The 112030-nt window shown below is 70.4% G+C and carries 109 protein-coding genes, 1 tRNA gene, 4 pseudogenes and 1 riboswitch (2 of these 115 cut by a window edge); of the genes and pseudogenes, 62 read left to right on the forward strand and 52 right to left on the reverse strand.

Annotated features, from left to right (window positions below; all coding sequences use genetic code 11):
• Both ACFV7R_RS21220 and ACFV7R_RS21225 read right to left on the reverse strand, forming a co-directional pair.
• Positions 1-265, reverse strand: the 5' end (the start) of a protein-coding gene (locus ACFV7R_RS21220; protein ID WP_385265551.1) for a copper homeostasis protein CutC. 428 nt of this gene lie to the left of the window's left edge; 265 of the gene's 693 nt are visible here — the first part of the coding sequence; the start codon lies at positions 263-265; its stop codon lies beyond the left edge, outside the window.
• 113 nt (positions 266-378) lie between these two features.
• Positions 379-1059 carry a maleylpyruvate isomerase family mycothiol-dependent enzyme gene (locus tag ACFV7R_RS21225; protein ID WP_385265553.1) on the reverse strand — a complete coding sequence of 227 codons (681 nt, stop codon included), beginning with the start codon at positions 1057-1059 and terminating at the stop codon, positions 379-381.
• A gap of 66 nt (positions 1060-1125) precedes the next feature.
• Between ACFV7R_RS21225 and ACFV7R_RS21230 the strand changes: the two genes are divergently transcribed.
• Entirely contained in the window at positions 1126-1770 is a 645-nt protein-coding gene (locus ACFV7R_RS21230; protein ID WP_385265555.1) for a hypothetical protein, read from the forward strand.
• Positions 1771-1798: 28 nt separating this feature from the next.
• A complete protein-coding gene (locus ACFV7R_RS21235; RefSeq protein WP_385265557.1) occupies positions 1799-2866 on the forward strand; it encodes a GNAT family N-acetyltransferase in 1068 nt (355 codons plus the stop codon).
• On the opposite strand, the gene ACFV7R_RS21240 is transcribed toward ACFV7R_RS21235, so the two are convergent.
• On the reverse strand, positions 2848-3126 hold the full coding sequence (locus tag ACFV7R_RS21240; RefSeq protein ID WP_385265560.1) for a DUF4031 domain-containing protein: 279 nt from the start codon (positions 3124-3126) through the stop codon (positions 2848-2850). The genes ACFV7R_RS21235 and ACFV7R_RS21240 overlap by 19 nt on opposite strands.
• Positions 3123-3506: a hypothetical protein gene (locus ACFV7R_RS21245; protein ID WP_385265562.1), complete on the reverse strand. Its 384-nt coding sequence runs from the start codon at positions 3504-3506 to the stop codon at positions 3123-3125. Before ACFV7R_RS21245 ends, ACFV7R_RS21240 begins: the two co-directional genes overlap by 4 nt.
• A 55-nt stretch (positions 3507-3561) precedes the next feature.
• Between ACFV7R_RS21245 and ACFV7R_RS21250 the strand changes: the two genes are divergently transcribed.
• The 8 genes from ACFV7R_RS21250 to ACFV7R_RS21285 all read left to right on the forward strand — a co-directional run bounded on the left by ACFV7R_RS21250 (position 3562) and on the right by ACFV7R_RS21285 (position 12738).
• Positions 3562-4473: a MurR/RpiR family transcriptional regulator gene (locus tag ACFV7R_RS21250; RefSeq protein WP_385265564.1), complete on the forward strand. Its 912-nt coding sequence runs from the start codon at positions 3562-3564 to the stop codon at positions 4471-4473.
• Between the two features lie 139 nt (positions 4474-4612).
• Positions 4613-5548 (forward strand): N-acetylmuramic acid 6-phosphate etherase, encoded by a 936-nt coding sequence (murQ, locus tag ACFV7R_RS21255; RefSeq protein WP_385265567.1) that lies wholly within the window; start codon positions 4613-4615, stop codon positions 5546-5548.
• A gap of 16 nt (positions 5549-5564) precedes the next feature.
• The gene (locus ACFV7R_RS21260; RefSeq protein ID WP_385265569.1) at positions 5565-6962 is read left to right on the forward strand and encodes a PTS transporter subunit EIIC; all 1398 of its coding nucleotides are present in this window, start codon (positions 5565-5567) and stop codon (positions 6960-6962) included.
• Positions 6963-7120: 158 nt separating this feature from the next.
• Complete coding sequence (locus ACFV7R_RS21265; protein WP_385265572.1) at positions 7121-9331, forward strand: MMPL family transporter; 2211 nt, start codon at positions 7121-7123, stop codon at positions 9329-9331.
• Positions 9332-9441: 110 nt separating this feature from the next.
• On the forward strand, positions 9442-10680 hold the full coding sequence (locus ACFV7R_RS21270) for a sensor histidine kinase (protein WP_385265574.1): 1239 nt from the start codon (positions 9442-9444) through the stop codon (positions 10678-10680).
• Positions 10677-11357, forward strand: a complete 681-nt coding sequence (locus ACFV7R_RS21275; RefSeq protein ID WP_385265575.1) for a response regulator — start codon at positions 10677-10679, stop codon at positions 11355-11357. Before ACFV7R_RS21270 ends, ACFV7R_RS21275 begins: the two co-directional genes overlap by 4 nt.
• A gap of 73 nt (positions 11358-11430) precedes the next feature.
• A complete protein-coding gene (locus ACFV7R_RS21280) occupies positions 11431-11964 on the forward strand; it encodes a DinB family protein (RefSeq protein ID WP_385265577.1) in 534 nt (177 codons plus the stop codon).
• A gap of 204 nt (positions 11965-12168) precedes the next feature.
• Entirely contained in the window at positions 12169-12738 is a 570-nt protein-coding gene (locus ACFV7R_RS21285; protein ID WP_385265579.1) for a hypothetical protein, read from the forward strand.
• Positions 12739-12760: 22 nt separating this feature from the next.
• On the opposite strand, the gene ACFV7R_RS21290 is transcribed toward ACFV7R_RS21285, so the two are convergent.
• From ACFV7R_RS21290 to thrC, 6 genes are all read right to left on the reverse strand, one after another.
• Positions 12761-14239, reverse strand: a complete 1479-nt coding sequence (locus tag ACFV7R_RS21290) for an MFS transporter (RefSeq protein ID WP_385265580.1) — start codon at positions 14237-14239, stop codon at positions 12761-12763.
• Positions 14240-14391: 152 nt separating this feature from the next.
• Positions 14392-15519: an NADH:flavin oxidoreductase gene (locus ACFV7R_RS21295; protein ID WP_385265583.1), complete on the reverse strand. Its 1128-nt coding sequence runs from the start codon at positions 15517-15519 to the stop codon at positions 14392-14394.
• A 191-nt stretch (positions 15520-15710) separates the two neighbouring features.
• The gene (gene groL / locus ACFV7R_RS21300; protein ID WP_129798482.1) at positions 15711-17333 is read right to left on the reverse strand and encodes a chaperonin GroEL; all 1623 of its coding nucleotides are present in this window, start codon (positions 17331-17333) and stop codon (positions 15711-15713) included.
• Between the two features lie 351 nt (positions 17334-17684).
• Positions 17685-17891 (reverse strand): cold-shock protein, encoded by a 207-nt coding sequence (locus tag ACFV7R_RS21305; RefSeq protein WP_019057200.1) that lies wholly within the window; start codon positions 17889-17891, stop codon positions 17685-17687.
• A 439-nt stretch (positions 17892-18330) separates the two neighbouring features.
• Positions 18331-18606 (reverse strand): MoaD/ThiS family protein, encoded by a 276-nt coding sequence (locus ACFV7R_RS21310; RefSeq protein WP_385265587.1) that lies wholly within the window; start codon positions 18604-18606, stop codon positions 18331-18333.
• A 123-nt stretch (positions 18607-18729) separates the two neighbouring features.
• Positions 18730-20013, reverse strand: coding sequence for a threonine synthase (thrC, locus tag ACFV7R_RS21315; RefSeq protein WP_385265589.1), 1284 nt, complete (start codon positions 20011-20013; stop codon positions 18730-18732).
• An 18-nt stretch (positions 20014-20031) separates the two neighbouring features.
• A riboswitch (SAM riboswitch) is annotated at positions 20032-20179 on the reverse strand.
• Positions 20180-20333: 154 nt separating this feature from the next.
• On the opposite strand from thrC, the gene ACFV7R_RS21320 reads away from it, so the two are divergent.
• On the forward strand, positions 20334-21305 hold the full coding sequence (locus ACFV7R_RS21320; protein WP_385265591.1) for a glucosyl-3-phosphoglycerate synthase: 972 nt from the start codon (positions 20334-20336) through the stop codon (positions 21303-21305).
• Between the two features lie 82 nt (positions 21306-21387).
• The gene (locus tag ACFV7R_RS21325) at positions 21388-22776 is read left to right on the forward strand and encodes a trehalose-6-phosphate synthase (RefSeq protein ID WP_385265594.1); all 1389 of its coding nucleotides are present in this window, start codon (positions 21388-21390) and stop codon (positions 22774-22776) included.
• A 112-nt stretch (positions 22777-22888) separates the two neighbouring features.
• Here the strand turns inward: ACFV7R_RS21325 and otsB are convergent, their stop codons facing one another.
• From otsB to ACFV7R_RS21340, 3 genes are all read right to left on the reverse strand, one after another.
• Complete coding sequence (gene otsB / locus ACFV7R_RS21330; RefSeq protein ID WP_385265597.1) at positions 22889-23746, reverse strand: trehalose-phosphatase; 858 nt, start codon at positions 23744-23746, stop codon at positions 22889-22891.
• Positions 23747-23829: 83 nt separating this feature from the next.
• The gene (locus tag ACFV7R_RS21335; protein ID WP_385265599.1) at positions 23830-24063 is read right to left on the reverse strand and encodes a DUF3263 domain-containing protein; all 234 of its coding nucleotides are present in this window, start codon (positions 24061-24063) and stop codon (positions 23830-23832) included.
• A 36-nt stretch (positions 24064-24099) separates the two neighbouring features.
• Positions 24100-25323 (reverse strand): extracellular solute-binding protein, encoded by a 1224-nt coding sequence (locus ACFV7R_RS21340; RefSeq protein ID WP_385265854.1) that lies wholly within the window; start codon positions 25321-25323, stop codon positions 24100-24102.
• Positions 25324-25485: 162 nt separating this feature from the next.
• On the opposite strand from ACFV7R_RS21340, the gene ACFV7R_RS21345 reads away from it, so the two are divergent.
• The 3 genes from ACFV7R_RS21345 to ACFV7R_RS21355 all read left to right on the forward strand — a co-directional run bounded on the left by ACFV7R_RS21345 (position 25486) and on the right by ACFV7R_RS21355 (position 28700).
• Positions 25486-26430, forward strand: a complete 945-nt coding sequence (locus ACFV7R_RS21345; RefSeq protein ID WP_385265602.1) for an ROK family protein — start codon at positions 25486-25488, stop codon at positions 26428-26430.
• Complete coding sequence (gene nagA, locus ACFV7R_RS21350) at positions 26430-27656, forward strand: N-acetylglucosamine-6-phosphate deacetylase (protein WP_385265604.1); 1227 nt, start codon at positions 26430-26432, stop codon at positions 27654-27656. The genes ACFV7R_RS21345 and nagA overlap by 1 nt, the downstream gene beginning before the upstream one ends.
• Before the next feature lie 114 nt (positions 27657-27770).
• On the forward strand, positions 27771-28700 hold the full coding sequence (locus ACFV7R_RS21355; RefSeq protein WP_385265606.1) for a 1-phosphofructokinase family hexose kinase: 930 nt from the start codon (positions 27771-27773) through the stop codon (positions 28698-28700).
• A gap of 3 nt (positions 28701-28703) precedes the next feature.
• On the opposite strand, the gene ACFV7R_RS21360 is transcribed toward ACFV7R_RS21355, so the two are convergent.
• Both ACFV7R_RS21360 and cdgB read right to left on the reverse strand, forming a co-directional pair.
• A complete protein-coding gene (locus ACFV7R_RS21360; RefSeq protein WP_385265609.1) occupies positions 28704-29627 on the reverse strand; it encodes a CBM35 domain-containing protein in 924 nt (307 codons plus the stop codon).
• A 121-nt stretch (positions 29628-29748) separates the two neighbouring features.
• Entirely contained in the window at positions 29749-31401 is a 1653-nt protein-coding gene (gene cdgB / locus ACFV7R_RS21365; RefSeq protein WP_385265611.1) for a diguanylate cyclase CdgB, read from the reverse strand.
• Positions 31402-31780: 379 nt separating this feature from the next.
• Here cdgB and ACFV7R_RS21370 point away from each other — a divergent pair, with 379 nt between their 5' ends.
• A complete protein-coding gene (locus ACFV7R_RS21370) occupies positions 31781-32299 on the forward strand; it encodes a flavin reductase family protein (protein WP_165396450.1) in 519 nt (172 codons plus the stop codon).
• 1 nt (position 32300) lies between these two features.
• On the opposite strand, the gene ACFV7R_RS21375 is transcribed toward ACFV7R_RS21370, so the two are convergent.
• Together ACFV7R_RS21375 and arfB are read right to left on the reverse strand one after the other, a co-directional pair.
• On the reverse strand, positions 32301-33158 hold the full coding sequence (locus ACFV7R_RS21375; RefSeq protein ID WP_385265614.1) for a sigma-70 family RNA polymerase sigma factor: 858 nt from the start codon (positions 33156-33158) through the stop codon (positions 32301-32303).
• A gap of 89 nt (positions 33159-33247) precedes the next feature.
• Entirely contained in the window at positions 33248-33685 is a 438-nt protein-coding gene (gene arfB / locus ACFV7R_RS21380) for an alternative ribosome rescue aminoacyl-tRNA hydrolase ArfB (protein ID WP_129802062.1), read from the reverse strand.
• 160 nt (positions 33686-33845) lie between these two features.
• Between arfB and ACFV7R_RS21385 the strand changes: the two genes are divergently transcribed.
• Complete coding sequence (locus ACFV7R_RS21385) at positions 33846-34421, forward strand: TerD family protein (RefSeq protein ID WP_129802063.1); 576 nt, start codon at positions 33846-33848, stop codon at positions 34419-34421.
• A gap of 88 nt (positions 34422-34509) precedes the next feature.
• Here the strand turns inward: ACFV7R_RS21385 and ACFV7R_RS21390 are convergent, their stop codons facing one another.
• The 5 genes from ACFV7R_RS21390 to ACFV7R_RS21410 all read right to left on the reverse strand — a co-directional run bounded on the left by ACFV7R_RS21390 (position 34510) and on the right by ACFV7R_RS21410 (position 39461).
• Entirely contained in the window at positions 34510-34635 is a 126-nt protein-coding gene (locus ACFV7R_RS21390; protein ID WP_385265617.1) for a hypothetical protein, read from the reverse strand.
• The gene (locus tag ACFV7R_RS21395; RefSeq protein WP_385265620.1) at positions 34632-35324 is read right to left on the reverse strand and encodes an ABC transporter ATP-binding protein; all 693 of its coding nucleotides are present in this window, start codon (positions 35322-35324) and stop codon (positions 34632-34634) included. Before ACFV7R_RS21395 ends, ACFV7R_RS21390 begins: the two co-directional genes overlap by 4 nt.
• A 28-nt stretch (positions 35325-35352) precedes the next feature.
• The gene (locus ACFV7R_RS21400) at positions 35353-37443 is read right to left on the reverse strand and encodes a bacteriocin-associated integral membrane family protein (protein WP_385265622.1); all 2091 of its coding nucleotides are present in this window, start codon (positions 37441-37443) and stop codon (positions 35353-35355) included.
• Positions 37444-37562: 119 nt separating this feature from the next.
• Positions 37563-37853 carry a lactococcin 972 family bacteriocin gene (locus tag ACFV7R_RS21405; protein WP_165396443.1) on the reverse strand — a complete coding sequence of 97 codons (291 nt, stop codon included), beginning with the start codon at positions 37851-37853 and terminating at the stop codon, positions 37563-37565.
• A 213-nt stretch (positions 37854-38066) separates the two neighbouring features.
• Positions 38067-39461, reverse strand: a complete 1395-nt coding sequence (locus ACFV7R_RS21410; protein WP_385265625.1) for a M1 family metallopeptidase — start codon at positions 39459-39461, stop codon at positions 38067-38069.
• 37 nt (positions 39462-39498) lie between these two features.
• On the opposite strand from ACFV7R_RS21410, the gene ACFV7R_RS21415 reads away from it, so the two are divergent.
• Positions 39499-39999 (forward strand): hypothetical protein, encoded by a 501-nt coding sequence (locus tag ACFV7R_RS21415; RefSeq protein ID WP_385265627.1) that lies wholly within the window; start codon positions 39499-39501, stop codon positions 39997-39999.
• Positions 40000-40008: 9 nt separating this feature from the next.
• Here ACFV7R_RS21415 and ACFV7R_RS21420 read toward each other — a convergent pair whose 3' ends face one another.
• On the reverse strand, positions 40009-40716 hold the full coding sequence (locus tag ACFV7R_RS21420) for a pentapeptide repeat-containing protein (protein WP_385265629.1): 708 nt from the start codon (positions 40714-40716) through the stop codon (positions 40009-40011).
• Positions 40717-40867: 151 nt separating this feature from the next.
• Between ACFV7R_RS21420 and ACFV7R_RS21425 the strand changes: the two genes are divergently transcribed.
• The 4 genes from ACFV7R_RS21425 (at position 40868) to ACFV7R_RS21440 (ending at position 45543) form a co-directional block, all read left to right on the forward strand.
• Positions 40868-42037, forward strand: coding sequence for an FAD-dependent oxidoreductase (locus ACFV7R_RS21425; protein WP_385265631.1), 1170 nt, complete (start codon positions 40868-40870; stop codon positions 42035-42037).
• Between the two features lie 53 nt (positions 42038-42090).
• Positions 42091-43062, forward strand: coding sequence for a zinc-binding dehydrogenase (locus tag ACFV7R_RS21430; RefSeq protein WP_385265634.1), 972 nt, complete (start codon positions 42091-42093; stop codon positions 43060-43062).
• 65 nt (positions 43063-43127) lie between these two features.
• Complete coding sequence (locus tag ACFV7R_RS21435) at positions 43128-44630, forward strand: MFS transporter (protein WP_385265636.1); 1503 nt, start codon at positions 43128-43130, stop codon at positions 44628-44630.
• A 34-nt stretch (positions 44631-44664) separates the two neighbouring features.
• The gene (locus ACFV7R_RS21440; RefSeq protein WP_385265638.1) at positions 44665-45543 is read left to right on the forward strand and encodes an aminoglycoside phosphotransferase family protein; all 879 of its coding nucleotides are present in this window, start codon (positions 44665-44667) and stop codon (positions 45541-45543) included.
• Here the strand turns inward: ACFV7R_RS21440 and ACFV7R_RS21445 are convergent.
• Entirely contained in the window at positions 45540-47264 is a 1725-nt protein-coding gene (locus ACFV7R_RS21445) for an HEXXH motif domain-containing protein (RefSeq protein ID WP_385265641.1), read from the reverse strand. The two genes, ACFV7R_RS21440 and ACFV7R_RS21445, sit on opposite strands and share 4 nt — an antisense overlap.
• 9 nt (positions 47265-47273) lie before the next feature.
• Entirely contained in the window at positions 47274-47444 is a 171-nt protein-coding gene (locus tag ACFV7R_RS21450; RefSeq protein WP_165396445.1) for a hypothetical protein, read from the reverse strand.
• A 186-nt stretch (positions 47445-47630) separates the two neighbouring features.
• Here ACFV7R_RS21450 and ACFV7R_RS21455 point away from each other — a divergent pair, with 186 nt between their 5' ends.
• From ACFV7R_RS21455 to ACFV7R_RS21470, 4 genes are all read left to right on the forward strand, one after another.
• Positions 47631-47933 carry a trypco2 family protein gene (locus ACFV7R_RS21455; RefSeq protein WP_385265643.1) on the forward strand — a complete coding sequence of 101 codons (303 nt, stop codon included), beginning with the start codon at positions 47631-47633 and terminating at the stop codon, positions 47931-47933.
• A 5-nt stretch (positions 47934-47938) separates the two neighbouring features.
• Positions 47939-49045, forward strand: coding sequence for a trypsin-like peptidase domain-containing protein (locus ACFV7R_RS21460; protein ID WP_385265645.1), 1107 nt, complete (start codon positions 47939-47941; stop codon positions 49043-49045).
• A gap of 131 nt (positions 49046-49176) precedes the next feature.
• On the forward strand, positions 49177-49353 hold the full coding sequence (locus ACFV7R_RS21465; protein ID WP_385265648.1) for a hypothetical protein: 177 nt from the start codon (positions 49177-49179) through the stop codon (positions 49351-49353).
• Positions 49354-49367: 14 nt separating this feature from the next.
• The gene (locus ACFV7R_RS21470) at positions 49368-51191 is read left to right on the forward strand and encodes an HEXXH motif domain-containing protein (RefSeq protein WP_385265650.1); all 1824 of its coding nucleotides are present in this window, start codon (positions 49368-49370) and stop codon (positions 51189-51191) included.
• 64 nt (positions 51192-51255) lie between these two features.
• On the opposite strand, the gene fxsT is transcribed toward ACFV7R_RS21470, so the two are convergent.
• From fxsT to ACFV7R_RS21485, 3 genes and pseudogenes are all read right to left on the reverse strand, one after another.
• Positions 51256-55092, reverse strand: a complete 3837-nt coding sequence (gene fxsT / locus ACFV7R_RS21475) for an FxSxx-COOH system tetratricopeptide repeat protein (RefSeq protein WP_385265652.1) — start codon at positions 55090-55092, stop codon at positions 51256-51258.
• A gap of 401 nt (positions 55093-55493) precedes the next feature.
• Complete coding sequence (locus tag ACFV7R_RS21480; protein WP_385265655.1) at positions 55494-56975, reverse strand: hypothetical protein; 1482 nt, start codon at positions 56973-56975, stop codon at positions 55494-55496.
• A gap of 345 nt (positions 56976-57320) precedes the next feature.
• Positions 57321-57779 (reverse strand): annotated as a pseudogene (locus ACFV7R_RS21485) (transposase family protein); the annotation flags it as partial.
• An 846-nt stretch (positions 57780-58625) separates the two neighbouring features.
• Between ACFV7R_RS21485 and ACFV7R_RS21490 the strand changes: the two are divergent.
• Positions 58626-59162: a hypothetical protein gene (locus ACFV7R_RS21490; protein ID WP_385265658.1), complete on the forward strand. Its 537-nt coding sequence runs from the start codon at positions 58626-58628 to the stop codon at positions 59160-59162.
• Between the two features lie 1393 nt (positions 59163-60555).
• On the opposite strand, the gene ACFV7R_RS21495 is transcribed toward ACFV7R_RS21490, so the two are convergent.
• Entirely contained in the window at positions 60556-61230 is a 675-nt protein-coding gene (locus ACFV7R_RS21495; RefSeq protein WP_385265660.1) for a histone deacetylase, read from the reverse strand.
• Between the two features lie 25 nt (positions 61231-61255).
• Entirely contained in the window at positions 61256-62017 is a 762-nt protein-coding gene (locus ACFV7R_RS21500; protein WP_385265662.1) for a GntR family transcriptional regulator, read from the reverse strand.
• Between the two features lie 453 nt (positions 62018-62470).
• Between ACFV7R_RS21500 and ACFV7R_RS21505 the strand changes: the two genes are divergently transcribed.
• The 8 genes from ACFV7R_RS21505 to ACFV7R_RS21540 all read left to right on the forward strand — a co-directional run bounded on the left by ACFV7R_RS21505 (position 62471) and on the right by ACFV7R_RS21540 (position 67724).
• Entirely contained in the window at positions 62471-62740 is a 270-nt protein-coding gene (locus ACFV7R_RS21505) for a DUF6284 family protein (RefSeq protein WP_385265665.1), read from the forward strand.
• Positions 62737-62931, forward strand: coding sequence for a hypothetical protein (locus tag ACFV7R_RS21510; RefSeq protein WP_385265668.1), 195 nt, complete (start codon positions 62737-62739; stop codon positions 62929-62931). Before ACFV7R_RS21505 ends, ACFV7R_RS21510 begins: the two co-directional genes overlap by 4 nt.
• Entirely contained in the window at positions 62928-63824 is an 897-nt protein-coding gene (locus ACFV7R_RS21515) for a DUF2637 domain-containing protein (protein ID WP_385265671.1), read from the forward strand. The genes ACFV7R_RS21510 and ACFV7R_RS21515 overlap by 4 nt, the downstream gene beginning before the upstream one ends.
• The gene (locus tag ACFV7R_RS21520) at positions 63824-64213 is read left to right on the forward strand and encodes an RRQRL motif-containing zinc-binding protein (RefSeq protein WP_385265673.1); all 390 of its coding nucleotides are present in this window, start codon (positions 63824-63826) and stop codon (positions 64211-64213) included. Before ACFV7R_RS21515 ends, ACFV7R_RS21520 begins: the two co-directional genes overlap by 1 nt.
• Before the next feature lie 2 nt (positions 64214-64215).
• On the forward strand, positions 64216-64533 hold the full coding sequence (locus tag ACFV7R_RS21525) for a hypothetical protein (protein ID WP_385265676.1): 318 nt from the start codon (positions 64216-64218) through the stop codon (positions 64531-64533).
• Positions 64524-64835: a hypothetical protein gene (locus ACFV7R_RS21530; protein ID WP_385265678.1), complete on the forward strand. Its 312-nt coding sequence runs from the start codon at positions 64524-64526 to the stop codon at positions 64833-64835. Before ACFV7R_RS21525 ends, ACFV7R_RS21530 begins: the two co-directional genes overlap by 10 nt.
• Before the next feature lie 96 nt (positions 64836-64931).
• Positions 64932-67058 carry an FtsK/SpoIIIE domain-containing protein gene (locus ACFV7R_RS21535; RefSeq protein ID WP_385265679.1) on the forward strand — a complete coding sequence of 709 codons (2127 nt, stop codon included), beginning with the start codon at positions 64932-64934 and terminating at the stop codon, positions 67056-67058.
• Positions 67059-67262: 204 nt separating this feature from the next.
• Complete coding sequence (locus ACFV7R_RS21540; RefSeq protein ID WP_385265682.1) at positions 67263-67724, forward strand: hypothetical protein; 462 nt, start codon at positions 67263-67265, stop codon at positions 67722-67724.
• 1 nt (position 67725) lies between these two features.
• Here ACFV7R_RS21540 and ACFV7R_RS21545 read toward each other — a convergent pair whose 3' ends face one another.
• A complete protein-coding gene (locus ACFV7R_RS21545) occupies positions 67726-68187 on the reverse strand; it encodes a hypothetical protein (protein WP_385265683.1) in 462 nt (153 codons plus the stop codon).
• 203 nt (positions 68188-68390) lie between these two features.
• On the opposite strand from ACFV7R_RS21545, the pseudogene ACFV7R_RS21550 reads away from it, so the two are divergent.
• The 6 genes and pseudogenes from ACFV7R_RS21550 (at position 68391) to ACFV7R_RS21575 (ending at position 73084) form a co-directional block, all read left to right on the forward strand.
• Positions 68391-69121: pseudogene (locus ACFV7R_RS21550) on the forward strand (DNA methylase).
• Entirely contained in the window at positions 69118-70020 is a 903-nt protein-coding gene (locus ACFV7R_RS21555; RefSeq protein WP_385265685.1) for a bifunctional DNA primase/polymerase, read from the forward strand. The pseudogene ACFV7R_RS21550 and the gene ACFV7R_RS21555 overlap by 4 nt, the downstream one beginning before the upstream one ends.
• Positions 70017-70427: a hypothetical protein gene (locus tag ACFV7R_RS21560; RefSeq protein WP_385265687.1), complete on the forward strand. Its 411-nt coding sequence runs from the start codon at positions 70017-70019 to the stop codon at positions 70425-70427. The genes ACFV7R_RS21555 and ACFV7R_RS21560 overlap by 4 nt, the downstream gene beginning before the upstream one ends.
• Positions 70424-71569 (forward strand): DUF3631 domain-containing protein, encoded by a 1146-nt coding sequence (locus ACFV7R_RS21565; RefSeq protein ID WP_385265689.1) that lies wholly within the window; start codon positions 70424-70426, stop codon positions 71567-71569. The genes ACFV7R_RS21560 and ACFV7R_RS21565 overlap by 4 nt, the downstream gene beginning before the upstream one ends.
• Positions 71570-71743: 174 nt before the next feature.
• The gene (locus ACFV7R_RS21570) at positions 71744-71944 is read left to right on the forward strand and encodes a helix-turn-helix domain-containing protein (protein WP_385265691.1); all 201 of its coding nucleotides are present in this window, start codon (positions 71744-71746) and stop codon (positions 71942-71944) included.
• A pseudogene (locus ACFV7R_RS21575) lies at positions 71944-73084 on the forward strand (tyrosine-type recombinase/integrase). Before ACFV7R_RS21570 ends, ACFV7R_RS21575 begins: the two are co-directional and overlap by 1 nt.
• 78 nt (positions 73085-73162) lie before the next feature.
• Here ACFV7R_RS21575 and ACFV7R_RS21580 read toward each other — a convergent pair.
• A tRNA-Thr gene (locus tag ACFV7R_RS21580) sits at positions 73163-73236 on the reverse strand.
• Positions 73237-73453: 217 nt separating this feature from the next.
• Here ACFV7R_RS21580 and ACFV7R_RS21585 point away from each other — a divergent pair.
• From ACFV7R_RS21585 to ACFV7R_RS21595, 3 genes are all read left to right on the forward strand, one after another.
• Positions 73454-74590 (forward strand): ABC transporter ATP-binding protein, encoded by a 1137-nt coding sequence (locus tag ACFV7R_RS21585; RefSeq protein ID WP_385265693.1) that lies wholly within the window; start codon positions 73454-73456, stop codon positions 74588-74590.
• 216 nt (positions 74591-74806) lie between these two features.
• Positions 74807-75262, forward strand: coding sequence for a hypothetical protein (locus ACFV7R_RS21590; RefSeq protein ID WP_385265695.1), 456 nt, complete (start codon positions 74807-74809; stop codon positions 75260-75262).
• Positions 75263-75468: 206 nt separating this feature from the next.
• Positions 75469-76200 (forward strand): NDP-sugar synthase, encoded by a 732-nt coding sequence (locus ACFV7R_RS21595; protein ID WP_385265698.1) that lies wholly within the window; start codon positions 75469-75471, stop codon positions 76198-76200.
• A gap of 89 nt (positions 76201-76289) precedes the next feature.
• Here the strand turns inward: ACFV7R_RS21595 and ACFV7R_RS21600 are convergent, their stop codons facing one another.
• From ACFV7R_RS21600 to ACFV7R_RS21625, 6 genes are all read right to left on the reverse strand, one after another.
• Positions 76290-78047 (reverse strand): DoxX family protein, encoded by a 1758-nt coding sequence (locus ACFV7R_RS21600; RefSeq protein WP_385265700.1) that lies wholly within the window; start codon positions 78045-78047, stop codon positions 76290-76292.
• 118 nt (positions 78048-78165) lie between these two features.
• Positions 78166-79104, reverse strand: coding sequence for a 23S rRNA (guanosine(2251)-2'-O)-methyltransferase RlmB (gene rlmB, locus ACFV7R_RS21605; RefSeq protein ID WP_385265703.1), 939 nt, complete (start codon positions 79102-79104; stop codon positions 78166-78168).
• A gap of 85 nt (positions 79105-79189) precedes the next feature.
• Complete coding sequence (gene cysS, locus ACFV7R_RS21610; protein ID WP_385265706.1) at positions 79190-80590, reverse strand: cysteine--tRNA ligase; 1401 nt, start codon at positions 80588-80590, stop codon at positions 79190-79192.
• A gap of 85 nt (positions 80591-80675) precedes the next feature.
• On the reverse strand, positions 80676-81170 hold the full coding sequence (gene ispF / locus ACFV7R_RS21615) for a 2-C-methyl-D-erythritol 2,4-cyclodiphosphate synthase (RefSeq protein WP_385265708.1): 495 nt from the start codon (positions 81168-81170) through the stop codon (positions 80676-80678).
• Positions 81160-81900, reverse strand: coding sequence for a 2-C-methyl-D-erythritol 4-phosphate cytidylyltransferase (gene ispD, locus ACFV7R_RS21620; RefSeq protein ID WP_385265711.1), 741 nt, complete (start codon positions 81898-81900; stop codon positions 81160-81162). The genes ispF and ispD overlap by 11 nt, the downstream gene beginning before the upstream one ends.
• Before the next feature lie 300 nt (positions 81901-82200).
• Positions 82201-82683 (reverse strand): CarD family transcriptional regulator, encoded by a 483-nt coding sequence (locus ACFV7R_RS21625; protein WP_385265713.1) that lies wholly within the window; start codon positions 82681-82683, stop codon positions 82201-82203.
• Positions 82684-83266: 583 nt separating this feature from the next.
• On the opposite strand from ACFV7R_RS21625, the gene ACFV7R_RS21630 reads away from it, so the two are divergent.
• The gene (locus ACFV7R_RS21630; RefSeq protein ID WP_385265715.1) at positions 83267-83950 is read left to right on the forward strand and encodes a DUF461 domain-containing protein; all 684 of its coding nucleotides are present in this window, start codon (positions 83267-83269) and stop codon (positions 83948-83950) included.
• 73 nt (positions 83951-84023) lie between these two features.
• Here the strand turns inward: ACFV7R_RS21630 and ACFV7R_RS21635 are convergent, their stop codons facing one another.
• Positions 84024-84704 carry a response regulator transcription factor gene (locus tag ACFV7R_RS21635; RefSeq protein WP_129798507.1) on the reverse strand — a complete coding sequence of 227 codons (681 nt, stop codon included), beginning with the start codon at positions 84702-84704 and terminating at the stop codon, positions 84024-84026.
• Entirely contained in the window at positions 84701-85966 is a 1266-nt protein-coding gene (locus ACFV7R_RS21640) for a sensor histidine kinase (protein WP_385265718.1), read from the reverse strand. Before ACFV7R_RS21640 ends, ACFV7R_RS21635 begins: the two co-directional genes overlap by 4 nt.
• Before the next feature lie 234 nt (positions 85967-86200).
• Here ACFV7R_RS21640 and phoU point away from each other — a divergent pair, with 234 nt between their 5' ends.
• From phoU to ACFV7R_RS21665, 5 genes are all read left to right on the forward strand, one after another.
• The gene (gene phoU / locus ACFV7R_RS21645) at positions 86201-86878 is read left to right on the forward strand and encodes a phosphate signaling complex protein PhoU (RefSeq protein WP_385265721.1); all 678 of its coding nucleotides are present in this window, start codon (positions 86201-86203) and stop codon (positions 86876-86878) included.
• A gap of 125 nt (positions 86879-87003) precedes the next feature.
• Positions 87004-87165 carry a hypothetical protein gene (locus tag ACFV7R_RS21650; RefSeq protein ID WP_385265723.1) on the forward strand — a complete coding sequence of 54 codons (162 nt, stop codon included), beginning with the start codon at positions 87004-87006 and terminating at the stop codon, positions 87163-87165.
• 114 nt (positions 87166-87279) lie between these two features.
• Positions 87280-87528 carry an SCO4226 family nickel-binding protein gene (locus ACFV7R_RS21655; protein ID WP_129798510.1) on the forward strand — a complete coding sequence of 83 codons (249 nt, stop codon included), beginning with the start codon at positions 87280-87282 and terminating at the stop codon, positions 87526-87528.
• 141 nt (positions 87529-87669) lie between these two features.
• The gene (locus tag ACFV7R_RS21660) at positions 87670-88068 is read left to right on the forward strand and encodes a hypothetical protein (RefSeq protein WP_385265726.1); all 399 of its coding nucleotides are present in this window, start codon (positions 87670-87672) and stop codon (positions 88066-88068) included.
• Positions 88069-89014: 946 nt separating this feature from the next.
• Positions 89015-92074 carry an FG-GAP-like repeat-containing protein gene (locus ACFV7R_RS21665; protein WP_385265729.1) on the forward strand — a complete coding sequence of 1020 codons (3060 nt, stop codon included), beginning with the start codon at positions 89015-89017 and terminating at the stop codon, positions 92072-92074.
• Between the two features lie 476 nt (positions 92075-92550).
• Here ACFV7R_RS21665 and ACFV7R_RS21670 read toward each other — a convergent pair whose 3' ends face one another.
• The 4 genes from ACFV7R_RS21670 to ACFV7R_RS21685 form a co-directional block, all read right to left on the reverse strand.
• Entirely contained in the window at positions 92551-93048 is a 498-nt protein-coding gene (locus ACFV7R_RS21670; RefSeq protein WP_385265731.1) for a hypothetical protein, read from the reverse strand.
• A 616-nt stretch (positions 93049-93664) separates the two neighbouring features.
• A complete protein-coding gene (locus tag ACFV7R_RS21675; protein ID WP_385265855.1) occupies positions 93665-94057 on the reverse strand; it encodes a hypothetical protein in 393 nt (130 codons plus the stop codon).
• On the reverse strand, positions 94057-94485 hold the full coding sequence (locus ACFV7R_RS21680; RefSeq protein WP_385265734.1) for an ATP-binding protein: 429 nt from the start codon (positions 94483-94485) through the stop codon (positions 94057-94059). Before ACFV7R_RS21680 ends, ACFV7R_RS21675 begins: the two co-directional genes overlap by 1 nt.
• Positions 94486-94531: 46 nt before the next feature.
• Positions 94532-94939 carry an NUDIX hydrolase gene (locus ACFV7R_RS21685; protein WP_385265737.1) on the reverse strand — a complete coding sequence of 136 codons (408 nt, stop codon included), beginning with the start codon at positions 94937-94939 and terminating at the stop codon, positions 94532-94534.
• 107 nt (positions 94940-95046) lie between these two features.
• Between ACFV7R_RS21685 and ACFV7R_RS21690 the strand changes: the two genes are divergently transcribed.
• The 3 genes and pseudogenes from ACFV7R_RS21690 to ACFV7R_RS21700 all read left to right on the forward strand — a co-directional run bounded on the left by ACFV7R_RS21690 (position 95047) and on the right by ACFV7R_RS21700 (position 97208).
• The gene (locus tag ACFV7R_RS21690) at positions 95047-95832 is read left to right on the forward strand and encodes a GntR family transcriptional regulator (RefSeq protein WP_385265740.1); all 786 of its coding nucleotides are present in this window, start codon (positions 95047-95049) and stop codon (positions 95830-95832) included.
• A gap of 244 nt (positions 95833-96076) precedes the next feature.
• Positions 96077-96349, forward strand: a pseudogene (locus ACFV7R_RS21695) (FtsK/SpoIIIE domain-containing protein); the annotation flags it as partial.
• A 619-nt stretch (positions 96350-96968) separates the two neighbouring features.
• Complete coding sequence (locus ACFV7R_RS21700) at positions 96969-97208, forward strand: hypothetical protein (protein WP_385265743.1); 240 nt, start codon at positions 96969-96971, stop codon at positions 97206-97208.
• Positions 97209-97294: 86 nt separating this feature from the next.
• On the opposite strand, the gene ACFV7R_RS21705 is transcribed toward ACFV7R_RS21700, so the two are convergent.
• On the reverse strand, positions 97295-98056 hold the full coding sequence (locus ACFV7R_RS21705) for a phosphoglyceromutase (protein ID WP_385265745.1): 762 nt from the start codon (positions 98054-98056) through the stop codon (positions 97295-97297).
• 167 nt (positions 98057-98223) lie between these two features.
• Between ACFV7R_RS21705 and ACFV7R_RS21710 the strand changes: the two genes are divergently transcribed.
• Positions 98224-99480 (forward strand): MDR family MFS transporter, encoded by a 1257-nt coding sequence (locus tag ACFV7R_RS21710; protein WP_385265747.1) that lies wholly within the window; start codon positions 98224-98226, stop codon positions 99478-99480.
• 6 nt (positions 99481-99486) lie between these two features.
• Here the strand turns inward: ACFV7R_RS21710 and ACFV7R_RS21715 are convergent, their stop codons facing one another.
• The gene (locus ACFV7R_RS21715; protein WP_385265749.1) at positions 99487-99912 is read right to left on the reverse strand and encodes a DUF2000 family protein; all 426 of its coding nucleotides are present in this window, start codon (positions 99910-99912) and stop codon (positions 99487-99489) included.
• Between the two features lie 49 nt (positions 99913-99961).
• Between ACFV7R_RS21715 and ACFV7R_RS21720 the strand changes: the two genes are divergently transcribed.
• Both ACFV7R_RS21720 and ACFV7R_RS21725 read left to right on the forward strand, forming a co-directional pair.
• Positions 99962-100795: a helix-turn-helix domain-containing protein gene (locus ACFV7R_RS21720; RefSeq protein WP_385265752.1), complete on the forward strand. Its 834-nt coding sequence runs from the start codon at positions 99962-99964 to the stop codon at positions 100793-100795.
• A 54-nt stretch (positions 100796-100849) separates the two neighbouring features.
• Positions 100850-101527, forward strand: a complete 678-nt coding sequence (locus ACFV7R_RS21725) for a class I SAM-dependent methyltransferase family protein (RefSeq protein ID WP_385265754.1) — start codon at positions 100850-100852, stop codon at positions 101525-101527.
• On the opposite strand, the gene ACFV7R_RS21730 is transcribed toward ACFV7R_RS21725, so the two are convergent.
• The 3 genes from ACFV7R_RS21730 to mshA all read right to left on the reverse strand — a co-directional run bounded on the left by ACFV7R_RS21730 (position 101509) and on the right by mshA (position 104270).
• Positions 101509-102315, reverse strand: coding sequence for a hypothetical protein (locus tag ACFV7R_RS21730; RefSeq protein ID WP_385265756.1), 807 nt, complete (start codon positions 102313-102315; stop codon positions 101509-101511). The genes ACFV7R_RS21725 and ACFV7R_RS21730 overlap by 19 nt on opposite strands.
• A 96-nt stretch (positions 102316-102411) precedes the next feature.
• Positions 102412-102915: a YbjN domain-containing protein gene (locus ACFV7R_RS21735; protein WP_385265759.1), complete on the reverse strand. Its 504-nt coding sequence runs from the start codon at positions 102913-102915 to the stop codon at positions 102412-102414.
• Positions 102916-102929: 14 nt separating this feature from the next.
• The gene (gene mshA / locus ACFV7R_RS21740) at positions 102930-104270 is read right to left on the reverse strand and encodes a D-inositol-3-phosphate glycosyltransferase (RefSeq protein ID WP_385265761.1); all 1341 of its coding nucleotides are present in this window, start codon (positions 104268-104270) and stop codon (positions 102930-102932) included.
• A gap of 263 nt (positions 104271-104533) precedes the next feature.
• Between mshA and ACFV7R_RS21745 the strand changes: the two genes are divergently transcribed.
• The 3 genes from ACFV7R_RS21745 to ACFV7R_RS21755 all read left to right on the forward strand — a co-directional run bounded on the left by ACFV7R_RS21745 (position 104534) and on the right by ACFV7R_RS21755 (position 108274).
• Entirely contained in the window at positions 104534-105325 is a 792-nt protein-coding gene (locus ACFV7R_RS21745; RefSeq protein WP_385265763.1) for a class I SAM-dependent methyltransferase, read from the forward strand.
• Between the two features lie 193 nt (positions 105326-105518).
• Positions 105519-106598, forward strand: coding sequence for an NlpC/P60 family protein (locus tag ACFV7R_RS21750; protein ID WP_385265766.1), 1080 nt, complete (start codon positions 105519-105521; stop codon positions 106596-106598).
• A gap of 323 nt (positions 106599-106921) precedes the next feature.
• Positions 106922-108274 (forward strand): PP2C family protein-serine/threonine phosphatase, encoded by a 1353-nt coding sequence (locus ACFV7R_RS21755; protein ID WP_385265768.1) that lies wholly within the window; start codon positions 106922-106924, stop codon positions 108272-108274.
• Between the two features lie 111 nt (positions 108275-108385).
• Here the strand turns inward: ACFV7R_RS21755 and ACFV7R_RS21760 are convergent, their stop codons facing one another.
• The 3 genes from ACFV7R_RS21760 to ACFV7R_RS21770 all read right to left on the reverse strand — a co-directional run bounded on the left by ACFV7R_RS21760 (position 108386) and on the right by ACFV7R_RS21770 (position 110119).
• A complete protein-coding gene (locus ACFV7R_RS21760) occupies positions 108386-108718 on the reverse strand; it encodes a DUF2516 family protein (RefSeq protein WP_385265771.1) in 333 nt (110 codons plus the stop codon).
• Positions 108719-108873: 155 nt separating this feature from the next.
• Complete coding sequence (locus ACFV7R_RS21765; protein ID WP_385265773.1) at positions 108874-109527, reverse strand: hypothetical protein; 654 nt, start codon at positions 109525-109527, stop codon at positions 108874-108876.
• An 82-nt stretch (positions 109528-109609) separates the two neighbouring features.
• Complete coding sequence (locus ACFV7R_RS21770) at positions 109610-110119, reverse strand: helix-turn-helix domain-containing protein (protein WP_129798526.1); 510 nt, start codon at positions 110117-110119, stop codon at positions 109610-109612.
• A 262-nt stretch (positions 110120-110381) separates the two neighbouring features.
• On the opposite strand from ACFV7R_RS21770, the gene ACFV7R_RS21775 reads away from it, so the two are divergent.
• The 3 genes from ACFV7R_RS21775 to ACFV7R_RS21785 all read left to right on the forward strand — a co-directional run.
• Positions 110382-111047 carry a TnsA-like heteromeric transposase endonuclease subunit gene (locus ACFV7R_RS21775; protein WP_385265776.1) on the forward strand — a complete coding sequence of 222 codons (666 nt, stop codon included), beginning with the start codon at positions 110382-110384 and terminating at the stop codon, positions 111045-111047.
• Entirely contained in the window at positions 111044-111364 is a 321-nt protein-coding gene (locus tag ACFV7R_RS21780) for a hypothetical protein (RefSeq protein ID WP_385265779.1), read from the forward strand. Before ACFV7R_RS21775 ends, ACFV7R_RS21780 begins: the two co-directional genes overlap by 4 nt.
• Positions 111365-111478: 114 nt before the next feature.
• Positions 111479-112030 carry the 5' portion of a hypothetical protein gene (locus tag ACFV7R_RS21785; protein ID WP_385265782.1) on the forward strand. It continues 270 nt past the right edge of the window, so the window shows 552 of its 822 coding nt (coding positions 1-552); it begins with the start codon at positions 111479-111481; its stop codon lies off the right edge, out of view.

Raw genomic sequence — 112030 nt, forward strand, 5'->3', positions numbered from 1 at the left:
GATCCGCCCCGGCCTCCCGCATCTCCCCCGCAACCCGCACCAGCCGCTCGACGTCCCCGGCGGCGAATCCGTCCGCGAGCCGGAGCATCACGCGTACGTCGATGTCGACGGCGGCCCGGATCGCGGCGACGGTCCCGACCGGCGGGGTGAGCCCGTCGGCTGCCATGTCGGTGACCAGTTCGAGGCGATCCGCACCTCCGGCCTGGGCGGCGACCGCGTCCTCGGCGTCGAGGGCGATCACCTCCAGGACTGCACGCGTGCTCATAGGACCCCTTCCTTGGGCGTTCCCCGAAGCGGCTACAGGTCTAGTCCAATATCAGGGTACGCCCGGAGGGATCGAGGTCGCGAGACGACCACCGCCGGCCCTCAGCCGAGCCGTCAGCCGAAAATGTTCAGCTCCGCCGCCCCCACCCCCGCCAGCTCGTATCCCGCCGCTCCGTCCACCGGCCGCCCCGCATACAGCCGTACGAGCGTCGCCGCGTCCCCGATGTACCGCGCCGGCGTCCGCTCCCCGCTCGCCTCACCGAACCGCAGCGGCTCGTCCACGTCGTCGAGGTCGGCGTGCAGCGGCACATGCCCCCGCTCACGGGTGATCCGGACCAACAGCTCCAGCGCGTACGGCAGCCCTTCCCCCTCGTACGCCCCCGGCTCCCCGAGCGCCTCGCGCACGTCACCGGCGTGCACCCACTCCCCCAGCGCGACCCCGTCCAGCGCCCCACCCGCCTTGGCGATGGCCGGCCCCGCGTCGGTCATCCCGCGTTCCAGTTCGTCGACGACCTGCTCGTTCGTCCAGTCGGCGCGCTCGGCGATGTCCCGGTCGTTCGCCTCGGGGGAGAACACGCCCTGCTCGAACCGGCTCTCCACCACCCTCATCAGAGCGGCCGAACAGTGCGCCAGCACATCCCGCACCGTCCACCCCGGACACGCGGTCGTGGGAGTCGCGAAGTCCCCGTCCGTCCTCCCCCGCAACAGCGGGATCAGCGCGTCCCGCTCCACCACCAGCAGCCGACCCGGCAGCTCCGGATCCCGTACGTCGCCGTGCATGTCAGCAGTAGTCATGGCCCCACGCTAAGGGTCGGGCCTCCGACAGGGGAGAACCACGCAGCCGCGCGCGACAATGCCCCCATGACCGACCCCGACACCCTGCGCATCCGCTTCACCCGCGCGCTCGAAGCCGCCCGAGCCCCCGCGGGCGGCCCCGATCCGGCCCCGTACGCCGACAACCTGATCGCCCGCTGGCAGGAGCCGCAGCGCCGGTACCACACGCTCGCGCATCTCACCGCCGTGCTGGATCACATCGACGTGCTGGAGAAGTACGCGGACGATCCGGACGTCGTCCGGCTGGCCGCCTGGTTCCATGACGCGGTCTATTTCCCCGACCGCTCCGAGAACGAGGAGCGGTCGGCCCGTCTTGCCGAGCGGGCGCTGCCCGAGGCCGGGGTGTCCGAGGCGAAGGCGGCCGAGGTCGCCCGGCTGGTCCGGCTCACCGCGGGCCACGCCCCGGCCGACGACGACCGGGACGGCCAGGTCCTGTGCGACGCCGACCTGGCGATCCTCGCCTCGCCCCCGTCGTCGTACGCCGTCTACACCGCCGCCGTCCGCGAGGAGTACGGCTTCGTCCCCTCCGACGCCTTCCGGGCCGGCCGCGCCGCCGTCCTGCGCGAACTCCTCGCCCTGCCCCGGCTGTTCCGCACCCCGTACGGCGCGGAGCACTGGGAGGCGACGGCCCGCTACAACATCACCTCGGAGCTGGAAATCCTGTCGTCCTGAGCGGGTGCCGGCCTCTAGCCTGCGGTGCATGACAGACATGGGTGGGGAACGGGTGCGGGAGGCCGTCGCGGGTGCCGTCGCGGTGCTGCGGACGGCGACCGAGCGGGACTGGGAGAGCGTCGACGCGGGCTCGCTGACGTGGAGTTGTCGCAGGACGGCCGAGCATGTCGCAAGCTGTCTGCTCGCGTACGCGGGCCAACTGGCGGGGCGGGTGCAGGGGGCTTACTCCCCGTTCAGGATCAGCATCGTGGACGGCACGAGCAACGAGGAGCTGCTCCAGGTCGTCGAGACAACCGGCGCGCTGCTCACCGCGGCCGTCCGCACCGCGCCCCGCGAGGCGCGCGCCTTCCATCCGTACCCCTTCCGCAGCGCGGGCCGCGACGGCTTCGCCGCGATGGGTGTCACCGAGGTGGTGCTGCACACATACGACATCGCCGAGGGGCTCGGCCTCACCTACGAACCGCCCACCGAACTCTGCACGTTCGCGCTCGGCACGATCTTCCCGCACATCCAGCCCGGCCCCGACGCCTGGCGCACCCTGCTGTGGGCCACCGGCCGCGGCGAACTGCCTGGCCACGCCCCGGTCACCGAGTGGCGCTGGAACAACAACCTGGTCATCCCTGCCGAGCGCCTCACGCTGGAAGGCGTCACGCCGCTCGCCGCCGCCGACCTCGCCGGGGGCGGCGACGGCGGTTTCGAGTGGGTCGAGGGCGGCCCGTTCGAGGGCACGCGGGAGGCCGCCGGGATGACCGCGAAGGCGTACGAGGCGGGGGTGCACCGCCCGGAGTTCGGACTGTTCGTGCTCGTACGGCAGGAGGACGGCCGGGCGGTCGGCGGCATGGGCTTCCACGGCGCCCCCGACGAGGACGGCCGCACCGAGATCGGCTACGACCTCGCCGAGTCCGCCCGCGGCCACGGCTACGCCACCGACGCGCTGCGGGCGCTGGCCGCGTGGGCGCTGGCGCGGGAGGACGTACGGTCGCTGTTCGCGACGGTCGACCGGGACAACCTGCCGTCGCAGCGGGTCGTCGAGCGGGCCGGGTTCCTGCGGGTCAGCGAGGACGGGGAGCAGTTCGCCTACGAACTGCGGCCCTGATCCGGCCGCTTCCGCCTGCGCAGCCCGGCGCCGTGCAGCAGCCGCACCACCTCGCGGCTGCTGACCTCCACCGCCCCGGCGCGCACCGCATCGGCGTACCGATGGGAGGGGATGTCGTAGTGGTCCCGCTCGAAGGCCCGCCGGGGCGCCCCCAACTCCTCGGCGAACTTGTGGAGTTCGTCGTACGAGACATCGCTGATCAGATGCGACCACATGCGCCCGTGGCCCGGCCAGGTCGGCGGATCTATGTAGACCGTCACGAGGACGGCGCCCCGCCCCCGCAGGATCCCAGCAGGCCGACCGCGGCGACCTTCACGCCTGCCTTGTGGCACACCCAGTGCGGGTCGGGCCCGAGCTCCGGTTCGACGTCCAGCGCATGAGGATCCCCGGAGCCGCACACCGGGCACAGCGGCCAGCGCCCGTACCGCTCCAGCAGCGCATCCTGAACGTCCTGGGCGACCAGCCCGGCCACGTACGAGGCGCCCTCCGGCCACTGTTCCACCCACCAGCGCCGCTGCGCGACGGACTCCTCGACCAGCGACACGACGTCCGCCTCGGCGACCTGGTTCGCGACGAGGTCGGCGAGCACCAGGGCGCGGGCCGCGTGCAACGCCTGCTCAAGGGGGCTGATGGGGTCCATGTCCCCATTGTGCGCACTCTTGACCGCAACACCGAGCCGAAAATATCTTTCATCTGTGACCCGTAACGTGAAGGAAACTTTCGGGACGCCTCCCGCGCCCGCCGCCCTCGCCGCCAAGGTGCGCACGCTCGCCCCGTCGATGACGCGTTCCATGCAGCGGGTCGCCGAGGCTGTCGCGAGCGACCCGGCCGGCTGCGCGGCCCTCACCGTCACCGGTCTCGCCGAACTCACCGGCACGAGCGAGGCGACCGTCGTCCGCACCGCCCGCCTGCTCGGCTATCCCGGCTACCGTGACCTGCGCCTCGCCCTCGCCGGTCTCGCCGCCCAGCAGCAGTCCGGCCGGGCGCCCGCCATAACGACCGACATCGCGGTCGACGATCCCATCGCCGATGTCGTGGCGAAACTGGCGTACGACGAGCAGCAGACCCTGGCCGACACCGCGGCCGGACTCGACACCGTCCAGCTCGGCGCGGCGGTCACCGCGGCCGCGGCCGCCCGTCGTATCGACGTGTACGGCGTCGGGGCGTCGGGGCTGGTCGCGCAGGACCTCACCCAGAAGCTGCTGCGAATAGGGCTGATAGCCCACGCGCACTCCGATCCACACCTCGCCGTGACCAACGCCGTTCAGCTGCGCGCGGGGGACGTCGCCATCGCCATCACCCACTCGGGCTCGACGGGTGACGTCATCGAGCCGTTGCGCGTCGCCTTCGAGCACGGCGCGACCACCGTCGCGATAACCGGGCGCCCGGACTCGTCGGTCACGCAGTACGCCGACCACGTCCTGACCACGTCCACGGCCCGGGAGAGCGAGCTGCGGCCGGCCGCCATGTCGTCGCGGACGAGTCAGTTGCTGGTGGTGGACTGTCTGTTCGTGGGGGTGGCGCAGCGGACGTACGAATCGGCGGGGCCGGCGCTTTCTGCTTCCTACGAGGCGTTGGCGCATCGGCACCGGAGTGGGCCGCGGTAGGGCCGTAGGGCTCCATGCCGTGGTCTGTCTGCAGGCCGTCTGTGGCTGGTCGCGCCCACGCGGCGGAGCCGCAAGATGTCACAGCCCCGCGCCCCTTCTCGGCGTGATCCGACCCCGTACTGAAAAGAGCCGCTTCCTCATGACCTCCATGTCCGATCCCCGTGATCTGCAAGCGCAGTTGGAGACGCTGACCACCGAAGCCTTTCGCCCCGAGCTCGCCGAGATCGACCGGCTGCCCACCCTGGAGATCGCGGCGCTGATGAACGGCGAGGACGCCGGCGTACCCGCGGCCGTCGCCGAGCGTTTGCCGCAGATCGCCGCCGCGATCGACGACATCGCCGCCCGCATGTCCCGCGGCGGCCGCCTCGTCTACGCCGGCGCCGGTACGGCCGGCCGGCTCGGTGTGCTCGACGCCTCCGAGTGCCCGCCCACCTTCAACACGGCCCCGGAGCAGGTCGTGGGCCTGATCGCGGGCGGCCCGGCGGCCATGGTCACCTCCGTCGAGGGCGCCGAGGACTCCGCCGAGCTGGCCCGGCAGGACCTGGACGCCCTGCACCTCACGCCGGACGACACGGTGGTCGGCATCTCCGCCTCCGGCCGCACCCCGTACGCGATCGGTGCCGTCGAGCACGCCTGTGCACGCGGTGCCCTCACCGTCGGCCTGGCCTGCAACGCGCACAGCGCCCTCGCGGCCGCAGCGGACCACGGCATCGAGGTCGTCGTGGGCCCCGAACTGCTCACCGGATCCACCCGGCTGAAGGCGGGCACGGCACAGAAGCTGGTGCTCAACATGCTCTCGACGATCACGATGATCCGCCTGGGCAAGACGTACGGGAACCTCATGGTCGACGTCCGCGCCTCGAACGAGAAGCTGCGCGCCCGCTCCCGCCGGATCGTCGCCCTGGCCACCGGCGCGCCCGACGAGGAGATCGAACGCGCCCTCGCCGCGACCGACGGCGAGGTGAAGGCGGCCGTCCTGACGATCGTCGGCGGGGTCGACGGGGGGACGGCCGCCCGCCTTCTGGAGGAGTCCGGCGGCCATCTGCGCGCGGCGCTCGAGGCATCGGCCCGCTGAGCCGCACCCTCGGGGCATGCGCAAAGACCCAGCCGACGTCGCCGCCGCGCTCCTGCCCCTGGTCGGCGGCCCTGCGAACATCACGTCCGTCGCCCACTGCATGACCCGGCTCCGCCTGGGGCTGGCCGACCCGTCCCGGGTGGAGGAGGAGCGACTGAGGGCGCTGCCGGGGGTGCTCGGTGTCGTCGTGGACGGCGACTCGTACCAGATCGTGCTCGGGCCGGGTGCGGTGGCGCGGGTGACGGCGGAGTTCGAGGCGCTTCTCGGGCGGACGACGGCCGACGAACTGGCGGCGCGGGGCGCGGAGTTGAAGGAGGACCGGCGTCGGCGCAACGCGACCCCGGCGAAGCTGGCCCTGCGCCGCGTCGCGAACATCTTCGTCCCGCTCATCCCCGCGCTGATCGGCTGCGGAGTGCTGGCGGGCTTGAACGGGCTGCTGATCAACGCGGGTTGGCTGCCGGCCGTGACGCCCGCCCTGTCCGCGATCGCCTCGGCCTTCATGGCCCTGATCGCGGTGTTCGTCGGCCACAACACGGCGAAGGAGTTCGGCGGCACACCCGTGCTGGGCGGCGCGGTGGCGGCGATCGTCGTGTATCCCGGCGTGGCGAAGGTGACGGCCTTCGGCCTGCCCCTGTCCCCCGGTCAGGGCGGGGTGCTGGGCGCGCTGGCGGCGGCGCTGCTCGGGACGTACGTGGAGAAGTGGTGCCGCAGACGGGTCCCGCCGACCCTGGACGTCCTGCTGACCCCGACACTGACGGTCCTGGTCGCCGGCCTGGCCACCCTCTACGGCCTGATGTACGCGGCCGGCGAGATCTCCACCGCCATCGGCACCGCCGCGAACTGGCTCCTCACCACGACCGGCGCCCTCGCGGGCCTGATCCTCGGCGGACTGTTCCTCCCCCTGGTGATGCTGGGCCTCCACCAGGCCCTGATCCCCATCCACACCACCCTCATCGAACAGCAGGGCCACACGGTCCTGCTGCCCATCCTGGCCATGGCGGGCGCGGGCCAGGTGGGCGCGGCGATGGCGGTGTACGTCCGCCTGCGCCACGACACCTCCATCCGTACGACGATCAGGTCGGCGCTTCCGGCGGGCCTGCTGGGTGTGGGAGAGCCGTTGATCTACGGCGTCTCCCTCCCGCTGGGCCGCCCGTTCCTGACCGCCTGCGTGGGCGGAGCGGCGGGCGGGGGGTTCGTCGGCCTGTTCGCGATGCTCGGCGACCAGGTCGGCGCGACGGCGATCGGACCGTCGGGCTGGGCGCTGTTCCCGCTGCTGGCGGGCGACAAAGGGCTGGCCCTGACAGCGGCCATCTACGCGGGAGGGCTCCTGACCGGCTACGCGGTGGGCTTTCTGACGACGTACGCGGTCGGCCTCCGCGGGGCCGATACCGACCCGCCTCTCACCTCAGGCTGACACGGGGCCGCCGCCCGTCGTCCCCGCGGCGGACCCCTCGGCCCCTCCGTACTGCGATTTCAGTAGCGCCGATTGTCGGCAGCCACACGACGACAGCGCGGCCCTCTCCCGGACAACCTGGGGCACACGATCGCCCTCAGATGTGGAGACCTCCTGTCGTGGCTACTTTCCTGTATCGAGTGGGCCGTCTGGCCTTCCGGCGACGCTGGTACGTCGCCCTGGTCTGGGCGGCCGTCCTGGCTGCCGTCGGCCTGGGCGCCCTCAAGGCCCCGGGAGCCTCCGACGAGGAGTTCTCCATGCCGGGCATCGAGTCCCAGAAGGCGTTCGACCTGATGGAAGAGCGCTTCCCCGGGGCGACGGCCGACGGCGCGACCGCGCGGGTCGTCTTCGTCGCGCCGGGCGGTGAGAAGGTGACCGCGACCGAGCACAAGAAGGCCGTCGAGGAGGCCATGGCCGAGCTGGGCGACGGCTCGCAGGTCGCGTCCGTCGTCGACCCGTTCCAGGCGAAGGCGGTCAGCGCGGACGGGACGACGGCGTACGCGACCGTCACCTACAAGGTCGGCGCGGGCGACCTCACCGACGCCGGCAGGACACAGCTGGTGAAGACCCTCGACCAGGCCCGGGACGCCGGGCTGACCGTCGAGGCCGGCGGCAGCGCGATGGACGACGGCGGCGGTGCGGGCGGCATGGCCGAGGTCATCGGCGTCGCGATCGCAGCCGTCGTCCTCCTCGTCACCTTCGGCTCCCTGGCCGCCGCCGGACTGCCGCTGCTGACCGCGATCATCGGCGTCGGCGTCAGCATGGCCACGATCCTGGCCCTCTCCAGCGCCCTCGGCCTGTCCACCACGACCGGCACGCTCGCCATGATGCTGGGCCTCGCCGTCGGTATCGACTACGCCCTGTTCGTCGTCTCCCGCTACCGCGAGGAACGCGCCAAGGGCCGTGCACCGCAGGAGGCGACCGCACTGGCGGCCGGCACGGCCGGGTCCGCGGTCGTGTTCGCCGGGCTGACCGTCGTCATCGCGCTCGCCGGGCTCGCGGTCGTCGGCATCCCGATGCTCACCAAGATGGGCCTGGCCGCCGCCGGCGCGGTCGTCGTCGCCGTACTGATCGCGCTGACGCTGGTCCCGGCGTTCCTCGGTTTCTGGCCGAACGCCGTGCTCCCGCGGCGGGCCCGCAAGAGCGGCCGGGTCGAGCAGAACACCGAGAACAACGGCGGCACCCGCTGGGCGCGCTTCGTGCTGCGCCGCCCGCTGCCCGTGCTGCTGCTCGGCGTCGTCGGGCTCGGTGCGCTCGCGTTGCCGGTGACCGACCTGCAGCTGGGCATGCCCGGCGACGAGGCCAAGCCCACCTCCACCACCGAACGCCGGGCCTACGACGCGCTCGCCGAGGGATTCGGGCCGGGCTTCAACGGGCCGTTGACCGTCGTCGTGGACGCCAAGGGCGACGACGACCCGAAGGCCGCCGCGGAGACGATCGCGAAGGAGATCGGCGCCACCGAGGGCGTGGTTTCCGTCTCCCCGGCCCGTTTCAACGACGCCGGTGACACCGCCGTCTTCCAGGTCGTGCCGTCCACCGCGCCGACCGACGAGAGGACCAAGGACCTGGTGACGGCCATCCGCGGTGAGCGGCCCGGGGTCGAGTCCGAGACCGGGGCGACCTTCGAGGTCACCGGCACCACCGCGCTGAACATCGACATCTCCGACAAGGTGCAGGCCGCGCTGGTCCCGTATCTCGTGGTCGTGGTCGGCCTGGCGATCGTTCTGCTGCTGGTGGTCTTCCGCTCCCTGCTCGTCCCGCTGAAGGCGGCCCTCGGCTTCCTGCTGTCGGTGCTGGCGTCCCTCGGCGCGGTCGTCGTGGTCTTCCAGCAGGGGCACGGCGCCGAAATCCTGGGCGTGGAGCAGACCGGGCCGATCATGAGCCTGATGCCGATCTTCCTGGTGGGCATCGTCTTCGGCCTCGCCATGGACTACGAGGTGTTCCTGGTCTCGCGGATGCGGGAGGCGTATGTCCACGGCGAGTCGCCCCGCCAGGCGGTCACGTCCGGCTTCCGGCACAGCGCCCGCGTGGTCGTGGCCGCCGCGCTGATCATGATCGCGGTGTTCGCCGGGTTCGTCGGCGAGAGCGACTCCATGATCAAGATGATCGGGTTCGGACTGGCCTCCGCCGTCCTGTTCGACGCCTTCGTCGTCCGGATGGCGATCGTGCCCGCCGTACTCGCTCTGCTCGGCGACAAGGCCTGGTGGCTGCCGAAGTGGCTGGACCGGCTGCTGCCCCGCGTCGACGTGGAGGGCGAGGCGCTCAGCCACCGCTCGGAGAAGGAGCCGGCTCCGGACACCACAGCCGACCTGGAACCGGTACGCATCTGATCCAACCGCCCCCCACCGGGGCCGCCCGTGGCGAAGGACACGGGCGGCCCCTCGGGCGTTCCCACCCGGAGTCGCCCACCATGGACCCAGTCCACCGACCGGAGAGCCCGATGACCACCAGCCCGGAGCGGCGGTACGCGGACCGCCTGGAGAGTTTCTCGGAGCGCAACCCCGTCGTCGTCGACGTGGTCCTGGCCGCGGCGCTGATGGGCTCGGCGACCCTCGGCAGCATGCTCACCCTGCCCGGCGTCGAGCCGCCGGACCAGGACAGGACCGCCACCGTCCTCCTGGGCGTGGCCTGCCTCGCCCTGCTCAAGCACCGCAGCCACCCGCGCATCGCACTCGCCGTGACCGCCGTGTGCACGGTGGCCGTGATCGCGCTGGGCTACCTGCTCACCCCCCTGCTGCTGGCACCCGTCATGGCGGCGCTCTACTGGCTGGCGACCCACACCGACCGCGGGACCACCCGCGTCTACGGCATCACCACCATGGTGGCGGTGACGGTCGCGGCAGGGGCCTCCGACTCCATGGACCACGTGTCGCTGCTGCTCAGGACCCTCGGCCCGTTCTTCTGGCTGCTGCTGCCCCTCGTCGCCGGCAACATGACCCGGCTGCGGCGCGCCTACCTCATGGCGGTGCAGGCCCGTGCCGAGCACGCGGAGCGCACCCGCGAGGAGGAGGCGCGGCTGCGGGTCACCGAGGAGCGCATGCGCATCGCCCGTGAGCTACACGACGTCGTCGCCCACCACATGGCCCTCGCCAACGCCCAAGCGGGCACGGCTGCCCACCTCGCGCTCACCAATCCGCAGCAGACGCAGAAGATCCTCACCGATCTGACCGGCACCACGTCCTCCGCGCTGCGCGAGCTGAAGGCCACGCTGGGCCTGCTGCGGCAGAACGACGACCCGGACTCCGCACCGCTGGAGCCGTCCCCCGGCCTCACCCGCCTGCCCGAGCTGATCTCGGCATGCGCATCGGCAGGGCTCACCGTCACGGTCACCACGGAAGGGGAGCCCCAGTCGCTCTCACCCGGCGTGGACCTGACCGCGTTCCGGATCGTGCAGGAGGCGCTCACCAACGTCACCAAGCACGCCGCCGCGGAAGCCGCCCACGTACGGCTCGCGTACTCCGGCTCCCGTCTGCTGATCACGGTCAGCAACGACGGCCCGGCCACCGCTCCCCTTCCCGAAGCCGCGCAGAGCCGGGGCTTCGGCATGATGGGGATGCGCGAGCGCGCCCACTCCATCGGCGGCGAACTGTGTGCGGGCCCCCGCCCCGAGGGCGGCTTCGAAGTCACCACCGCACTGCCGCTGCGCCCTCTCGCCCCGCAGGAAGAACACACGCCATGACGATCCGCGTACTGCTCGCCGACGACCAGGCCCTGCTGCGGGCCACCTTCCGCATCCTGATCGACTCCTGCGACGACATGACGGTGGTCGGCGAGGCCTCCGACGGCGCGGAGGCAGTGGACCTGACCCGCGCCCACCACCCCGACGTCGTCCTCATGGACATCCGCATGCCCGGCACGGACGGCCTGGCCGCCACGTCCGCCATCTGCGCCGACCCGGACCTGTCCACCACCCGCGTCCTCATCCTCACCACCTTCGAGACCGAGGACTACGTCGCCCAGGGGCTGCGCGCCGGTGCCAGCGGCTTCCTCGGCAAGGACGTCACCGCCGACACCCTCCTGGCCGGCCTGCGCACCGTGGCCTCCGGCGAGGCTCTCCTCTCGCCCGGCGCCACCCGCACCCTCATCACCCGTTTCCTCACGACCCCCGCCCCCGGCACCCAACTCGCCTCCCCGGAACGCCTGACCGACCTCACGGACCGCGAACGCGAGGTGATGGCCCTGGCCGCGGAAGGCAAGTCCAACACCGAGATCGCCGAGGACCTCACGCTGAGCCCGCTGACCATCCGCACCCACATCCACCGGGCCATGACCAAACTCGGCGCCCGCGACCGCGCCCAACTGGTCGTCATCGCCTACCAGACAGGGCTGGTCCAGGCGGCTCCGCCTGCCCCGTGAGCGGATTCGATCGCAGCCAGGGCGGAGGCCAAGAGGTCAGGATCTGACCTCATTGGCTCCTAGCGTGGCTGTCATGAATGAGACCACGCATCCCACCGTCACCGACGAGCGCACCGACCTGCTGGAAGCGCTGGCCCACCAGCGGCGCTTCCTGCGCCTCACCACCCGCGACCTCACCGACGAGCAGGCCGGGCAGCGAACCACCGTCAGCGAGTTGTGCCTGGGCGGCCTGATCAAACACGTCACGTCGACGGAGCGTCACTGGGCGGACTTCATCCTGAACGGCCCGTCGCCGAAGGACGACTTCACCGCCATGACCGAGGCCGACTGGGCCCGGCGGGCCGACGAGTTCCGGATGCTGCCCGGCGAGACGCTGGCCGGCGTGCTGGCCGAGTACACCGAAGTCGCCCGCCGAACCGACGAGTTGGTCACCGCCCTGCCCGACCTGAACGCCGACCATCCGCTGCCCGAAGCCCCGTGGAACGAGCCCGGGGCTCGATGGTCGGCCCGCAGGGTGCTGCTGCACATCATCGCCGAGACCGCCCAGCACGCCGGCCACGCCGACATCATCCGCGAGTCCCTGGACGGCGCGAAGAGCATGGGCTGACGCACCGACCGCCCGTCCCGAACCCGGCCGGCCGGAGGCCCTGCCGGCCGGGTTCTGCGGCGCGTGCCGAGGCGAGCGCGCCCCCAACCACAACAACGTGCCCCGGCCCGCCTCCGCAGTCCACGCCCCCGCGGCCGAGATCCGTGCCGCAATGTCCCGGCCCCCAGGACACCGAAGAACTCAAGGACCACGCAGACTGACACCATGAACCACGCCCAGCTCACCGCCCTCGGCCGTGCCCTCCGTCTCCTCGGTGAGCACGGCGAAGCCCTCACCCCCGACACCCCGGACGCCAAGCTGCACGAGGTCAAGGCGGATCTGCAACGCGCCCTGGATCTGCTGGAGGAGAGCGTCAGCACGGCCGCGCCCACCACCCGCTGCCCGGAGCATCCCACCGGCCCCGTCGACGAGAGCGCCCCCGACCTCTGTCTGCTGTGCGAGACCCGGCGCCGGGCGGCCCGCCGCGCCGAGTTCAACGGGCCCTCCGCGCCACCCCGCCCCACCGGAAACGCCCCCTCCCGGTACGGCGTGCGCGCCGACCGCCCCCAGCCCCAGCAGCGCTGGCTGCCGGAGCTGTGGAACGGTCAGGAGTGGCAGTTGTGCGGCACCCCGCGCCGCGACCGCCGTGAGGCCGAGCTGTACATCGCAGCCCAGCGGCGCGGCTCCCGGCCCGCCATGGCGTACCGCCTGGTGCACGAGTTCACCGACTACGAGGTGCTGCGCGTGTGGGGCACACCGGTGCGGGTCGACATCGAGCCGATGGGCAACCTGTAGGCCGTACGACGAGCTCGAACGCCTACGCCTTCACTGCGGAGACCTGCGCCGGTTCCGCCTCAGCGGCCACCGCCGCGCCGACCGCCGGACGCCCGCGCGGGATGAACGACGCGACGGCGAAGGCGAGCAGTGCCGCTCCCGCGCCGATCGCGAGAACCGTGCGGAAACCCTCCTGGGAGGGCAGCGCGACGGGGCCGAGGTTGATGGTCATCTGGGCCAGGATGACGCCCGCCACCGCGCTCGCCGTGGACGTACCGATGGACCGCATCAGGGTGTTGAGGCTGTTGGCCGCGGCCGTCTCGGAGGGGTCCACCGCGCCCATGATGAGCGCGGGCATCGAGCCGTAGGTGAAGCCGATGCCGGCGCCGATGACGCAGGAGACCAGGACGAAGTGCCAGACGGCGTCCATCAGCACGATGTTCAGGCCGTAGCCTCCGGCCACGATCAGGGCGCCGATCATCAGAGTGACCTTCGGGCCCTTGGCCTTGGACACGGCGGCGGAGACCGGTGCCGTCAGCATCATCACCAGACCGGACGGCGCCATGACCAGACCGGCGGCGAGCATCGACTGGCCCAGGCCGTAGCCGGTGGCCTCGGGCGCCTGCAGCATCTGCGGAATGACCAGGGACATCGCGAACATCGCGAAGCCGACGGCCACCGAGGCGAGGTTCGTCACCAGCACCTGACGGCGGGCCGTGGACCGCAGGTCCACCAGCGGCTGGGTGACACGCAGCTCCCACCGGCCCCACACCAGCAGGACGACGACGGCCGCGACGAACAGGCCGAGCGTGGTGCCGCTGGTCCAGCCCCAGTCCGCCCCCTTGGAGATGCCCAGGAGCAGGCAGACCAGGCCGACTGCCAGGCCGAGTGCGCCGATCAGGTCGAACCGTCCGCCGGTGCGGACCTTCGACTCGGGTACGAGGGTCAGGACGAGGACACCGGCCACGACACCGAGGGCGGCCGAGGTCCAGAAGAGGACGTGCCAGTCGAAGTTGTCGGCGATGAGCGCGGCGGCGGGCAGACCGAGGGCGCCGCCGACGCCGAGGGAGGCGCTCATCAGCGCGGTGGCGGAGCCGAGCCGTTCGGCGGGCAGTTCGTCGCGCATGATGCTGATACCGAGCGGGATGACACCGGAGGCCAGACCCTGCAGCACCCGTCCGACGATCATCGGGACCAGGGAGTCGCTCAGCGCGGCCGTGACCGAGCCGGCCACCAGCAGGACCACGCTGACCAGCAGCATGTGGCGCTTGCCGTACATGTCACCGAGCCGGCCCATCACCGGCGTGGCGACGGCGGCGGCGAGCAGCGTGGCGGTGACGGCCCAGGCGGTGTCCGAGGAGGGGGCGTCCAGGAGCTGCGGCAGCTCCGGGACGATCGGGATCACCAGGGTCTGCATCAGGGAGACGACGATTCCGGCGAAGGCCAGCACCGCCACCACGGCGTTCGACCTCGGCGGGGCTGTTCCCCCGGCGTCGGCGGGTCGGGCAGGGGCGTGGGACATGACTGGCCTCCGGTCGCGATGAGTGATGCTTGACTCAGGCAACCTTAAGTCAATTGCTTGACTTACTCAAGAAATACCGGTCACGGCTGGACCAGAAGAGCGACGGCCCCGGCGTTCACTGCATCGCCAGGGCCGCCCACTGCCACCGACCGTCAGCTCAGCAATCCCAGCGACGCCGCGTCGTACGGGGCCAGCTCCTCGAACCGGCCCGCCAGCACCTTCGCCGCCCACTGCGGGTCCTGGAGCAGCGCGCGACCGATGGCCACGAGGTCGAACTCGTCGCGCTCCAGGCGGTCCAGGAGGTTGTCGAGGCTGCCCACGCCGGCGCCCTCCCCCTGGAAGGCCTTGAGGAACTCACCGTCCAGGCCGACCGAACCGACGGTGATGGCGGACTTACCGGTCAGCTTCTTCGTCCAGCCCGCGAGATTGAGGTCCGAGCCCTCGAACTCCGGGAGCCAGTAGCGGCGCGTGGAGGCGTGGAAGGCGTCGACGCCGGCCGACGCCAGCGGGGTCAGGATCGCCTCCAGCTCCTGAGGCGTCTCGGCGAGCCGCGCGTCGTAGGCCTCCTGCTTCCACTGCGAGTAGCGGAAGATGACCGGGAAGTCCGGCGAGACCGTCTCGCGCACGGCGGCCACGATCTCCGCCGCGAACTTCGTACGGGCCACCGGGTCGCCGCCGTAGGCGTCCGTACGGCGGTTGGTGCCCGCCCACAGGAACTGGTCGATGAGGTAGCCGTGGGCGCCGTGCAGTTCCACGCCGTCGAAGCCGATCCGCTCCGCCGCGGCGGCGGCCTCGGCGAAGGCCGCGATGACGTCGTCCAGGTCACGCTGGGTCATGGCCCTGCCGGTGCCGTCCGTGCCGTCCAGGCGCAGCCCGGACGGGCCGACCGCCGGGGCCTCGGGGAACGGCGGCTTGCCCGCGCTGCGCACCATGCCGATGTGCCACAGCTGCGGCACGATCCGGCCGCCGGCCGCGTGCACCTCCTCGGCGACCTTCGCCCAGCCGGCCAGCTGCTCCTCGCCGTGGAAGCGCGGGATGTTGCCGCTCTCCCCGGCGGACTCGTGGCCGACATAGGTGCCCTCGGTGACGATCAGGCCGACGCCCGCGGCCGCGCGGCGGGAGTAGTACGACGCCACATCCGCGCCGGGGATGCCGCCCGGGGAGAAGGAGCGGGTCATCGGAGCCATCACGATGCGGTTGGGGACGGTCAGGCCGCCGACGGTGAACGGGCGGGCGAGGACCTGGGCCGCTCGGGAGACGGAGGACGCGGTGACGGTCATGTGGGGGTTCCTCGGAGCAGCTCGACGATAGATGCGTGTGCATACTTGCACAGCATTAACTTCCTCGCCGGACCCCGCATTCCGCCCCCTCTCCGACTCCGGTGTGATCCCGGGCACGCCCGAGGGCGGCACCCCCTGCTGCCAGGGAGTGCCGCCCTCGGTCCAACGGACGGTCGATCAACCGGAGTTGATCAGAAGTCCATGTCACCGCCCGGCATGCCGCCGCCGGCGGGCGCGGCGGCCTTCTCCGGCTTGTCGGCGATGACGGCCTCGGTGGTGAGGAACAGCGCGGCGATGGAGGCGGCGTTCTGCAGAGCAGAGCGGGTCACCTTCGCCGGGTCGATGATGCCTTCCTTGACCAGGTCGACGTACTCACCGGTCGCGGCGTTCAGGCCGTGGCCCGGGGTCAGGTTGCGCACCTTCTCCACCACGACACCGCCCTCGAGGCCGGCGTTGACGGCGATCTGCTTCAGCGGGGCCTCGAGCGCGAGCTTCACGGCCTGGGCGCCGGTCGCCTCGTCACCCTCGAGCTCCAGCTTCTCGAACACCTGGGAAGCCTGGAGCAGGGCCACGCCACCACCGGCGACGATGCCCTCCTCGACGGCCGCCTTCGCGTTGCGGACGGCGTCCTCGATGCGGTGCTTGCGCTCCTTGAGCTCGACCTCGGTGGCGGCACCGGCCTTGATGACGGCCACGCCGCCGGCCAGCTTCGCCAGGCGCTCCTGGAGCTTCTCGCGGTCGTAGTCCGAGTCGCTGTTCTCGATCTCGGCGCGGATCTGGTTGACCCGGCCGGCGACCTGGTCGGCGGAGCCGGCGCCGTCGACGATGGTGGTCTCGTCCTTGGTGATGACGACCTTGCGGGCGCGGCCCAGGAGGTCCAGGGTCGCGTTCTCCAGCTTGAGGCCGACCTCCTCGGAGATGACCTCGCCGCCCGTGAGGATGGCGATGTCGCCGAGCATGGCCTTGCGGCGGTCACCGAAGCCCGGGGCCTTGACGGCGACGGACTTGAAGGTGCCGCGAATCTTGTTGACGACCAGGGTCGACAGGGCCTCGCCCTCGACGTCCTCGGCGATGATCAGCAGCGGCTTGCCCGACTGCATGACCTTCTCCAGGAGCGGGAGCAGGTCCTTGACGTTGGAGATCTTGGAGTTGGCGATGAGGATGTAGGGGTCCTCGAGCGACGCCTCCATGCGCTCCATGTCGGTGGCGAAGTACGCCGAGATGTAGCCCTTGTCGAAGCGCATGCCCTCGGTGAGCTCGAGCTCGAGACCGAAGGTCTGCGACTCCTCGACGGTGATGACGCCTTCCTTGCCGACCTTGTCCATCGCCTCGGCGATGAGCTCGCCGATCTGGGTGTCGGCGGCGGAGATGGAGGCCGTGGAGGCGATCTGCTCCTTGGTCTCGACCTCCTTGGCCTGGTCGAGCAGCGCACCGGAGACGGCCTCGACGGCCTTCTCGATACCGCGCTTCAGGGCCATCGGGTTGGCGCCGGCGGCGACGTTGCGCAGGCCCTCCTTGACCAGGGCCTGGGCGAGAACGGTCGCCGTGGTCGTACCGTCACCGGCGACGTCGTCCGTCTTCTTGGCGACTTCCTTGACCAGCTCGGCGCCGATCTTCTCGTACGGGTCCTCGAGCTCGATCTCCTTGGCGATGGAGACACCGTCGTTGGTGATCGTGGGGGCGCCCCACTTCTTCTCGAGGACGACGTTGCGGCCCTTGGGGCCGAGGGTGACCTTGACGGCGTCCGCGAGCTGGTTCATGCCGCGCTCGAGGCCGCGCCGCGCCTCCTCGTCGAACGCGATGATCTTGGCCATGTGAAGTGGTCCTCCCAGGACTGGGGGTGATTACTTCGGACCGCGCCCGCGCCCGCGACGGACGGCTCGCCTGCCTCGTGGTTCCTTGCCCCACCCGGCCTGCGGCCTCACCGACCCGGTCCTTCTTTGTCACTCTCACCTTCAGAGTGCTAACGCCAATGATTAGCACTCGGGCATGGAGAGTGCAAGCGCCTGCGGGCGGGCTCCGTGCGGGGCGGGGGTCGGATGACGGGTGGGAGGAGGCGCCTTCCACGGACCGAGGCCGGCCTCCGGGCAGGCCGAAGGGCTCGCACCCCAGGGGGTGCGAGCCCTTCGAAGAACAGAAGAACGTCGCTGCAGTCGGCGCGTGCTTCAGCTGGTCGCGAGCCGGACCATGTCCGCCTGCGGCCCCTTCTGGCCCTGCGAGATCTCGAAATCGACCCGCTGACCCTCTTCCAGGGTGCGGTATCCGTCCATCTGGATCGCGCTGTAGTGGACGAAAACATCCGCACCACCGTCGACCGCGATGAAGCCGTACCCCTTCTCCGCGTTGAACCACTTGACGGTGCCCTGAGCCATGCCTAACTCCCCTATTACTGGCCCTTGCACAGATCCACACTTCGCGGATCCGGGTCAGACCTCACCCCCCATTGGTCGGGGGCGTGCGCCGGAACGCGTCGACCGCGGCTGAATGTATCTGTCCAACTGCCGTCTGCAACAGGTCAATCGGACGAGAATTCTGGGCACCAAGGGTCGGGAATTTGCGGAGGATTCGCCCGAATTCAGGGCAAGTCGGGCCCCGTAAAGGGAATGAAAGACGCAAAAGAGCCACACACTTTGGCTGCTTCTTATCGCACGCGGAGCCGGAACTCATATGCGTCCGGCATGCGGGTCGCAGCGCGTTCCCCAACTGTACCGCGCTCAATCACACTGAATTGCCCCCTCCGCTTCTCTCACGGAGGGGGCAATTCGATGAACATTGCGTAACCGGCGTTACTCACGGTAACGCAGGAGTGGGTCAGCCGCCCGCGACCGCCGGGATGATGGAGACGCCCGCACCGTCCGGGGTCGCCGTCTGAAGGCCCTGCTCGAAACGGACGTCGTCGTCGTTGACGTACACGTTGACGAAGCGGCGCAGCTTGCCCTGGTCGTCCAGGACGCGGGCCGAGATGCCCGTGTGGTTCTTCTCCAGATCGGCGATGACGTCGGCGAGGGTCGCACCCTCGGCGGCGACCTCTGCCTGACCACCGGTGTAGGTGCGCAGGATGGTGGGGATGCGGACGGTGACGCTCATGAATTTGACCTCCGGTCGGGGTTACGGGCCTAGGGGCGCGGGGCAGTGTCGATATGCGGCTCCGCCGCGCGGGCGCGACCAGCCCCCACCGGCCCGCAGACGAAAACGACAAGCCCGAAGCCGCTACACGAGACCGGCCTCGCGGAACGACTCCAGGTTGGGACGAATGGTCGCGGTCAGTCCCGTACCGGCCACCGCATCCAGCGTCTTGAGACCGTCACCGGTGTTGAGGACGACGGTGGTGAGGGTCGGGTCGAGAAGACCGTTCTCGATCAGCTTGCGCGTCACACCCACCGTCACACCACCGGCGGTCTCCGCGAAGATGCCCTCGGTCCGGGCGAGCAGCTTGATCGCGTCCACGATCTGCTCGTCCGTCACGTCCTCCACCGCACCGCCCGTACGGCGCGCGATGTCCAGAACGTACGGCCCGTCCGCCGGGTTGCCGATGGCCAGCGACTTGGCGATGGTGTCCGGCTTCTGCGGCCGGACGACGTCATGGCCCCCCTTGAAGGCCACCGACACCGGCGAGCAGCCCTCGGCCTGCGCGCCGAAGATCTTGTACGGCTTGTCCTCGACCAGCCCGAGCTTGATCAGCTCCTGAAGACCCTTGTCGATCTTCGTGAGCTGGGAGCCGGAGGCGATCGGGACGACGATCTGGTCGGGCAGCTGCCAGCCGAGCTGCTCGCAGATCTCGTACGCCAGGGTCTTGGAGCCCTCCGCGTAGTACGGCCGCAGGTTGACGTTGACGAAGCCCCAGCCCTCGCCGGCCGGGTCGCCGATCAGCTCGGAGCAGAAGCGGTTCACATCGTCGTAGTTGCCCTCGATGCCGATGAGTTCGCCACCGTAGACCGCGGCCATGACGACCTTGCCCTGCTCCAGGTCGTGCGGGATGAACACGCAGGAGCGGAAGCCGGCGCGGGCCGCCGCGGCGCCCACCGCACCGGCCAGGTTGCCGGTGGAGGAGCAGGACAGGGTGGTGAAGCCGAAGGCGCGGGCGGCCTCCAGGGCCTGGGCGACCACACGGTCCTTGAAGGAGTGGGTCGGGTTGCCGGAGTCGTCCTTCACGTACAGCCCGCCGGTGACGCCGAGTTCGCGCGCGAGGTTGTCGGCCTTGACGAGCTTGGTCCAGCCCGGGTTCAGGTTCGGCTTGCCGGCCACGTCCGCGGGGACGGGCAGCAGGGGCGCGTAACGCCAGATGTTCGACGGTCCCGCCTCGATGCGCTTACGGAGCTCCTCGGCGTCGTACGCGGAGAAGTCGTACGCGATCTCGAGCGGGCCGAAACACTCCTCGCACGCGAAGACCGGGCCGAGCGGTACGCGGTGGCCGCACTCGCGACAGGACAGCGCGGCGGCGGGACCGAGGTCGACGGTGGGAGTGCTGGTGCTTGCGACAGTCTGCACAGCCATGTGAGGCGAGGCCCTTTCTCCTCATCTTCCTCACGACGCATCTCGCCGTGAGACGGAATTGGCACCTTCCCTAGCCGGGAGCCTCACCACGTCTGCGTGACAAGAACCGGCTGGAGGGTTGCCGGGGCTTCATCGGGCCGTTTCCCTCTGCCCCTCTGGATGAGCTGTATGTGGTTGTAGACGCAAACAACCCCCGACATGCGATGGTCATCAGCGTTGTTCAAGACTGTAACCGAAGGCCAGGACAGTTGAGATAGTCGTCCGAACCGCGAGATGGATCACAACCCCCTCGCCCGGAGAACGCAGAGGAGCCGCAAGCTGTGCTGGAAGAAGTCGAGCGCTGGCTGAGCACCCGCTCCTGGTCTCTGACCGATCGCCCGCTCCACAGGATCCTGGCCGCCAAACGCGCGACGGGCCAGTCGGTCAGTGTCGTGCTGCCCGCACTCAACGAGGAGGAGACCGTCGGCGACATCGTCGCCGTGATCCGTCACGACCTCATGCAGCAGGCCCCGCTCGTCGACGAGCTCGTCGTCGTCGACTCGGGCTCCACCGACCGCACCTCCGAGGTGGCCGCCGCCGCGGGCGCCCGGGTCGTCCACCGCGACGACATCCTGCCGCGCATACCGGCCGTCCCCGGCAAGGGCGAGGTCCTGTGGCGCTCCCTCCTCGTCACCGGCGGGGACATCGTCTGCTTCATCGACGCCGACCTGAAGGAGTTCTCCTCGGACTTCGTGACGGGCATCGTCGGCCCGCTGCTCACCGACCCGGAGATCGACCTCGTCAAGGGGATGTACGACCGTCCCCTCGGCACTGAGCCGGATTCGCTCGCCTCCGGCAGGACAGCGGGGCAGGGCGGCCGGGTGACCGAACTGATGGCCCGTCCGCTGCTGAACATGCACTGGCCGCAGCTGGCCGGTTTCGTCCAGCCGCTGGGCGGCGAGTACGCGGCCCGCCGCTCCCTCCTCGAACAGCTCCCGTTCCCCGTCGGCTACGGCGTGGAGCTCGGCATGCTGGTCGACTCCCTCCACCTGGTCGGACTCGACGCGCTCGCGCAGGTCGACGTCGGGGTGCGCAAGCACCGTCACCAGGACGGGCAGGCGCTCGGCCGGATGGCGGCGGCGATCTACCGCACGGCCCAGCTGCGGCTGGCCCGCGGCCATCTGATCCGGCCCTCCCTCACCCAGTTCGAACGGGTGGAGGACGGCTTCGAACCGCGTACGTTCTCCGTGGACACGGAGGAGCGGCCACCGATGGTGGAGATCGCCGAGTACGCCGCCCGGAAAGTGGCGTGACCGTTTTATGGGCGTTGTATACGGCCCCCCGGGCGGCCTTCCGTACGTTTGAGCGGATCCGGCTCGGGCTAGGTTGAGGCGTATGGCTTCAACGTACGGTGCTGCGCAGGTACTGGTGGCCTCCAACCGTGGCCCGGTCTCGTACGAGGTGCGCGAGGACGGCTCGCTGGCCGCCAGACGCGGCGGCGGCGGGCTCGTCTCCGGGCTGTCGGCCATCGGGCCGGACGCCGGCGCACTGTGGGTGTGCTCGGCCCTCGGCGACGGCGACCGCGAGGCGGTGCGGCGCGGGGTCGGGGAGTCCGGCGTACGCATGCTGGACATCCCGGCCGACGTGCACGCGGACGCGTACAACGGCATCGCCAACTCCGTGCTCTGGTTCGTCCACCACATGCTGTACCAGACGCCGCTGGAGCCGGTCTTCGACGCGGAGTTCCGGCGACAGTGGGCGTCGTACGAGGCGTACAACCGCGCCTTCGCCGAGGCGCTGGCGCAGGAGGCGGCGCAGGGTGCCGCGGTGATGGTGCAGGACTACCACCTCAGCCTGGTCCCGGGCCTGCTGCGCGAGCTGCGCCCGGATGTACGGATCGGCCACTTCTCGCACACGCCGTGGGCGCCGCCGGAGTACTTCCGGGTGCTTCCGGATGACATCGCCGGGCAGCTGCTGCGCGGGATGCTGGGCGCGGACCGGCTCGGCTTCCTCACCCATCGCTGGGCGGACGCGTTCACCGCGTGCTGCGAGGCGTTCGCCGGGGGCCTCGGGGACACCCGCGTCGGCGTGCACGGGCTCGGTGCGGACGCGGACTTCCTGCGGAAGCGGTCGCACGAGGCCGATGTGAACGAGCGGATGGCGAGGCTGCGGGCGGAGATCGGCGAGGGCCGCAGGGCGATCGTCCGGGTGGACCGGACCGAGCTGTCGAAGAACATCGTGCGGGGCCTGCTGGCGTACCGGCAGCTGCTGGACGACCACCCGGAGTGGCGTGAGCGGGTGGTGCACGTCGCGTTCGCGTACCCGTCGCGGCAGGATCTCGCCGTGTACCGGGAGTACACGGCCGAGGTGCAGCGGCTGGCCGAGGAGATCAACGGGCGGTACGGGACGCCGGGCTGGACGCCGGTGGTGCTGCACGTCAAGGACGACTTCGCGCGGTCACTGGCGGCGTACCGGCTGGCGGACGTGGCGCTGGTCAACCCCATCCGGGACGGGATGAACCTCGTCGCCAAGGAGGTGCCGGTCGTCTCCGACGAGGGGTGCGTGCTGGTGCTGTCGCGGGAGGCGGGGGCGTACGAGGAGCTGGGGGAGGATGCGATCGGGGTGAATCCGTACGACGTGGTGGGGACGGCCGGGGCGCTGCATGAGGCGTTGACCCTGCCGCTCGGGGAGCGGATGGAGCGGACGAAGCGGTTGGCTGCGGCGGCTACCGCGTTGCCGCCGGCTCAGTGGTTCCTGGATCAGCTGGGTGCGCTGAACGCCTGATCGGGCGGCGCGCGGCGCTGGTGGGGGTGGGTCGCGCGGCCCGGCGCTGACGGGGTGCCGCCCGCGCCCACCCGTGCCGCCCTGGGCGGCACGGCTGCCCGCAGCCAGGCTGTCAGCCGATACATGCCGCCAGCCCGGCCAGCAGGCCCACGACGCCCTTCGGGCCGTTCACCACCAGGTCGGCTCGTTTGCTCAGTTCGGGGACCTCGTCGCTGCCGCTGCACACCAGCAGCCCCGGCGTGCCGTCGGAGCGGAGTTCGTCCACGGCGGCGTAGGCGGGAAGGTCGCCGAGGTCGTCGCCGGCGTAGAGGATGGAAGCGGCGGAGAGCTCGCGGGCGTGTTCGAGGAGGGCGACGCCTTTGTCCATGCCGGGTGGGCGGAGTTCCAGGACCATGCGGCCGGGTTCGACGATCAGGCCGTGCCGGGTGGCGAGATCGGAGAGGGGTTCGCGCAGGGCCTCGAACGCGGCCTGGGGGTCGGCGGCGCGGCGGGTGTGGACGGCGACCGCGTGGCCCTTGTCCTCCACCCAGGTGCCCTGCCCGGCGCCCACCCGTTCGAGCAGCCCCGGCAGTTCCTCGCGGACGGCGGCGACACCGGGGTGCGGGGCGGGGGCGCTGACCTCGCCGCTCACGGCGTCCCAGCGTTCGGCGCCGTAGTGGCCGAGGACGACGAGATGCTCGAGGCCGGGTACGCCCGCGAAGCCGCCGTACCGCACGGCCACGTCCGCCGGGCGGCCGGTGATCACGGCGACGGAGGCGACCTTCGGGGCGAGGGCGGCGAGCGCGGGCACCGCGTCGGGGTGGGCCCGCGCCTGCTCGGGGTCGGGCACGATCGGGGCGAGCGTCCCGTCGAAGTCGAGGGCGATCACCGCCTTGCCGGGCCGGGCGAGAATCGCGTCGAGCCCGTCACGCCCGGCAGGGGTCGAGGGCGTCGGGAGAGTCGTACTGGGTTCGGTCTCGTGGCTGCCCATAGGGCGACCATATCCGTGGGCGGGCTCTTACACGCCGGTCGGCATCATCCAGTCCCACGCCGGGTGCCCAGCGAACCCCCGGTTCACCGCTCCGCCCGCCTCCGCTCCCGTACCCTCCGCAACCGGTTCACTGTGACCGGATCGTGCGCCAACGCCCGCGGATCGTCGAGCAGGGCGTTGAGCAGCTGGTAGTAGCGCACCGGGGCCAGCCCCAGCTCCTCCCGTATCGCCCGCTCCTTCGCACCGGGCCCGGCGAACACCCGGCGCTCCAGCGCGAGGATGTCCTGTTCCCGCCGTCCGAGCCGCTCCTGCTCCATGCCCGAAACCGTAACCTCCGGCACCGACAGCGCGACCTATCCCGCCGCCGAGCTCTCCGCCGTGGTCGCCGTCGACTGCAGCTGACCGAGGATCGCCGACGGGCTGCCACCGGGCTCCACGGTGGAGCCGATCCGCTTCTTGACCTCCGCGCTGACCGCCGCCCAGGACGTCTTGCCGACGGGGTAGAGCTCGGCGAGCGGCAGTTCGTCCAGGAACGGCTTGAGGTCCCGGTCCTCGGCCGCGCCGCTCATGGCCTCGGACGCGGCGTTGGTGACCGGCAGCAGGTCGTACTCGCGGGAGAAGGCGAGGACGTTCTCCTCGCTGTAGACGAAGTCGAGGAAGTCGCCGACCTGCTCCTTGTGGCCGTTCTGCTTGAACGCCAGCATCCAGTCGGCGACGCCCATCGTGGCCCTGCTCTCACCGTTCACGCCGGGCATCGGCACCATGCCGAACTTCACGCCCTTCTTCTCGGCCATCTTCATCAGGGACGGATGGCCGTTCAGCATGCCGACCTCGCCCCGGGCGAAGGCGGCGAACGCGTCGGCGCGGTTGAGCTTGCCGGGGGCGACCGGTCCGGTGAGGTCCTCGCCGACCAGCTCGTCGCGCAGCCAGGTGAAGGTCTCGACGTTCTCCGTGGAGTCGATGCCGTAGGTGCCGACGGTGTCGGTGTAGCCGCCGCCCCCGCTGAGCAGCCACTGCATGGTCTCGGCCTGCGCCTCCTCGGAGCCGAGCGGCAGGGCGTAGGGGTACTTCACGCCCTCGGCCTTCAGGGCCGCGGCGTCGGCGGCCAGTTCCGCCCAGGTGGTGGGCGGGGTGAGGCCGGCCTCCTCGAAGTGGGCCTTGTTGTAGAAGAGCAGGCGCGTGGAGGCGGCGAACGGCAGGCCGTACTGCACCCCGTTGACCTGCCCCGCGCTGGCGAGCGCGGAGGAGAAACCGGCCTGGACCGGTATGGAGAGCAGGTCGTCGGCGGTGTAGAGCAGGTCGTCGGCCGCGTAGTCGGCGTACGCGCCGATCTGGGCCATGTCGGGCGCCTTCCCGGCCTCGACCATCTCCTTCACCTTGGCGTCGACGTCGTTCCAGGAGTAGACGCTGACCTCGACGTTCACATCCGGGTGGTCGGCCTCGTACTCCTCGACCAGCTTCGCCCAGTACTTCTTCGAGCTGTTGGCCGCGCTGTCGCCGTAGTCGGCGGCGACCAGCCGCAGCGTCACGTCGGCCGTGTCCCCACCGAGGCCGCAGCCGCCGAGGACCGCCGTCATGCCCAGTGCGGACACCACCGCGATCATTCCTGTCCTGCGCCGCTGCACGTGCTCTCGCCCATCCTTGCCGAAAGATACATCTGACTTTTAAGACCGGGATTAAGGTCTACACCACGTAAGTGGACTAGACCTCTTCCGGGTCCTCGGGCCACACTGTCCCCCGTGAGACACGTCATCGCCCTCGATGTGGGCGGCACCGGGATGAAGGCCGCCCTGGTCGGGGCGGACGGCGCCCTGATCCACCAGGCGCGCCGGCCGACCGGGCGGGAACGCGGGCCCGGCGCGGTCGTCGACGGCATCCTCGACTTCGCCGCCGAGCTCCGCGCGTACGGCGAACAGCGCCTCGGCACCCCCGCGGCCGCCGCCGGCGTCGCCGTCCCCGGCATCGTCGACGAGCAGCACGGCATCGCCGCCTACGCGGCCAACCTCGGCTGGCATGACGTCCCCCTGCGCGACCTCCTCGCCGACCGGCTCGGCGGCATCCCGGTCGCCCTCGGCCACGATGTGCGCACCGGCGGGCTCGCCGAGGGCCGGATCGGTGCCGGGCGAGGCGCGGACCGGTTCCTGTTCGTGCCGCTGGGCACCGGTATCGCGGGTGCCATCGGTATCGACGGCCGGGTGGAGGCGGGTGCGCACGGCTTCGCGGGCGAGATCGGCCATGTCGTCGTACGGCCCGGCGGGACGCCCTGTCCGTGCGGACAGCGCGGCTGCCTGGAGCGGTTCGCGTCCGCGGCGGCGGTGAGCGAGGCGTGGGCCGCCGCCTGCGGGGACCCGGAGGCGGACGCGGCGGACTGCGCGAAAGCCGTCGCGTCCGGTGATCCGAACGCCGTACGAGTGTGGCAGGAGGCCGTGGACGCACTCGCCGACGGCCTGGTCACCGCCCTCACCCTGCTGGACCCGCGCACGCTCATCATCGGTGGCGGGCTGGCCGAAGCAGGGGAAACGTTGTTCACACCACTGCGGGACGCGGTGAGAGAACGCATCACCTTCCAGAAGCTGCCGACGATCGTCCCGGCTGCCTTGGGCGACACGGCCGGCTGCCTGGGTGCGGGACTCCTGGCCTGGGATCTCCTCGACCACACCGACCGCAAGGAGGAAACGCCCTGATGGCAACCCCCCCAGGGGCGCGGGGAACTGCGCGACAAGCCACGACGAACCCGCAGCCCGCGACGGACGGAACACCCCTGATCCTCTCCGGCGCCAACGTGGTCATGCCCACGGGAACCGTCAAAGACGCCCAAGTAATCGTCGACGGCACCCGCATCGCCGGCACAGCCCCGGAAAACGCTCACCGCATCGACCTGTCCGGCCACTGGCTGGTACCAGGTTTCGTGGACCTCCACAACCACGGCGGCGGCGGAGCCTCCTTCACCTCCGGCACCGTCGACGAGGTCCTCAAGGGCATCCACACCCACCGGCTGCACGGCACGACCACCCTGGTCGCCTCCACGGTCACCGGCGACATGGACTTCCTCACGCGTCGGGCGGGCCTGCTCTCCGAGCTGGCCGAGCAGGGCGAGATCGCCGGGATCCACTTCGAGGGGCCGTTCATCTCCCCGTGCCGCAAGGGTGCGCACTCCGAAGAGCTGCTGCGCGACCCGGAGCCTTCCGAGGTCCGCAAGCTGATCGACGCGGCGCGCGGCAGGGCGAAGATGCTCACGCTCGCCACCGAACTGCCGGGCGGCATCGACTCCGTGCGGCTGCTCGCCGAGCACGGGGTGATCGCGGCGGTCGGCCACACGGACGCGACGTACGAGCAGACGGTCGAGGCGATCGACGCGGGCGCGACGGTCGCCACGCACCTGTTCAACGCCATGCCCGCGCTCGGCCATCGCGCCCCCGGCCCGATCGCCGCCCTGTTGGAGGACGAGCGGGTGACCGTCGAGCTCATCAACGACGGCACGCACCTGCACCCGGCCGCCCTGGAGCTGGCGTTCCGTCATGCGGGCCCGGAACGGGTCGCGTTCGTCACGGACGCGATGGACGCGGCCGGCTTCGGCGACGGCCGCTATCTGCTCGGCCCGCTGGAGGTCGAGGTCAGCGACGGCGTGGCCCGCCTGGTGGAGGGCGGCTCGATCGCCGGCTCCACGCTCACCCTGGACCGCGCCTTCAAGCGGGCGGTGACCGTCGACCGGCTGCCGGTGGAGCACGTGGTGGCGGCCCTGTCGGCGGGCCCGGCACGGCTGCTGGGCCTGGACGACCGGATCGGCTCCCTCGAACCCGGCAAGGACGCCGACCTGGTGCTGCTGGACGCCGACTTCGAGCTCAAGGGCGTGATGCGGCAGGGAGAATGGGTGGTTGAGCCCCAACTGCCCGGATACATCCGCCAGTAGAGAGCGCGCCGAAGAGACGGTGGCCGACCGGACGACTGTGCCGACCGCCGTCTCTTTGGCATGATCGACCTCCGGAGAACGACAAGCACATTCACTCGGGGGAGGTCGGCCCAGGTGATCCTCACGGTCACGCTGAACACCGCTCTCGACATCACCTATCGCGTACGGTCCCTGCGGCCGCACACCACCCACCGGGTCTCCGAGGTGACCGAACGCCCCGGCGGCAAGGGCGTCAACGTCGCCCGCGTCCTGGCCTCGCTCGGTCACGAGGTGACGGTCACCGGCTTCGTCGGCGGCAGCACCGGACGGATCGTGCAGGACGCGCTCACCGCCACGCCGGGTGTGGTCGACGCGCTCGTCCCGATCGGTGGCGTGACCCGGCGCACCATCGCCGTCGTGGACGAGCGGACCGGCGACACGACCCAGCTCAACGAGCCCGGCCCGGCCATCGCACCGGCCGAGTGGTCCGCGTTCCTGGAGGCCTACGAGGACCTGCTGGCGCCGGCGAGCGCGGTGGCCCTGTGCGGCAGCCTGCCGCCGGGTGTGCCGGTGGGCGCGTATGCGGGCCTGATACGCACCGCGCGTGCGGCGGGCGTGCCCGTGCTGCTGGACACCAGCGGGGAGCCGCTGCGCCGCGGGGTGGCCGCCCGCCCGGACGTCATCAAGCCCAACGCCGACGAACTGGCCGAACTCACCGGCTCCCACGAGCCGTTGCGCGCCACCCAGGACGCCCGCCGACGCGGCGCCCACGCGGTGGTCGCCTCCCTCGGCCCGGAGGGCCTGCTGGCCCTGACCCCCGAGGGCCGCTGGCGCGCCACCCCACCGACCCGCGTACACGGCAACCCGACCGGCGCCGGCGACTCCGCAGCCGCGGGCCTGCTGTCGGGCCTGGTCGACCACCTCCCCTGGCCGGACTGCCTGACCCGCGCCACCGCCCTCGCCGCCGCGACGGTCCGCACGACGGCGGCGGGCGAGTTCGACCGGGGTGCCTACGAGGAGCTGCTGGGGCGGGTGACGGTGATCGGGGAGGTCAGCGCGGCGTGAGGGTCAGGACTCGACCCAGCCCTTGACCAGCCACACCTGGTCGAGGTTGGCGTCGCACTGGTTGCCCTGCTCGCACGAGATCTTGATGGTGTTCGTGCCCTTGTTGAGCTGGACGTAGTTGTAGGTCCGTGTCCAGCCCTTCTCGTAGTCGCCTTCGGGGGCCTTCGCGTAGTTCTCCATGTCGACCGGCGTGCTGGCGGCCGTGCCGTTGACCGTGAGGGTCGCGTTGGCGTCCTTGCCGGGCACGCCGTAGCCGACGTACAGCGTGTACTTGCCGGACTCGGGGATGCCGTTGACGGTCCAGGTGACCGAGGCGCCGACGGCGTTGAAGCCGGTCACGTAGACACCGCCGTCCGCCTTGGCGCCCTTGATGTCGGAGGCGGTGGTGGCGCCGCCGCCGAGCTGCAGGGCCTTGGCGTCGACGGCGGGCAGCTCCTTCTCGCTGCCCGCGCTGCTCTCGCTCGAGGGGCTCGACTCCGCGCTCTGGGAGGCCGACGGGGCGGTGGAGGGCTGGTCGCCGCCCGCCGCGTTGTCGTCGTCGCCGCCGAGCATCGCGACGCCGATGCCGATCACGACGGCGGCGACCACCGCGATCGCGCCGATCAGCAGGCCCTTGGTGTTGGGGCCGCGGCCCCGGCCACCACCGCCGCCCGGGGCGGACTGCGTCTGGACCGTGGGGGCGCCGCCGGGGAACGACTCGGGCGCGGCGTAGTGCGGGTTCGGCTGGCCGTACGCGCCCTGCTGCTGCGGCGGCACGGTCTGCTGGCCGTAGGGCCGCTCGCCGACCGTCCGCACCCTGCTGACCGAATTCGGGTAGCCGTAGCCGCCGGACGGCGGCTGGGCGCCGTTGGCCTGACCGTCGGCGTACAGATAGCCGAACGGGTCCTCGTCCTCGGGCGTGCTCGCGCCGTTGTTGCCGGGCGTCATCCCTAGGTACTCCTCAACAGGTGCGGAACGGATGCGGTACGTGTGGTGAGAATGGCGAGCCTACCCGCTCGCCGTGGCCCAAACGGGTGACCAGGATCGCATCATTCCGCGGACCTGCGGTTCATCCCGCACGTCGATGCTGTTTGGGACGAGACCGTTTCTCGACGTACATCCGTTCGTCAGCGGATTTCAACACTTCGTCCGCCGTCATACCGCAGTGCGCCCATCCGATACCGAAACTCGCCCCGACCCGGACGGCCCGCCCCTCGGCCCGGATCGGCTGGATGATCTCGTTCCGCAGCCGTACGGCGAGGTCCTGGGCGTCGGCCCGGCCGAGGCCGTCGGCGAGGATCACGAACTCGTCGCCGCCGAGCCGGGCGACGGTGTCGCCGTCGCGGACGCCGTTGCTGAGGCGGCGCGCGACCTCGATGAGTACCGCGTCGCCCGCGTTGTGCCCGAACCGGTCGTTGATCGACTTGAAGCCGTCGAGGTCGCAGAAGAGGACCGCGAGCCCCTTGGTGCCGTCGTCGTGTTCCCCCTCGGGGGCGATGGTGTGGACGTGGTGGTCGTAGACGTCGTACGCGTCACGGCGCGCCGGGAAGTCGAAGCCGGCGTCGTAGGCGGGGTGGCCGTAGGCCGCGTCCTGGGAGTCGTGGACGGCGGGAAGGCCGGACTGCGGGCGCTGGCAGAGGCGGGCGGAGAGGCGGGAGCGCAGCTCGGCGGAGTTCGGCAGGCCGGTGAGGGAGTCGTGGGAGGCGCGGTGGGCGAGCTGGAGCTCGCGGCGCTTGCGCTCCTCGATGTCCTCGACGTGGGTGAGCAGGAAGCGGGGGCCGTCGGCGGCGTCGGCGACCACGGAGTTGCGCAGGGACACCCAGACGTAGGTGCCGTCGCGGCGGCCCAGGCGCAGCTCGGCGCGGCCGCCCTCGGCAGAGGTGCGCAGCAGCGTGCCTATGTCCTCGGGGTGGACGAGGTCGGAGAAGGAGTAGCGGCGCATCGCGGAGGCGGGGCGGCCCAGCAGGCGGCACAGGGCGTCGTTGGTGCGCAGGATCCGGCCGTGCTGGTCGCCGCCCATCTCGGCGATGGCCATGCCGGAGGGGGCGTACTCGAAGGCCTGCCGGAAGCTCTCCTCGCTGGCCCGCAGGGCCTGCTGTTCGCGTTCCAGGCGGACCAGGGCGCGCTGCATATTCGCGCGTAGACGAGCGTTGCTGATGGCGATGGCGGCTTGGAAGGCGTACATCTGGAGCGCCTCGCGCCCCCACGCGCCGGGGCGGCGGCCGTTGCGCGGCCGGTCCACGGACAGGACGCCGATCAGTTCGCCGGAGGACGGGCCGCCCTGGGCGCCCGGCGCGTACATCGGGGCGAACAGCCGGTCGGAGGGGTGCCACTCGTCCTCGAAGCGGGGGGCGGGGCCCTCGGTGTACCACTGCGGGACGTCGTCGTCGTCGAGGATCCAGCCCTCGGTGTGCGGGATGAAGATCAGGTCGCCCCAGGTCTCGCCCATGCCCAGCCGGCGCTCCCACGACTCGCGGGAGCCGACCCGGCCGGTGATCAGGGCCTCGGCGGCGGGGTTGCCGGAGAAGGCGGCGACGACGAGATCGCCGTCCGGGCGGACGAGGTTGACGCAGGCCAGCTCGTAGCCCAGGGCGGTGACGACGCCGTCCGCGACGGTCTGCAGCGTGTCGGCCAGGCTGCGTGCGGTGTTCATGTCCGCCATGACCTGGTGCAGCTGCCGCAGGGACGCAAGGCGGACATACGGCTCCGACTCGGTCTCCATGCTCGCCCTCCCCCCGAGACCTCGCAGCGAATCAAGGGTTCTCTTCGGCGTATCGTCCTTCAGCTTCCCGCCACTGAATCACAGCGCGCTGCCCACTCGGTACACAGGGTCAACAATTAATGCCCCTTGTGACTCAAGTCACAGTAGAACGTGAACAATTGAGTGGGGTTTCTGTGTTTTTCCCGTGCGTTTACCGAACGCAAGCTTTGTAGCGGTGTCCTTCGCTGGTCCTACGACCGTGCTCGGGCTGAGGTCCGATGCGGGGGCACGCACCGGAGACTAGCGTTTCGGTGTGCTGAACACCCGCTGCCCCGCTCCGCCCGCCCGACTGCCCGCCCAACCCGCCCCCGCGGCCGATGCCGCCGGGCATGCTGTGGGGGTGAGCAACGACGAGTTCAGGGCGGCCATGTCCCGGCTGGCGGCCGGTGTGGTCCTGGTGACCGCGAAGGAGCCGCCGCTCGACCCGGACGACCCGCAGGCGCCGAGCGGTGAGGACGTCGGCATGACGGCGACGGCCTTCATGTCGGTGTCCCTGGACCCGCCCCTGGTCCTGGTCAGCCTGCGCGAGGGCTCCCGCATGGACGACCTGCTCGCCGAGCAGCCCCTGTGGGCGGTCTCGGTGCTCTCCGAGAGCCAGCGCCACATCGCCGGCCGCTTCGCCATGAAGGGCCGCATCAGCGACCGCCTGCTCTTCGAGGACATCCCCTACGTCCGCGGCGAGGCCAGCGGGGCACCCCTGGTCGGCGGCGCCCTGGCGACCCTGGAGTGCCGCACCGAACAGCGCGTCACGGCCGGCGACCACACGCTGGTGGTGGGCCGCGTCCTGACGGCCCGCCTCCCGAGCGCGGACGGCGGGCCGCTGACGTACTTCAAGGGGCGGTACCGGCAGCTGGGGTAGCTCAGCCGCCGGTGGGCCACCCCAGGGTGATGTCCAGCCGGGACAGCTCTGCCGGGTCGGTGACGCCCTCGATGACGGCGATCCGGTCCCGTACGAACCTGAAGATCGTCGCCCGCTCGACACGTCCGTCGGCGGAGAGCACCACAAGCCCGGTGGCCCCGTCGACCAGAGCGGGCCGCCCGCTCCGGCCGAGGCGGGCGTAGCTGATGGCGCCCGAGGCGACCGCCGCCGCCCCGGTGTTCACACCGGCCTCGGAGCGGGCCACCACATCCGGGTCGAGCACCTCCAGCAACCCGTCGAAGTCCCCGCCCCGCGCCGCGGCGAGGAAGGCGTCGACGACCTGCCGCTGCCGTACGAGATCGGCATCGGGCGCCGGAGCGCCCTGCACCCGGCGCCGGGCCCGGCTGGCCAGCTGCCGGGCCGCCGTCGGCGTACGGCCCACGACGGCGGCGACCTCCTCGTACGGCACGGCGAACATGTCGTGCAGCACGAAGGCCAGCCGCTCGGCCGGGGTCAGCGTCTCCAGGACGACGAGCAGCGCGACGCCCACCGAGTCGGCGAGCAGCGCGTCCTGCTCGGGGTCGGCTCCGGCGGCGGGGACCGGCGCGCCCGCGTCCAGCGACTCCTCCGCGCGGGACTTGCGGGAGCGCAGCATGTCCAGGCACACCCGGCCCACCACGGTCGTCAGCCAGCCGCCGAGGTTGCCGACCTCCCGGGTGTCGCTGCGGCTCAGCCGGAACCAGGCCTCCTGCACCGCGTCGTCGGCCTCGGCGAGCGAACCGAGCATGCGGTAGGCCACCGCACGCAGATGCGTGCGGTGTGCCTCGAAGCGCTCGGCAAGGAAGTCGTCGTCACCCATGCGTCCCGTGTCCCCAGCCCTCGTAGCGGACCACCGTCAGTGGCATTCCACTGCCTTGACGGATCCGGCAGGGCACATGTGACAGCGCCCTATCCCCAGTCGCGGCCCGACCGCCCCCGCTTGGTCTCCGAGCGCTGCTTCTTCTCCCGCAGCCGGCGTTCGTTGATGCCGCGCGGTATGCGGGTCGGCTTGCGGGGCTTGGGCGGGGGCGCGGTCGCCTCGGCGAGGAGTGCTGCGAGGCGTACGGCGGCGGTCTCGCGGTTGCGCCACTGGGACCGGTGCTCGGAGGCACGGACCGCGATGACGCCGTCGACCAGGCGTCCGGCCAGCCGCTCCAGTGCGCGTCGCTTCCACACCTCGGGCAGTGCCTCGGTCGCGGCGAGGTCGAAACGCAGTTCGACCTGGGAGTCACTCGTGTTGACGTGCTGCCCGCCCGGCCCCGAGGAGCGCGAGAAACGCCACTGGAGCTCGGCCTCGGGGAGCGAGACGGAGCCTCGGATGAGGTAGGGACCGGACATGGGTGACATGTTCCCGCCTGGAGTGGGCGCGAGTCACGCGAATATCGCCGGAGGTAAAGAAAGTAAAGAGCCGGGAACCCGTGGCACCTCCCTCCGCGTTCATAGGGGTAGCTGTAGCTTCAGTACCGCACACGCATAGCGCACGCATCGAGGGAAGGAACTCCCGACCATGGCTGTAAGCCTGTCCAAGGGTGGCAACGTCTCGCTCACCAAGGAGGCTCCGGGCCTGACCGCCGTCACCGTGGGCCTCGGCTGGGACGTCCGCACCACCACCGGCACCGACTTCGACCTCGACGCGTCCGCGATCGCGGTCAACACGCAGGGCAAGGTGTACTCCGACCAGCACTTCGTCTTCTTCAACAACAAGCAGACGCCGGACCAGACGATCGTCCACACGGGCGACAACCTCACTGGTGAGGGCGCCGGCGACGACGAGCAGATCAACGTCAACCTGGCCGGCCTCCCGGCCGACATCGACAAGATCGTCTTCCCGGTCTCCATCTACGACGCCGAGACCCGCTCGCAGAACTTCGGCCAGGTCCGCAACGCCTACATCCGCATCGTCAACCAGGCCGGCGGCACCGAGATCGCCCGCTACGACCTCTCCGAGGACGCCGCCACCGAGACCGCCATGGTCTTCGGCGAGCTCTACCGCAACGGCGCCGAGTGGAAGTTCCGCGCCGTCGGCCAGGGCTACGCCTCGGGCCTGGTGGGCATCGCCCAGGACTTCGGCGTGAACGTCTGATCGACGCCCGGACCTCGACGAAGCCCCCGCCGCGCCTTTGTGCAGGCGGGGGCTCCGTCTGTCCGGGGTCCGGTCCTCGGAAGGCCGTTCAGAAGATCGAGAGTCCGAGCCGGCCCAGGATCGTGCCGGCGTGCGTGCCGTAGATCGAGAAGACCACCAGGAGGGCGATGAGGACGAGGCCTCCGGCCAGGCTCCAGGTGAGGCGCGAGTTCATGCGTACTGCCTTTCTTGGGGGGATGTGGGGGGAGGCGCCGTGACGGGCACCGGATGCGTGTCGCTTCCGGCCGTCAGGACGCTGTCGCAGCGATCGCGGACCGTGTCGTCGTGGGTGGCGATGACGACCGCGCAGCCGTCCTCGCTCATCGCGCGGAGGACGTCGACGACCATGGTGGTGTTGTCGTGGTCGAGGGCGCCGGTGGGTTCGTCGGCCAGGACCAGAGCGGGCTGCTTGACGATGAGCCGGGCCAGCGCGACACGCTGCTGCTCGCCGCCGCTGAGCCGGTGGACCTGCTCCTTCTCCCGGCCGGCCAGGCCCACCCGGTCGAGGGCCTCGGCGACGGTCGGGGTGCCCTTCCGGGCGCGCCGCGGCTTCATGGCGACCTCAAGGTTGGCGGCGACGGTCGCGTTCTCGATCAGGGCGTAGTTCTGAAAGAGGTAGCCGAGGACGTCGCGCCGGAAACGCCGGGTGGCGCGCGGGCCGAAGCCGGTGATGTCCCGCCCTTCGTGACGGATCGCGCCGGAGGTCGGGGCGTCGAGCAGGCCCAGGCAGTTGAGCAGGGTCGACTTGCCGGAGCCGCTCGGGCCGACCAGGGCGAGCATCCGGCCGCGCTCCACGGTGAAGGTGAGACCGGACCAGAGGGTGCGCGGGCCGTAGGACTTCGACAGGTTTTCGATCTCGATCACGGGCGGGCTCCAGCGGGGCGGTGGGGGGTCACGACTCGGTCGCTCCTTCCTTGACGATCAAGCGGTGGAAGACGACGAGGGCCACGAGCACCGCGATGGCCTCCACGGCGACGAGGGTGCCGGTGACGCCGAGGTCGAGGCCGGTGATCTCGACGGGTGCGCGGGGCGGCGGGATGCCGAGCGCGTCGTACCGTTCGAGGTCCTTGTTCTGCTGCCACACCTGGAAGGGGACCCACACGGCGAGCAGTACGGCGAGCAGTCCCTCCAGCGACAGGACCGTGCGGTGGACGGCGGTGAACCGCCAGCCGCTGATGTACCGGGCGAAGATCGCCTGAGCGTTCTTGCGGGAGTGCACGATGCAGACGCCGACGCCGGTGATGAGCAGGACCGCCAGGGCCACGCCCAGGTTGAACACCTGCAGCCGGAACTCGCCGACGAGGTCGCGGAGTTTGACCGCGGCGTTCTGCCCGACGGGCGTCATGGCCGTCACATACGTCTCCAGGTGGCGCTGCTCGATGGCGGCGGTGACGTCGTCGGGGTCGTGGAAGAGGACGCTGCTCTTGCTGGCGTAGGCGGTGTAGCCCTTGTCGCTCAGATACGGCGATCCGTCGGCGAAGGCGATGATGACGGGGTCGGTGACGAAGGAGTCGTCCGCGCCGGGGTTGGGGTCGGTGTGCGACTTGCCCTTGGGGTTGTAGGTGAAGACCCGCTGGTCGGCCTTGGTCTGCAGCGTCGTGATGTTCGCCGGGCGGACCTTGTCGGGGTCGCTCGGGCTGAGCAGTCCGGGGACCAGTTCGCGGAGTTGGTCGGTGTACGCGGCGAGGCCGGCCGGGATCATCAGCCGGACCTGGGCGGGGTCGGCGGCGGCCGGGCGGTGGGGGCGCCCTGCCGGGTCGAGGACGGGCTGTTCGGTGAGGAAGGACTCGTTGACGATCAGCACATCGCCCTGCGGCAGGCCCGCCCGCGGTGCCGACTGCTGGAGGTCGCGGTGTCCCGCGACGACGACCTGCCCGTCCTTGTCGGCCTGCCGGAGCCAGCCGCCCGCCTCGGCCTCCAGGTCGCGCAGCGCAGCGTCGCTTCCCAGGCTGCCGTTGAGGGCGATCGACGTGGTGTCGCCGATCTTCGCGTAGGCCTTGCGGCTCTCCTCGCGGTTCTGGACGTCCTGGGCGGCCAGGACCAGGGCGGTGGCGATGCTGAGAGCGAGCAACAGCGCGGGGATCCGCATGGCGTACGCGCTGATCATCGCGGCCCGTGCGGGCAGTTCGCCCTTCAGGGCGCGCAGGATGCCGGTCTGGAACATCAGGTACAGCACGCCGGCCTGCGTGGCGAGGGCGATCAGACCGAGGGCGGCGGCACAGCCCAGGGTGAGCAGGGTGAACTGGCCGATCCAGGCCAGCCCGTTGTAGAGGTCGAGCAGCAGCACCACCAGGGCGGCCACCGCGGCACAGGCGATGGCGTAGAAGACCGCCAGCTGCCGCAGGTCCCGCAGCAGGATCCCGCCGAACGACCTGCCCTGCAGGCGCTGTACGCCGTAGGCCTTGGCGTTGAGCATCACGCCGGCGCCGGTCATCGTGATGACGGCGAGCGCGACGACGATGAAGGAGCGGTGGAGGGCGGTGCCGGAGTAGGTCGTGGTCAGCTCGGCGACCGACTGCGGATGGTGGACCGCGGACGTCATCCCGAGGTCGGTGAACCTCTGAGCCAGCGAAGCGGCGGCCCGGTCGGAGCCGAAGACGTAGTAGAAGCCCCGAGGGTCGCGCCGGCCGAGCTCGGCGACCGGGTGCACGTCGGTGCGGTAGCCGCGGTTGAACGCGGGATAGCCGTCGCTCAGCCAGTCGGCATGCGGACCTCCGGGTGCCAGGTAGAGGTGGCGGCGGCTGTAGGGGTGGGTGAGGTCGGGGTCCTCGCGGGCGATCGTCACCCGCTCCGCCTTTGCGAACTCCGCGATGTCACGGGTGACTTGGGAGCCGCTGGTGGACCCGTCGGTGTCCGTCACCCAGACCACTGCGGAGTGCCCCAGAGCCCAGTCCTCGTCGAGGCTGCGCAGGAGAAGGAACGCCAGAATCGCGGAGTATGCCAGTGCAACGGCGTGAACGAACTTGATACCTCTGTGCAGCATCGATTGGCCTAGGTCAGGGGTGGTTCACTGGACGAGTGGCCCGCCCGGAGGGGGACTGGAGATCACCACCAGGGCGGACCACTCGCTGCCGGGGCCGAGCGATCAGGCTCGGCCCCCGGTCAGCAGCTGGTGTTCCAGTAAGACTTGTTGCCGCTCAGAGCGACGTCGGCCTGAGCGAAGGACCAGGAGCCCTTGGCGGCCTCGTCGCTGTCGATGTACTCGCCGACGGCGGTCGAGCCGTGGCACTTGGTGCCGTGGTAGTAGTCCGACCACACGATGGCGGTGCCGGCGCCGTAGTCCCACGTGCCGCCGCCCGCGCTCACCACGGTCGCCATGGCCGGGGCGGCACCGGCGACGACGAGGGCACCGGTCACAGCCGCAAGCTTGATACCGCGCTTGATGTTCACCATCAACTCGCTTTCGTTCAGACGGGATTGAGAGGTGATCGACGTCGACCGATCTTGATCGCGATGGTCATGGCGGACCATGAAGGAATAATCAAAAAATCTCGATGCGACCGACATCACATGGTCACGGCGTGAAGGGCCGCCGGAGGACGTGACGGCCAGGGCTTGAACCGACCGGCCCTCACCTCGACGCCGCCCACGCCGAGGACGGCATCCTCAGGCCCGGCTCGGCTTCCCGTCGCCGTACAGCCAGTCGTCCCAGATCCGGTCGAAGTCCTGGTCCGGGGCCTGCTTCTCGACATACGTCGTGAAGTCCTCGGTGTCCGCGTTGCCGTGGCGGTGGGCGGCGGCCCAGCCGCGGACGATGTCGTGGAAGGTGTCGTCGCCGACCGCCTGCCGGATCTTGTGGAGGACCATCGCACCACGCTGGTACACGGGGGTGTCGGAGATGTGCGCGGCGCTCGCCGGTTTTGCGGGCGGGAACGCCCAGAGGTCGTCGTAGATGTCCTCACCGTGGTCGTGGAGCGCGTCGAAGATCTGCTGGGCGGTCTCCCCGCCGTGGTCCTCCTCCCAGAGCCATTCGGCGTAGGTGGCGAAGCCCTCGTTGAGCCACATGTCCTGCCAGGTCCTCGGGGAGACGGAGTCGCCGTACCACTGGTGGGCGAGTTCATGGACGAGGAGCTGGACGTTGGGGGCGCCGGGGAAGACCGGGCGGCTCTGGGTCTCCAGGGCGTAGCCGGCGTCGTCGGCGCGCTCGACGATCGCGCCGGCGGAGGAGAAGGGGTACGGGCCGAAGCGGTCCTCGGCCCAGGCGAGCACCTCGGGGATGCGGGCCAGGACCGCGCGGCTCGCCGGCGTCTCGGCCGGGTCGACGGCGGTGTACACGGGGAGGCCGTCGTCGGTGGTGGAGCGGGTGATGTCGTAGCGGCCGACGGCGAGGGTGACGAGATAGCTCGCCATCGGGGCGGTGGTACGCCATGTGGAGGCCGTACGGCCGCCCGTGGTCGTCTCGCTCGTCAGCTCCCCGTTGGAGACGGCCCGCAGGCCCTTCGGGACGGTGACGGCGAGGTCGTACGTCGCCTTGTCGGAGGGGTGGTGGTTGCCGGGGAACCAGGCCGTCGAACCGGTCGGCTGGCCGAGGGCGAGCGCGCCGTCCGCGGTGGGCAGCCAGCCCTCCTCGGAGCCGTCCGGGTCGGTGATCGTCACGGGGGTGCCCGAGTAGCGGACCGCCACACGGAACGTGCTCCCCTCGGCGAGGTCGTCGCGGGGGCGGATCGTCAGTTCCTGGCCGGTGCGGTTCCAGCGGGCGGTGCTGCCGCCGACGGTGACCTGCTCGACGTCCAGGCCCTTGAGGTCGAGGTTGAAGGCGGAGAGGTCCTGGGTGGCACGGGCGGTGATCACCGTGCGCCCGGTGAGGTGACGGGAGGCGGGGGTGTACGCCAGGGTCAGGTCGTAGTGGGTGACGTCGTAGCCGCCGTTGCCGGCCTTCGGGAAGTACGGGTCGCGGACGCCGGAGCCGCCCGGGGTGCCCTGGGCGCCGCCGGTTCCGCATGCGGGCACGGTCAGGGCGAGGACGAGGACGGCCGGGACAACGCGGACGAAACGGGACACGTCCGAGATCCTATGAGCGGCGTGACACCATCGCTACGTGCTCGACATCGGCTACGCCCTCTCCAACCGGTTCCCGGACCCTCCCCAGACCGACTACCGCCGCGCGGACGTACCCGCCCTGCGCCACGATCTGTTCTGCGGTGACGTCTATCTCGCCGACACCAAGACGGACCGGGAGCTGTCCACAGCCTGGGGATGGGTACCGGTGCTCGACTTCGCGTGGGCGCTGTGCGACATCGTCGAGCAGCTCGACCGCGATCCGGCGGGCTCCCGCGCCGCCCGGCCGCAACGGGCGGAGCTGGACTTCACCGAGTCCACCGACCGGATGCTGTTCGAGCGCCGCTTCGGGTGGGTGGACATCGAGTCCGACTGGATGCCGGCCGAGGAGCCGCCGCTCACCTTCTCCCATGCCGAGCTGCGGCGGGAGGCGCGGGACTTTCTGCACGATCTGATCGCCGACCTGTGCGATCTGCACGAGTCCCTCGCGGACAATCCCGTGATCTGGTCGCTGCAGGCGCGGTTTCCGCGGGTGCGGTGAGTTCTGCGGTCATCCTTGTTCGACGCGGATCCCCGCCTCCGCCGCCAACACCGGTGCCAGGTCCAGCAGTTGCCCCGTGCTGATCACCGCCCCCGACAGCCGGTCGACTCCCCGGGCGATCTCCAGCGGGGCCGCCCCGCGCAGGTCCACGTCTCTCAGCGTCGCCGCGCTGAGGTCGGCGGCTCTCAGCGCGCAGTCCACGAACTCGACGCGGGTCAGCTCCGCACCCCCGAAGTCGGGTTCCACCAGGACGCAGCCCTCGAAGACGACATCCTTGAGCCGGGCCCGGCGCAGATTCAGGTAGTCGATCTTGCCGCCGCGGATCAGGACGCGTTCGAGGGCGGCGCCGTGCAGCTGTACGCCGCCCAGGCGGGCGTCGGTCAGTTCGACATCGCGCAGGGTGGACTCCGCCAGATCGGTGCCGACGCCACGTGGGGCGGTGAGGACGGAGTCCAGGATGCGGGCGCGATACAGCCGCGTCCCGTCCAGGGCGCACGCCGTGAGCGCACAGTCCATGAAGCGGGCGCCGCCGCCGTCCTGCCCGGCGAAGTCCGCGTCCCGGAACTCCAGCCCGTCGTAGTCCCCGTCCGGCTCCAACCCGCCCCCGTCGTACGGCACCGGCTCCGGCAGCCGCACCTCCGGCCGCCGCGCCGCCCGCACACCGGACCCACCGCTCCCACCGGCCCCGCCGGCCCTGCCCGTCCCTGTCCTCGCCATGGCCCCATGCTGCACCCCGTCACTGACAATGGGCGTGAGCTGGGGAAACCTCACCTCGCCGACACCACCCGGCCTCCCGATGTCACATGCGCGGCCCCTCGATCCGTCGTACTCGTGAAAGAGGCGACCCGAGCAGAGGGAGACCCCACACATGCACCGCATCACCGTCATCGGCGGCGGTTTCGCCGGCCTCACCGCAGCCATCACCGCCGCCGAAGCGGGCGCCAAGGTCACCGTGTACGAAGCCCACCACACCCTGGGCGGGCGGGCCCGGACCGCCGAGGGCCCGTACCGCACGAACGAGGGCCCGCACGCCCTCTACAACGGCGGCCCGCACTGGGCGTGGCTCGAGCAGCGGGACCTCATCGGCCCCGTGGCGGCCGTCCCGCCCCTGGAGGCCGCCAGGCTGCGGCTGCGCCACCGGGGCACCCTGCGCCGTACCCCGCCGTTCGCCATGCTCAAGCTGCTGCGCCGCGGCGCCCGGCACGCCCCCGTCGACGTCGACTTCCTGACCTGGGCCACGGAACAGGCGGGCGAGGAGGGTGCGCGGGCCGCCGCCCACTACGCCGCCGTCGCCCTGTTCCACCACGACCCCGGCGCGCTGTCCGCGGCGTTCGTCCAGGAGCGGCTGCGCCGCGCCACCAAGCTGCCGCCCGAGGCGCACTACCCGCGCGGCGGCTGGGCGAACGTGATCGACCGGATGGCCGGCCGCGCCTGGAACCTGGGCGTCCGGATGGAGACCCTGTCCCGCGTCGACACCCTGCCCACCGACACGCCGGTCGTCGTGGCCACCTCCCTGGACGCCGCCCGCCGCCTTCTCGGCGACGCCTCCCTGACCTGGCCGAGCGGCCGTACGGCACTCATCGACCTCGCCGTGCGTACCCGGCGCGGCGACGCCTTCGTGGTGTCCGACCTGGACGCGCCCGGCTGGCTCGAACGCTTCACGGCGCAGGACCGCACCCTCGCCCCGGCGGGCGAGCAGCTGATCCAGGGTCAGATCCCGATCGCCCCGCACGAGTCCCGCGCCGACGGCATCGCCCGCGCCGAGCAGCTTCTCGACCTCGGCTTCACCGGCTGGCGCGAGCGCGTCACCTGGCGGCGGGAGGCGGTCGCGAACGGCCGTACCGGAGCCGTGGACCTGCCCGGCACCACTTGGCGGGACCGGCCCGCCGTGGACCGCGGCGACGGCGTGTACCTGGCGGGCGATCAGGTCGCGGCGCCGGGTGTGCTGTCGGAGGTGTCCTTCAACAGCGCCCTGACCGCCGTGTCCCTGGCGCTGGGGCAGCGCGGCCGGCAGCCGCTTGACCTCAAGCGAGCTTGAGGGTGAAGGGTGGGGGCGCCACCACAGAAGAAGCATCACGGAAGGGACCTCATATGCGCGCCATCCGCCTCCACGCCTTCGGCCCGGCCGAGAACCTCACCCTCGAAGAGGTCGAGGACCCGGTGCCGGGCCCCGGCCAGGTCCGGGTCGCCGTCGCCGCGGCCGGCGTGCACCTGCTGGACACGGCGATCCGGGCGGGCCACCAGGGCCCCGGCCCCGCCCCCACGCTGCCGACCGTGCCCGGCCGTGAGGTCGCCGGCGTCGTCGAGTCCCTCGGCGAGGGCACGGACGAGGCCTGGCTCGGCAAGCGGGTCGTCGCCCACCTCGGCTTCGTCCCCGGCGGTTACGCCGAACTCGCCGTCACCGACGCCGACCGGCTGCACGAGATCCCGGCGAACCTCGACTTCGCGCAGGCCGTCGCCATGATCGGCACGGGCCGTACGACGATGGGGATCGTGCAGTTCGCCGAGCCGGGCCCGGACGACGTGGTCGTGATCCCGGCCGCCGCCGGCGGCATCGGCACCCTGCTCGTGCAGTACGCCAGGAACGCCGGCGCCACCGTCGTCGGCCTCGCCGGCGGCCCGGAGAAGACGTCCCGGGTCGCCGCGAACGGCGCCGACCTGGCCGTCGACTACAAGGACCCGGCCTGGCCCGAGAAGGTCCAGGCCTACGACGGCAAGGTCACCGTCGTGTACGACGGCGTAGGCGGCGACACCGCCCGTACGGCCGTCGGCATGCTCGCCCCCGGCGGCCGGCACATCGTGTTCGGCTGGTCGGCCGAGGGCATCCAGGGCGGCGAGCCGCTGGTCGTCGAGGGCGTCACGGAGCAGGTCCTCGGCCCGGTGATGCTGGAGAAGGCGGGCGGCCCCAACCCCCTCCGCACCCTCGAACTCCGGGCCCTCACCGAGGCCGCCGAGGGCCGTCTCGTCCCGGCCGTGCACCGCTTCCCGCTCGCCGAGGCGGCGGCCGCGCACCGGGCCCTGGAGACCCGCGGAACGACCGGCAAAGTCGTCCTGGAGCCATGACACGGCACCATCGGACCTCGGTGCAATACACCGCAAAACACCCCGGTTCATGGTCTTCTGGCCGGATGAGTGCCTCCCGGACGGCTGAAGCCGGCGCATCCGTGGACCCCGACCCCCGCCGCTGGTGGGGGTTGATGGTGATCGCCCTCGCACAGCTGATGGTCGTCCTCGACGCCACCATCGTGAACATCGCGCTCCCCTCCGCACAGCGCGACCTGGACATGTCCGACGGCAACCGCCAGTGGGTCATCACGTCCTACACCCTGGCGTTCGGCGGTCTGCTCCTGCTCGGCGGCCGCGTCGCCGATCTGGTCGGCCGCAAACGCACCTTCGTCATCGGGCTCGTCGGCTTCGCCACCGCCTCCGCGTTGGGCGGTGCCGCCGCGAACGCCGGCATGCTCTTCGGCGCCCGCGCCCTCCAGGGCGTCTTCGCCGCGGTCCTCGCCCCCTCCGCGCTGAGCCTGCTCACCACGACGTTCACCGACCCCCGGGAACGCGGACGGGCCTTCAGCATCTACGGCACCCTGGCCGCCAGCGGCTCCGCGATCGGCTTCATGGTCGGCGGGCTGCTCACCGAGTACCTGAACTGGCGTTGGTGTCTCTACGTCAACGTGCCCATCGCGGTCCTCGCGGTCGCCGGCGCCTTCGCCCTGCTCCAGGACAGCCCCCGCCACGCGGGCGCCCGCCTGGACGTGCCCGGCGTCCTGCTGGGCTGCGGCGGCCTGGTGGCGATCGTGCACGGCTTCGGCGAGGCGGAGTCCCGGGGCTGGTCGGACCCGATGGTCCCCGGCCTGTTCGCGGGCGGCGTGGTCCTCGTGGCCGTCTTCGTGTGGTGGCAGACCAGGGCGTCCGTGCCGCTGCTGCCCCTGCACATCATCAAGGACCGCAACCGCGCGGGCTGCTACCTGACCATGATGCTGGCCGTCATGGGCATGTTCGGCATGTTCCTGTTCCTGACCTACTACCTGCAGACCGTCCTCGACTACACCCCCGTGCAGACGGGCCTGGCGTTCCTCCCGCTCACGGCGTCGATCCTCATCGGCTCCACCCAGATCGCGGCCCGCCTGCTCCAGCACGTGCCGCCCCGCCTGCTCCTGGCCCCCGGCATGCTCCTGGCCGCCTCCGGCATGCTGTTCCTCACGCAGATCACCGTGCACTCCGTGTACGCCACCGACATCCTCCCCGCACTGATCCCGATGGGCCTCGGCATGGGCCTGACCTTCACGCCGGTCTTCTCCACGGCAACCGCCGGCGTCGCCCCGCACGACTCGGGCGTCACCTCGGCCGGCGTCAACACCGCACAGCAGGTGGGCGGTTCCATCGGGACGGCCCTGTTCAACACCATCGCCACCACCGGCAGCACGACCTACATCGCCGCGCACCTCACCGGCCCCGCCCAACGCGCCGAGGTGACCCGCGAGGGCATCGTCCACGGCTACACCGTCGCCATCCGGTGCGCCGTCGGCATCATGCTCCTGGCCGGTCTGGTGGCAGTCCTGATGATCACGGCGAAGGCCCCGAAAAGCCGTGCGGCGGACCAGCCCCCGGTACCGGAGTCGGTCGTCTGAGCCGACCGCCCGGCAGCAGCGTTAGGGTCGGACGGTGATCGAGATTCCGGACGGACTGGCGGCGGCGCAGGCGAAGTTCAACGGCGCGGCGGGCCGGGACTTCATCGCCCGGCTGCCGGAGCTGGCGGCCGCCTTCCTGGACCGCTGGGAACTGGGCCTCGACGGCCGCCCGATGCACGGTGTGGCCGCCCTGGTCCTGCCGGTGCTCCGCGCCGACGGCAGCCCGGCCGTGCTGAAGCTGCAACTCCTGGACGAGGAGAGCGAGGGCGAGCCGGTCGCGCTGCGGGTGTGGGACGGCGACGGGACGGTACGGCTCCTCGACCACGACCCGGACACCGGCACGATGCTCCTCGAACGCCTCGACCCCGCCCGCATGCTGTCCCACGTCCCCGACACCCGCGAGGCCGTCCTGGTCATCGCCCGCATGCTGGCCCACCTGACCTCCGTACCGGCACCGGACGGCATGCGGCGGCTCGGTGACATCGCGCGGGCGATGCTGGAGCAGACACCGCGGGCGCTGGAGCGGATCCCGGACCCGCAGGCCCGCGGGCTGCTCGCCGACTGCGCGGCCGCCGTACGGGAGGTCGTCGACGAGCCCGGCGACCGGCTTCTGCACTGGGACCTGCACTACGAGAACGTCCTGGCCTCCGACCGCGCCCCCTGGCTCGCCATCGACCCCAAGCCCCTCGCCGGCGACCCCGGATTCGACCTGCTGCCCGCCATCGACAACCGCTTCGACGCCGCCGACATCGTCTGGCGTTTCGACGCGATGACCGACGTCATGGGGCTGGACCGGGCGCGGGCCCGGGCCTGGACGCTGGGACGGGTGCTGCAGAACTGCCTGTGGGAGACCGAGGACGGCCGGCCGCTGGAGGAGGAGCAGCTGGAGATCGCACGCCGGCTGCGCGGTTAGGGCGTCTCCGGCGCGAGCATCCGGCCCAGCTCCAGCGGATCGGCGCGTCCGTCGAGTTCGGTGTGCAGGGCCGCGGCCAGCTCCGGTTGGGCGAGCAGTCCCTCGCCGGCGGGGTCCCCTTCGGCCCGGGCGGCGAGTCCCAGCCCCACCCAGGTCTCGGGGTCGCCCTCGCCACGGACGATGCGCGCGTGGCAGGCGCGCAGCGCCTCGGCCGTACGGCCCGTGACGAGGTCGATGTCCTCGGGCCGCGCCCCGCTCACCGTGGCACCGGGGTCGTCCCGCAGCCGCTCGAACCCGTCCGGGTCCGCCAGCAGCCACCTCGCCAGCACCGCCCGTGTGTCGAAGCCGCGCACCGGCCGCCCCGGGACGAGCGCCGGCCCGTGACCCGGCGCGACGGGCGGGGCCTCGGGGGGCCAGGCCGCCGCAAGGGACCGGACGGTGCCGCGGTCGGGTCGCAGGTGGTACGCCCGCCAGGTCGCGCGGTGGTCCGCGATGGCGAGGTCGGCCGCGGCGCGGGTCCGCCCGTCCACCGGCTCCGCGAGCCACGGCTCCAGCCGCCCGGCGAGCTCGGCCACCAGGCGTCGCCCCAGGTCGGTGAGCCCGTCCGACCGGCCGACGGTGCCCAGTGCGTGCGCCGTCTGGGCGCGCCACAGCGCGTATTCGAACCGCCCGAGCGGATGGTCGCGCCGCCGCCAGAAGGCGGTGACCCCGAAGAACGCGTACACCCCTTGGAGCAGCCCGCCCAGCGGCCGGGGGTCGTCCCGCCAGGGGGCGTAGTACAGCCGGGCGTCCTGGTCCTCGTACAGGGTGAACAGGTGCATGAACGCGCTGAGTTTGTTGTGCTGGAACTCGTGCACCAGCGTCGAGGCGAACTGCTCGCCGTCGTCGGGGACCGACGCCACCGCCGTGCCGAAGGCGTCGCCGGAGGAGGCGCTGTGCGGCCGGAACCGCTCGGAGCGCGGGCGGGGCACGACGGACACCAGTCCGTCGGCCAGCGCCCGGGCCTCGTCGCGGTCGGTGGCGTGCAGGATGTCCCAGGCCGAGCCGAACAGCTCCTGCCACTCGGCGGCGGAGTCGAGCGGCTCGGGAACGCCGGGCGTGCGCAGGGCGCGATAGGGGTCGATGTCGTCCAGGAGCAGCGTGCGTCCGTCGGCCCGCAGTTCGGCCGGGGCGTGCCAGTCCGGTCCGCCCGGCCGGCGGCCCGCGACCCGTACGTCCCCGTCGCGAGCGGAGACCTCGGCGACGGTCCAGTCCGGACTGCCGGGCACCCGCATGGCCCCGAGCGCGGGGAGCACGGCCCAGCCGTGCCGGACCGGGATGTCGGTACGGAACTCCAGGCCGGCGCGGACCGCAGCGCTCGCCGCGAGTGCGTGCAGGTGCCCTGTCTCCGCCCACAGAGGCGCATGGTGGTCGGCGGTGCCGCGCAGCCGGCGCAGTGTGTGCGCTGCCCACATGCCGACGGCCGGATAGGACAGCAGCCGCTCCACCTCCGGCGCGGCCACGGTCCAGGCCCGCGACAACAGCCGCCAGCCCTCGGCGAGCGGAGGCAGCGGACCGGTCGGTGCCGTCGCCGCCGCGTCCAGCAGCGCCCGTACGACGAGCAGCCGCCAGCTGCGCTCGCTCGCGCGCAGGGCGTCCACCGTCTCGGGGCCTCCCCCGCCGCCCAGCAGTTCGTCGAACGACTGCGGTGACAGGACGTGGGGCCGGGCCGTCTGGTGCATGGAGGGTGCCTATTCGTCGCGCTGTGGGTTGTAGCCGCCGAGGCTGCCGGCCGGGTCGTCGATACGGCTGAGCAGGCGCCGCATGGAGCCCTCGGCGGGCGGCAGGTCCAGGGCCGGCCAGAGGTCCAACGGGACGCCGCTGAGATCGATCAGCTCCGACTCGACTCCGGACTTCTCCATGACGCCGTCCCCATGACAGTGGAAGTGAATGATGCGAACAATGCCCGATATATGCCACTACCGTACGGTTTCGACACTTTCCAGGCCGCTGGATGACCCTAATGCATCCGCGGCGTCACACAGATCCAGGAATGCGGAATGCACCCGGATCGAGTGAAGGAAGGGCGGTCCGGGTAGGGACCGGACGTGATTGAACTCGCCGAGCTGATAGAGGAGTTGCGCCGCGAGCTGACCGCGGCACGCACCGCCGCACAGGGGGAGGACCTGTACTTCGAGGTGGGCCCGGTGGAGCTGGAGGCGGCCGTCGTCGTGGAGCGGTCCGCGACGGCGGGCGGGAAGATCCGCTTCTGGGTGGTGGAGACCGGCGCGGACGGCCGGATGGCGGACAGCGTCACCCACCGGGTGAAGCTGACGCTCGATCCGCGCACCCACAGCGGCGGCGGACGTGCGCCGTGGGTGGGCGACGACGAGGCCGAGGACGAGCGCTGAGCGGGGTGACTCGAGCGCGTCGCGGACTGGAGCCGGCCCGGGTGGCGGAGGTGCTGGTACGCCGGCCCGAGGGCCGCGGCGCCGGACGCCGGGGTTCCGGCTACCGCGTCGGCCCGTCGTACGTCCTCACCGCCGCGCATGTCGTCCGTACTGCCGAGGGGGAGCGGCCCCGGGTGCACGTACGTTTCGAAGCCGACCGCCCCGACGAGTGGACCACACCCGCGCGCGTGGTGCTGGCCTCCGAGAAGGCCGACGTGGCGCTTCTGGAGCTCACCGGGCCCGTGCCGCCCGGTGTCCACGCGGCCGGGACCGAGCCGCCCGCGTACGGTGCCGTGCCCGACACGGACGAGCTGCTGCCGTGCAGCGCGCTGGGCTTCCCGCGGTTCAAGCTGCGCGAGGACCGGATGCGCCGGCTCGACGACGGCTCCCCCTCCCAGTACCGCGACTCCTGCCACGCCACCGGGATGATCTCGGTGCTGTCCAACCGCCGCGAGGGCACCCTCGAACTCGCGGTCACTCCACCGGAGTCGGACCCCGAACCCGACCGCTCCCCCTGGGCGGGCATGTCCGGTGCGGCGGTCTGGCACGACGGCACGCTGATCGGGCTGGTCAGCGCCCACCACCGCTCGGACGGTCTGGGCCGCCTCGCCGCCGTCCGCGTGGACCGCTGGTACGAGCTGCTGCCGAGAACCGACCTCACCCTGCTGCACCGGCACGCCGGACTGCCCACGTCACCACCCGAGCCGACCGCCCTCACACCCGGCACCGCGGGCCCCGGCAGCCTGGCGCACCTGCCGGACGACCTGCCGCTGCGGGAACTCGACGGACTGGTGAGCGCGTTGACCGCACTGCCCACGGTGAGCGACCGCACCACCCTGGCGCTGGTGCTGGGCAGCATCGATCCGGTGATCGCGGCCATGAGCCCGCGCTCACCGGCGCTGCGTCCGGACGTGTTCGGGATCCTGCGCACCTGCCTGCGCTATCGCGGCACCTTGGACCAACTCGTCGAAGCGATACGGTTGATGGAGGGCGACTCCGCCGGAGTGGCCCGTATGAACAAGGAGGCGGTGGAGCTGTCCCGGCGCCACCGCGGCGGTGATGACGACCGCTGACCTGATATCGCAGCACCGCGCGGATGTGGTGTTTCATCCAGGCTACGGCGGGCCATTATCAGGGGGATGTGAGCAGCCCGCATCCGCAATTGCAGCCGGGGGGAAGGGGTTTGGCCGTCATGGAGCCGTCTGTGGCCGCCGTCGAGTCCAGCCTTGTCGATCTCGCGGGGGTGTCTCTTGAAACACTGCGCTCCATTGACAGTCGATTTCTCGCCGCGTCCCTCGAGGAGCTGCAGCACGGGATCGACCACCCGCTGGCCAGTGTCAGCGACTTCGGAGACAAAGACGGCGTGGCGGCGTTCGACTGACGACGGGGCCGCCCATGCGTGCTGAGCCGTCCCTGCCGCATCATCGTGTCCCGCCCGGCAGCCTCGCCGAACTGACCCGCGGCGAGGGCGGACCGGCGACCGTGGACCTGTTGACCGCGGCCGAACGCAGCCGTCGGCTGCTGCTCTTACGGATGCTCGACGACGCCACGGACCTGGGTCCGGCGTGGGATCTGCTCAGCGCCGCCCAGCGCCGCGCCCCCGCCGTCGTCGACGAGCTGCTGATGTATCCGCAGACCGGGATGTGGCTGGCCACCGCACTGCGCCGGCTGCGTGCGAGCACCGCGGAGAAGGACGAGCCGCCGCTGCCGGTGGTACTCGGCCATGTCCGCGCACTGGCCGCCGCGGCCGCGCTACGCGCGGAGCTCGACTTCACCGTCGAGGTACCGGTCCGGCACGGCCGGGTTCCCCTGCCCACCCTGGGCTGCGCGGAGCTGCCCTCGGCCGAGCCGTGGACGACGGCCACCGTGCGGGCCGAAGCCGGACGTGCCGTGGTCGAGACGCCGGGGCACAGGGTCGCCGTACCGCTGCCGCCGGGCTCGGCGGGGCCGGGGTGGCATCCGGTGCGCCGGCTCGCGGTCGGCCCGGCCGAACGCCGGCTGGAAGTCGCCCTGGACGACCTGGACCCGTACCGGACGTATCCGCAGCCGACCGAGCCGCGGCCGCTGTCCGAGGAGGCCGCGGCGCAGTGGCGGCAGATGCTGGAGCGGGCCTGGGGAGTGCTGCTGCGGGACCAGCCCGAGACGGCCGCCGCGATGCGGCGGGGCGTGTTCTCCCTGAGTCCCACCCCGGCAAGGGAAAGGTTTCGGCCGCGCAGTGTGTCGTCAGGTGATGCGTTCGGCGGCATCGAGGCCTCGGAGCCGGACGACGCCGTCCAACTGGCCGTCACGCTCGTGCACGAGTTCCAGCACACCAAGCTGGGCGGGCTGCTGCATCTGACCCCGCTCGTGACCCGGGGCGCCGACAACGGTACGGAGCTGTGGTACGCGCCCTGGCGGGACGACCCCCGCCCGCTCGAAGGGCTTCTTCAGGGCATCTACGCCTTCGTGGGCATCACCCGTTTCTGGCGTGCCCACCGCCGGGCCGCCGGTGCGCGGACCGCGACGGCGCACTTCGAGTTCGCGCTGTGGCGAGCCCATGTGACCACGGCGATGGAACAGGTCCACCGTCATCCACGCCTCACCCCGCTCGGCATCACCCTGCTGGACACGCTGCGCGACCACTGCGCCAAGTGGCTGGCCGAGCCCGTACCGGAGGACCAGCTGGCGGCGGCCCGGCTCTGCGTCGCCGACCATGTGGCGCGCTGGCGGGCCCACCATCTGCGGCCCGCCCCGGCAGCCGTGGACGAGGCGGTACGGGCCTGGCTGGCCGGCGAGAGCGGACCGCCCGGCGCCCTGGCGGCCGAGCCCGAGGTGGTGCCCGATCCCTCCGCACGGTGGCTGGACTGTCTGGCGATGCTCGTCCGCCACCGCCTCACCGGCGCGGACGGCGACCGCCACTCCGAGGAGCCCGAGAAGGCCGCCGCACGGGTCACCGGAGCACTGGCCGGCGACGCCCTGCTGGCCGCCCACGACGCCGTCGCGGCCCGTCAGGCATACGTGGCCCACCTGGCCGTGGAACCCGGGCGGGCCGGCACCTGGGCGGGCCTCGGCCGGGCGCTCGCCGCGTCGGACACGCACCCGATCGCGGCCCGACTGCTGAGCCACCACCCCGAACGGGCCCGCGCGGTGCACGAGGCCCTGCTCCGCGTCACCGGCACCCCACCGGACCCCGTCCACCTGGCCACGTGGCTCGGCTCACCCCCGTCCGAAGCGCACTGACCGGACACGGCAGTGCCGCCCTTCCGCCGGGAAGAGCGGCACCTCGGACCGTACGCCCGTCACCTCACAGCGGCATCGGGTCGATGTCGCAGTTGGCCCGCTCCCGGGCCCGTGCCTGGAGCGTCGCCGGGTGAGGACCGGAGTCGGCGGAGCGCAGCCGGGGTTCGTCCAGGACGCGCTCCAGGCGGGCCAGGACATCCGCGTGCAGCGCCTCGCCCTCCGTCTCCCGGCCGACGGCGATGAGGTCCAGGGCGAGGTTGGCGCCGCCCACCAGCGTGGTGGGGTGGTCCTCGCCCAGGCGCGCCAGGCACAACGCCCTTGTCTTCTCGCCGAGTTCGCGGGCCTCGTCCGCCCGCCCCAGCGCGCTCAGATCGCTCGCCAGGTTGATGGCACAGGCCAGCGCGATCGGATGGCTCTCGCCCAGGCGTTCGGTCAGCGACCGGAGCGCCTCCTCGTCGCGCTGCCTGGCCTCCTCGACCCGGCCCAGCAGACGGTAGGTCACCGCCAGGTCGATGTCGGCCGCCAGGACGTGCGGATGGTCGCTGCTGAACAGCCGGCGGAACCGCTCGCACGCCCGCTCGCCGCGGTCGCGGGCCGCCTCCAGCTCGCCGTTGTGCCGCAACGCCACCGCCAGGGCGAGCGCGGCCGTCAGGGACTCCGGGTGGGTGTCGCCGTAGCGGCGGGTGAACTGGTTGAACGCGTCGCGCGCCAGTTCCAGCGCGGTGGCGTGGTCGCCCTCCTTCCGGCAGGACTCGCTCAGCTGCCGGAGAGCCTGGAGGGTCGTGGGGTTGCCCGGTCCGAAGATGCTCCGATAGCCGTCGACGACCGCCTGCTGCAGGGACCGTGCGCCGATGTAGTCACCGGTCTCCCGGACGTCGATGGCGATGCTCGCCTCGGTCATCAGCGACTGCCGGTGTTCACGGCCGTACAGCCGTGTCTTCATCGCGTGCGTGTGCCGGTCCAGTTCCAGCGCGCGCTGGAACTCGCCGACGAGCCGGAGGCTCACCCCGAGGTTGTGGGCGGTGGCCAGGGTGGCGGGATCGTCCTCGCCGAAGGCGCGGCGGGCCCGGTCGTAGGCCGTTTCGTCCAGTTCGGCGCCGGCGGCGAAGTCTCCCTCGACACGGCGTACCGCCGCCTCCAGGTTCATCGTCTCCAGCGCGTCCTCCCGGGTGTCCTCGCGGTCCGGGGGCGCCGTGCGGTCGTAGACGTCCTTGAGCTGGGCGGCGATCCGGGCCGCGTCGTCGTGCCGGCCCACCTTCAGGTAGAGGAAGCCGAGCCACCACCCCATCAGGAGGGTCTGCTGGTCCTCCTCGCCGAACAGTTGCTGCCAGGTCTCCCAGGCCTGCTCGGTGAACTCGCGGGCGACCTTGTGGTCCCCCCAGTACCAGAGGTACCGGGCGATGTTCCGCACGAGCTGGCGGACCCACGGCTGGTCGGACTCGACCGCGCCGGAGGCGATGACATGGCCGTAGAGCTCGGCGTAGCGCGGCCAGTTGGCGGCCTGGTTGGGCGCCTTCGGGTCGGCGGCGGCCAGGAGTGTGTGAGCGCCGTTTCGCATGCGTTTCTGTTCCTCGGCGGTCATCCGGTTGATGAGCACTGCCTGCACCAGGCGGTGCATCTCGATCGAGTTGGTCCGATGGTCTATGCGGGCGAGGGAGTACCGGTTGATCTCCCTTATGGCCCGCGCGAGGCGCATCGGATCGTTCAACGCTCGGTCGAGTTCCGGGTCGATGGTGCTGCCGCCGAGGCCGGAGAAGATGGAGCGTGAGATGGGGTCCGGCGCGAAGTAGGAGCAGAGCTGGAGCAGGCGCAGGGCGGTGAGGCTGCGGGTCTCGAGGTGGTCGAGGGAGACGTTCCACGCGGCGGCGACCGGAAGCTGGTAGTCCGGCGGCGGGGACACCTCGAGGAGCTCGCTGCGCTTGTGCTCGAACAGCCGCAGGTACTCCGACACCGGCATCCCGGTCTCCGCCCGCCAGGCCGCGGCCTGCTCCAGGGCGAGCGGGAGGTCACCCAGGGCGTCGGCGAGGCGGTCCGCCTCGGCGTCGTCGAGGTCGTCGGGGCCGGAGCGGCGCAGCAGCTCCTTGCTCTCCTCGCGGGTGAACACATCGACCTCCAGCGAGGGGCCCACCACGCTCCAGCGGCGGTTGCGGGAGGTGACGAGGATGGTGCCGCTGCCCCCGGTGGGGAAGTAGTCGCGGACCCGCTCGGGACTGTCGGCGTTGTCGAAGATCAGCAGCCAGCGGGAGTACGGCCGCCCCTCGCGCAGCGCCTCGCGCACCGCGGGTCCCGCGATGTTGGCCTCTGACGTGGTGACGAGGCCGAGCCGCTGGGCGAGTTCCACCAGGGACTGGCCGATCTGGCCGGGGCGCTCTGCGGGGATCCACCAGACGATGTCGTACTCGGACTGGTGCCGGTAGGCGTACTCGATGGCCAGCTGGGTCTTGCCGACACCGCCCATGCCGTGGATGGCCTCCGGCAGCACGGTCGTCGTCGTGCCCTCCCGCAGACGCTCGCTCAGCAGTTCGAGCAGATCCACGCGACCGGTGAAGTTCGGGTTGCGTGGGGGGATGTTGCCCCAGATGCGCGGCTGCGTCGAACGCCCGCTCTCCACCGCGGGCTCCTGCTGCGTGGTGGACATGGCCGTGGCTCCTTCTGCAGTTGTCTCGTGCGCGCGAGGGTCTGAGTGCCCGGGGCGTGGGCCCGCGCCTTTGCGCAGGCTAACGGTGTTCTTGCGGTCGTAATCGCGCAGTGCGCGGGCGAGTCGCTCGGCTGGTGGCAGGAAGCGTCCGGACAGAGCACGCAGCGCGGCCAGTTCAACCCTCAGGAACGCCACGTTGTGCCGGGTCACCGGCGGGACACGGGCCGCCTCGAGCGGATCGCCGGCCGGCTCGGTGCCCTGTGGGGCGAGCAGCGCCCGTACGTCGTGCAGCACCCGGACGGTGTCACGGCGGCGGGACAGCGCCAATAACTCCTGGCGGTTGTCGGCACCGAAGGTGAAGGCCACGCCGGCGGCGCGCTCGGCATCGCCGCTCGCCGGCCGCACCAGTCCGCTCATCAGCAGCTCGGTGAGGTGGGCGGGCCCGGCGCCCGGCACCGACGCCGTGAGCGCCGTCATCACCGGCAGCGTCAGCGGGGCCGCCGCCAGCCGGGTGGCGAGCGCGAAGGCGGTGGGCGAGGCGGCGGCGCGGAACTCCGAGACGCGCTCCCGGGCGGGGACGGCGCTGTCGGGGTCGGGGACGTCGTGGACCCAGGGCACCGCCCGCGCGGCGTCCGCCCGCCGCTTCCAGTCACGGGCCCGGACTCCGGACATCTCCGTCCACCCGGACGCACGCCCGGCCACCAGGCCGACCCAGCAGGACAGGGAGCGCTCGGTCGGTTCCAGGACGGGGACCGGCACCACACCGGCCCGGGCGGCCGCGTCGTCGACGGGTTCCAGGGGGGTGGTGCGCAGCTCCCACCGCAGGGAGTCGTTCGGCGCCCAGGGGTGTGCGGCGCTCAGGCGCATACGGTGCACGTCCAGGCCGGTGCGGAACCACAGCCGCTGCGGCAGCAGATGCAGCACGGCGAGCGGCTCGGACCGGCCGAGTTCCCGCAGCAGCGGCAGCACCGCGCCCGCCCGCCAGCCCGCGGCGAGGCCGTCGGTCAGCACCAGCACCACCCGGTACCGGGCGGTGCTGGGGGGCAGATGATCCAGCCGGATCCGGGTCGGCTCGGTGTCGTCCGAACTCAGCAGCCGCACGGTGCTGATCGGGCCCAGCCGCTCCTGACGGGCCAGCCCGTCGGCCAGCCGGGCGATCGTCGCCGCCCAGACGCTCATGCTCACGTGGTCGTCGACGACGAGCAGGACGGCCGGGCGGTCGGCCGGGTCCGACGGCTCCAGTCCGCTCAGGGCATGCAGCACGCCCTCGAATGACGTGTCGTCAGAAGCCGGTACAGATACGGGTCGTGGGCCGTCGTCACGCCGCATAAGCGCCCTCGGATGGTCCAGTGCTGCCCGGGCACGGGGGGAGGGCGGAGGAGGAGTCCCGCAGTCCGCGGGCATGCGTGACATCCACGTTGCCAAGCCTGGCAGTGGTCTGCTTGCGGTGCAAGACGGGAGTCCACCGGGGGGATGACGGGAGGGATCACAAGTCGACTGTCGGGAACGCGCCCCCGGTGGTGTGGAGTACGCAGGACGTCCGCTGGGGCCGTCTCGACCACCAGCGTGACACCCCGTCAACCCCCCGCGCAAGACCGTCGCAATCCGTTCCCCCGTAGGTAATCGCCGCACGATGGGCCCGGCCTGTTCCCCGGTCCGCAGACTCATGGCCCGTACCCCGGCCCGGGCGGCCCCGGCTTGCGGTCGGGGTCGTCGAGCAGAATGGCCAGGTGGCGGCCCACGTGCTGGTCCCAGCCGTCGGGTCCGAGCGCCAGGGCCTCTTTGCGCCACTTTCCGATGCGTTCCGCGAGACTTCCGAGCCCCCGGTCCTGCAGTATTTCGCCGATGGCGTCCTGGAACGACGGATCCGAGCAGTCGCTGCGATGCCAGACCATCGCGGGTACGCCGGCCCGCAACCCGGCCAGGACCTCCCGCCGACCGGTGCCCGAGTCGTCGCCGGGCGGCTCGCTGAGCACCAGACAGACCGCGTACCGGTCCTCCTTCAGCTCACGCTCCAGATGGAAGAAGTACGTCTCGTCCTGCTCCGGACGGCTCCAGTGCGGATGGCTGTCCGCCGGGCGCTCCCGAAGCTGGCGCCACTTGTTGTGCCAGGGCCGGTGCCACGCGGCCCGCTGCAAGCGCTCGAGGCTGCGCACCACCACCGGGTAGTCCAGCGCCAGCGGGGTGGGCGAGTCGGACTCGGACTCCTTCGGCCACCACTCGACAGGCTCGTTCAGCAGCTCCCACGGCAGGATGAACTCCAGGAGGACGGGCTGCCGCAGGTCGGCCCACCTCTCCTCGACCTCCTCTATCAGCCTCTCCACCGCGCCGGGCAGCTCCTCCCGGTGCAGATGGACGGTCTCACCGCGCACGGGGTGCCAGCCCTCGGGGTCGGACTGGCGCCAGTGCGACAGATAGAAGCGGTCCGCCTCGACCCGGTCCGGCTCGAACTGGATCATCAGATACGCGGGGACGAGCGAGGGCGCGGCCTGCGGGAACTCCGAGTGCTGCCACTCCGCCAGTGCACCGTCCAGCCGCAGGGCGTGGGCCTGGCTGCGGGTGAAACGGCGCAGCACCTCGGCGGCGTCGGCCCGGCTCTCCGCCACCAGCCGGTCGGCACACAGCGCGAGGAAGGCCACGCTGGGCGGGAGTTCACCGTTCGGGGAGTTCTCCCCCGCCAGCCGCAGGAAGACCTGCCATCCGGTCCGGCACCAGGGGGGCAGTTCCTGCACCCGGGAGCGGCTCGCGCGGCGCGCCATGGTCGCCAGGTCCGGGGAGTTCATCGACAGCAGAACGGGCCGTAACGAACGCAGATCGGCGTTGTTGAAGAAGTCGACGGCCTCCCACTCGTCCACCAGCGGCCACAGAGTGGCGACCGTCGCCGACTGCTGCTCCACGTACTCCAGTGACCGCACCAGACAGGCCAGCCCGTCGCCGACCTCGGTGCACGCCTTGACGATCTGCAGCAGCCAGGGCCGCAGCCGGTCCCCGCCGAACGGCTCCACGGACGAGGCCAGCTCGGCCGCGAGCATCTCCCGCCAGATCTCACGGCTGCTCGCCTGGTTCACCGTGGCCGAGCCCTGCAGCGCATCCACGATGGAGACGACCAGCTCGTTGCGGACCCGTTCCGGACTGCGCCCGTTCACCCCGTTACCTCCAGACAGCCGGCGCGGTTCCCTGATGGTGCCGACCAGAGTACGGCCGTGGAGCGGGGCAGTGCAGGGGAAAGCGCGGGTCACCGGCACGGTCGGCCCGGGACCCGCACTGTTCGGAGCCCCCTGTCGGATTCGAACCGACGACCTTCGCTTTACAAGTTCCCACCGTCCCCGCCCTGGTCAGAGCCTTGCCGAGGCTGCCTGCCCTGCGAGATGCGTGACGGTGTCACGCAGTTCTCTGATGTTCATCCCTGTTGCCGTCAATGACTGCCGTCAGGTCCGCGGCGGCAGGCGCTGTGCTCTCGACCTGTCCCAGCACCGTGAGCCTTTTCCATCATCATGGACGGCACCGGCCAGGGCTGGTGAAGCCCAGAGGAGACGACCCTTCGGGTCGGCGATGACCTGCAAATTCATGCCGTGCTTCTTGTGTTTGCCCGAGTAGAAGGGACGGTCAGCGGCGATCCGGTCGATCGGCAGAAGCGTCCCGTCCAGGATCAGATACGCCTTCATCGACGCGGCCCGTACCGCTGCGGCGAGCGTGGGGGCGAGGGCGGCCAGGAGCTCGACGGCCTCGGTGACGTACCGGTAGACGGTGGTGGTGCCGATCCCGAAGCCGGCCGCGAGCTGGGCGTAGGGCTGGCCGTTGCGGAGGTGGGAGAGGGTGAGCAGGGCCTGTCGGCCCGCGCTCAGGCGCCGCCATCGGGTGCCGAGAGCGCGCCGACGTTCCCTCAGGCGGCTCGCCAGGAAGCGGAGGGCAGAGCTGGACACGTCGACGCCGGACGGGTAGACAAGCATGCGAAGCCTCTGGTGGAGACGGTTCTCTTGGTCGAAAACCCATCTACCAGGGGCTTCATCCGTCTGTCAGGCCAACTACCCAGCCGACGCGGGAGGTTGGAAAGGGCCCAATGCCAGCCTCCTTCGCATCTCGGGGGAACCTCAACGCGATAGCCGGACCACCAGCCTGTCCGGACCGCGAAAACCCCACCGCCTCCGGCCACAAAAGGGTCCGTGAGTAAGCTGACGGGCCCTCATGAATAAATCGAGGCTGGGCGAGCACCGAGTAGCTGGACGCGGGAATTCTGCCACACACGCAGCACGAAAAGCGGGACCGGCAAAGCTTCCGGCGCGTCGCCGCACCAAAAAGCACATCCGGCTGACTCTCTGTCACTGTCACCACTCGCCAGTGCCGAAACTGGCACATCGCAGCTTTCATGTCTTCGGAGCAGATGGAGACGTGACAGTTCAGGCGGGTCATGCATTTCGGCCCCGACAGCAGGCTCGCCGGGCCGCTGAGAGCCCGGCCGAGGCACTCGCAGCTGTGCACGAAAGGTGCCCTGCGGGCCCATGCGCGTCTGGGGTATCGAAAAACGCGAGGGTCTGGCCGACAGGGTGACGGCCCGTCGGTCGGTCAGATTAATCACCCGGCCAGTCCAAAGACACAATCGGAAACCCATGATTTTACTGGGTCTTGACGGGCAATCAGTCCACCAGAAGGCCGTATGACACGGCCTCAGAATGCGCCCGGTCAGCCCTCTGAAATCACACCTCGGACCTATCCGAGATGACAGCCAGAAATGCGGTCAGTACGTTCATTCACGGGTCGGCTGCTCAGTCGGCCACCTCTGTCATCGAGGAGAAGAAATGAAGACGCGTACTGTCGCCCTTGCGACTTCCGCCATCGGCGTCGCAGCCCTGACTCTCACCGGAATTACCTACGCCTCCGCCACCGGTTCCTCTCAGTCCGCCCCGCAGGCTGCCCCGGCCCACGCCCCCTACGGCGGCGACAACGGCAAGAAGGAGGAGGACAAGGACTACGACAAGAAGTCGGACCACGGGGACGACAAGCACCACGACAAGGGCAAGGTCATCGTCAACGGGCAGAAGTACCCGGCTCACAAGTACCAGTGCTTCCCCGTCACCAGCGTCCAGATTCCCAACGGTGACGGCCCCGTTGCCGATGACACCTTCAACGTCGAAAACCTCAGCAAGAAGATCGTTGAGTTCTTCGACACCGCCAACTGCAGCAACACACCGGAGGCCATTCTCCCGCCCAAGTCCTCCCAGTTCGTGGTCGATGGCAACGTAGAGGGCGATGTGGTCGTGGGCAGCTTCAAGGTGATCGACAGCCACCACGACAAGGGCTACGACGACGACCACGACGAGGACAAGGACTACTGAAACCAGCCGTCAAGGCACACCACGAAGAAGCAGTGACACAGAAGAGCAACACGGCCGCCCACGCGGCACCGGAAACCCCGGCCCGCCTCAATCGGGCCGGGGATTTCCGGCATTGGGTCACCCCCTCGCGGGGGCGCCCAACTCCGGATGGCTCCATAACTGTGCGGCCGACAACCCATACGTCTCGTCGTTCACTATGCGCCCAGCCACACATGATCGCAAAGACACGCTGGGAGCCGATCCACGCCGCCCGCAAGCCTATGCATTCCCAGCGTCAGTTTCAACGGCGTGAAACCGGCGGCTGGCACATCAGCCGACACGACTTCGATTGCTCCATACGGATTAGTTATCCGGAAATAGGAGTGTTGGTGTCCGGGAAGCACGCCCGGCAACAGTCATCGTGTGAGGACCTTCCCTCCACCTGCGAGAGTGCCATGGGGCTGCTGTCCAAGATTTTCCGAAGGTCGACGAGTACGCCTGACGCCCTACTGTCACGGCGACTCGAGCAAAGCATCGCAGGTGCCGGCTACTGGGCGACGAGAATGCCCAGGGAAGCCGTGCACCTGATGCAACAAGTCCAGCTGCGCAACGTCGTGGCAGCGGCCGTCATCTTCAGCACAGGCCTCATGGCGTGGCCCCTCATCTCCCATGCCCCGCCGCTCACCGCGCAGGTGGTCCTCTCCGTACTCACAGGCGTCTCCGCACTCGCCATCGCTGCCCCACACGTCACCGGACTGAGCGACCGGACCGAAGAGACCATCAAACTGTGCGGCTCATACGCAACCATCCACGGCGAACTGCTCAGAGCACAACAACAACTCAACGAGGGATCCGCAGCACACACAACACACGTAGCCGAGCTCATCCGCCAGTACGAGAACGTCATGGCACGCAAAGACGCCGCCCTTCCCCCATCCGGACGCAGAAGCAGAACACGACACCGACTACGACTCCAGCCGGCCCAAAGTCACAGGGCCCACAGCAACCCTCCACATCACCCCGGGCGCCACCAACTTCAACCCTCCCGGATCGGCGGAGAGCTCAACCCCTCCACGGGCGATCGGTGAGACCACGCCCCCGCAATGCGATCTCCGCCAACTCCACTGCGGCCAGCACGAGGGTGCCGCAGTCACGGGCCCGGCCGTCCATCACGCGGTCGGGCTCACTGCGTGAGCGAGACCACCGGCCGTACCTCGCTTCTGGCTAGAACCAAAAGGACTGCACCACTTCCCAAATGACCGCAAAGATCACTGGCGTCCGGTCGATGAGCGCCTGCCGCTTCGCGCGACGGCTCTCGCACTGAGCGCAGTGACCACAAGGAGGGGACTGCTCGGTCAGTCGCGCCGGTGAGACCGAGTGCCCCGGAGTATTAGGAGTTCTCGTCAGGCGACCGCTACTGCCCGCCCCATTCACCGAGCAAAGTTGCAATGGCCTGCTCAGACCAGTGGCCAGACGCGCCGGGGCAGGCTGCGACGTATGACGCGACCGCCTGCAGATCCCACGCGCCAGCCGACAGGAGTCCTGAAGACAGGAAACTCACGTAGGCGGGCGAGGGTGGGACCCACTGCACATCGTCCATCCCCCATGGGGCGGTGAAGGTCAGGACAGGCAGACCGTCAACTTGGCCAGCGCACACCAACGTCTCGTAGCGCCCCTCCCCCAAGACGGCTCGCCCATTCCTCAGCACGTCAACCAAGTCGAGACTCATTCCTGGATCTCTGTACATCTCCTGGGCGGCGATATCGAAGAACTGGTCGACAGTTACCAAGTGCGCCCTGGCGAGCACACGGCCACTCACCTGCGGGTCATAGAACGCCCTGCCCCCTCCCCACACCGGCGACTCGGTGGCGAAGTACATGGCTCCGGTCAGTTCTACCGCGATCGATCGGGTCGGCATCGCCGGATTTCGGCACCCCGGGTACTCCTTTGCAGTACCAGGCGGCTGGCCGCCTCTGATGTAGAAGGCGAGCCGATCAAGATGCATGTTGGAGCCGTAGGAGGTGTACCAGACCTGCTCAGGGTGCCAGTCCTTCGGCAATGTCGGATCAATGCTTTCGAGAGCCTTCACGCTTGCTCGCTCCTGGGAGACGCGCTCACTCGCCGGAAACGTCGTACCTGATGACATGCCGGTCTCCCGGAAGGATCGTGATCATTACTCGTAGTGGACGGTCATTCTCGTCGTAGCCCGTACGCATGTGCACAGCCACAGGGGTGGCAGCAGGCAGGGAAAGCTTTTCGATCTCGGTGCGAGTCGGCATCCGCACGGTGATCTCGTCTCGATAGCGAGCCTGGATGAGCCCGACGCTCGCCAGTACACCGCCCGGCGCTGACACGCCCTCAGGCAGCATCAAGGGCGTGCCTCGAACCAACTCCTCAGGGAAGTAGGAGTCAGCCAAGGCGTAAGGGTCCTGGTCGACTATGCGCACCCGTTCCCGCACGACGGTGAGGGCCGTCTCAGGGTCCAGCTCCAACCGCTCAGCGACGTCTGCCGGTGGGCGCCGGATGGAGACACGGACTTCCTGCCGCGGTTGGCGACCACTTTCGGCCACGATGCTGGCCCACTGGTCGCCTTGCTTGTCCGTCTGGTGCCGGGAGCGAGACTCCAACACTGACCAGTCCCAGACGGCCGGCGTGAGGCTACGGCGAACGAAGCTGCCTCGCCCCTGACCAGCAATGACGAGCCCTTCTTCGGTCAGACGCCGCAGGGCGAGCCGGACCGTGTTCCGACTCGCCTCGTAACGCTCCACCAACTCGAACTCCGTGGGGAGCTGTTCGCCGGCCTCAAGCTCCCCGCGCTCAATCTGTCCTCGCAGGTCATCAGCGATGCGGTGATACCTCGGGCGTTGCTCCCTCACGATTCCTCCCGACAGTTGGCTGACTTGTGCCAACAACATACGCTTTCGCCTTGACGGTCCCAACAACTGTGGTCAAACTCAAGGCAGTTGGTTGTTGGTACAACACCACCAACACCGTTGAGTCAGTCTTTTATGCCAGACAGGGCTACCTACGGCACCTCGTAGGTCCTGAACTGGGCGTTCTTTGACAACTCCACAGCGTGCCGAGGGAAGCCCGCCCCACCTCTGCGAGCAAGAGGGCGGGCGTGCGTGGGTCCTGACCCGCGCGCGGTACAGCGCGAACCAACCCCGCAGCGCTGCTGCGGTCGGTTGCCTCCCTCGCCCGTCCGGCTGTTCGGCCGTACGGGCGAGGCGTGGGGAGCCGGATTTTCCGACTTCAACGGCGCGCGGCTCCCGGGGTGCCACCCGGGAGCCGCTGTAGGGCCGTTCCACCTTCGAGAGGAACACGACCCAATGAGCCACATCGTCACAGTTCAGGACGCTGTTACCGCGTTCGCTGACTGGATCGAACCGACGGATGCGGAATTGGACGCAATCGAACAGGAGATGCCCGCGATCCTCGCGGACGTCGACCTGCTGGACGCGCACATCATCACCCTTGACCGCACCCCGACCGAGCTGGACGCCCGTCGGCTGCGCCGGGCGCACTGCCGAGTCCTGGCCGAACGGCGCACGCTCGCCAACCGCACCGTCGGCGCAAGCCTGCCGGGGGGTGCGGCATGAGGCGGAACGCCACCCCTCAGGGCCTGGCCCTGCTGCTGATCTGGATCGGCTCGCTCGCCGCGATGAGCGGCGCGGTCGCCCACTTCGCCACAGACGAGCACTCCTGGCGCTACCTCATCGCGGCCGGCTGCTTCGTGCAGTTCCTCGGTTGGGTGCGGCACGGCGCACGGCGCAGGGGCGGTGCCCGATGAACCGCACGGGCAAAGTGCTTCTGGTCACCGCGCTGGTCGCGGTGGTCGCCATGGCGTTCCGGGTCTCGTGGAACGCGCTGCGGGACATCGCCAACGCGGTCGGCGCGGACGACACCGCCGCCACGCTCTACCCGTTCGTGGTCGACGGGCTGATGGCGCTCGCCCTGGTCGCCACCCTCGTACTTGCAGGGCGGGATCGGACGTTCGCGCTGCGGGTGCTGGGCACCTACACCGTCGCCTCGCTGGTGCTGAACTACGTGCACGGCCTGGTCCCAGAGCTGCACGGCCGTGAGGTCGACTGGGGCCGGTTGGCCGACTGGGACCCGGCGAACTGGGCCCTGGTGCTGCTGGCCACCTCGCTCCCGGTCGGCTCGATCTACTTCGGCTCGGATCTGGTCGCGAAGGTGCTGCACCACCGCCCCACCCCGACTCCTACCACGGTCGCGAATGCGGAGGAATCGACCGAGACCGATAGGAATCGGTCTACGGCTGACCTGCCCGAATCGCCCCCCGCGCCGATCACGGCGACGGTGGTGCGGGTGCCCGATCCGGTGGCGGTCGACTACGTGAAGTCGGCGCTGCCACTCAAGCCGCTCCCGGCCGTCAACCCCGCTCCGGTCGCCCCGATCGAGCAGCGCCCGGTCGCTGCCGAGTCGACCCGACCGCGCCGTGCCACGGGCCGTGTCCCGGAGGTCGCCAAGTCGACCCGCCGGAAGCGGACCGCCGCCGAACTGCTCGACGAGGCTCGCACGGCGACGACCGGTTGGCCGGACGCGAAGGTGACCGCTGAGGGCATCCGCCGGACGGTGCGCACCTCCCCGGCGAACGCGCGGATACTGCGCGACACGCTGCTTGCCGAGCGTGCGGCCAAGGCCGCTGAGGCGGTCGCGTGATGTCCGCGGCGTGGGGAAAGTGCTTCGACCCGTCCGGCGCCCGCTACGGCGTTCCGACCTATCCGTGGCGTCTGGCGCCGGACGGGTTGGCCACCCGGCGGCAGTTACGGGCGCAGGGTCTGCGTCCGGGTGGTCAGCCGATCGCGGCGCAGGTGATGCGCATCAACCGGCGCTCCGGGAATGCGCGGGTGGCCTACCTCTACCGCGTCGACCGGGCCAAGCCGGTCCGGCCGATGACCTCCCGCAAATGGGGAGCGCTGGCACTGGCGATGCTCGCCCGCCAGACCTGCCCGCAGTGCCGGATCACCTACAGCTACTGCATCTCCCGCAGACATGGCCTGTGCGGCATCTGCATCGACTCCAACCCAACCCAGACGAGGGGGACGTGAGCATGGGCAAGCCCAACACGCGCCGTCTGGATCGCGAGATCCAGCTGACACAGCGCAAGCTCGAAGCGGTCCAGAACGAGGAGATGTGGCCGCTGACCAGCCAGGAGCGGCGCAAGGTCGTCACCGCGATGGCCGGCGGCTCCTACCGCGTCGCGCGGGGCAAGAGCACCGGCCGCGCCGAACGCACCCTGGAACACGTCTGGAACGCCGCGCAGATCCGGCTGACCGCCGAACTGACCGCGCTGCAGATGGAGCGGCAGCGCATCGTCACCCAGGCCGCCACCGCCAAGGCCGCCAAGAAGTCCTCGGGGTGGTGGTGAGCATCAACCGCCGTTGCCCCGCCGCGCACCCGGAAGACCCCACGCCCTGCGTCGGCCCGGTCGTGGTGACCGTGCTGGACGCGGTCACCGCCGGCGCCGACGGGTGCGAGCACCACGGCGCCCGGCTGCTGGCCTCCCTCCCTGGCGGACGCGTCTACGCCCTGCCGGACGCCCCGTCCGGCGCCGCCATCCGCGTCTTCACGGCCGCCGCCGGTATCCGCCCGTTCTGCTGGGTGGACGGCCCGCGCATCGAGCCGTCGCAGCTCAGCGACATCGAGAACCGGGCCCGTCAGGGCCGCTGACCTGCACCGGGGTGGCCATCCCTGCCACGGATCCGACCACCCCGGCACTCTCCCTCAACTCCCGCCCCGATCGGGGCAGTCAGGAGACACCCCAGCATGACCGAGAACGTCGTTCACCTGCACAAGAACACCGACCCGCCGGCCGATTCTGCGGCCGTGACCACGCTGACCGTGGTCCCCGACCCGGCACCGCCCGCACCTGTGCCGCTGTGGGTGCGCTCCGGTCGCGCCCTCAAGACGGCCGTGACGCACGAGCGGACCCGGACCGCCGCGCGGGCGGTGGCCCGTCACGGCCTCTACACGTTCAACGGGGGCCGGATCGTGGCCCGCCGTACCTGGGACGGCCGCACCGGCGCCCGCTACGAGCGGATGCTGCGCGCCGCGGAAGCCGCCGGGAACTACGAGGTGGCGCAGGAGTGGGAGGAGCGGTTGCAGCGCTTCCGCGAAGCACGCCACCGGCGCCGCATGGACCTGCTGCACTCCCCTGTCGACGCGGCCAAGGGCGCCCTGGTCGGCACCGGCATGGGCATAGGCGGTCTGGTGGTCCTCGGGGTCGTCATGGCGATCGCCAACAAGGACGTCGCCGACGTGATCACCCCGATCAGCGCGGTCATCGAGTTCATCGCCCTGATGATCACGATCGTTCAGGTGGTGTGGGGGCCGCTGATCAGCGTCGGGCCGTTCCTCGCCCTGCTCGCCCTGTGGTCGGTCGGCCGCAAGCAGCAGGCCGCACCGAACTGGGCGCTCCCGGCCAACGTCCGCTCCAGCGAGGGTGAGCCCATCACCCCGTCGATCGTCGTCAAGGCCCTACGTGACCTGGGTATCCCCGCCCTGCGTAAGGCGATCCAGGAGATGGGCGACGCCGGCGCCTCGATGCTGTCCCCGATCACCATCGCCGGATGCGGTGTCGAGGTCGACGTCACGCTTCCCTCCGGGGTGTCGACGATCGAGGTGCAGAACAAGCGGCGCAAGCTGGCGGAGAACCTGACCCGGCACGAGCACGAGGTGTTCATCACCATTCCCGAGGCCGCCCGCACGGTGCGGCTGTGGGTCGCCGACTCCGGGGCGCTGGACGAGCCGATCGGCCCGTCGCCGCTGGTCACGGACGAGACGCTGACCGCGAACTACAAGACCGGCAAGGCGCCGTGGGGTCAGGATCTGCGCGGCGATGCCGCCGCGCTGAGCCTGTATCAGCGTCACCTGCTCATCACGGGCCTGTCGAACCAGGGCAAGACCGCCGCCGTGCGCTCCCTCGCCCTGTGGGCCGCACTCGACAAGACGGTGGAGTTCCGCATCGCCGACCTCAAGGGTGCCGGTGATTGGGCCATGTTCGACGGCCTGGCCACGGTCCTGATCCAGGGGCCGACCGATGACCACGTCATCCAGGCGACCGAGATGGTCGAAGGCCTGGTCGCGGAGATGGAACGCCGCGTGGAACAGCGCCGACGTGACCCGAGCACCGTCTTCACGCCACTGATCGGGATCGTGGACGAGGCGCAGGTGGCGTTCATGTGCCCGGCCAAGGACGAGGACAAGCGGCCGTATGGCGGCTCCAAGGCCACCTCGCGCTACTTCATGGCCGTCCGCAAGGTTCACAACCAGGGCCGCGTGGTCGATGTGCTGCTGTGGGAGGGCACCCAGGACCCCACCGACGAGAACCTTCCCAAGCTCGTGCGCGAGGGCGCCCACACCCGCGCCTCGCTTGTGGTGGGCACCGAATCGCAGGCCAAGATGGCGCTCGGGGACAAGGCCGTCAACGGCGGCGCTGCCCCGCACCTGCTGCGTCAGGGCCTGGACAAGGGCACCCTGGTCGTCGCCTCCGACGGCATCGCCATCCCGGCTGGCCAGGCGTCCATCACCGTGCGCACGCACTACATCGACGACGACGAGGCCAAGGCCATCGCGGACCGCGCCAAGGCGCTGCGTGACGGGGTGACCACGCTGCACGCCATCGAGCGCGGCGAGGAGCGAGACCCGCTCGCCGACATCGCGAGCGTGCTGGGCACCGATGCCCGGGTGCGCACCCAGGAGGTCATCAACCGGCTCGCCGCGCTGAACGCGGACGCCTACGGCGGCTGGTCGTTCCTCGACCTCAAGCGCGTCCTGGACGACGCCGGCGCCGAGCCGTACAAGTCCGACGGCCGCATGGTCGTCGCCCGCGACCGCGTCACCCAAGCGCTCGCCAACCGCGACGGCGAGGATTCCGCTTCCGCCTCCGAGTGACAGGGAGGCAGCGCCTGCCTGGGTAGGGAGGCAGGGAGAACTCCCTGACCCCCTCCCTGCCCCGCCTCCCTGGCCCTGACCTGCACAGATGATCGTTCAGGGAGGCAGGGAGGCCCGCAGGTCAGCACCCCTGAAACCCCCTCCACAGCGCACCCCGAGGGGGGTGCCTCTGCCTCCCTGGCCACGTACCGGAAGGGATTCCGCATGTACCCGGACCACAGCCCCAACGCGCCCGCCGAACGGGCCGTGGAAGTCCACCACCCCACCCCCATACAGCCCGCCGCCGTGACGCCGGCACCGGTCGTTCCCGTCCAGTCCGGCGCCATCCCGGCCGTGACGAGCGTCGTCCTCCCCGACGGCCGCGTCGTCACCGGCTACGCCGTGAGCCCCGTGCAGCCCGAACCGGTCGTCGCCAAGCCGGCCGTCTCCCGCGCGGCGGTGAACGTCGCCCTCGGGGGCGTCGGGTTCCTCGCGGTGTGCGGCGGACTGCTGCTGCTCACCTCGTTCATCGCCGCCCTGACCGCGTTCGTCACCCAGCTCATCACCCTGGCCGCCGTCGTCTTCGGCGGCTGGATCGCCGTACAGATCTTCAGCGCGAACCGCCACAGCGTCGGGACCACGGTCAACATCCGCAAAGCGACGTTCAAGCGCAACAAGTTCGGGTGAGCTACGCGCTCGGTTCTGGATGCTCCGCCCAGTACTTGGCCAGTGCGGCCCACCACGACGGACGGTCCTCGACCAGATGGACAATCGCCGGAGAGGTACGTCGGAGAGACAAAGCGAAGTCGCGCCACCCCACGTAGAACTTGATATCGGGATTTGTTTCGGTGATCACGAGACCGTAATCCACCACATCGGCGAGCATGCCCGCGATGGTGAGAACACGAGCCCGCTGATGCTCGTCATCGGGAAGCGAAGCACTGCCGTAGAAGTGACCGTACAACCACGGTTCTGCGGCAATGAGACTCTCGATGTGGTGCAGCCGTTCCATCCCGTTGTACATGGCGGACACGCCAGCCACGCCGTTGTTGATCGACGTCTGTCGCGTCAATTCTCGCGTCTGCCAACTCGACACGAGCAATGACGCAACCACACCGATCGACGCGATAACCCCAAAGATATCGCCCATCAGCCCCCCAAGAAGTACCGGTGCTTTACCCCCGCGAGTGATCCATTAACGGTGCGCCTCTGGCGCACCGTTCCGCGCAGAATCCCCGGTATTTCTCCAACCACTCCCGACACCTAGCTACGCCAAGGGCGGCCCCCGTCTCGCCAAAGTCCGGGGCCGCCCTTGTCAACCAGAACCCAACCAAGGAACTGGAGAGATCCAGCATGACCGAACCCATCGACATCCGGCGAGTACCGGGCGCGTTCCGGCCCTTACGTGTGCTGGACGCCTACTGCCGCATCGGCGGCGGCGCGCACGGCTACCGGCGGCTCGGCTGGCACGTGACCGGCGTCGACATCCAGGCGCAGCCGGACTACTGCGGTGACGTCTTCCACCAGGGCGACGCGATCGAGTTCATCCGCGAGCACGGTCACGAGTTCGACTTCATCCATGCCTCTCCGCCCTGCCAGGGCGAGGGTGCCCCGACCAAGGGCACGAACAAGGCGCGCAACGCGGCCATCGGCCGGACCTACCCCGGCTCATCGCGCCGACCCGCGCGGCGCTGGAGGCCACGGGCCGGCCGTACGTGATGGAGAACGTGGCCGGCTCCGAGGTCCGTAAGGACATCCGGCTGTGCGGGGAACAGTTCGGCCTCGGTGTGATCATGCACCGCTACTTCGAGTTGGGCCGCTGGAGCGCGGTCCAGCCGGCGCACCCGAAGCATCGGGGAAGGGTGCGCGGCTGCCGTCACGGCGAGTGGCACGACGGCCCGTACGTGGCCGCGTACGGCAAGGGTGGCGGCAAGGCCACCGTGGAGGAGATCCGGTGGGCCAAGGGCATCGACTGGTCCACCGACCACCTGCGGCTCCGTGAGGCACTGCCGCCCGCCTACACCGAGTGGATCGGTCGCGCCTACCTCGCCACCCTCGCTCCCTCGCTGGGGGTGGCGGCATGAGGCGAGAGAACGAGGCCCTGATGCGCGCGGCGCTGGAGGCGGCCGAACGCGGCTGGCACGTCTTCCCGTTGCGCCCCGGAGGAAAGCCCCCGGCGCTGCACGGGGAGAAGTCCTGCACCCGCACCGGCGAGTGCGCCGACGGACACGCGAAGTGGGAGCAGCGGGCCACCACCGATCCCGACCGCATCCGCGCCGCCTGGTCGCGGGCGCCGTTCAACGTCGGCATCGCCACCGGCCCCTCCGGGCTGGTCGTCGTCGACCTGGACACCCCGGAGCACAAGGGCAGTTCGGACACGCCTGACGGCGCGACAACCTTTCAGGCGCTCTGCGAGCGCGCCGGGCACGCCGTCCCCGACACCTACCGCGTGCGGACCACCAGCGGCGGGACGCACCTGTACTTCACCGCACCCGACGGCATCCGGCTGACCAACACGGCCGGCACGGTTGCCGAATCGGTCGACACCCGCGCATGGGGCGGCTACGTCGTCGCCGCCGGCAGCACCCTCCCCGCCGGACGGTACGAGGCGCTGAGCGCCCCTGTGGCCGCCCCTCTGCCCCCCTGGCTCCAAACCGTCCTGCAACCCGCCCCCAAGTCGTCTCAGGCGCCCTCGATGGCCGTAGCGGGGCAATCTAGCCGATATGCGGAGGTAGCACTCGCCAACGAGACGCGGAACGTCGCCACGGCCCAACAGGGTTCGCGGGAGGCCGCGTTGTTCCGGGCCGCCCGCGCTCTGGGGCGCTTCGTCGCGTGGGGCGACCTCCCCCGGCACGTGGTCGAGCAGGCTCTTCAGGAGGCAGGCGAGACGGCCGGACTCACCGCGTCCGAGTGCCGCTCCACCCTGCGCAGCGCCCTCAACTGGTCCATCGCTCACAACGGCCGCAGGCGGGATGCGGCATGAGCGCCCCCTCCCGCCCCCGCCTGAAGAGCGTCCCCTCCACCCCGTCCGGCCCGCAGGCCGCTCCACAGGCTGTGGACCAGGCGGCCGTGGGCGAGCCGAAAGGCGCCGCCCGCAAGGGCGTCCGAACAAGCCCTGACCCGCAGACCGGCACCCCCGGCGACCCCACGCCGGACAAGCCCGGCATCCGCATCTACGCCCCACCGGTCTACCGCTCCCACGACGACGGAGCCCGCTGGTCCAAGCGCTACGGCGACACCCCCACCGCCGCCTACGCCTGCCCCTGCGGCCAGACCGGCACCGCCACCGGCCCCCGCACCGTGGCCGCCCTGGTCACCGAGTACGCCGCGCACAAGCACTTCTGCACCGGAGCGCCCGCCGCGCTCGCCGAAGGGAGGACCGCCGCATGACCCCCACCATCGACGGGGCCGCACTGCTGGACGAGGTGGAGGCCTTCCACCGCCGCTTCAACGTCTTCCCCCACGAAGCCGCCTACGTCGCCGTGGCCCTGTGGGACGCGCACGCTCACCTGCTCGACTGCTTCGACTCCACCCCCCGCCTGGCCTTCCTGTCCCCGGAGCCGGGGTCCGGGAAGTCACAGGCACTGGAGATCGTGGAAACCCTCGTGCCGCAGCCCATGACGGCCGTCAACGCGTCCGCCGCCGCCCTGTTCCGGTCCGTGTCCAACCCCAACGGACGGCCCACGATCCTGTTCGACGAGATCGACACGATCTTCGGGCCCAAGGCAGGCGACAACGAGGAACTGCGCGGATTCCTCAACGCCGGGCACCGCCGCACCGGGGTCACCTACCGGTGCATCGGCGACGGCGGCAACCAGACCGTCCAAGCCTTCCCGTCGTACTGCGGGGTCGCGGTCGCCGGACTCGGCTCGCTGCCGGACACGATCATGACCCGGTCGGTCGTGATCCGGATGCGGCGGCGGGCGCGCAACGAACGCGTGGAAGCCTTCCGCGCCCGCATCCACGAAGCCGAGGGACACGCCCTGCGCGACCGGCTCGCCCAATGGGCCGAACACGCCCGCGGGTTCGTCATGGGCGCGTGGCCGGAGATGCCCGACGGCGTCAGCGACCGCCCGGCGGACGTGTGGGAACCCCTGCTCGCCGTCGCCGACGCCGCCGGCGGCGACTGGCCCGAGAGGGCGCGCGCAGCATGCGTGACGCTGGTGACCGCGTCCAAGGCCAACGACAAAGGCAGCCTGGGCGTCCGGCTGCTGACCGACCTGCGTGATCACGTCATGGTCGGCATCGACCGCCTGCCCACCGTCGCCATCCTCGACCGGCTCAACTCCCTGGACGACGCCCCCTGGGCCGACCTCCACGGCAAGCCGCTCGACAACCGGCGCCTGTCCCGGATGCTCGCGGAGTACATGACGGCCGACAACGAGCCCATCGCCTCCCGCAACATCAAGACCGCCGGGAGCGTCCTCAAGGGCTACTACGCCGCCGATCTCTGGGACGCGTGGGCCCGCTACTGCCCCCCACCCCCGGAAAGTCCGCTACCTCCGCTACCCGGCACCGAAAACGCGGCCTGACCAGCAACAACGGGGTAGCGGCAACCGGCATCGCCAGCCGCTACCCCGCCGCTACCGCTACCCCTTCCCGCTACCCCGAACAGGTCTCTGACCTGCGTGGTAGCGGCGGTAGCGGAAGTAGCGCCCCTCAGAAGGGGGCCGACGCAGGCCCCGCCCCCTCCCGGAGGTTTCAACGTGCTGACCGTCGTCCCGAGCGACCCCCAAGCCCTCACCGTCCCGGAGGTCATGACCGCGCTGAAGCTGAGCCGCAGCAAGGTCTACGACCTGATCCGTTCCAAGCAGCTCCCGAGCTATACGTCCGGCCGTGCCCGCCGCATCCCGGTCGACGCCCTCCGCCACTACATGCAAGACCGACTTGAGGAGAACGCAGCCTGATGGCCCCCCGAAAGAGGAACCCGAACGGCGCCGGCAGCATTTGGCAGCGCAAGGACGGACGCTTTGAGGCACGCGTCCACGTCCCGCAGCCCGACGGCACCCGTAAGCGCAAGACGGTCTACGGGTCCACCTGGGAAGAGTGCGACGAGAAGCGTCAGGAACTCGTTCGCCGTGACCGTCAGGGAATCCCGACGCCTTCCCGGTCCGCGAAGCTCTCGGAGTGGCTGCCGTACTGGTTGGAGGAGTACATCAAGCCCCACCGGAAGCGCACCACATACATCAAGTACGAGATGCACGTGCGGCTTTACCTCGTGCCGCTCCTGGGCAGTCGCCGCCTGGAGTCGCTCACCACGGCAAACGTCCGACGGATGATCTCGGAGGTCACCGCGCAGGCGTCGGCGGCAACGGCCAAAGAGGCTCACCGCGTTCTCCGGACCGCGCTCACCGCCGCCTGCCGTGAGGAACTGCTCAGCCGCAACGTCGTGCAGTTGGTCCCCGCACCGCGAGTCGAACCGCGCGAACTGCGACCGTGGTCGGTGGACGAAACCCTGACCTTCCTGGAAGCCGCTCGAACCGACCCGCTGTATCCGGCATTCGTTCTCGCCGTCGCGCTCGGTCTCCGGCGCGGGGAGATCCTGGGACTTCAGTGGCGGGACGTGAACCTTGACCGGCGCACCTTGACCGTCCGGACCACACTTCACCGGGGTGGCAAGGAGCTGTACTTGGACACAACCAAGAACCGCCGGTCGCGGGTGATCCCCCTCCCGCTGATGTGCGTGGCGCCGCTCCGGTGGCAGCGTCATCCGACAGGCCGATCGGCAAGCCGCCGCTGGCAAGGACTGGCACGCAAGCGATCACGTGTTCACAACGCGCAGTGGTCGCCCCATCGAGCCCCGGAACCTGTACCGGTCCTTCCTCAGGATCGCGTCATCCGCAGGACTCCCGCAGGTTCGGTTACACGACACCCGCCACGGGTGCGCATCCCTGCTGTTCGCGGCCGGCGTCGCACCGCGCACTGTGATGGAGATCCTGGGCCACTCGCAGATTGCGGTGACGATGAACGTCTACACCCACGTGAGCGACGACAATCGACGGGAGGCGATGGGCCACATGGACCGGCTTCTCAAACGGCGCCGGTAAGGGGACTGCCGTCAAGTTCTGCCGTCAACGCCCCCGTGATCACGTGTCGCGGGGGCGTGTTTCCCTGGTCACAGCTAGAGCCCCCTGTCGGATTCGAACCGACGACCTTCGCTTTACAAGAGCGGCGCTCTGACCAGCTGAGCTAAGGAGGCCTGCACGCGCGCGTGACGTGCGTGCCTGTGCAGTGTACCCAGGTCCCGGCCGAGCCCTGTCGAAAATTTCCGCGAAGTTCACAGCCCTCGGGCTACTGACAGAACAGGTGAACGGCAGGTACCGTCCTGACCCAGTTCACTCTCGTGGACTACACCACCACCTTCCTACAACGGATCGTCCGGCACGTTCCTGCCGGTAGAAGGGGGCCCATTCACCATGGCCACTGTCTCGTTCGACAAGGCGACCCGGATCTACCCGGGTTCCACCAAGCCCGCCGTCGACGCACTCGACATCGAGATCGAGGACGGGGAGTTCCTCGTCCTGGTCGGTCCGTCCGGTTGCGGCAAGTCCACCTCCCTGCGGATGCTCGCGGGCCTGGAGGACGTCAACTCCGGCGTCATCCGCATCGGTGAGCGCGACGTCACGCACCTGCCGCCCAAGGACCGGGACATCGCCATGGTGTTCCAGAACTACGCGCTCTACCCGCACATGACGGTGGCCGACAACATGGGCTTCGCGCTCAAGATCGCCGGCGTCAACAAGACGGAGATCCGGCAGAAGGTCGAGGAGGCCGCGAAGATCCTCGACCTCACCGAGTACCTGGACCGCAAGCCGAAGGCGCTCTCCGGTGGTCAGCGCCAGCGTGTCGCCATGGGCCGCGCCATCGTGCGTGAGCCGCAGGTGTTCCTCATGGACGAGCCGCTGTCCAACCTGGACGCCAAGCTCCGCGTCTCCACCCGTACGCAGATCGCCTCGCTGCAGCGCCGCCTCGGCATCACCACCGTCTACGTCACCCACGACCAGGTCGAGGCCATGACGATGGGCGACCGGGTGGCCGTGCTGAAGGACGGTCTGCTCCAGCAGGTCGACTCGCCGCGCAACATGTACGACCGCCCGGCCAACCTCTTCGTGGCCGGCTTCATCGGCTCCCCGGCGATGAACCTCGTCGAGGTCCCGATCACCGACGGCGGCGTGAAGTTCGGCAACAGCGTGGTGCCGGTCAACCGCGAGGCGCTGAAGGCCGCCTCCGACAAGGGTGACCGCACCGTCACCGTCGGTGTCCGTCCCGAGCACTTCGACGTGGTCGAGCACAACGGCGGCGCCGCCTCCGCCCTGTCCAAGGACACCGAGGACGCACCGGCCGGTCTCGCCGTCTCCGTGAACGTCGTCGAGGAGCTCGGCGCCGACGGCTACGTCTACGGCAGCGCCAAGGTCGGCGACGACCTCAAGGACCTGGTCGTCCGCGTCAGCGGCCGCGCGGTCCCGGAGAAGGGCGCCACGCTGCACGTCGTGCCGCGGCCGGGCGAGATCCACGTCTTCTCGACCTCGACGGGCGAGCGGCTCTCCGACTGACGCGCACCAAACACCCATCCCGGGTAATTCACCCAGGTTGACGAAAAGGGCCCCGCTGCCTGCGGCGGGGCCCTTTTTCTTGTCGACAAATACCCCGGCACACCGGCTCATTTCGAGCAGTGTGCGTCAACCCCGCACCAAAAAAGGGCCTCACTTCTTCCCCCGAACCGGTGACCAAATGTCGCCAAATCATTACCGGGCGCTACCCTCACTCGCGTGAAGCACTCCACCACCCAACCCACGCGACGCGGCCAGGGCCCCGCCCGCCGGATCGGCCGCACCCTCGCCCTCGTTCTGCCCGTCGTCCTGGTGCTCTCCGGGACCCTCGCGGTCACGCGGGTCAACTGGTCGGGGAACCCCGAGAGCTCGGTGCTCACCGCCTCGGACGTCTCGGCCTCCGGCGCCACGTCGCGCACCGCCACCCGCGCCCCGCACGAGGTGCTGCGCGACCAGCTCCTGACCGAGCTGCAGGAGCAGAACCCCGGCGTCGCGCTCACCCACCTCCAGCAGGCCGTCAACGAGCGCCCCTCGCTCGCCGGGCACTGCGCGTCCATCGCCCGCGCCCTGGGCCGCGCCGCGGTCCGCATCTACGGCCCGACCCGAGCCCAGTCGTACGCCCGCCCCGTCTGCGACACCGCCTTCGCCTCAGGCATCCTCTCCACCCGCGCCTGAGCGCTCCGCTGGAAGTGCCGCGAGGGTGCCGCCGATCGCCTGCGGCACCCTCGCGCCCGACCTGCTTCAGCCACCCTTCACCGCACCGGCGGGAAAGCCGCCGTACCACGGCCCGAGCCGCACGCCCCACCACCAGCACAAGGCGCCCGGCGCCCGGCACAAGACCCCCGCCCAACCGCCGGAGGCACCCGCGTACAGTGCCGGGCATGACTGATCCGAACGTCGCGTCCCGGCCCGTCCAGGCGGTCATCCTGGCCGGCGGTCAGGGCTCCCGGCTGCGCCCCTACACCGACGACCGGCCCAAGCCGATGGTCGAGATCCCCGGCACAGGGACGCCGATCATCGGCCACCAGCTGGCCTGGCTCGCCGAGGAGGGCGTGACCGACGTGGTGGTCAGCTGCGGTCACCTCGCCGAGGTCCTGCAGGAGTGGCTGGCGTCCGCCGACCTGCCGGTGACGGTCACGACCGTCGTCGAGACGGAGCCGCTCGGCCGCGGTGGCGGCCTGAAGTACGCCGCCGCTCGCCTCCCGCACCCCGACCGGCCCTGGTACGCCACCAACGGCGACATCTGGACCCGCTTCTCGCTGCGCGACATGGCCGACTTCCACACCGAGCGCGACGCCGTGGCGACCCTCGCTCTGGCCCGCCCACGCCTCCCCTGGGGCGCGGTGCAGACGGACGGCTTCGGGCACATCACGGACTTCATCGAGGCCCCGCCGACGACGTACGAGATCAACGCGGGCGTCTACGTCTTCTCCCCCCGGTTCGCCGCGATGCTCCCCGAGCGCGGCGACCACGAACGCACCACGTTCCCCCGCCTGGCCCGGGAACACCGCCTGGCCGGCTTCCCGATCCCGCAGGGCGCCTACTGGCGTGCCATCGACACCGCGAAGGACCTCACGGAGGCCGCGAAGGAGCTGGCCGCACTGGGCCGTTGAGGAGAGGCTGCGAGCACGTACGACGGGGTCCCCCGCACAGCACACCGTGCGGGACCCCGTCGTCGCGTCGTACGACCGCCGTGGCCTGTCTAGCCCAGCAGGCCGCCCACCAGTCCGGGCTCCCCGGAGGACGAGGACCCTCCGCCGGAGGAGCCGCCGGTGCCGGTGCCGCCCGGGGCGCCCGTGCCGCCGGTCGAGGCTCCGGCGGTCGGGCCGGCGCTGGTGCTCGGGGCCTGGTCGGCCGGGGTGGACTGCTGCGGCGGGGCCCCGCCCCCGGTGCCCTGGGTCTGGCTGGGCGATCCGCCGGTGGCGGTGCCGCTGTCACCGGTGGCGCCCGGCGTGGTCGCGGCGCCTGCCGTGGGGGCGGCCGAGGTGGCGCCCGGCGTGGTCGCGGTACCGGCGGTGGCCGACGGGGTGGTGCTCTCCCCGCGCTCACCGGGCTTCGACGGCAGCGGGGAGCCCGGCAGTTCGTTGCGCGGGGCCTCGCCGGGGCCGGGGACGACGACCCGGTCGGCGTCGCGGACGGCACCGCCGAGCAGCGAGCCGGTGAGCAGGGTCAGCCCGGTGACGACAGCGGTGACGAGGACGCCGCGGCGCAGGACGTAGCGGCGTAGCTCCCAGATGTCGGAGCGGGGTCCGAGCCGGCGCCAGGCGAGTGCGGCCAGCCGCCCGTCGACGGAGTAGACGGGCGCGCCTGCGATGATCAGCGGCGACCAGGCGGCGAGGTAGATGATGTCGGGGGCGTCGTAGGCGGGGACGCTCTTCCAGCTGACGGTGACGAGGAGCGCGGCGGACAGCAGCGCACCGCCGACCGCCGCGACCCGCTGCCAGCACCCCAGGACCGTGAGGACGCCCACGATGACCTGGGCGAAGGCGATCAGCAGCCCGGAGCCGACGGGGTGCTGGAGGGCGAACTGGCGCAGCGGCTCGGCGACTTCCCAGGGGTGCAGGGTGTTGAGCCACTTGACCATGGACCCGCGCTCGCCGCCGTCGAAGAAGACGGGGTCGCAGAGCTTGCCCATGCCGGCGTAGATGGAGATGCAGCCGAGGAAGACCCGCAGCGGGAGGAGGACGACGCCGAGGTTCATCCGGCGGCCGGGGTAGTACGCGTGCCGGGCGGGATCGTCGCCCTGGCGGCGGGTGCGCGTCCCGGTGGTGTCCTCACCGGCGGCGGGGTCGTCGTAGCCGTCGTAGCGGTCGTAGTCGCCGTACTCGTCGCGCTCGTCGTAGCCGTCGTAGCCGTCGAACTGCTCGCCCCCGTGAGCCGGTTCGTCGTAGGCGCTGCCGACGGTGCGCGTGTGCGGCAGCAGACGCGTCTCGCCGGTACCGGGGGTGCGCTGAGCGCCGATGACGGGGGTCTCGACGGTCTGGTCCAGCTCGTCGTAGTCGACGTATCCGGTGTAGTGGCCACCGCCGTATCCGGCGTCGACGTCGATACGCGGGATGACCTGGGTGGCTCCGGCGTCGACGGCGGACTCCTCCGGATGGCGGACGCCCGCACCGCGCACGGCCTGGAGCAGGCGGTGGGCGCCGGTGTCGTCCGGGGCGGACCTGCCGCTCCAGACGACGGGACGGCGACGGGCGGCGCCGGCCGTCCGGTCCGCTCTGCCCGCCGTACCGACGACGGGTGTGCGGGCGGTGTCCGCGGCGGCGCTCAAGTGCCGTGCGACGCGCGAGGATTGGACGCGGCCCGAGGATGCGCCCAACTGCACGCGGAAGCTCGCATGGTTGACGATGATCTGCGCCGGATCGCTCGGCACCTTCACCATGCTCAGCGCGGGAGCGTCGTCGAATCCCGACGAGCGGTCCCCCGTGGGTGTGCGGGGTGTTCTGGTGTCCACACTCATCTAACCGAGTGACGTGTGATTAGGACACTGCCTTGACTCGCCGGAAGTGTCCGGACCGCGTCAAGCTTGTCCGGACCGCCCGGAACACCCCGCGTGGGCGACTACGACGAACAGTTGTTCACGACCGTCGGCGGGCCGCCTCGTACAGCACGATCCCCGCCGCCACACCGGCGTTGAGCGACTCGGCCCCGCCCGGCATCGGAATCCGCACCCGGAAGTCGCAGGTCTCCCCGACGAGCCGGGACAGGCCCTTGCCCTCGCTGCCGACGACGATGGCGACGGGACCGCCGAGCGCGTCCAGCTCACCGAGTTCGACGTCCCCGTCGGCGGCGAGTCCGACCACGACGATGCCGGCCTTCTTGTACGCCTCCAAGGCGCGCGTGAGGTTGGTGGCCCGCGCGACCGGCGTACGGGCGGCCGTACCGGCGGACGTCTTCCAGGCGCCGGCGGTCATTCCGGCCGCGCGCCGCTCGGGCACGACCACGCCGTGCCCGCCGAACGCGGCGACGGATCGCACGACCGCGCCGAGATTGCGCGGGTCGGTCACCCCGTCGAGGGCGACGATCAGCGGGTCCTCACCCTCGTCCGCGGCGGCGTCGGCGAGGTCCTCGGGGTGGGCGTACTCGTACGGCGGGACCTGGAGCACCAGGCCCTGATGGTTGAGCCCGTTGGTCATACGGTCGAGCTCGGGGCGCGGCGCCTCCATGAGGTTGATGCCGCCGCGCTCGGCAGCGAGCTGGAGCGCCTCGCGGACCCGCTCGTCACTGTCGATGAACTGCTGGACGTACAGGGTGCTGGCGGGCACGCCCTCGCGCAGCGCCTCGACGACCGGGTTGCGCCCGACGACCAGCTCGGACGCCGCCTTGCCGCCGCGGCGCTGCGCCGGACGGCCCTGCGCGCGACGGGCCTTCGCCGTGGCGGCCCGCTGCTTGGCGTGGCCCTTGCGCATCTCGGCGGGGGGCGTCGGCCCCTTGCCCTCGAGGGACCGGCGCCGCTTGCCGCCGCTGCCGACCTGCGCGCCCTTCTTGCCGGACATGCGGCGGTTGTTCGCGGCCATGACCTACCTGTCTGTGTGATGCGGTGGAGTACGTACGTCAGTGCAAGTGTGCCGCCCGAGTGGCCGGGCGGCACATCCTGGGTGGTCAGCGCGGACCGAGCGTCCAGCGCGGTCCCTGCGGGCTGTCCTCGACGGCGAGACCGGCCTGCTTGAGCTGGTCGCGGATGGCGTCCGCGGTGGCCCAGTCCTTACGGGCGCGGGCCGCCTCACGCTGGTCGAGTACGAGGCGTACGAGGCTGTCGACGACGCCGTGCAGGTCTTCGCTGCGCTCACCCTCACCGGCCCACTGGGCGTCCAGCGGGTCGAGGCCGAGGACGCCGAGCATGGCGCGGACCTCGGCGAGGCGGGCGACGGCGGATTCCTTGTCGTCGGCGGCCAGCGCGCTGTTGCCCTGCCGGACGGTGTTGTGCACGACGGCGAGCGCCTGCGGCACGCCCAGGTCGTCGTCCATCGCCTCGGCGAAGGCGGGCGGCACCTCGGCGGCGGGCTCGACGGGACCGCCGGCCAGCTCGACGACGCGCTGCACGAACCCCTCGATCCGCGCGAACGCGGACTCGGCCTCGCGCAGGGCCTCCTCGCTGTACTCGATCATCGAGCGATAGTGCGGGGTGCCGAGGTAGTAGCGCAGCACGATCGGCCGCCACCGCTTGACCATGTCGGACACCAGCACCGAGTTGTCCAAGGACTTGGACATCTTCTCGCCGCTCATGGTGACCCAGGCGTTGTGCAGCCAGTACTGGGCGAAGTCGTCGCCGAAGGCCTTGGCCTGGGCGATCTCGTTCTCGTGGTGCGGGAAGACCAGATCCAGGCCGCCACCGTGGATGTCGAAGGCCCTGCCCAGGTACTTGTGCGCCATGGCCGAGCACTCCAGGTGCCAGCCGGGACGCCCGCGGCCCCACGGGCTCTCCCAGTCGGGCTCGCCGGGCTTGGTGGCCTTCCACATGGCGAAGTCGCGCGGGTCGCGCTTGCCGGTGATGCCCTCCTCGGCGGGCTGGCGCATCTCCTCCAGGTCCTGCCGGGACAGCTCCAGGTAGGCGGGCCAGGACCGTACGTCGAAGTAGACGCTGCCGTCGGCCTCGTAGGCGTGTCCGCGCTCGATGAGGCCGCGCATCATCTCGACCATCTCGGTGATGTGGCCGGTGGCACGCGGCTCGTACGTCGGCGGCAGGCAGCCGAGCGCGCGGTAACCGTCGTCGAAGGCGCGCTCGTTGTCGTAGCCGATGGACCACCAGGGGCGGTTCTGCTCGGCCGCCTTCCAGATGATCTTGTCGTCGATGTCGGTGACGTTCCGGATGAACGTCACCTCGTAGCCGCGGTACTCGAACCAGCGGCGCATGATGTCGAAGTTGAGGCCCGAGCGGATGTGCCCGATGTGGGGTGCCGCCTGCACGGTGGCACCACACAGGTAGATCGAGACACAACCCGGCGTGAGCGGGGTGAAGTCACGGATCTGCCGGGCGCTGGTGTCGTACAGGCGAATAGTCACCACTCCAGGGTAGTGGGCCGGGAGCTGTGCCTCGTGCCGCTTGTGGACAAGGTGCACCTTTTCGTGACGCCCCTCCCAGCCGCCGTCAGCCGGTGCGCACCACAAGTGCCGTCGCCACCGCCATCAGGCCTTCCTCGCGCCCCGGGAAGCCGAGCCCGTCCGTCGTCGCGCCGGAGACGGACACCGGTGCTCCCGCCGCCTCGGACAGGACCTTCTGGGCCTCGTCCCGGCGCTTGCCGATCTTCGGGCGGGGCCCGACGACCTGCACCGCGACATTGCCGATCCGGAACCCCGCCTCACGCACGATCCGCGCCGCCTCCGTCAGCAGCGCCACCCCGGACGCCCCGGACCACTCCGGCCGTCCGGTCCCGAAGTGCTGCCCCAGGTCACCGAGCCCGGCGGCGGAGAACAGCGCGTTGCACGCGGCGTGCGCCACGACGTCCGCGTCGGAGTGCCCGGTCAGGCCCGGCCCCTCGCCCTCCCACTTCAGGCCGGCGCACCACAGCTCGCGGCCCTCCTCGAAGGCGTGGATGTCGGTGCCGATGCCGACCTGGGGAAGCAGCGGTGCGTCAGAAGCCATCGGTCAGCCTCCGGCGCGCCAGGACCGCCTCCGCCAGGACCAGGTCCAGCGGGCGGGTGACCTTGAAGGCCTCCTCGTGCCCGGGTACGACGACGACCTGTTCCCCGAGCTGTTCGACCATGCTCGCGTCGTCGGTGACGTTGTCGGTGACCGTCTCGTGGGCGCGCAGCAGGATCGCGCGGTCGAAACCCTGCGGTGTCTGCACCGCACGCAGCCGGGCCCGCGCGGGCGTGGCCACCACGGGCTCCGGCGCACCGGGGGCCTCGGCGGGCTCGACCTCCTTCACCGTGTCCGCGAGCGGCAGGGCCGGCACCACGGCCGGCGCACCGGCGCGCACCGCCTCGATCACGGCGTCCACGGTGTCGACCGGCACCAGCGGCCGGGCGGCGTCGTGCACGAGGACGATGTCGTAGCCGGGCGGCAGGGCGTCCAGGCCGAGCTTCACACTCTCCTGGCGGGACTGCCCGCCCGGTACGACGAGGAAGTCGGTGCGCTCGGGCAGCGCGTACGCGTCGAGCAGTGACTTGACCTCGGCGGCTCCGTCGGGCGGGGCCACGACGACCACGAGGGAGACGGCGCGGGACGCGGCCAGGGCGCGTACCGCGTGGATGAGCATGGGGGTGCCGTTCAGCGCGCGCAGCGCCTTGGGGGCGCCCGGGCCGAGGCGTACACCCCGGCCGGCGGCGGGAATCACCGCGGCGGTACGCGAAGGGCGCGAATCGTCAGACATCGGTTCCTGTCAGGTTTGTGTGCTCGGCCAACTTGGGTATGGCCTCAGCGTGCCGGGCGCACAACGGCTTGACAGGACCCTTCCGTGACCCTCGTCGAGCCTCCTGCCCGAGCCCGGCACGCACAGTACCGGGGGGAGATTTCCTCGGCGTATGACGTACGGCGTCTGGTGTACGAGCATGCTCGGCCCGGGTGCGAACATGCCGCAGCGCCCGGCGACAGCAATACGTCATCGGGCACCACGGCATTTCGACGTGCCGGCTTTTGATGTCCACAGCGGCAGCGGGCCTGCTGCCTCGCGTCAGGAGGCGAGCACCTCGTCGAGCAGGGCCTCGGCCTTGTCCTCGTTCGTGTTCTCCGCGAGAGCGAGCTCACTCACCAGGATCTGGCGAGCCTTGGCGAGCATGCGCTTCTCACCGGCGGAGAGTCCACGCTCGCGCTCACGACGCCACAGGTCACGTACGACTTCCGCGACCTTGATGACATCGCCGGAGGCGAGCTTCTCCAGGTTTGCCTTGTAACGACGGGACCAGTTCGTGGGCTCCTCGGCATACGGTGCGCGCAGCACCTCGAAGACCCGGTCCAGCCCGTCCTGACCGACCACATCACGTACGCCGACGAACTCCGCATTGTCCGCTGGCACACGCACCGTCAGGTCACCCTGGGCGACCTTCAGCATCAAGTAGGTCTTGTCCACGCCTTTGATCTGGCGAGTTTCGATGGCCTCGATCAGCGCGGCCCCGTGATGGGGATAGACCACGGTGTCGCCAACCTTGAACGTCATGTGACAGGTACCCCTTCCGTGGCTATCCAGGGTAACACGGAAACGGCAGCTTCTGAATGGCGTTTTCGCAGGTCAGGGCATATCTCGGGGCTTGACAACAGCAACAGGAACGTGCTTCGCCGGGTCCGCGGAACAAAGTATTCGCAGGTCGGAGCGGCTCTCCGGGGCGGGCGAAACGTGCACGTCACGCACCTCCGGCGACTCCGTCAACCGGCTGAACATCCCCAAATGTCCGGTTCCAAACGCTCGACTTCCGCTACTCCGTTCGGCGTCCGGGGGCCACTGTGAGACGAATCCGGAATTGATCACGACACCCCCGGCACGACCGTGCCGGTGATCAATTCCGGGCCGGCCGCGCATTCCTTCACCCACATTTCGCGAAGGCTTATGTGAATGCCGTACGAGCGCGTCACACGCCGGAACAGGACACCGGCCGTACGCCCTGCCGAGCGAAGCCGGGCGCCCGCGGGGGAGGGTCGGGTGCGGCCGCGCGGGAACGGCTCGGTAACCTGGGGCCGCTGACAGCCACTTAGGGCGGCTTTACAAGGAAAGCTGCCCCTGCGTTCAAGGAGTTGCCGCCGCCGTGAGCAGCAGCCTTCGACGCGGCGCCCTCGCCGCCTCCGCCATCGCGTTCTCGATCGCCTCGCTCGCCGCCTGCGGCGCCGGCAACAACGCCCAGACCCTGGAGATCAAGCCGGACAACGCGGCCACCAGCGTCGGCGACATCAAGATCCAGAACGCTGTGGTCATCACCCAGCCCGACCCGGAGGCGACCGGCCCGGCCGTCATCTCCGCCACCGTCTTCAACAGCGGCAGCACCGTCCAGACTCTGGACTCCATCACCGTCGACGGCGCCGGCACCGCCAAGATCTCGCCCGCGACCGGCACGGGCACGCTGTCCGTCCCGGCCGGCGGCTCGGTCGTCATCGGCGGCAAGAACAACGCCTCGGCCGTGCTGAGCAGCGCCGAGGGCGTCACCGACGGCAACGCGCAGAAGGTCACCTTCTCCTTCAGCCAGACCGGTGCCGTGAGCCTGCGCGCCTTCGTCGTCCCGGCCGAGAGCTACTTCAGCTCGTGGGGCCCGACCGAGGTGCCGGCCGCGCCCGGGGCTTCGGCCTCCACGAGCGAGGAGCCCGACGAGGGCACCGACGAGGGCACCGACGGTGAGTCGGCCTCGCCGCACGAGACCGGGTCCGCCACCGACACCCCGACCGACGCGGCGTCCGCGTCGGAGTCGCCCGTGGAAGAAGAGGCCGCCGGTCACTGATCAGCGTCGTACGCACAGAAGGGCGGGACCTCACCGGGAGGTCCCGCCCTTCTGTGCGTACGCGCTGTGCGGTTTACGGCTCGAACTTGTAGCCGAGGCCTCGCACCGTCACCAGATACCTCGGCGCGCCCGGATCCGGCTCGATCTTGGCGCGCAGTCGCTTGACGTGGACGTCGAGGGTTTTGGTGTCACCGACATAGTCGGCGCCCCAGACGCGGTCGATGAGCTGCATCCGGGTCAGCACGCGGCCGGCGTTGCGCAGCAGCATCTCCAGCAGGTCGAACTCCTTCAGCGGCAGGTCGACCTTGGAGCCGCCGACGGTGACCACATGGCGGTCGACGTCCATACGGACCGGGCCGGCCTCCAGCGCGGCCGGGGCCACCTCCTCCGGCTCGCCGCGGCGGCGCAGCACGGCGCGGATGCGGGCGACCAGCTCGCGGGTGGAGAAGGGCTTGGTGACGTAGTCGTCGGCTCCTATTTCGAGACCGACCACCTTGTCGATCTCGCTGTCCTTGGCGGTCACCATGATGACGGGGACGTTGGAGCGGCCGCGCAGCTGGCGGCACACTTCGGTGCCCGGCAGTCCGGGCAGCATCAGGTCGAGAAGGACGAGGTCGGCGCCGTTGCGCTCGAACTCGTCGAGTCCGTCGGGCCCGGTGGTCGCGACGGCGACCTCGAAGCCCTCCTTGCGGAGCATGTATGACAGAGCGTCGGAGAAGGACTCCTCGTCCTCGACGACGAGCACTCGGGTCACGGAAGGACCTCCGGGGCAGGAAGTGGTTCGTACGGGGGTGTGGCGGGGGACGAGTCGGCGGACTGCCCGGCCTCGTCGTCAGGAGCGGGGTGCTGGTGCGCCCGGTCACGGGCCTGACCCGCCTCCGGCAGCCGCAGCGTGAAAGTGGAGCCCTGTCCCTCCGAGCTCCACACCGTGACCTCCCCGCCGTGCGAGGCGGCCACGTGCTTGACGATCGCCAGCCCGAGGCCCGTACCACCGGTGGCACGGGAGCGGGCCGGGTCGACTCGGTAGAAGCGCTCGAAGATGCGCTCCTTGTCCTTGTCGGAGATGCCGATGCCCTGGTCGGTGACGGCGATCTCGATGATGTCCCCGCCGGAGCCGTTCACCCGGCGGGCGGCGATGCCGACGCGGGTGCGGGCGGGAGAGTAGTTGACGGCGTTCTCGACCAGGTTGCCGAGGGCCGCGGCCAGCTTGCTGCGGTTTCCCCAGACATGCAGGTCGGCGGTACCGCCGGCGGCCATGGTGATCTGCTTGGTGCCCGCCTGGTGGCGGCACCGGTCGATGGCCTCGGCGACCAGCTCGTCCACCCGGACCGGTTCGGCGTCCTCCAGCGGGTCGTCGTTCTGGACCCGGGAGAGGTCGATGAGCTCCTGCACCAGGTTGGTCAGCCGGGTCGCCTCGATCTGCATCCGGCCGGCGAAGCGCTCCACGGCCTCGGGGTCGTCGGAGGCGTCCATGACGGCCTCGGACAGGAGGGAGAGCGCGCCGACGGGGGTCTTGAGCTCGTGGCTGACATTGGCGACGAAGTCGCGTCGTACCGCCTCTATCCGGCGGGCCTCCGTGAGGTCCTCGACCAGCAGCAGCACCAGCCGGGAGCCCAGCGGGGCGACCCGGGCGGAGACGGCGAGGGCCTCGCCCCGGCCGCTGCCGCGCCGGGGCAGGTCCAGCTCCACCTGACGTATCTCACCGTCGCGCCGGGTGTCGCGGGCCATCTGCAGCATGGGGTCGACGGCGAGCTTGCCGCCGCGGACCAGTCCGAGGGCGTACGCCGCGGAGCTGGCCTTGACGACGGCGTCGGCCTCGTCCAGGACGACGGCCGAGGAGCGCAGCACGGACAGCACCGTGTCGACGCCGGGCGGAAGCACCGGGTCGGTGTGCAGGGAGGTCCGGGTGGGGCGCTTCAGGTCGCGTTCGCTCCAGCGGAACGCCAGCATGGCGATGACACCGGTGAGCACACCGGCGATCGCTGCCGCTGCGGCGACCGCCGCGTTCACGTCCATGCATCCAGGTTAGGCATGCCCTAATGGTTGCCCACAGCCGTCCGGGTGCGACCTCGAACACTCGTCGCCCAGAGTTCACCTTGGAGCCAGGGATGGTTCATTTGAGGGGGCGGAAACGGACGCGTACGGCCCGGAACGTGGCAGCGTGGGGTTCGTAGGAACGGCTTTCACCACGGGCCACCGGCCCTCTGAATCCCCGAATGAATCCCAGAAATCGCACGAGAGGGAACCCTGATGCGGGACGCGTACCACGAGGAACTGGACTCGATCGGCGACAGCCTGGTCGAGATGGCCCGGCTGGTCGGGTCGGCGATCGGGCGCGCCACGACAGCCATTCTCGACGCCGACCTGAAGCTGGCCGAGAACGTGATCGAGGCCGACAAGAAGGTCGACGAACTCCAGCACGACCTGGAGGCCCAGGCGATAGCCCTGCTGGCCCGCCAGCAGCCGGTGGCCACGGACCTGCGGATAGTGGTCACCTCGCTGCGTATGAGCGCCGACCTCGAACGCTCCGGCGACCTCGCCCAGCACGTGGCCAAGCTCGCCCGGCTGCGCTTCCCCGAGCGGGCGGTCCCGCACGACCTGCACGCCACGATCCTGGAGATGGGCCAGCTCGCGCAGCGTCTGATGGCCAAGACCGCCGAGGTCCTCGTCACCAAGGACATCGATCTGGCGATGCAGCTGGAAACCGACGACGACGCGATGGACCTGCTGCACCGCACGCTGTTCCAGCACCTCATCGACGAGCGCTGGAAGCACGGCATCGAGACCGCGGTCGACGTCACGCTCCTCGGCCGCTACTACGAGCGCTTCGCCGACCACGCGGTGGCCGTCGCCAAGCGCGTGGTGTTCCTGGTCACCGGCGAGCACGCGGACGAGCTCCAGCCCGAGATCCACGTCGAAGGGACCTGAGCGACGGGCGCGCGAAACCCCTGACCGGGCCGGGCCGCTGCGGGTGCGAGCCACAGTGCGCCGTTGATGCGCCCGGCAAACGGGGCTGCAATGGGCTGACAGGCACCAGCCTCGAGGAGGGACCCATGGCCGAATCCCCCAACACGCCCGGTACGACGCCCGACCCCACCCAGGAACGCGCCAGCGAACAGCCCGCCGAGATCAACAGCCTCACGCTCATCGGCGCGTGCGGCTGCGGCTCGGGCTGCACGTGCGGCTGCCAGCAGGGCAATCCCTGCCAGTGCTGACTGAAGCTCCACGACGTCTGAGGGCCCCCGGCGCCGGCGCCGGGGGCCCTTCGCGTCGCCCTGCCTGCGGCACGGGCGCAGCATGGAGTAAGGACGGGAAGGAGGTGCGAGGCCATGGCTGAGTTCATGGACGTCCATCACGACATGCGGGGCATCACGGCCGACCAGCTGCGCGAGGCCCACCGGGCCGACCTCGCGATAGAAGGGGAAGAGGGCGTGCACTTCAAGCAGGCCTGGGCGGACCCGGACTCCGGAGTCGTCTACTGCCTGTCCGAGGCCCCCTCGGCGGAAGCGGTCCAACGCATCCACGAACGCGCCGGGCACAAGGCGGACGAGATCCATCCGGTACCGCTGACGGTCTGACCCGTCGCCACGCAATCACCACCGGCCCCTGCCCGCGGAACACGCAGACGGGGGCCGAGGAGATCGACCGATCGGGTTGAGTTGCCTGCCCGAGGGGCTGTCGGACTTCCTGCTGTGCCCTTCTCCGCGCAGGGTGTGATCATGAAGACCCTGCGAATGCACTGTCTGCACCGCTCCGCAGCGAGCTCGGTTGCGGCAGTCGTCATCAGCCTTGCAGCAGCTCTGACCGCCGCCTCCCCCGCCGCGGCCCAGACCGATCAACCGTCTGACCGGCAGGCATGCCGCGTGATCGACCAGAGGCGGGGCGGCTTCGAACAAGCCGTGTGGGCCCTCATGGGCGGCCCCCAGGCCGGCACGGTGCTGCAGAACTACTGCACACCTCAACATCAGGACCAAGGCGACGGTCAGCGTCAGGACCAGGGCGACGGCCGACGTCAGGACCAAGGCGACGGCCGCACGCAGACCGACGATGCACGTGCTCTCCCGGCTTCCGGCGACATGACCGACATCGGGCGAGGCGACGCAGACGGGCAGGACTGACAGTCACCCGGCATGCGGGGCCACTTCGAACGCGGCCCGAACACCCCTGACGGACCTGCGACGGCCCTGAGCTGCCACGAGCCCCCTGCCTGCGGAGAACCCGCAGGCAGGGGGCTCGATCAGTCGGGCTACCGGTTTGGGCTACTTCTTCTTGCCCTGGGTCTGGCGGGCTTGTTCTTTTGACCAGGTCAGCGGGACACAAACTCCCGCTGACCTGCGATCGGGCTGTCATGGGTGGTCGTTGTTGACCGTTACTTGTCGCCCTCGGAGGGCCCAGAGAGGGCCCGGCGGTGTCGCCCCGGACCCTCACTCACGAACCGGACCCTCACTCACGAAGAGGAGCAGCCTCCCACCCGGCTTGCGAGCACAGCCTTCCCTTCGCCCACCGGGAAACGCAGGAGGCCCCGGATCTCTCCGGAGCCTCTGTGTGCACTCGGCAGGATTTCGAACCTTCTGATCCGTAGGCGCGTGCAGCACCATCACGAACCGCTCGCCTGCTGGGATCTGTTGGCTCGTCCACCGATTACGAGCGTGCCGCCGTGCGTGGTTGTACGCCTCTGTTGATGTCAGCTACTGATGTCACGCAACATGCCCTGGAACTGTGGCTTCGCTCGTGAAGCCGTGACCTGCCGGATGGGCCGGACGCTGGGGCAGGCCAGCACGACTGTCGTTCGGGCGACCTTCCGCTTTTCAGGCGAGTCCGTCGTGTGGAGTGGATCACTTTCCGTCCCGGCAACGACCAGCGCTGACAGCCCGTGACATACCGCTGCGTACCGTGGCGTCCGTCTTCGTTGGCCACGTCTACTCACTTGTCCGCGCGGGCGGGGATGTGTCGTCCACACGCGGGTCGGCCAACCGGCTCAGCAAGGTCATCCGCCTTGAACAAGTGCTAGAATCCGCGCGCTTGTTCGGAGGGGGTGGGGCCCTCCGCAGGGAGGGGAAACAAGTGACTCGTCGAGCTTTCGTGCGCGGCTCCCTTGCCACCATCACCGGGTTGGCGCTCTCTTTGTCCGCCGTGCCGCTGGTGGCGCCTGCGCATGCGGAGACCGCAACGGAGATCATCATTCCGGCCACCATGCGCACCACTCCGCGCACGGCGTCTCTGCAGACTGCGGGAACCTCCGGCTTCCTCGAGTACCGTTCCACCACCGACGGTTACGGCCTCTGGTGGACCGGTTACGACGGCAGCCGAAAGCCGGTGGAAGGCGGCGAGGGACTCGCACCGCGCACCCGGGGTGTGTACGGCACCGGTTCGGACGTCGTCGCCCTTCCCCCGTCCCAGAACAGTGGGAAGGTCCTGCTCCGGGACATGGGAACCGGCACGACGGAGACCGTGACGATTCCGGCGGGCCAAAGCTACGTACAGACGTACGGGCGCACTGTCCTGACCAGCACCAGCACTGGTGGGGAACGGACCGGGCTGTTCCTGCTGCACAACGAGAACGGCAGCACGGTGCAGAAGCCCGTCACCGGATTCCCGGACGGGACGATCTTCCCCGTCTTCCCCAGGGGTGACGCCTCCGGCATCCTCGTCAACTACTTCGGATCGGACCGGGTCACCAAGTTCGCCTGGGTGGATACGGAGACCGGCGAGACCATGCTCCTCCCTCCGTACGTGGCGAACATGGACACCGTGGTGGGCCCCGATTACCTGGCCGGCTGGTACGGCGCGTCCCACGTGCGGGTGTACGCCAAGGGTGCCTACGACGCGCCCACGCACGAGGTTCCGTTCCCCCGCAGCTCCGAGAGCAAGGTCCTCGGCGTCGTCGGTGACGTGCTCGTCGTCGCGCGGCGCAGCGACTCGTCCGTCTGGAGTGTGTCCGCGCTGCCCTTCGACGGCTCCGCGGAGCTGCCTCTGGCCAAGCGGGCGGACCCCGCGGCCCTCGTCACCCCTGACGGCGGCCTGGTCCTCGCCGGCGGGGAGTCCGCTGTGGACTACGGCATCGCCAAGATCGAGGCGGGGGAGGACGGTCTGCCCCGGGTGCACCGGATTACGGACCTTCCGGCCGTGCCGATGGGGATCGAGTCGCTCGACCTGAGCGGCGGTGAGCTGTTGACCTACGAGTCCGGCGACGGGGCGACGCACCTGTACAGCCGCTCGCTGGTCGCGGAGGGAGCCCTGACCGCGGGCACGCGCACGGACCGGGGACCGACCCGGAGGTGCGGGATCATGGCCGGGGATCACGGGAGCTGTCCCGATCTCCGGGGCACGGGTGACGGGCGGGCGGTATACCGGGAGTGGGACGACGGGGAGCTCCGCGTCCTGGACCGAGGTCAGCCCCTCCCCGGCACCGTGTTCGCCTCCAGCCTCCAGGACCACCACGGTCTCATGGACGTCGCGGGCCGGTACGCGGCCTGGTGGGGATCCTCGCCCGCGGGAGACGGCCTGATGGTGGCGGATCTGAACACACGGGAGGTCGTGCCCACCCGCACGGGCCCAGCCGGTGCGGTCCCCGTCACCCTGTGGGGGGAGACGCTGTGGACGTCGTCCACCGGCGGCACTGTGACGGCCACGGAGGTGCGTACGGGCGACGCGATCACGTCGTTCCGGGTAGGGAGCACCTGCGGTTCGGGAGAGGTCCAGGCGGTGGGGCGCTGGGTGTACTGGTCCGGCCAGTGCGCTCTTCCCCAAGGGAGCGAGTCGAAGGCTTTCGTGTACGACACCCGCAGGAAGACGCTCATCACCGTTCCGACCGGAGGAGCAAAGCGCCTGGGTGACGGCTTCCTGGTCACGCGTGACTCCAGCACCGGGGCGCTGACCCTCACGGACGTCAGAAGCGGCTCCGCGGTGAGCCGGCCCCTGGCCGCCAAGACCGGAAAGTGGGACGTCGATCCGTACACCGGCCTCGTCGGTTACGTGAACCCCGCCTCCCAGGACATCCACGTCGTTCGGAGCGGCACCCCCGCCACGGACATCGCAGTCCTCGGAGCGAGGACGGAACCCTCGGTCAGCCTGCTGAGCCCGTCGTCCCTGTGGGACGGCACGTGGTGGCTGTCGAAGCCAGCCGCCTCGTGGACGCTGGTGCTCAGGAACAAGGCGACCGGCGCCACCGTACGCACCCTGTCCGGCGGTGCCGCACACGACGCTGTCCGGGCGTCCTGGAACGGCCGGACATCGACGGGCGCGTACGTGCCGAACGGCACGTACACCTGGACGATGACGGTGGCCTCGGCAGACGGGCAGGGCACGTCGGCGACGGCGACCGGCTCGCTGAAGCTGACCGGTGGTGCTGCCGTGAGACGCGACCATATCGGGTCCGATGGCATCGGTGACCTGCTCACGCTCACCCCTTCGGGCGCGCTCACCTTCCAGCAGGGCACCGGGACCGGGAAGTTCTCGAACAAGGTCACCGGCACCGGCTGGTCCACCTCGGTCAAGGCGGTCCCGTTCGGGGACCTGAGCGGGGACCGGTGCAACGACGTGCTGGTGCGGCTGAGCAGCGGGGCCCTGCGGCTGTACAAGCCGGGCTGCGGCGCCGCGCTCAAGCCGACCACGTCCTACACGACGCTCGCAACCAGCGGCTGGACCCAGTACGACATCCTGACCTCGCCCGGCGACATCAGCGGCGACGGACGGGCCGACCTGATCGCCCGCAACGCGTCCACCGGCGCGGTCTACCTGTACAAGGGCACCAGCACCGGCAAGCTGTCCGCCCGGGTGAAGCTGTACGACAACTGGAAGACGTACAAGAAGATCGTCGGCGTCGGCGACCTCAACGGCGACGGCATGGGCGACCTGATCGCCCAGGACAAGAACAACACCCTTTACCGCTACAACGGCACCGGCAAGGGCACCTTCACCTCCCGCGTCCGGCTGTTCACCAACTGGGGCGGCTCGTACAACGTCGTCGTCGGCGTCGGCGACATCACCGGCGACGGCAAGGCGGACATCGTCGCCCGGGACACCGCCGGCAACCTGTACCGCCAGGCCGGCTACGGCAACGGGTCGTTCGCGCCGCGGGTGAAGATCGGCACTGGCTGGCAGGGCTACAAGGCCCTGTACTGATCGGCCGACGCCGAGGGGTGCCCTGAACTTCGCGTTCCGGGTACCCCTCGGCCTACGTAGCGTCTGGTGTTACGTCTGCTGACCCAGTTCCCACATCAGACCGGTGATCCGTAGTCAAGTCGGCGGGTGCCGTCCATCGGCGGAGGACGGCACCCGCACCGGACACAGACTTTGAGGTCTGGCCTCGTCTTTATCAGGTCGATCATCCCGGACCGTTGATGCAGGCGCTCGCCGACGGTGAGGCGGTTTAGCGACCGTAAGGGTCCGCGCCCATCCGTGCTCGTCCGGGGTTGTTGGTGTCAGGCGTTGGTGTCAGACACCAGCGGACTGCTTGACCGTTGAGAGGTCGAGGTGTACAGGGCCCCTGACCGCACGAGAAAGAGAACGATGATCAAGGCCCGTCTGCCGTCGACCCACACACTGTGGAGCGGGCGTGGTTCCTGGCGTCCAGGTGGATTGCACTACTGGCCGCTAACTCAGTCGGCCGAACCTGTACCGCTCTCAAAACGGAACCCCAAAGCGCTCGTCAACTCTTGCACCAGGTCTTCCGCGAATGGGTCCGCCTCGGCGGCGAGCACCGCAGCCACCGCATCAGTATCTGGTTCCCGGCCAGCCTCTCTCGCCCAGTCTGCTGCAAGGGGGGCGGCCTCCTTGTTCCGTTCCAGCAACTGCTCCGGAGCGCCATAAGAATCTCGCGCTATCTGCGGCGACAGCACGCACTCCCACCTCGGCCCCTTCGGGCTGGCTGCCTCCACCGCCGCCACATCACTGTCAAACACATGGGCGACGAGCACGGGAGCCTGCGTCTCCTGCACGATCGAGTCGGCGGGTCTACCACCGCCGTGGAGTTGCACGATCTGCCAGGCACCGTCTTGAGCCGACCAGGACAGGTCACCGCCTGCCTGCCGCATCGCAGGCAGCTCTGCCAATGGCCCGTCGCACCGGGCCACCACGAAAGATCCAAAGAATCCCATGAGCCAAGATGCTATGAGCGGCTACTGACAACGCATCTTTCTCTGGCCGCCAGGCGACCCGCCGAGCCCCTGCCACTGACAGATCACCTCAACCCACACTCTCCCCAGCTCCCATCCCGTCCGCCGTCGACCCACACACCGTGGAGCGGGCGTGGTTCCTGGCGTCCAGGTGGAGCGCGCCACTGTACGAACGACCTGGACGCCAGGGGCCGCGTCTGCTCGGCTCTGCCTGGGTCGATGGCGGACGGGATGGGAGCTCCCCGCGCACGCCACTACGGACCCGCAGTCGGGAACGGCGCCCCCTCCATCCCGGTGCCGGCCGATCCCCCGCCGGAAGCATCGTTCTGACCGTGGCTTGCCCGTCTAGGTTTCTACTCAGGGCCGTAACTCGCTTGCGGCCCCAGGGGCACGGCCCCGGCGCCGAAGGCGCAGAGGGGCCGGGCCCAAGGGGCCAGCCCGCGCTTGCGCGGGCCCTTGAACCAGTAGAGAAAGTTGTAACTCAGTCTGTGGTGTGAGGCTTTTCCGGTCCGTAATGTGAAAGCGAACAAGCCCTACAAGATTTCCGATGTTGTCTAGGCCCGCCGTCAAGCATCACCTGGGACCGGAACGTCAGGCATCACCTGGAACCCGACACTGTGGTGTGGGGCTTGAAGTCGTGTGCGCAGGCTGGGAGTTCGGTGCCCTGTCGGTGTGCGAGCGGCAGGAAGAGCACGGGTCGGATGGTCCAGGTGATGTGGGTGTCGGCATGGGCGATCGTCACCGTGCAGGGTTCCTGACGCAGTAGGGCACGCCTCGTTTCGCTGCGGCCGTCGTGGAGCCATGCCCATGCTTCGTCCGACGCGTCGGGGTCAAGTGCTGGCGTGATCGTGCGGAGTGCGACGGCTACCCATCTGTCTGCCTGGGGTGCCGAGTACGCGTCGAAGGAGGTGTGAAAGGCCGGCCTCTCCGTCGTCTCCCCGGGGCTTTCCGTCCAGCACTCGCACCAGTAGCCGCGGGTGGGCTTGTCCATCAGCACGGGTGGGCTCCCGGTCGGCTGTCGGTGAAGAGTTCCGCGGTGACGGTGTGGCCGCTCTGGTTGCTGTGGACCACCACCCGGTAAGCGAGCGCGCTGACCATGCCGAGTCCTCGGCCGTGCTCCGCCTCCTGGTCCTGGTGCTCGGCCTTCGGTGCCGTGCCCGTGCCTCCGTCATCCGTGACGGACAGGGCGATCACCTGTGGGGAGACTGCGAGGGCCAGATGGAAGCTGCCGGATGCCTGGCCGCTGGCCGTGTGGAGAATCGCGTTTGCGCTCAGCTCGCTGACGATCAGCTCGGCGTCTTCTGCTAACGGCGAGTCGCGCAGGATGTCGCGGGTCCAGCGGCGGGCCCTCCTGACCTCTTCCGGAAAACCTGGGCAACTGAGCCCCCAGACCCGGGCGGTGCTCGTATACTCGTGCATACAAGTTCCTTCGTGCTGGTAGGCCGCCATGTGCAGCGGGTTCGGGCTAGACGAGTTTCACGCCGTCGTGGGCGCGGATGGCCGGCGGGGACGCCGCGTCGAGTGCGTCAAGGACGCGGATCGCGTACGCCTCGTCAGCGAGTTCGATGACTTCTTCGCGGGTGACCCAGCGCAGTGCGCGGGTCTCGTCCCCCGTGGTGGGAGTGCCGTCGGCCGTCTGGCAGCGGAAGACGAGGGAGACGATCAGGCCCGTCATGTTCTTGTAGACGCCGGTCAGGGTCGCGGGAAGCGCGATCTTGATGCCGGTCTCTTCGAGGACTTCGCGCTGGAGGGCCTCGGGGATGGTTTCCTCGCGTTCGAGGACTCCGCCCGGGGGCTCCCACTTACCGTTGTCGCGGCGCTTGATCAGGAGGGCCCGGCCTTGGTCATCGACGATGACCCCGGCGACGCTCACGGAGTGTGGGCGTTCTGTGCTCACGTTCCTCGGCCCTCTCGGCTGGCTAGGCTCTCCACCGTAGCAACAACACTCGCCCACTCGTCTAGATATCTAAAGGAGTACGCGTGACGTCTCTACCGAGCATTCTCGGCGGCCTCGACCCGACCAGTGATCGTGCGGTCTTCCGGCAGATCGCCGACCAGCTGCGCGAGGCCATCGACCGTGGACGGTTCAAGGAGGGCGAGAAGCTGCCCTCGGAGGCCGAGCTGGTTGAGCACTACGGGGTTTCCCGGATGACGGTCCGGAACTCCTTCTCCATCCTCCAGGGTGAGGGCCTGGTGCACGCCGAGCACGGCAAGGGCGTGTTCGTCCGGCCCCGGCCGCCGGTGCGCCGGCTGGCCTCCGACCGGTTCGCCCGGCGCCACCGCGAGCAGGGGAAGTCCGCGTTCGTCGTGGAGGCCGACGCCGCCGGCAGTCATCCGCAGGTCGACAGCCTGGAGGTGAAGGAGGAGAAGGCCAGCCAGGACATCTCCACCCGGCTCGGCTCCGTGCGCCGCGTGCTCGCCCGGCGTCGCCGGTACCTGCTCGACGGCCGGCCGGTCGAGTTCGCCACGTCGTATCTCCCGCTCGACATCGCCCGCGGTACTCCGATCGCCGATCCCAACCCTGGCCCCGGCGGCATCTACGCCCGCCTTGAGGAGCTGGGCCACCAGCTCGACCACTTCGAGGAGGAGATCCGGGCCCGGATGCCCTCCCCGTCCGAGGTGAAGACGCTGCAACTGGCCTCCGGCGTGCCGGTGATCCACCTGATCCGTACCGCCTTCGACACCGCCGGGCGGGCCGTGGAGGTCTGCGACACAGTGATGGCAGCGGACGCCTACGTCCTCTCCTATCGGCTTCCGGCGACCTGATCGACGGTGCGCGAGGCCACTTCTGCGGACTCGTACACCTCGGCACACATGCTCGTACAGACGAGTGGGTGAGGTGTGCGGCAAAGTTGCCCCATTCCCGGTGTCGCCGGGTTCGAAGACTGCATCTTCTCTAGACGAGTAGATGGGGAGAAGCCTTGCGCACCATCCGGGTGGAGACCTCGGCCGCGACGACCTGCTGACCGAGGCGCCCGAGCCCAAGGTCCGCGACCGGCAGACCGGCGAGATCGACAAGGACGCCGTCAGCGGTGAGGCGCTGACGACCATCGGCGTCGTGACCGTTAAGCCCGGTGTCGTCGAACTGCGGCTCGTTGGCTTCGACGTCCTGCGACGTGCGCGCATGTCCCGCAAGGCCGTGGCCGAGTTCCTGAGCATGCCGGTGGCCCTGCGCGAGGACGCCACGCCCTTCGTACGCGACTACCGCACCATCCCACACCAACTCACCCTCGGCGCCACGCTGTCCGGCAAGTCCATGTACCTGCGGCACCTGATCACCGGGCCGTGCGGCGGGCACGTCTGGCGAACGTCTCTCAACAAAGAAGTGTGGAAACCGGCGCTCGCCGCGGCCGGCGGCACCCCCTGCCCGAGCGGGGCGGGGCGTACGCCGAGTCCCGCGAGAACGGCATGCACGCGCTACGCCACTTCTACGCCTCGGTGCTCCTGGACGCCGGAGAGAAGATCAAGGCCCTCGCCGAGTACCTAGGCCACTCGGACCTGGGCCTGACGCTCCGCGTGTACGCACACCTGATGCCTTCTAGTCAGGAGCGCACGCGTAAGGCAGTTGGCGCCATTTTCAGCGCGCCCCTTCCTGCCAGCGCCCAAGCCCGCTCGAACCTCAGAGGGAATCATAATGCGCATGACAATCAAGTGGGTGATCTTTTAGCGCTGTCTGGGGTCGGGGCCTTTCATCTGCGTGCGACTTTAGCGCTCTCAGCCTCAAATAACGCCCTTCGAAAGGCAATTGAGGGATCGTTCACAGAAGCCCTGATCAAGTTGGCATTAGGGCTTGGCCCACGTCCAAGATGCTCTCAACCGCGAAGGGCTCGTCGGCGAACCTCCTACAGCTGCACCGACGAGCCCCTCCGGGTCAACGCTCCTACGGAAGAAGTGGACCCGAAATGGACACTACACAGGCCGCACCGGCGAAGCCTCCCGCATCAAGGGCGATGCTCGTCACGCTCCTGACGCTCGCAGCGCTGAACGTCGGACTCGCGGCTGGCATCTTCGCTCGCCTCCTCGGAGGCCACACCCTCTACAAGGCGTGCGCCACCGGGAGCACGGCAGGCGTGGCGGTACTCCTCGTCAGCCTCACCATCCTGAAGTTCGTCTTGAAGGATGGCGAGGACAACAACACCTAAGGCTCACGGCCCAGGCACGGCCCCAGCGCATTGAGAAGCCCCCTACCAGCGGGGAAACCGCAGGTAGGGGGCGAGTTCTTGCTGGGTTACTTCTTCTTGCCCTGATTCTTGACCGCCTCGATCGCCGCCGCAGCCGCCTCGGGGTCGAGGTACGTGCCGCCGGGGTTGACCGGCTTGAAGTCGGCGTCCAGTTCGTAGGACAGCGGGATGCCCGTCGGGATGTTCAGGCCCGCGATGTCCGCGTCGGAGATGCCGTCGAGGTGCTTGACGAGGGCGCGCAGGGAGTTGCCGTGGGCGGCGATCAGGACCGTGCGGCCGGCCAGCAGGTCGGGGACGATGCCGTCGTACCAGTACGGGAGCATGCGGACCACGACGTCCTTCAGGCACTCCGTGCGCGGGCGCAGCTCCGGGGGGATGGAGGCGTAGCGCGGGTCGTCCGACTGGGAGAACTCGGTGCCGTCCGCCAGCGGCGGGGGCGGGGTGTCGTAGGAGCGGCGCCACAGCATGAACTGCTCCTCGCCGAACTCGGCGAGGGTCTGCGCCTTGTCCTTGCCCTGGAGGGCGCCGTAGTGGCGCTCGTTCAGGCGCCAGGAGCGGTGGACCGGGATCCAGTGGCGGTCGGCGGCCTCCAGCGCGAGCTGGGCGGTGCGGATGGCGCGCTTCTGGAGGGACGTGTGGACCACGTCGGGCAGCAGGCCGGCGTCCTTGAGCAGCTCACCGCCGCGGACCGCCTCCTTCTCGCCCTTCTCGTTGAGGTTGACGTCCACCCAGCCGGTGAACAGGTTCTTCGCGTTCCACTCGCTCTCGCCGTGGCGAAGGAGGATCAGCTTGTACGGTGCGTCGGCCATGGCTCTGAGCGTAATCGAATGCTCTGATCGCTTGCGCGCCCGGCCGAGGTGTGGACGGTTGACGGGATCTGTTAATTGAGTGGCCGCCCCGGACCCCGCCTTCGTAAGGTGTGCCTGCCAGAAGGGCCACTTACAGCCGAGCCGCTTACATCCGTGGGGGATCCTCGATGTCACTCGCCAGCCTGAGACGTGCCGTCACAGAGACCGTCTCCGGGCTCCCCCGCGAGTTCTGGTGGCTGTGGACCAGCACCCTCGTCAACCGGCTCGGCGGCTTCGTCGCCACCTTCATGGCGCTCTACCTGACCCTCGACCGCGGATACTCCGCCTCGTACGCCGGTCTGGTCGCGGCGCTGCACGGGCTGGGCGGTGTGCTGTCCTCCCTCGGCGGGGGTGTGATGGCGGACCGGCTGGGGCGGCGGCCCACCCTGCTCGTCGCCCAGGCGTCCACCGCCGTGTCCGTCGCGCTGCTCGGGTTCATGCACCATCCGGTGGCCATTGCCGCCGTCGCGTTCCTGGTCGGTGCCGCCTCCAACGCCTCGCGGCCGGCCGTGCAGGCGATGATGGCCGACATCGTGCGGCCCGAGGACCGGGTGCGGGCCTTCTCCCTGAACTACTGGGCGATCAACCTCGGCTTCGCCGTGTCCTCCATGGCGGCCGGTTTCATCGCCGAGGTCAGCTATCTCGCCGGCTTCCTGCTGGAGGCCGGGATGACCATGGCCTGCGCGATCGTCGTGTTCGTCAAGCTGCCCGAGTCCCGGCCCGTCCAGACGGTCGCCGCGGCCGAGGAGGAGGCCGTGGGGCTCGGGACCGTGCTGCGCGACGGGCGGTTCATGAGCGTCGTCGGGTTGTCCTTCCTGGTCGCGCTGGTCTTCCAGCAGGGCTCGGTCGGTCTGCCGATCGCGATGGGCGAGGCCGGGTTCGCGCCCGCGGACTACGGCATGGCGATCGCCGTCAACGGTGTCCTGATCGTCGCGCTGCAGATTCCCGTCACGCGGTTCATCGAGCACCGGGATCCACGCCGGCTGCTCGTGATCTCGTCTCTGCTCGCCGGGTACGGGTTCGGGCTGACCGCCTTCGCCGGGTCCGTCGGGGTCTTCGCGCTCACCGTCTGCGTGTGGACCCTGGCGGAGATCGTCAACGCGCCCACGCAGACCGGGTTGGTCGTGCGGCTGTCGCCGGTGCACGGCCGCGGGCGCTACCAGGGCATGTACACCATGTCCTGGTCCGTCGCCGGCCTCGTCGCGCCCCTGATGTCAGGCTTCGTCATCGACCGGTTCGGCGCCGAGTGGCTGTGGGGGCTGTGCGCGGCCGTGGGCACGGCAGCGGCCCTCGGCTACGGCGCGCTGATGCGCCGCCTGCCGGCCGAGGACACGCCGGGCCCCACGGCGCCGACCACCGCGAAGTCCGAGGTCAACGCCGCGTGACGCCCCTCAGGGGTGCATCCGTGCACCCTTGAGGGCCTTGTCCACGGCGTTGCGCGGTCCGTACACCGCGAGCCCCACCAGGTCCAGCTCCGCCGTCGGTACGGCCCGTACGGCCGACCGGTTGTCGCGGTCGTTGCCGGTGGTGAACAGGTCCGAGGTGAACACCGCGCGCGGGAGGGCGCGGGACAGCACGCGCGCGTGCGCCGTGGCGAGGGTCTCCTTCGTGCCCTCGAAGACCAGTACCGGCTGGCGGAACATCGGCAGGTACGGCACGCCGTCGGCGTCCTCGTACGGCTCGCCGATCACCTCGGGGACCGTCGCGCCGAGGCCGCTGACCAGGAAGGCGGTGACGTTGAGCCGCTGCCAGGTCTCCAGGTCCTCCCGCAGCAGGACGGCGATCTTGGTGTCGAAGCGAATGGGTTCGGTGGTCATGGGACGAGACTGCCGACCGACGTACGACGTCGTCTTGTACGTTCTTTGCATGGGCACCGGCAAGGGCTCGGCCGAGCAACAGGACGTCTCCGCCTGGCGCCCGCGGGTCAGCGGCGTCGTGGAGGTCTTCCACGCCCACTTCATCGAGTACGCGTATCCGATGCACGTCCACGAGGCATGGACGCTGCTGATCGTCGACGACGGCGCCGTACGGTACGACCTGGACCGGCACGAGCACGGCACCCCGCACGACACGGTGTCCCTGCTGCCGCCGCACGTCCCCCACAACGGCTCCGCCGCCACCCCGCACGGTTTCCGCAAGCGCGTGCTGTATCTGGACGGCACCCGGCTGGGCGAGGACCTGATCGGCCCGGCGGTGGACTCCCCCGATCTCCGTGATCCCGTACTGCGCCTGCGCGTCGGCCAGTTGCACACCGCGCTCTCCCGCCCCGGCGACGAGCTGGAGGCGGACAGTCGGCTGACCCTCATCGGGGAGCGGCTGCGCGCGCACCTGCGGCCGACGGACAAGCCCGTGCCGGGCACCCGCCGCCCCGACCCCGCCCTCGCCCGCCGGTTGCGCGAACTCCTCGACGAGCGCGTCGTGCAGGGCGTCACCCTCGACGAGGCGACCGGGCTGCTGAACGCTCATCGCGCCCATCTCGTACGGGCTTTCAGCACCGCGTACGGCATCGCCCCGCACCAGTACCTGATGTCCCGCCGCGTCGACCGTGCCCGCCGGCTGCTCCTCGACGGACGGCTGCCGGGCGAGGTCGCAGCGGTGACCGGCTTCTACGACCAGTCCCATCTCACCCGGCACTTCCGGAAGTTGGTGGGGGTGCCGCCGGGGCGGTACGCGAGGACGGCCAAAGAGCAAAGGTGGTGAGGATGGCCGGAAAGTGATGCGGTGCTTCAACCACCGGCCGTAGAGTCCGGCCTCATGGACTGGCATGCCTGGCACAATGCCTACGACATCCCCGACTCCTACTTCGGACAGCGCCTCGCGCTCGTCCAGCACCGCATCCGCCTCGCCCTCGACACCGCTCCGCCGGGCCCGCTCACCGCGGTCAGCCTCTGCGCCGGGCAGGGGCGTGATCTGATCGGTGCGCTCGCCGATCATCCACGGCGCAGCGACGTCCGTGCCCGGCTTGTGGAGCTGGACGAGCGGAACGTCACGGCGGCACGGGGGGCGGCCGCCGCCGCCGGACTGTCCGGCGTCGAAGTCGTCGCCGGCGACGCCTCGTTGACCGACCACTACGCCGGTCTGGTGCCCGCCGACCTCGTCCTGGTCTGCGGCACGCTCGGCAACATCGCCGACGCCGACGTCGAACGCACCCTCGACCACTGCACCCAGCTGTGCCGCAGGGGCGGCACGGTCGTCTGGACGCGCAACCGCAAGGCTCCGGACCTCGTCCCGCAGGTCTGCGCCTGGCTCGAGGAACGCGGATTCGAGCGCCTGTGGGTGTCCGATCCCAGGCTCATGCCGGGCGTCGGGGCCCACCGGTTCACCGGCGAACCCCGGCCGCTCGCGCGCGGAGAGCGCATGTTCACCTTCGTCGGGTACGACACCCTGCGCCGAGGCACGGCGGGCGGGTCTCGTCAGACGACGTCGACGTAGTCGCCCTTGGCCGTCGCGCCGCCCGTCGTGGCCGTCTCACCGAAGGTCCAGCGCCAGTAGCCGTCGGCGGAGGCCGTGACCGTGGTCTTCAGATCACCCGTGGAGCCGGCCCGCACGTACTTGACCGTCGTGTACGTGCTGGTGCCCGCCTTGCGGAACTGCAGCTTGGCCAGCTTGTCGCCGTGACCGACGTACGCGTGCCTCACCCAGTCCGCGCGCGTGGCCCTGCCCGTCACGGTGATCGCCCTGCCCTTCGCGACGGGCTCGGGGGAGGCGTTGACGGTCGCCCGCGCCGCCCGCTTGACCTGCACGCTGCCGAAGCCGGTCAGGTACTCCTCGGCCTTGATCTTGGTGTCCGACTCGTCCCACAGGCGCGCGGCGACGGCGATCTTCCAGCTCGTGGCGTCGTTGTTGGAGTCCAGGGTGTAGCGCGGGTCGATGTACAGCTCGCCGTCGCAGTCCCCTGAGGTCGGGCTGTCGTCGTACGTCGTGACGCTGGCCATGTAGATGCCGCCGTGGTCGGCGCCGGTGGCGGCCGTGGTGTCGTGGTACAGGTAGGGATGCGCGTCAATCGTGGTGGGCGTGTAGCCCGAGGGCCAGGTCACGCGGAAGCTGACGCTGGGGAACTTCTCCTCGCTGATGCCCACGACGATGGGCTTGCCGTTGTTCACGACCATGTCGGTCACCGTGATGCCGGTGTCCGCCGCCTCCGCGGCCGGTGCGGTGAACGCCACGAAGGCGAGCGCTCCCGCGAGCGCGGCGGCGGTGCCGGTTCTGCCTGTGCGCATGCACAACCTCTTTGCTGGTAGGGCTCAACAGCGACTGAGACCGCGGCGGGCCTGCAGAGGTTGTACGGATGCCTGTGCCGAGTCCGTCCCTGGGATCTACTCCTGGGGACGCCGCGTCAGATGCGCGAAGGCATCCAGGTTGCGCGTCGACTCCCCGCGTGACGTCCGCCACTCGTACTCCTTGCGGATCGCCGACGCGAACCCCAGCTCCAGAAGCGTGTTGAAGGCCCCGTCCGCCGCCTGAAGGACCTGGCCGAGCAGCCGGTCGATCTCGTCCGCGGTGACGGCGGCCAGGGGCAGCTTGCCGGTGACGTAGACGTCGCCGAGCGGGTCGACGGCGTAACTCACGCCGTACAGCTTGAGGTTGCGCTCCAGGAGCCAGCGGTGGACTCCCGCCTCGTTCTCGTCCGGGTGGCGGATCACGAAGGCGTTGAGGGAGAGCGAGTGCCGGCCGGCGATCAGGGAGACCGTCGTCGACAGCTTGCGGGTGCCGGGCAGCTTCACGACGTAGTGGCCGGACCCGGGACTCTCCCACTCGAGCTCGGCGTCCTTGAGCACGCCCTCGATGACCTCTGCCGCCTGCTGCTCTGCTGCCGCCATGGTCGGAGCCTACGTCAGCCGTGCAGGGCGCGGGCGCGGCGGCGGTGGGCGTGCAGTGCGGCCGTGTAGACCTCGGCGGTGGCGGTGGCCGAGGCGTCCCAGCCGAAGGAACGGGCGTGCCGGGCGGCGGCCGCCCCCATCCGGGCGGACAGCTGCGGGTCGTCGGCGACATCACGCAGCACGCGCGCGTACGCGGCCGGATCGTGCCCCTGGACGAGGAAACCGGTCTGTCCGTCCCGTACGGCCACCGGAAGGCCGCCGACCGCGGCGGCCAGCACCGGCGTACCGGCCGCCTGTGCCTCTATGGCGACCAGGCCGAAGGACTCGCTGTAGGACGGCATGACCAGCACCGACGCGGCCCGGAACCAGTCCGCGAGCTGGTCCTGGTCCACGGGCGGGCGGAACCGCACCACATCCGCGATACCGAGACGCGCGGCGAGCTTCTGCAGGCCCTCGGGCTTGGCCAGGCCGCTGCCGCTGGGGCCGCCGACGACCGGCACGACGATGCGCGAGCGCAGGTCGGGCCGCTCGTCGAGCAGCACGGCCACCGCGCGCAGGAGCACGTCAGGGGCCTTGAGGGGCTGGATACGGCCCGCGAAGAGGGGGATCAGGGCGTCCTGCGGGAGACCCAGCCGGGCACGTGCGGCCGCGCGGCCGTCGGCCGGGTGGAACCGGCCGAGGTTCACGCCCGGGTGCACCACGGCGACGTCGGCGGGGTCGGCGGAGTAGTGCCGTACGAGCTGGTCGGCCTCCTCGGCGGTGTTGGCGATGAGCCGGTCGGCGGCGGCGACGATCTGGGTCTCGCCGATGACCCGGGCGGCGGGCTCGGGGGTGTCGCCGTCGGCGAGGTTGGCGTTCTTGACCTTGGCCATGGTGTGCATGGCGTGCACCAGGGGGACGCCCCAGCGCTGGGCGGCGAGCCAGCCGACGTGGCCGGAGAGCCAGTAGTGGGAGTGCACGAGGTCGTAGTAGCCGGGGCGGTGGCCGGCCCAGGCCTGCATCACCCCGTGCGTGAAGGCGCACAGCTGCGCCGGGAGGTCCTCCTTGGCGAGGCCCTCATAGGGGCCGGCGTCGACGTGCCGGACGAGGACGCCGGGGGCGAGTTCGACGGACGGCGGGAGTGCGGCGGTCGTGGCCCGGGTGAAGATCTCGACCTCGATGTTGATCGCGGCGAGGCGCTGCGCGAGCTCCACGATGTAGACGTTCATGCCGCCGGCGTCGCCGGTGCCGGGCTGGTGGAGGGGGGACGTGTGCACGGAGAGCATGGCCACACGGCGCGGTCGGCGGTGCCCCAGCCGAAGCCGCGGCGGCGCCGCCGGGGAGCGGCGACCGAGCCGGCTGACGTATTGGCTCACGTCGCGTTCCTCCTTGCCGCGGGCACGCCTCGGGGAGGACGTGCGGGTCCTCGAAGGGTGGCAACGCCGGAGGGAGCCGCTCCATTTCCACACGAGGTGTTTTTGCCGAATCATTACCGAGTGTCGCTCAACCGTTCGACGAATGTGACGTGCACCAACGCCGGGCAACCAGAAACCCCCGACCACTTACCCTCGACTGCATGACGCCCCGCGCAGCGACCCTCCCCCACCCTCGGCTTCGCTCGAGCGGGGGGACCCCCGTCGTGGGAACGGTGACGCGCGGGACGACCAACCCCAACCGCCTCCGCCGTATGGACCGCTGGATCGCGGCGACACACGGCGCCGACCTCCGCCGCGCCGCCGACCCCGTCGCCGTCGACCTCGGCTACGGCGCCGCCCCCTGGACGGCCGTGGAACTGCTCACCCGCCTGCGCGAGACAGCACCACGCGCGCGCGTGGTGGGCGTCGAGATCGACCCGGCCCGGGTCACGGCGGCACAGCCGTACGCACGCGACGGCCTCGCCTTCCGGCACGGCGGCTTCGAGATCCCGGTCCCGCAGCGGCCGCACCTCATCCGCGCGGCCAACGTCCTGCGGCAGTACGACGAGGCGGAGGTCGCCGCCGTCTGGGCGCGGCTGTGCGCCCGGCTCGCGCCCGCCGACCCGGCGACCGGTACGCGGGGCGGACTGCTGGTCGAGGGGACCTGCGACGAGATCGGGCGGCGGCACGTCTGGGTGGCCCTCGGCCCCGAGGGCCCGCGCACGGTCACCTTCGCGACCCGGCTGGGATCCCTGGAGCGCCCCTCGGACCTGGCGGAACGTCTGCCCAAGGCGCTGATTCACCGCAACGTCCCCGGCGAGGCGGTGCACACCTTCCTGCGCGACTTCGACCGCGCCTGGGCCGCCGCCGCACCCTACGCCTCGTACGGGGCCCGGCAGCGCTGGATCCGGACGGTGCGGGACCTGACGGCCGACTGGCCGGTGACGGACGGGCCGGCCCGCTGGCGGCAGGGCGAAGTGACCGTGCGCTGGGCCGCACTGGCGCCCAGGATGTGATCACTTTCCCCCTCGTTTCCCTACCCGGGCCGGGGATGCGGAACGATCTCGGTGAGTCGTTCGTCACAAAGGGCGGGGAGATCGTCGTACGACGGGCGGAATGGGGGAGGGAGTCACTGCCTCTGTCGTTTTGCGCCGCGGCATGGCACGATCCCCGACGTTACTGACGGTGCATCAGTTTGGGGGCAGGGGTATGGCAACGCGCAAGCGCAGCCTGATCGCGGCGGCAGTGACCGTGGTCTGTGCGGTCACCGTGCTGGCGGCGCCCGGCACGGCGTTCGCGGCCCCGGATCCCACCCCGTCGCCCTCGTCGACTTCCTCGACCCCGGTGTCCACCGAGGAACTTGAGACCGTCCGCAAGAAACTCGACAAGCTCTACCGGGCGGCGTCCTCCGCCACCGACGCCTACAACGCGGCGGAGGAGAAGGCCGAGCAGCAGTCCGCCGAGATCGTCGCCCTGGCCAAGAAGATCGCCAAGGGGAAGGAGAAGCTCCGGGAGTTGAAGAAGCGCGCGGGCGCCGCAGCCGCCGCCCAGTACCGCACCGGCGGACTCCCGCCCGAGGCCCACCTGATGCTGAGCGACGACCCGGAGGAGTTCCTCGACGGCACCGGCCGCGTCCGCCAGGGGGAGCGCGCCACCAGGCACCTCATCGAGGAAATGACCCGCACCCAGCAGGACTTGGAGCTGTACGCCAAGGACGCCTCCGCCCAGTGGGCGAAGCTGGAGGCCAACCGCAAGGCGAAGGCCGCCGCCCAGAAGAAGATCGAGAAGCAGATCGCGGCGGCCGAGAAGCTGGAGTCCCAGCTGGAGAAGGAGGAGCTGCAGCGCCTGGCCGAGCTCGAGGAGCAGGCCGCCTACGAGGCACAGACCACCTGGCTCAGCTCCGGCATCCTCGACGAGCTGCACGGCACCGCCACCGAGCAGAGCAAGAAGGCCGTGGAATTCGCGACGGCCCAGATCGGCAAGCCGTACGAATGGGGCGCCGAGGGCCCGAAGACCTACGACTGCTCCGGACTGACCTCCCAGGCGTGGGCGACGGCCGGCAGTGTGATCCCGCGCACCTCGCAGCAGCAGTGGAAGCAACTGAAGCACATCGACATCGAGGACATGCGCCCGGGCGACCTGATCATCTACTTCGACGACGCCAGCCATGTCGGGATGTACGTGGGCGACGGCGCGATGGTGCACGCCCCACGACCGGGGCGGGCGATCACGATCGCGGGTGCCGGATCGATGCCGATCCTCGGGGTTGTACGGCCGGACGCGGGCTGAGAGGACGCACGGCGGACTCGGGCCGAGGGACGTACGGCGGACATGGCCGACGGGAGTACCGCCAACTCGTGAGCTGGGCCACGTGACCCACTCCACCCCGTGCCGCCCCCTCAAACCCCCGGCAGACGTGACCTTCGTCATCCTCAGCAGCGCACCACCCTGCCCAACTGCGGTATAGAACGCGGCATATGACAGTGGCCGCATCCGGAGCGGCGTGGCTCACACCATTCCTTTGCGGCGCCGACACCCGCTATGGTCCCGGTCGGTGGGTCGAGGTCCCTCGCCCCGCCGTGCCCTCGGGGGGAGGGAAGGAACTCAGGACAATGCCCGTACCCGTACCGCGGCAGAGAGCGATCCCGGCCGTGGAAAGTGGTCAGGCGCAGGCCGTGTCGACAGTCGGCGGCCACTCCGGTGCTTCCGGTGCATCCGGCGCAGAGACCGCATACAAGGAAAAAACCGCCGAGAACACCACCAACACCCTCGTCGGCTCCGACACGATCAGCACCAACCTGACGCTGCTGCTGATCGAGGACGACCCCGGCGGCTCGCCGATCGTGCCCGAACTGCTCGATCAGGCCGGCAAGCCGATCCGCGTCCGTACCGCCCGCAACCTCACCGAGGCCGAGCGGCTGCTCACCGACGATGTCCACTGCATCCTGCTGGACCTCGCGCTGCCGGCGCCCGGCCGGGCGGACGACAGGGACGACGAGCTGTCCGTGCTGCGCCATGTGCTGGAGCTCGCGCCCCGGCACGCCGTCCTCGCCCTCACCGCGTCCGGTGACGCCGAGCGCGGCGCCGAGGCGGTGCGGGTGGGCGCCCAGGACTACCTGTTCCGCGACGAGCTGGACGGCCGCCTGCTGAGCCGGGCGATCCGTTATGCGGTGGAGCGGAAACGTTCCGACACGGCCGAGCGGCGGCTCGCCGAGGGCCGGATGCGCGCCCAGGAGAACCGCCGGCTGGAGCGCGGGCTGCTGCCCACGCCGCTCCTCGACGGCTCCCCGCTGCGCTTCGCCGCCCGCTACCGCCCCGGCCGCTCACGCGCCCTGCTCGGCGGCGACTTCTATGACGTCGTGCGCACCCCGGACGGCACCGTGCACGCCATGATCGGCGATGTCTGTGGCCACGGCCCGGACGAGGCGGCGCTCGGCGTGGAGCTGCGCATCGCCTGGCGCGCGCTGACGCTGGCGGGGCTGTGCGGGGACGAGCTGCTCGGCACGCTGCAGCAGGTGCTGGAGCACGAGCGCTCGGACGACGAGATCTTCGCGACGCTGTGCACAGTGGACATCGCGCCGGACGGCCGCCGCGCGGGCCTGTGCCTTGCGGGGCACCCGGCTCCGCTGATCGCCCGTCCCGGCCGGCCCGCCCGGCTGCTGCCGTACGACAACAACGGCCCCGCCCTCGGACTGCTGCCGGGTGCCCGCTGGCCGCGGATGCAGGTGGAGCTGGGCCGGGAGTGGAGCCTGATGCTCTACACCGACGGTCTGATCGAGGGCCACATCGGCCAGGGCCGCGAGCGGCTCGGCCAGGACGGCATGGTCGAGATGATCCGCCGCCAGCTGGCCCAGGGCCTGAGCGGCGAGGAGCTGCTGCGGGCGGCGGTCAACGAGGTCCGCCAACTCAACGGCGGCGAGCTGGCGGATGACGTGGCGGTACTGCTGCTGGACAGGGTGCCGTAACCTCCGGCGGCCATGGCGCGGTGGGCCGTGGTGCCGTCCGCCGTCGTACGACCGGCGGCCTGGGCTGCCGGCCGTCGCCGTACGCCCGTATCACCGCCCGTCGCGTACGGCTTACCGCCCTCCGTTGTACGGCCCGTACGGCCCGTCACTGCTGGAGCCTCTGCGGGCGCGGCCGCCGCCGGGCAGGCCGCGCAGGGCGGGGCGTACGTCGACCATGTACACGATGGTCGCGATGAGCCCGATGATGGGCAGGAACGACAGGATGTTGAAGATCAGGTTCACCACGAAGGCGAGCCCGAGGATGATCAGCCAGAACGGCTTGGTCTGCTTGTCGGCCGCGCGGTAGGCGTCCTCTCGGCGCGTGGCCGCGTCGATCAGCGCGAAGCCGCTGAAAAGGATCAGGGCCATGCTCAGCAGCCACATGAACCCTGCGAACCCCTGCATCAGCACAACGTCCACCACCCGACTCGGCTAGTCCTACGCGGTCACCGTACCCGCAACCGCAGGCCCGTTACCCGAAGAACGGGCCGGGCACCCCAGGAGTGCCCGACCCGTTACAGGTCACCCGTTCGTGTCACTCAGCGTGATCGCGGACGGTGTCACTTCGCCGGCGGTGTGGTCTTCTTCGCCGTCGTCTTGCGGGCCGGGGCCTTCTTCGCCGCGGTCTTCTTCGCCGGAGCAGCCTCGGTCCCGGCCGCGGTCTTGGCCGCGGCGGGCTTGTCCTCCTTGACCTCGACCGGCTCGGCCTTCGGCTCGACGGCCACGGCCAGCTCCTCGATCTCCTCGGCCGCCTCGCCGCGCCAGGTCTTCACGGCCTGCTCGCCGTGCTCGGCGACCTTCTCGTAGGTCTCACGGGCCTTCACGGCGTACTCGGCGGCCACGCCGACGCTGCGCAGGGCGAGGTCCTGGGCGGTCTCGCCGAGCTTCTTCAGGTCGGCGTCGATCGTGCTGCCGAGCTTCTTCAGATCCGCGTCGAGGGAGCCGAGGAACTCGTTGACCTTGTTCTGGAAGGTCTCCTGCGTCTCCTTGACGCGGACACCGGCCTCCTTGGCGCGGGCGCTGGCCTTCTCCTGGACGGCCTTGGGGTCGGTGTTGCGGACGGCCTCGATACGGGCCGGGGCCTCGGCGCGCAGCTGCTCGACCAGGCCCGGCACCTTCCTGGCCTGCTGGAGGGCCAGGTCGGCGGTGCCGGCGGCGAAGTAGAGCGGCCTCGGGTCGCTGAGGGTCTTGCGCAGGTCGTCGGTGATGGCCATGGTGCTGGTCCTCCCGGTGGCTTTCTCTTGAGGGTTTGGGGTCCCGCAGCCGGTCAGCCGCCCGGCCGGGCGTTCCGCTCGCTCAACCGGCGGTCCGCCGCTGCGGGTCGGCGTCGCTGCCGTCGGCCGTGCGGGGGCCGCGTACGCCGGTGTCGCTGTCGTGGGCGTCGCCCCGAACGTCATCGTCCTGAACGTCATCGACCTGAACGCCGTTGTCCTGAAGGTCCTCGCCCGGAACGCTCTCGAAGCCGTTCTCCTTGCGAAACGACTCGTACACCTGGAGCAGCACCTGCTTCTGCCGCTCGTTGAGGGTGGGGTCGGCGAGGATGACGGCGCGCGTCTCCACCTCGTCCCGGTCCCGCTCGGCGTCGAGGATCCCGGCCCGCACGTACAGCGTCTCGGCGGAGATCCGCAGCGCCTTGGCGACCTGCTGCAGCACCTCCGCGCTCGGCTTGCGCAGCCCGCGTTCGATCTGGCTCAGATACGGATTGGACACCCCGGCAGCGTCGGCGAGCTGCCTGAGCGACAGCTGCGCGTTGCGCCGCTGCTCGCGCAGATACTCACCGAGATTGCCGACGTTGAGCGTTGCCATACGTCCACCTTGCCGCGCCGCGCTAACTTTTGCAAGCATCCTGCTTGCAAAAGTGCGCCAGGCCACCTACCCGCGGCTGCGCCGGCGCCGGATGCTGTCCCGTCTCTGCGAAGTTGAGGCAGTCCCGGTCTTCGTGAGGCATCCGGCCGCACGTCTCGCTCAATCTCGGGCACCTGGTGCGACGTCTCGATCAATCTGAGGTGCCGACCTCTTCCGCCCCCTACGGTCGTTCCACCTGGTCAGCGCCGAGTGGGGGTGACTGGTGGAAGCGGAGGACTTCCGGCTGGAGTACGCCGATGCGCGAGGAGAGGTGCACGGTGGGCCGCTTGAGGTGATGTGGCCGACCCGGTTCGAGGCGGCCGGTCAGGTTCGTGGGTTCCCTTCGTATCGTGGGCAGCGGAGCTTCTCGGGCTGGTATTGGGCTGCGGCCTGCGCTGAGCTGGTGGATTACGAGTCCTGGGCGGAACTCGGGCACCTGATGCGGCTGGATGCCGAGCCGGACGTGGTGGCGGTGGCCTCGCAGCCGTTCCGGCTGTCGTGGCGGTACGGCGGCCAGGGTCGGCGGACCAAGCACACGCCGGACTACTTCGTGCGCAGGCGGGACGGCACGGCCGTCGTACTGGATGTACGCCTGGACGAGCGCATCGAGCCCGAGGACGCGGTGAAGTTCGCAGCGACGGCTACTGCCTGCGCCCGGGTCGGCTGGGGCTACGAGCGGGTCGGAGTGCTCGATCCGGTGTCGGTGGCGAACCTGCGATGGCTGGCTCTGTCCATGAAAAGGGACAGCACTTCGACGTTGGTTCGGGAGGCACCTGGCCGCCAGAGTCGGAGTGGATTGTTCACGGCTTCCGACAGCACTGGACCTTCGTGCCGACGCCAAGACCGGCCTTGCTCGGCCCGGTCACAGCAGCGGATCATTCGCAGATGAGACCCGAAGTCCAAGCCTTCGTTGCTGGCGGCCCACTACCCGACTGGGACGCCGATGAGGACGAGATCGACCGGCGCGTCAAGCAACTCGAAGCCATCTCCAAGCCCGTCACGGCCGACGAAGCGCAGGCCCTGGCCAGCTGCTTCGGCCCGGATGACTGCTATGGCGTCGCCTGGACGCTGCTGCACCTCATCGAGACCGGCCCCGGCCCGGTCCCTGTAGTACAGCCGCTTGGCCCGGACGCCGACGAATGGCACCACACACTCTGGAATCGGTGGGGAAGCCCAGAGATCCCCGACGACGGTTCGACGAGGTGAAGCCCTGGCCTGCAGGTGCGGCGGGTGCGATGAGGTGCTGTCCGTTCTCATGGACATCGACCTCGCCCCGATCCGAGTGCCTCCCGGGACGATGAACAACCGCTGTCGAAACTCGTGAACAAAGCCAGCCGCTTCTACACAGCAGAATCGCCCCTGGACAACGTGAAACTCCTGGCCACGCGCAGCGGGCAGGCCCCTCCTCGGCTGATACGGAAATTGCCCGAGCTGGCCACTCCAGGCCCCTGGCCCCACGAGCAGTACGAAGGTCTCGCCCGCAGCTGGGCCTGCCATCCCTGCGTTGCGGCCCGCACCGGACGGGACGACTGGAAAGTCGAAATCTGCATCATCAGTGGACACCATCACCTCTGTGTCAAACACCGCCGATGGACGGGCACCCACCACGGGCACTACATGGCCAACTTCGCCGGCCCCATCGACGGCCAGTTCAGCCTCAACCGGGCACCTGAGATCGTCCACGCGCAGCGGAGACTCCATCGGCTCTTTCGGCGGCGGACAGCCCGAAGGGTGCTCGCTGCCTACCAGGAATGCGTCGACTTCTGGCGCGAGCTGGCCAAGCACGGATATGCCGTCAACAGGACCGAACGCCTTCTCGACCTCATCGCTCCCGGCGTGCCCATTGCTCGCCGAAGTTACGCGATGAGCGAG

The sequence above is a fragment of the Streptomyces sp. NPDC059866 genome (assembly GCF_042731325.1).
GTDB lineage: Bacteria > Actinomycetota > Actinomycetes > Streptomycetales > Streptomycetaceae > Streptomyces > Streptomyces flavusporus.

Bases quoted from the DNA above. Each gene is read 5' to 3' on its own strand.
- ACFV7R_RS21225 (WP_385265553.1), bottom strand. From the start codon at position 1,059: ATGACTACTGCTGACATGCACGGCGACGTACGGGATCCGGAGCTGCCG.
- ACFV7R_RS21230 (WP_385265555.1), top strand. From the start codon at position 1,126: ATGACCGACCCCGACACCCTGCGCATCCGCTTCACCCGCGCGCTCGAA.
- ACFV7R_RS21235 (WP_385265557.1), top strand. From the start codon at position 1,799: ATGACAGACATGGGTGGGGAACGGGTGCGGGAGGCCGTCGCGGGTGCC.
- ACFV7R_RS21245 (WP_385265562.1), bottom strand. From the start codon at position 3,506: ATGGACCCCATCAGCCCCCTTGAGCAGGCGTTGCACGCGGCCCGCGCC.
- murQ (WP_385265567.1), top strand. From the start codon at position 4,613: ATGACCTCCATGTCCGATCCCCGTGATCTGCAAGCGCAGTTGGAGACG.
- ACFV7R_RS21260 (WP_385265569.1), top strand. From the start codon at position 5,565: ATGCGCAAAGACCCAGCCGACGTCGCCGCCGCGCTCCTGCCCCTGGTC.
- ACFV7R_RS21270 (WP_385265574.1), top strand. From the start codon at position 9,442: ATGACCACCAGCCCGGAGCGGCGGTACGCGGACCGCCTGGAGAGTTTC.
- ACFV7R_RS21275 (WP_385265575.1), top strand. From the start codon at position 10,677: ATGACGATCCGCGTACTGCTCGCCGACGACCAGGCCCTGCTGCGGGCC.
- ACFV7R_RS21280 (WP_385265577.1), top strand. From the start codon at position 11,431: ATGAATGAGACCACGCATCCCACCGTCACCGACGAGCGCACCGACCTG.
- ACFV7R_RS21285 (WP_385265579.1), top strand. From the start codon at position 12,169: ATGAACCACGCCCAGCTCACCGCCCTCGGCCGTGCCCTCCGTCTCCTC.
- ACFV7R_RS21290 (WP_385265580.1), bottom strand. From the start codon at position 14,239: ATGTCCCACGCCCCTGCCCGACCCGCCGACGCCGGGGGAACAGCCCCG.
- ACFV7R_RS21295 (WP_385265583.1), bottom strand. From the start codon at position 15,519: ATGACCGTCACCGCGTCCTCCGTCTCCCGAGCGGCCCAGGTCCTCGCC.
- groL (WP_129798482.1), bottom strand. From the start codon at position 17,333: ATGGCCAAGATCATCGCGTTCGACGAGGAGGCGCGGCGCGGCCTCGAG.
- ACFV7R_RS21305 (WP_019057200.1), bottom strand. From the start codon at position 17,891: ATGGCTCAGGGCACCGTCAAGTGGTTCAACGCGGAGAAGGGGTACGGC.
- ACFV7R_RS21310 (WP_385265587.1), bottom strand. From the start codon at position 18,606: ATGAGCGTCACCGTCCGCATCCCCACCATCCTGCGCACCTACACCGGT.
- thrC (WP_385265589.1), bottom strand. From the start codon at position 20,013: ATGGCTGTGCAGACTGTCGCAAGCACCAGCACTCCCACCGTCGACCTC.
- ACFV7R_RS21325 (WP_385265594.1), top strand. From the start codon at position 21,388: ATGGCTTCAACGTACGGTGCTGCGCAGGTACTGGTGGCCTCCAACCGT.
- otsB (WP_385265597.1), bottom strand. From the start codon at position 23,746: ATGGGCAGCCACGAGACCGAACCCAGTACGACTCTCCCGACGCCCTCG.
- ACFV7R_RS21335 (WP_385265599.1), bottom strand. From the start codon at position 24,063: ATGGAGCAGGAGCGGCTCGGACGGCGGGAACAGGACATCCTCGCGCTG.
- ACFV7R_RS21340 (WP_385265854.1), bottom strand. From the start codon at position 25,323: ATGACGGCGGTCCTCGGCGGCTGCGGCCTCGGTGGGGACACGGCCGAC.
- nagA (WP_385265604.1), top strand. From the start codon at position 26,430: ATGGCAACCCCCCCAGGGGCGCGGGGAACTGCGCGACAAGCCACGACG.
- ACFV7R_RS21360 (WP_385265609.1), bottom strand. From the start codon at position 29,627: ATGACGCCCGGCAACAACGGCGCGAGCACGCCCGAGGACGAGGACCCG.
- cdgB (WP_385265611.1), bottom strand. From the start codon at position 31,401: ATGGAGACCGAGTCGGAGCCGTATGTCCGCCTTGCGTCCCTGCGGCAG.
- ACFV7R_RS21375 (WP_385265614.1), bottom strand. From the start codon at position 33,158: ATGGGTGACGACGACTTCCTTGCCGAGCGCTTCGAGGCACACCGCACG.
- arfB (WP_129802062.1), bottom strand. From the start codon at position 33,685: ATGTCACCCATGTCCGGTCCCTACCTCATCCGAGGCTCCGTCTCGCTC.
- ACFV7R_RS21385 (WP_129802063.1), top strand. From the start codon at position 33,846: ATGGCTGTAAGCCTGTCCAAGGGTGGCAACGTCTCGCTCACCAAGGAG.
- ACFV7R_RS21390 (WP_385265617.1), bottom strand. From the start codon at position 34,635: ATGAACTCGCGCCTCACCTGGAGCCTGGCCGGAGGCCTCGTCCTCATC.
- ACFV7R_RS21400 (WP_385265622.1), bottom strand. From the start codon at position 37,443: ATGCTGCACAGAGGTATCAAGTTCGTTCACGCCGTTGCACTGGCATAC.
- ACFV7R_RS21405 (WP_165396443.1), bottom strand. From the start codon at position 37,853: ATGGTGAACATCAAGCGCGGTATCAAGCTTGCGGCTGTGACCGGTGCC.
- ACFV7R_RS21420 (WP_385265629.1), bottom strand. From the start codon at position 40,716: ATGGCGAGGACAGGGACGGGCAGGGCCGGCGGGGCCGGTGGGAGCGGT.
- ACFV7R_RS21425 (WP_385265631.1), top strand. From the start codon at position 40,868: ATGCACCGCATCACCGTCATCGGCGGCGGTTTCGCCGGCCTCACCGCA.
- ACFV7R_RS21430 (WP_385265634.1), top strand. From the start codon at position 42,091: ATGCGCGCCATCCGCCTCCACGCCTTCGGCCCGGCCGAGAACCTCACC.
- ACFV7R_RS21435 (WP_385265636.1), top strand. From the start codon at position 43,128: ATGAGTGCCTCCCGGACGGCTGAAGCCGGCGCATCCGTGGACCCCGAC.
- ACFV7R_RS21445 (WP_385265641.1), bottom strand. From the start codon at position 47,264: ATGCACCAGACGGCCCGGCCCCACGTCCTGTCACCGCAGTCGTTCGAC.
- ACFV7R_RS21450 (WP_165396445.1), bottom strand. From the start codon at position 47,444: ATGGAGAAGTCCGGAGTCGAGTCGGAGCTGATCGATCTCAGCGGCGTC.
- ACFV7R_RS21470 (WP_385265650.1), top strand. From the start codon at position 49,368: ATGCGTGCTGAGCCGTCCCTGCCGCATCATCGTGTCCCGCCCGGCAGC.
- ACFV7R_RS21490 (WP_385265658.1), top strand. From the start codon at position 58,626: ATGAAGACGCGTACTGTCGCCCTTGCGACTTCCGCCATCGGCGTCGCA.
- ACFV7R_RS21505 (WP_385265665.1), top strand. From the start codon at position 62,471: ATGAGCCACATCGTCACAGTTCAGGACGCTGTTACCGCGTTCGCTGAC.
- ACFV7R_RS21510 (WP_385265668.1), top strand. From the start codon at position 62,737: ATGAGGCGGAACGCCACCCCTCAGGGCCTGGCCCTGCTGCTGATCTGG.
- ACFV7R_RS21515 (WP_385265671.1), top strand. From the start codon at position 62,928: ATGAACCGCACGGGCAAAGTGCTTCTGGTCACCGCGCTGGTCGCGGTG.
- ACFV7R_RS21520 (WP_385265673.1), top strand. From the start codon at position 63,824: ATGTCCGCGGCGTGGGGAAAGTGCTTCGACCCGTCCGGCGCCCGCTAC.
- ACFV7R_RS21525 (WP_385265676.1), top strand. From the start codon at position 64,216: ATGGGCAAGCCCAACACGCGCCGTCTGGATCGCGAGATCCAGCTGACA.
- ACFV7R_RS21535 (WP_385265679.1), top strand. From the start codon at position 64,932: ATGACCGAGAACGTCGTTCACCTGCACAAGAACACCGACCCGCCGGCC.
- ACFV7R_RS21540 (WP_385265682.1), top strand. From the start codon at position 67,263: ATGTACCCGGACCACAGCCCCAACGCGCCCGCCGAACGGGCCGTGGAA.
- ACFV7R_RS21545 (WP_385265683.1), bottom strand. From the start codon at position 68,187: ATGGGCGATATCTTTGGGGTTATCGCGTCGATCGGTGTGGTTGCGTCA.
- ACFV7R_RS21555 (WP_385265685.1), top strand. From the start codon at position 69,118: ATGAGGCGAGAGAACGAGGCCCTGATGCGCGCGGCGCTGGAGGCGGCC.
- ACFV7R_RS21560 (WP_385265687.1), top strand. From the start codon at position 70,017: ATGAGCGCCCCCTCCCGCCCCCGCCTGAAGAGCGTCCCCTCCACCCCG.
- ACFV7R_RS21565 (WP_385265689.1), top strand. From the start codon at position 70,424: ATGACCCCCACCATCGACGGGGCCGCACTGCTGGACGAGGTGGAGGCC.
- ACFV7R_RS21585 (WP_385265693.1), top strand. From the start codon at position 73,454: ATGGCCACTGTCTCGTTCGACAAGGCGACCCGGATCTACCCGGGTTCC.
- ACFV7R_RS21595 (WP_385265698.1), top strand. From the start codon at position 75,469: ATGACTGATCCGAACGTCGCGTCCCGGCCCGTCCAGGCGGTCATCCTG.
- ACFV7R_RS21600 (WP_385265700.1), bottom strand. From the start codon at position 78,047: ATGAGTGTGGACACCAGAACACCCCGCACACCCACGGGGGACCGCTCG.
- rlmB (WP_385265703.1), bottom strand. From the start codon at position 79,104: ATGGCCGCGAACAACCGCCGCATGTCCGGCAAGAAGGGCGCGCAGGTC.
- ispF (WP_385265708.1), bottom strand. From the start codon at position 81,170: ATGGCTTCTGACGCACCGCTGCTTCCCCAGGTCGGCATCGGCACCGAC.
- ispD (WP_385265711.1), bottom strand. From the start codon at position 81,900: ATGTCTGACGATTCGCGCCCTTCGCGTACCGCCGCGGTGATTCCCGCC.
- ACFV7R_RS21625 (WP_385265713.1), bottom strand. From the start codon at position 82,683: ATGACGTTCAAGGTTGGCGACACCGTGGTCTATCCCCATCACGGGGCC.
- ACFV7R_RS21640 (WP_385265718.1), bottom strand. From the start codon at position 85,966: ATGGACGTGAACGCGGCGGTCGCCGCAGCGGCAGCGATCGCCGGTGTG.
- phoU (WP_385265721.1), top strand. From the start codon at position 86,201: ATGCGGGACGCGTACCACGAGGAACTGGACTCGATCGGCGACAGCCTG.
- ACFV7R_RS21650 (WP_385265723.1), top strand. From the start codon at position 87,004: ATGGCCGAATCCCCCAACACGCCCGGTACGACGCCCGACCCCACCCAG.
- ACFV7R_RS21655 (WP_129798510.1), top strand. From the start codon at position 87,280: ATGGCTGAGTTCATGGACGTCCATCACGACATGCGGGGCATCACGGCC.
- ACFV7R_RS21660 (WP_385265726.1), top strand. From the start codon at position 87,670: ATGAAGACCCTGCGAATGCACTGTCTGCACCGCTCCGCAGCGAGCTCG.
- ACFV7R_RS21670 (WP_385265731.1), bottom strand. From the start codon at position 93,048: ATGGGATTCTTTGGATCTTTCGTGGTGGCCCGGTGCGACGGGCCATTG.
- ACFV7R_RS21675 (WP_385265855.1), bottom strand. From the start codon at position 94,057: ATGGACAAGCCCACCCGCGGCTACTGGTGCGAGTGCTGGACGGAAAGC.
- ACFV7R_RS21680 (WP_385265734.1), bottom strand. From the start codon at position 94,485: ATGCACGAGTATACGAGCACCGCCCGGGTCTGGGGGCTCAGTTGCCCA.
- ACFV7R_RS21700 (WP_385265743.1), top strand. From the start codon at position 96,969: ATGGACACTACACAGGCCGCACCGGCGAAGCCTCCCGCATCAAGGGCG.
- ACFV7R_RS21705 (WP_385265745.1), bottom strand. From the start codon at position 98,056: ATGGCCGACGCACCGTACAAGCTGATCCTCCTTCGCCACGGCGAGAGC.
- ACFV7R_RS21710 (WP_385265747.1), top strand. From the start codon at position 98,224: ATGTCACTCGCCAGCCTGAGACGTGCCGTCACAGAGACCGTCTCCGGG.
- ACFV7R_RS21715 (WP_385265749.1), bottom strand. From the start codon at position 99,912: ATGACCACCGAACCCATTCGCTTCGACACCAAGATCGCCGTCCTGCTG.
- ACFV7R_RS21720 (WP_385265752.1), top strand. From the start codon at position 99,962: ATGGGCACCGGCAAGGGCTCGGCCGAGCAACAGGACGTCTCCGCCTGG.
- ACFV7R_RS21725 (WP_385265754.1), top strand. From the start codon at position 100,850: ATGGACTGGCATGCCTGGCACAATGCCTACGACATCCCCGACTCCTAC.
- ACFV7R_RS21730 (WP_385265756.1), bottom strand. From the start codon at position 102,315: ATGCGCACAGGCAGAACCGGCACCGCCGCCGCGCTCGCGGGAGCGCTC.
- ACFV7R_RS21735 (WP_385265759.1), bottom strand. From the start codon at position 102,915: ATGGCGGCAGCAGAGCAGCAGGCGGCAGAGGTCATCGAGGGCGTGCTC.
- ACFV7R_RS21750 (WP_385265766.1), top strand. From the start codon at position 105,519: ATGGCAACGCGCAAGCGCAGCCTGATCGCGGCGGCAGTGACCGTGGTC.
- ACFV7R_RS21755 (WP_385265768.1), top strand. From the start codon at position 106,922: ATGCCCGTACCCGTACCGCGGCAGAGAGCGATCCCGGCCGTGGAAAGT.
- ACFV7R_RS21760 (WP_385265771.1), bottom strand. From the start codon at position 108,718: ATGCAGGGGTTCGCAGGGTTCATGTGGCTGCTGAGCATGGCCCTGATC.
- ACFV7R_RS21765 (WP_385265773.1), bottom strand. From the start codon at position 109,527: ATGGCCATCACCGACGACCTGCGCAAGACCCTCAGCGACCCGAGGCCG.
- ACFV7R_RS21770 (WP_129798526.1), bottom strand. From the start codon at position 110,119: ATGGCAACGCTCAACGTCGGCAATCTCGGTGAGTATCTGCGCGAGCAG.
- ACFV7R_RS21780 (WP_385265779.1), top strand. From the start codon at position 111,044: ATGAGACCCGAAGTCCAAGCCTTCGTTGCTGGCGGCCCACTACCCGAC.